At 71.7% G+C, this 112,764-nt stretch carries 101 protein-coding genes and 5 pseudogenes (1 of these 106 only partly in view); 48 read left to right on the top strand and 58 right to left on the bottom strand.

The window, feature by feature from the left end; genetic code table 11:
* The 6 genes from ACZ4Z2_RS10500 to ACZ4Z2_RS10475 all read right to left on the bottom strand — a co-directional run.
* Positions 1-746, bottom strand: the 5' portion of a protein-coding gene (locus tag ACZ4Z2_RS10500; protein ID WP_468074373.1) for a type II secretion system F family protein. Its footprint begins 202 nt before the window's first position; 746 of the gene's 948 nt are visible here — the first part of the coding sequence; its start codon is at positions 744-746; its stop codon lies off the left edge, out of view.
* 118 nt (positions 747-864) lie between these two features.
* Positions 865-2,205 (bottom strand): CpaF family protein, encoded by a 1,341-nt coding sequence (locus ACZ4Z2_RS10495; RefSeq protein ID WP_468074371.1) that lies wholly within the window; start codon positions 2,203-2,205, stop codon positions 865-867.
* 114 nt (positions 2,206-2,319) lie between these two features.
* The gene (locus tag ACZ4Z2_RS10490; protein WP_468074689.1) at positions 2,320-2,595 is read right to left on the bottom strand and encodes a hypothetical protein; all 276 of its coding nucleotides are present in this window, start codon (positions 2,593-2,595) and stop codon (positions 2,320-2,322) included.
* Between the two features lie 887 nt (positions 2,596-3,482).
* Positions 3,483-5,096, bottom strand: coding sequence for an AAA family ATPase (locus ACZ4Z2_RS10485; RefSeq protein ID WP_468074369.1), 1,614 nt, complete (start codon positions 5,094-5,096; stop codon positions 3,483-3,485).
* Positions 5,097-5,247: 151 nt separating this feature from the next.
* Positions 5,248-5,979: a Flp pilus assembly protein CpaB gene (gene cpaB, locus ACZ4Z2_RS10480; RefSeq protein WP_468074367.1), complete on the bottom strand. Its 732-nt coding sequence runs from the start codon at positions 5,977-5,979 to the stop codon at positions 5,248-5,250.
* A gap of 61 nt (positions 5,980-6,040) precedes the next feature.
* Positions 6,041-6,913, bottom strand: a complete 873-nt coding sequence (locus ACZ4Z2_RS10475; RefSeq protein ID WP_468074366.1) for a hypothetical protein — start codon at positions 6,911-6,913, stop codon at positions 6,041-6,043.
* Between the two features lie 355 nt (positions 6,914-7,268).
* Between ACZ4Z2_RS10475 and ACZ4Z2_RS10470 the strand changes: the two genes are divergently transcribed.
* The 4 genes and pseudogenes from ACZ4Z2_RS10470 to ACZ4Z2_RS10455 form a co-directional block, all read left to right on the top strand.
* The gene (locus ACZ4Z2_RS10470) at positions 7,269-8,981 is read left to right on the top strand and encodes a chitinase (protein ID WP_468074364.1); all 1,713 of its coding nucleotides are present in this window, start codon (positions 7,269-7,271) and stop codon (positions 8,979-8,981) included.
* 195 nt (positions 8,982-9,176) lie between these two features.
* Positions 9,177-9,872, top strand: coding sequence for an RNA polymerase sigma factor (locus ACZ4Z2_RS10465; RefSeq protein WP_468074362.1), 696 nt, complete (start codon positions 9,177-9,179; stop codon positions 9,870-9,872).
* A complete protein-coding gene (locus ACZ4Z2_RS10460; protein WP_468074361.1) occupies positions 9,869-10,981 on the top strand; it encodes a CU044_5270 family protein in 1,113 nt (370 codons plus the stop codon). The genes ACZ4Z2_RS10465 and ACZ4Z2_RS10460 overlap by 4 nt, the downstream gene beginning before the upstream one ends.
* Positions 10,978-11,292 (top strand): annotated as a pseudogene (locus ACZ4Z2_RS10455) (transposase); the annotation flags it as partial. The gene ACZ4Z2_RS10460 and the pseudogene ACZ4Z2_RS10455, both read left to right, overlap by 4 nt.
* 78 nt (positions 11,293-11,370) lie before the next feature.
* Here the strand turns inward: ACZ4Z2_RS10455 and ACZ4Z2_RS10450 are convergent.
* Positions 11,371-11,982 carry a TetR/AcrR family transcriptional regulator gene (locus ACZ4Z2_RS10450; RefSeq protein WP_468074359.1) on the bottom strand — a complete coding sequence of 204 codons (612 nt, stop codon included), beginning with the start codon at positions 11,980-11,982 and terminating at the stop codon, positions 11,371-11,373.
* A gap of 192 nt (positions 11,983-12,174) precedes the next feature.
* Between ACZ4Z2_RS10450 and ACZ4Z2_RS10445 the strand changes: the two genes are divergently transcribed.
* Both ACZ4Z2_RS10445 and ACZ4Z2_RS10440 read left to right on the top strand, forming a co-directional pair.
* Entirely contained in the window at positions 12,175-12,606 is a 432-nt protein-coding gene (locus tag ACZ4Z2_RS10445) for a nuclear transport factor 2 family protein (RefSeq protein ID WP_468074357.1), read from the top strand.
* 10 nt (positions 12,607-12,616) lie between these two features.
* Complete coding sequence (locus ACZ4Z2_RS10440) at positions 12,617-12,838, top strand: hypothetical protein (RefSeq protein ID WP_468074355.1); 222 nt, start codon at positions 12,617-12,619, stop codon at positions 12,836-12,838.
* Between the two features lie 43 nt (positions 12,839-12,881).
* On the opposite strand, the pseudogene ACZ4Z2_RS10435 reads toward ACZ4Z2_RS10440, so the two are convergent.
* Positions 12,882-13,124, bottom strand: a pseudogene (locus ACZ4Z2_RS10435) (transposase); the annotation flags it as partial.
* A gap of 282 nt (positions 13,125-13,406) precedes the next feature.
* On the opposite strand from ACZ4Z2_RS10435, the gene ACZ4Z2_RS10430 reads away from it, so the two are divergent.
* From ACZ4Z2_RS10430 to ACZ4Z2_RS10420, 3 genes and pseudogenes are all read left to right on the top strand, one after another.
* Entirely contained in the window at positions 13,407-14,234 is an 828-nt protein-coding gene (locus tag ACZ4Z2_RS10430; protein WP_468074353.1) for a nuclear transport factor 2 family protein, read from the top strand.
* Between the two features lie 312 nt (positions 14,235-14,546).
* A pseudogene (locus ACZ4Z2_RS10425) lies at positions 14,547-14,870 on the top strand (CocE/NonD family hydrolase); the annotation flags it as partial.
* A 14-nt stretch (positions 14,871-14,884) separates the two neighbouring features.
* A complete protein-coding gene (locus ACZ4Z2_RS10420; RefSeq protein WP_468074705.1) occupies positions 14,885-15,112 on the top strand; it encodes a hypothetical protein in 228 nt (75 codons plus the stop codon).
* Positions 15,113-15,207: 95 nt separating this feature from the next.
* Here ACZ4Z2_RS10420 and ACZ4Z2_RS10415 read toward each other — a convergent pair whose 3' ends face one another.
* Positions 15,208-16,383, bottom strand: a complete 1,176-nt coding sequence (locus ACZ4Z2_RS10415) for a DUF1266 domain-containing protein (protein ID WP_468074351.1) — start codon at positions 16,381-16,383, stop codon at positions 15,208-15,210.
* Between the two features lie 383 nt (positions 16,384-16,766).
* Between ACZ4Z2_RS10415 and ACZ4Z2_RS10410 the strand changes: the two genes are divergently transcribed.
* Together ACZ4Z2_RS10410 and ACZ4Z2_RS10405 are read left to right on the top strand one after the other, a co-directional pair.
* Positions 16,767-17,120 carry a hypothetical protein gene (locus ACZ4Z2_RS10410; protein WP_468074349.1) on the top strand — a complete coding sequence of 118 codons (354 nt, stop codon included), beginning with the start codon at positions 16,767-16,769 and terminating at the stop codon, positions 17,118-17,120.
* Positions 17,121-17,138: 18 nt separating this feature from the next.
* Positions 17,139-17,624, top strand: coding sequence for a hypothetical protein (locus tag ACZ4Z2_RS10405; RefSeq protein ID WP_468074347.1), 486 nt, complete (start codon positions 17,139-17,141; stop codon positions 17,622-17,624).
* A gap of 9 nt (positions 17,625-17,633) precedes the next feature.
* Here the strand turns inward: ACZ4Z2_RS10405 and ACZ4Z2_RS10400 are convergent, their stop codons facing one another.
* A complete protein-coding gene (locus tag ACZ4Z2_RS10400) occupies positions 17,634-18,386 on the bottom strand; it encodes a hypothetical protein (protein WP_468074345.1) in 753 nt (250 codons plus the stop codon).
* A gap of 133 nt (positions 18,387-18,519) precedes the next feature.
* Here ACZ4Z2_RS10400 and ACZ4Z2_RS10395 point away from each other — a divergent pair, with 133 nt between their 5' ends.
* Positions 18,520-19,029, top strand: a complete 510-nt coding sequence (locus tag ACZ4Z2_RS10395; RefSeq protein ID WP_468074343.1) for a SigE family RNA polymerase sigma factor — start codon at positions 18,520-18,522, stop codon at positions 19,027-19,029.
* Positions 19,030-19,163: 134 nt separating this feature from the next.
* A complete protein-coding gene (locus tag ACZ4Z2_RS10390; protein ID WP_468074341.1) occupies positions 19,164-20,426 on the top strand; it encodes a hypothetical protein in 1,263 nt (420 codons plus the stop codon).
* A gap of 137 nt (positions 20,427-20,563) precedes the next feature.
* Here the strand turns inward: ACZ4Z2_RS10390 and ACZ4Z2_RS10385 are convergent, their stop codons facing one another.
* From ACZ4Z2_RS10385 to ACZ4Z2_RS10375, 3 genes are all read right to left on the bottom strand, one after another.
* Complete coding sequence (locus ACZ4Z2_RS10385) at positions 20,564-21,874, bottom strand: Nramp family divalent metal transporter (RefSeq protein ID WP_468074339.1); 1,311 nt, start codon at positions 21,872-21,874, stop codon at positions 20,564-20,566.
* A gap of 163 nt (positions 21,875-22,037) precedes the next feature.
* Positions 22,038-22,448 (bottom strand): ATP-binding protein, encoded by a 411-nt coding sequence (locus tag ACZ4Z2_RS10380; RefSeq protein ID WP_468074687.1) that lies wholly within the window; start codon positions 22,446-22,448, stop codon positions 22,038-22,040.
* Between the two features lie 218 nt (positions 22,449-22,666).
* Positions 22,667-25,306 (bottom strand): ATP-binding protein, encoded by a 2,640-nt coding sequence (locus ACZ4Z2_RS10375; RefSeq protein WP_468074338.1) that lies wholly within the window; start codon positions 25,304-25,306, stop codon positions 22,667-22,669.
* 764 nt (positions 25,307-26,070) lie between these two features.
* On the opposite strand from ACZ4Z2_RS10375, the gene ACZ4Z2_RS10370 reads away from it, so the two are divergent.
* Positions 26,071-27,444 (top strand): M14 family metallopeptidase, encoded by a 1,374-nt coding sequence (locus tag ACZ4Z2_RS10370; RefSeq protein WP_468074336.1) that lies wholly within the window; start codon positions 26,071-26,073, stop codon positions 27,442-27,444.
* A gap of 133 nt (positions 27,445-27,577) precedes the next feature.
* On the opposite strand, the gene ACZ4Z2_RS10365 is transcribed toward ACZ4Z2_RS10370, so the two are convergent.
* The 4 genes and pseudogenes from ACZ4Z2_RS10365 to ACZ4Z2_RS10350 all read right to left on the bottom strand — a co-directional run.
* Positions 27,578-28,207, bottom strand: coding sequence for a hypothetical protein (locus tag ACZ4Z2_RS10365; protein WP_468074334.1), 630 nt, complete (start codon positions 28,205-28,207; stop codon positions 27,578-27,580).
* A gap of 86 nt (positions 28,208-28,293) precedes the next feature.
* Positions 28,294-28,704 carry a RidA family protein gene (locus tag ACZ4Z2_RS10360; protein ID WP_468074333.1) on the bottom strand — a complete coding sequence of 137 codons (411 nt, stop codon included), beginning with the start codon at positions 28,702-28,704 and terminating at the stop codon, positions 28,294-28,296.
* 89 nt (positions 28,705-28,793) lie between these two features.
* Positions 28,794-29,555: an IclR family transcriptional regulator gene (locus ACZ4Z2_RS10355; RefSeq protein ID WP_468074331.1), complete on the bottom strand. Its 762-nt coding sequence runs from the start codon at positions 29,553-29,555 to the stop codon at positions 28,794-28,796.
* Positions 29,552-29,853 (bottom strand): annotated as a pseudogene (locus tag ACZ4Z2_RS10350) (PfkB family carbohydrate kinase); the annotation flags it as partial. The gene ACZ4Z2_RS10355 and the pseudogene ACZ4Z2_RS10350, both read right to left, overlap by 4 nt.
* Positions 29,854-30,147: 294 nt before the next feature.
* Between ACZ4Z2_RS10350 and ACZ4Z2_RS10345 the strand changes: the two are divergent.
* Together ACZ4Z2_RS10345 and ACZ4Z2_RS10340 are read left to right on the top strand one after the other, a co-directional pair.
* On the top strand, positions 30,148-31,422 hold the full coding sequence (locus tag ACZ4Z2_RS10345) for an amino acid deaminase (RefSeq protein ID WP_468074329.1): 1,275 nt from the start codon (positions 30,148-30,150) through the stop codon (positions 31,420-31,422).
* 46 nt (positions 31,423-31,468) lie between these two features.
* Positions 31,469-33,091 carry an N-acyl-D-amino-acid deacylase family protein gene (locus tag ACZ4Z2_RS10340; RefSeq protein WP_468074327.1) on the top strand — a complete coding sequence of 541 codons (1,623 nt, stop codon included), beginning with the start codon at positions 31,469-31,471 and terminating at the stop codon, positions 33,089-33,091.
* 21 nt (positions 33,092-33,112) lie between these two features.
* On the opposite strand, the gene ACZ4Z2_RS10335 is transcribed toward ACZ4Z2_RS10340, so the two are convergent.
* Both ACZ4Z2_RS10335 and ACZ4Z2_RS10330 read right to left on the bottom strand, forming a co-directional pair.
* The gene (locus tag ACZ4Z2_RS10335) at positions 33,113-34,045 is read right to left on the bottom strand and encodes a trypsin-like serine peptidase (protein WP_468074325.1); all 933 of its coding nucleotides are present in this window, start codon (positions 34,043-34,045) and stop codon (positions 33,113-33,115) included.
* A 282-nt stretch (positions 34,046-34,327) separates the two neighbouring features.
* Positions 34,328-35,182 (bottom strand): hypothetical protein, encoded by an 855-nt coding sequence (locus tag ACZ4Z2_RS10330; protein ID WP_468074323.1) that lies wholly within the window; start codon positions 35,180-35,182, stop codon positions 34,328-34,330.
* 174 nt (positions 35,183-35,356) lie between these two features.
* Here ACZ4Z2_RS10330 and ACZ4Z2_RS10325 point away from each other — a divergent pair, with 174 nt between their 5' ends.
* The 6 genes from ACZ4Z2_RS10325 to ACZ4Z2_RS10300 all read left to right on the top strand — a co-directional run bounded on the left by ACZ4Z2_RS10325 (position 35,357) and on the right by ACZ4Z2_RS10300 (position 41,982).
* Positions 35,357-36,568, top strand: a complete 1,212-nt coding sequence (locus tag ACZ4Z2_RS10325; protein WP_468074321.1) for a pyridoxal phosphate-dependent aminotransferase — start codon at positions 35,357-35,359, stop codon at positions 36,566-36,568.
* 92 nt (positions 36,569-36,660) lie between these two features.
* Entirely contained in the window at positions 36,661-37,116 is a 456-nt protein-coding gene (locus ACZ4Z2_RS10320; RefSeq protein WP_468074319.1) for an SCO4983 family protein, read from the top strand.
* A 466-nt stretch (positions 37,117-37,582) separates the two neighbouring features.
* Positions 37,583-38,656 (top strand): substrate-binding domain-containing protein, encoded by a 1,074-nt coding sequence (locus ACZ4Z2_RS10315; protein ID WP_468074317.1) that lies wholly within the window; start codon positions 37,583-37,585, stop codon positions 38,654-38,656.
* 20 nt (positions 38,657-38,676) lie between these two features.
* Positions 38,677-39,843, top strand: coding sequence for a toxic anion resistance protein (locus tag ACZ4Z2_RS10310; protein WP_468074315.1), 1,167 nt, complete (start codon positions 38,677-38,679; stop codon positions 39,841-39,843).
* Entirely contained in the window at positions 39,840-41,393 is a 1,554-nt protein-coding gene (locus ACZ4Z2_RS10305; protein WP_468074313.1) for a substrate-binding and vWA domain-containing protein, read from the top strand. The genes ACZ4Z2_RS10310 and ACZ4Z2_RS10305 overlap by 4 nt, the downstream gene beginning before the upstream one ends.
* 4 nt (positions 41,394-41,397) lie before the next feature.
* On the top strand, positions 41,398-41,982 hold the full coding sequence (locus ACZ4Z2_RS10300) for a hypothetical protein (protein WP_468074685.1): 585 nt from the start codon (positions 41,398-41,400) through the stop codon (positions 41,980-41,982).
* A gap of 40 nt (positions 41,983-42,022) precedes the next feature.
* On the opposite strand, the gene ACZ4Z2_RS10295 is transcribed toward ACZ4Z2_RS10300, so the two are convergent.
* The 10 genes from ACZ4Z2_RS10295 to ACZ4Z2_RS10250 all read right to left on the bottom strand — a co-directional run bounded on the left by ACZ4Z2_RS10295 (position 42,023) and on the right by ACZ4Z2_RS10250 (position 50,092).
* Entirely contained in the window at positions 42,023-43,183 is a 1,161-nt protein-coding gene (locus ACZ4Z2_RS10295; protein WP_468074311.1) for a hypothetical protein, read from the bottom strand.
* A gap of 46 nt (positions 43,184-43,229) precedes the next feature.
* On the bottom strand, positions 43,230-44,012 hold the full coding sequence (locus ACZ4Z2_RS10290; protein ID WP_468074309.1) for a PP2C family serine/threonine-protein phosphatase: 783 nt from the start codon (positions 44,010-44,012) through the stop codon (positions 43,230-43,232).
* 1 nt (position 44,013) lies between these two features.
* Positions 44,014-44,775: a vWA domain-containing protein gene (locus ACZ4Z2_RS10285; RefSeq protein WP_468074307.1), complete on the bottom strand. Its 762-nt coding sequence runs from the start codon at positions 44,773-44,775 to the stop codon at positions 44,014-44,016.
* A gap of 110 nt (positions 44,776-44,885) precedes the next feature.
* Positions 44,886-46,058, bottom strand: a complete 1,173-nt coding sequence (locus tag ACZ4Z2_RS10280; RefSeq protein WP_468074305.1) for a hypothetical protein — start codon at positions 46,056-46,058, stop codon at positions 44,886-44,888.
* Positions 46,059-46,224: 166 nt separating this feature from the next.
* Positions 46,225-46,509, bottom strand: a complete 285-nt coding sequence (locus tag ACZ4Z2_RS10275; RefSeq protein WP_359697328.1) for a hypothetical protein — start codon at positions 46,507-46,509, stop codon at positions 46,225-46,227.
* A gap of 271 nt (positions 46,510-46,780) precedes the next feature.
* Positions 46,781-47,770 (bottom strand): serine/threonine-protein kinase, encoded by a 990-nt coding sequence (locus ACZ4Z2_RS10270; protein WP_468074303.1) that lies wholly within the window; start codon positions 47,768-47,770, stop codon positions 46,781-46,783.
* 127 nt (positions 47,771-47,897) lie between these two features.
* Complete coding sequence (locus ACZ4Z2_RS10265) at positions 47,898-48,089, bottom strand: KOW motif-containing protein (RefSeq protein WP_468074301.1); 192 nt, start codon at positions 48,087-48,089, stop codon at positions 47,898-47,900.
* 200 nt (positions 48,090-48,289) lie between these two features.
* Positions 48,290-48,853 carry a cysteine hydrolase family protein gene (locus ACZ4Z2_RS10260; protein ID WP_468074299.1) on the bottom strand — a complete coding sequence of 188 codons (564 nt, stop codon included), beginning with the start codon at positions 48,851-48,853 and terminating at the stop codon, positions 48,290-48,292.
* Positions 48,854-48,987: 134 nt separating this feature from the next.
* Positions 48,988-49,413 carry a DUF7144 family membrane protein gene (locus ACZ4Z2_RS10255; RefSeq protein ID WP_468074297.1) on the bottom strand — a complete coding sequence of 142 codons (426 nt, stop codon included), beginning with the start codon at positions 49,411-49,413 and terminating at the stop codon, positions 48,988-48,990.
* Positions 49,414-49,459: 46 nt separating this feature from the next.
* Complete coding sequence (locus tag ACZ4Z2_RS10250) at positions 49,460-50,092, bottom strand: GAP family protein (RefSeq protein WP_468074295.1); 633 nt, start codon at positions 50,090-50,092, stop codon at positions 49,460-49,462.
* A gap of 363 nt (positions 50,093-50,455) precedes the next feature.
* On the opposite strand from ACZ4Z2_RS10250, the gene ACZ4Z2_RS10245 reads away from it, so the two are divergent.
* The 3 genes from ACZ4Z2_RS10245 to ACZ4Z2_RS10235 all read left to right on the top strand — a co-directional run bounded on the left by ACZ4Z2_RS10245 (position 50,456) and on the right by ACZ4Z2_RS10235 (position 52,541).
* Positions 50,456-50,653, top strand: coding sequence for a hypothetical protein (locus ACZ4Z2_RS10245; RefSeq protein WP_468074294.1), 198 nt, complete (start codon positions 50,456-50,458; stop codon positions 50,651-50,653).
* Positions 50,654-50,850: 197 nt separating this feature from the next.
* Positions 50,851-52,137: a hypothetical protein gene (locus ACZ4Z2_RS10240; protein WP_468074292.1), complete on the top strand. Its 1,287-nt coding sequence runs from the start codon at positions 50,851-50,853 to the stop codon at positions 52,135-52,137.
* Positions 52,122-52,541 (top strand): SHOCT domain-containing protein, encoded by a 420-nt coding sequence (locus tag ACZ4Z2_RS10235; protein WP_468074290.1) that lies wholly within the window; start codon positions 52,122-52,124, stop codon positions 52,539-52,541. Before ACZ4Z2_RS10240 ends, ACZ4Z2_RS10235 begins: the two co-directional genes overlap by 16 nt.
* Before the next feature lie 51 nt (positions 52,542-52,592).
* On the opposite strand, the gene ACZ4Z2_RS10230 is transcribed toward ACZ4Z2_RS10235, so the two are convergent.
* The 3 genes from ACZ4Z2_RS10230 to trhA all read right to left on the bottom strand — a co-directional run bounded on the left by ACZ4Z2_RS10230 (position 52,593) and on the right by trhA (position 54,860).
* Entirely contained in the window at positions 52,593-53,324 is a 732-nt protein-coding gene (locus ACZ4Z2_RS10230; RefSeq protein ID WP_468074288.1) for a Mut7-C RNAse domain-containing protein, read from the bottom strand.
* 34 nt (positions 53,325-53,358) lie between these two features.
* Positions 53,359-53,988 (bottom strand): TetR/AcrR family transcriptional regulator, encoded by a 630-nt coding sequence (locus ACZ4Z2_RS10225; RefSeq protein WP_468074286.1) that lies wholly within the window; start codon positions 53,986-53,988, stop codon positions 53,359-53,361.
* Between the two features lie 113 nt (positions 53,989-54,101).
* On the bottom strand, positions 54,102-54,860 hold the full coding sequence (trhA, locus tag ACZ4Z2_RS10220; RefSeq protein ID WP_468074284.1) for a PAQR family membrane homeostasis protein TrhA: 759 nt from the start codon (positions 54,858-54,860) through the stop codon (positions 54,102-54,104).
* A gap of 350 nt (positions 54,861-55,210) precedes the next feature.
* Between trhA and ACZ4Z2_RS10215 the strand changes: the two genes are divergently transcribed.
* Positions 55,211-57,037, top strand: coding sequence for a phosphoenolpyruvate carboxykinase (GTP) (locus tag ACZ4Z2_RS10215; protein WP_468074282.1), 1,827 nt, complete (start codon positions 55,211-55,213; stop codon positions 57,035-57,037).
* Positions 57,038-57,200: 163 nt separating this feature from the next.
* Here ACZ4Z2_RS10215 and ACZ4Z2_RS10210 read toward each other — a convergent pair whose 3' ends face one another.
* Positions 57,201-57,821, bottom strand: a complete 621-nt coding sequence (locus tag ACZ4Z2_RS10210) for a hypothetical protein (protein WP_468074281.1) — start codon at positions 57,819-57,821, stop codon at positions 57,201-57,203.
* Positions 57,822-58,065: 244 nt separating this feature from the next.
* On the opposite strand from ACZ4Z2_RS10210, the gene ACZ4Z2_RS10205 reads away from it, so the two are divergent.
* Positions 58,066-58,671 carry a dihydrofolate reductase family protein gene (locus tag ACZ4Z2_RS10205; RefSeq protein WP_468074279.1) on the top strand — a complete coding sequence of 202 codons (606 nt, stop codon included), beginning with the start codon at positions 58,066-58,068 and terminating at the stop codon, positions 58,669-58,671.
* Between the two features lie 124 nt (positions 58,672-58,795).
* On the opposite strand, the gene ACZ4Z2_RS10200 is transcribed toward ACZ4Z2_RS10205, so the two are convergent.
* The 7 genes and pseudogenes from ACZ4Z2_RS10200 to ACZ4Z2_RS10170 all read right to left on the bottom strand — a co-directional run.
* Complete coding sequence (locus ACZ4Z2_RS10200; protein WP_468074277.1) at positions 58,796-61,258, bottom strand: galactose oxidase-like domain-containing protein; 2,463 nt, start codon at positions 61,256-61,258, stop codon at positions 58,796-58,798.
* Positions 61,255-62,535: a glycosyltransferase gene (locus tag ACZ4Z2_RS10195; RefSeq protein ID WP_468074275.1), complete on the bottom strand. Its 1,281-nt coding sequence runs from the start codon at positions 62,533-62,535 to the stop codon at positions 61,255-61,257. The genes ACZ4Z2_RS10200 and ACZ4Z2_RS10195 overlap by 4 nt, the downstream gene beginning before the upstream one ends.
* Positions 62,532-64,190: a phospholipid carrier-dependent glycosyltransferase gene (locus tag ACZ4Z2_RS10190; RefSeq protein ID WP_468074273.1), complete on the bottom strand. Its 1,659-nt coding sequence runs from the start codon at positions 64,188-64,190 to the stop codon at positions 62,532-62,534. The genes ACZ4Z2_RS10195 and ACZ4Z2_RS10190 overlap by 4 nt, the downstream gene beginning before the upstream one ends.
* Positions 64,187-65,449 carry a glycosyltransferase gene (locus ACZ4Z2_RS10185; protein ID WP_468074271.1) on the bottom strand — a complete coding sequence of 421 codons (1,263 nt, stop codon included), beginning with the start codon at positions 65,447-65,449 and terminating at the stop codon, positions 64,187-64,189. Before ACZ4Z2_RS10185 ends, ACZ4Z2_RS10190 begins: the two co-directional genes overlap by 4 nt.
* Before the next feature lie 233 nt (positions 65,450-65,682).
* Complete coding sequence (locus ACZ4Z2_RS10180; RefSeq protein ID WP_468074269.1) at positions 65,683-67,725, bottom strand: thioredoxin domain-containing protein; 2,043 nt, start codon at positions 67,723-67,725, stop codon at positions 65,683-65,685.
* A gap of 73 nt (positions 67,726-67,798) precedes the next feature.
* Positions 67,799-68,461: a response regulator gene (locus tag ACZ4Z2_RS10175; protein ID WP_468074267.1), complete on the bottom strand. Its 663-nt coding sequence runs from the start codon at positions 68,459-68,461 to the stop codon at positions 67,799-67,801.
* Between the two features lie 338 nt (positions 68,462-68,799).
* A pseudogene (locus ACZ4Z2_RS10170) lies at positions 68,800-69,912 on the bottom strand (sensor histidine kinase); the annotation flags it as partial.
* Positions 69,913-70,164: 252 nt separating this feature from the next.
* Here ACZ4Z2_RS10170 and ACZ4Z2_RS10165 point away from each other — a divergent pair.
* Together ACZ4Z2_RS10165 and ACZ4Z2_RS10160 are read left to right on the top strand one after the other, a co-directional pair.
* Positions 70,165-70,578, top strand: a complete 414-nt coding sequence (locus ACZ4Z2_RS10165; protein ID WP_468074265.1) for a DUF6223 family protein — start codon at positions 70,165-70,167, stop codon at positions 70,576-70,578.
* Between the two features lie 272 nt (positions 70,579-70,850).
* Positions 70,851-74,117, top strand: coding sequence for a tetratricopeptide repeat protein (locus tag ACZ4Z2_RS10160; protein ID WP_468074263.1), 3,267 nt, complete (start codon positions 70,851-70,853; stop codon positions 74,115-74,117).
* 411 nt (positions 74,118-74,528) lie between these two features.
* Here the strand turns inward: ACZ4Z2_RS10160 and ACZ4Z2_RS10155 are convergent, their stop codons facing one another.
* Positions 74,529-74,780, bottom strand: coding sequence for a hypothetical protein (locus tag ACZ4Z2_RS10155; RefSeq protein WP_468074261.1), 252 nt, complete (start codon positions 74,778-74,780; stop codon positions 74,529-74,531).
* 21 nt (positions 74,781-74,801) lie between these two features.
* On the bottom strand, positions 74,802-75,653 hold the full coding sequence (gene mca / locus ACZ4Z2_RS10150; RefSeq protein WP_468074683.1) for a mycothiol conjugate amidase Mca: 852 nt from the start codon (positions 75,651-75,653) through the stop codon (positions 74,802-74,804).
* Between the two features lie 258 nt (positions 75,654-75,911).
* On the opposite strand from mca, the gene ACZ4Z2_RS10145 reads away from it, so the two are divergent.
* The 3 genes from ACZ4Z2_RS10145 to arr all read left to right on the top strand — a co-directional run bounded on the left by ACZ4Z2_RS10145 (position 75,912) and on the right by arr (position 77,534).
* The gene (locus tag ACZ4Z2_RS10145; protein ID WP_468074259.1) at positions 75,912-76,310 is read left to right on the top strand and encodes a DUF4307 domain-containing protein; all 399 of its coding nucleotides are present in this window, start codon (positions 75,912-75,914) and stop codon (positions 76,308-76,310) included.
* A 185-nt stretch (positions 76,311-76,495) separates the two neighbouring features.
* Positions 76,496-76,996: a transcription elongation factor GreA gene (gene greA, locus ACZ4Z2_RS10140; RefSeq protein ID WP_009329780.1), complete on the top strand. Its 501-nt coding sequence runs from the start codon at positions 76,496-76,498 to the stop codon at positions 76,994-76,996.
* A gap of 127 nt (positions 76,997-77,123) precedes the next feature.
* Positions 77,124-77,534, top strand: coding sequence for an NAD(+)--rifampin ADP-ribosyltransferase (arr, locus tag ACZ4Z2_RS10135; RefSeq protein WP_468074257.1), 411 nt, complete (start codon positions 77,124-77,126; stop codon positions 77,532-77,534).
* Positions 77,535-77,569: 35 nt separating this feature from the next.
* On the opposite strand, the gene ACZ4Z2_RS10130 is transcribed toward arr, so the two are convergent.
* The 3 genes from ACZ4Z2_RS10130 to ilvA form a co-directional block, all read right to left on the bottom strand.
* Positions 77,570-78,427 (bottom strand): ABC transporter permease, encoded by an 858-nt coding sequence (locus tag ACZ4Z2_RS10130; RefSeq protein WP_468074255.1) that lies wholly within the window; start codon positions 78,425-78,427, stop codon positions 77,570-77,572.
* On the bottom strand, positions 78,424-79,440 hold the full coding sequence (locus ACZ4Z2_RS10125; RefSeq protein WP_468074253.1) for an ATP-binding cassette domain-containing protein: 1,017 nt from the start codon (positions 79,438-79,440) through the stop codon (positions 78,424-78,426). Before ACZ4Z2_RS10125 ends, ACZ4Z2_RS10130 begins: the two co-directional genes overlap by 4 nt.
* Positions 79,441-79,647: 207 nt before the next feature.
* On the bottom strand, positions 79,648-80,877 hold the full coding sequence (gene ilvA, locus ACZ4Z2_RS10120; RefSeq protein ID WP_468074251.1) for a threonine ammonia-lyase: 1,230 nt from the start codon (positions 80,875-80,877) through the stop codon (positions 79,648-79,650).
* Between the two features lie 164 nt (positions 80,878-81,041).
* On the opposite strand from ilvA, the gene ACZ4Z2_RS10115 reads away from it, so the two are divergent.
* The 3 genes from ACZ4Z2_RS10115 to ACZ4Z2_RS10105 all read left to right on the top strand — a co-directional run bounded on the left by ACZ4Z2_RS10115 (position 81,042) and on the right by ACZ4Z2_RS10105 (position 82,495).
* On the top strand, positions 81,042-81,536 hold the full coding sequence (locus ACZ4Z2_RS10115; RefSeq protein WP_468074681.1) for a MarR family winged helix-turn-helix transcriptional regulator: 495 nt from the start codon (positions 81,042-81,044) through the stop codon (positions 81,534-81,536).
* A gap of 222 nt (positions 81,537-81,758) precedes the next feature.
* Entirely contained in the window at positions 81,759-82,250 is a 492-nt protein-coding gene (locus tag ACZ4Z2_RS10110; RefSeq protein ID WP_468074249.1) for a sigma factor-like helix-turn-helix DNA-binding protein, read from the top strand.
* Positions 82,247-82,495, top strand: a complete 249-nt coding sequence (locus ACZ4Z2_RS10105; protein WP_468074247.1) for a hypothetical protein — start codon at positions 82,247-82,249, stop codon at positions 82,493-82,495. The genes ACZ4Z2_RS10110 and ACZ4Z2_RS10105 overlap by 4 nt, the downstream gene beginning before the upstream one ends.
* Before the next feature lie 28 nt (positions 82,496-82,523).
* Here ACZ4Z2_RS10105 and ACZ4Z2_RS10100 read toward each other — a convergent pair whose 3' ends face one another.
* The gene (locus ACZ4Z2_RS10100) at positions 82,524-83,672 is read right to left on the bottom strand and encodes a cystathionine gamma-synthase (protein WP_468074245.1); all 1,149 of its coding nucleotides are present in this window, start codon (positions 83,670-83,672) and stop codon (positions 82,524-82,526) included.
* A 138-nt stretch (positions 83,673-83,810) separates the two neighbouring features.
* Here ACZ4Z2_RS10100 and ACZ4Z2_RS10095 point away from each other — a divergent pair, with 138 nt between their 5' ends.
* From ACZ4Z2_RS10095 to msrA, 4 genes are all read left to right on the top strand, one after another.
* Positions 83,811-84,929, top strand: coding sequence for a hypothetical protein (locus ACZ4Z2_RS10095; RefSeq protein WP_468074243.1), 1,119 nt, complete (start codon positions 83,811-83,813; stop codon positions 84,927-84,929).
* 217 nt (positions 84,930-85,146) lie between these two features.
* Positions 85,147-86,790 (top strand): M48 family metallopeptidase, encoded by a 1,644-nt coding sequence (locus ACZ4Z2_RS10090; RefSeq protein ID WP_468074241.1) that lies wholly within the window; start codon positions 85,147-85,149, stop codon positions 86,788-86,790.
* On the top strand, positions 86,787-87,881 hold the full coding sequence (locus ACZ4Z2_RS10085; protein ID WP_468074239.1) for a hypothetical protein: 1,095 nt from the start codon (positions 86,787-86,789) through the stop codon (positions 87,879-87,881). Before ACZ4Z2_RS10090 ends, ACZ4Z2_RS10085 begins: the two co-directional genes overlap by 4 nt.
* 128 nt (positions 87,882-88,009) lie before the next feature.
* Positions 88,010-88,675 (top strand): peptide-methionine (S)-S-oxide reductase MsrA, encoded by a 666-nt coding sequence (gene msrA, locus ACZ4Z2_RS10080; RefSeq protein ID WP_468074237.1) that lies wholly within the window; start codon positions 88,010-88,012, stop codon positions 88,673-88,675.
* Between the two features lie 58 nt (positions 88,676-88,733).
* Here the strand turns inward: msrA and ACZ4Z2_RS10075 are convergent, their stop codons facing one another.
* Both ACZ4Z2_RS10075 and ACZ4Z2_RS10070 read right to left on the bottom strand, forming a co-directional pair.
* Positions 88,734-89,018 carry a hypothetical protein gene (locus tag ACZ4Z2_RS10075; protein WP_468074235.1) on the bottom strand — a complete coding sequence of 95 codons (285 nt, stop codon included), beginning with the start codon at positions 89,016-89,018 and terminating at the stop codon, positions 88,734-88,736.
* A gap of 48 nt (positions 89,019-89,066) precedes the next feature.
* A complete protein-coding gene (locus ACZ4Z2_RS10070) occupies positions 89,067-89,903 on the bottom strand; it encodes an MBL fold metallo-hydrolase (RefSeq protein WP_468074233.1) in 837 nt (278 codons plus the stop codon).
* A gap of 207 nt (positions 89,904-90,110) precedes the next feature.
* Here ACZ4Z2_RS10070 and ACZ4Z2_RS10065 point away from each other — a divergent pair, with 207 nt between their 5' ends.
* Positions 90,111-90,929 (top strand): hypothetical protein, encoded by an 819-nt coding sequence (locus ACZ4Z2_RS10065; protein WP_468074231.1) that lies wholly within the window; start codon positions 90,111-90,113, stop codon positions 90,927-90,929.
* Positions 90,930-90,990: 61 nt separating this feature from the next.
* On the opposite strand, the gene ACZ4Z2_RS10060 is transcribed toward ACZ4Z2_RS10065, so the two are convergent.
* Complete coding sequence (locus ACZ4Z2_RS10060) at positions 90,991-92,034, bottom strand: NAD(P)-dependent alcohol dehydrogenase (protein ID WP_468074229.1); 1,044 nt, start codon at positions 92,032-92,034, stop codon at positions 90,991-90,993.
* Positions 92,035-92,207: 173 nt separating this feature from the next.
* On the opposite strand from ACZ4Z2_RS10060, the gene ACZ4Z2_RS10055 reads away from it, so the two are divergent.
* Positions 92,208-93,134 (top strand): helix-turn-helix domain-containing protein, encoded by a 927-nt coding sequence (locus ACZ4Z2_RS10055; RefSeq protein ID WP_468074227.1) that lies wholly within the window; start codon positions 92,208-92,210, stop codon positions 93,132-93,134.
* Between the two features lie 45 nt (positions 93,135-93,179).
* On the opposite strand, the gene ACZ4Z2_RS10050 is transcribed toward ACZ4Z2_RS10055, so the two are convergent.
* From ACZ4Z2_RS10050 to ACZ4Z2_RS10040, 3 genes are all read right to left on the bottom strand, one after another.
* Positions 93,180-96,503, bottom strand: coding sequence for a S8 family peptidase (locus ACZ4Z2_RS10050; RefSeq protein ID WP_468074679.1), 3,324 nt, complete (start codon positions 96,501-96,503; stop codon positions 93,180-93,182).
* Between the two features lie 313 nt (positions 96,504-96,816).
* Positions 96,817-98,085 carry a L,D-transpeptidase gene (locus tag ACZ4Z2_RS10045; RefSeq protein ID WP_468074225.1) on the bottom strand — a complete coding sequence of 423 codons (1,269 nt, stop codon included), beginning with the start codon at positions 98,083-98,085 and terminating at the stop codon, positions 96,817-96,819.
* Positions 98,086-98,303: 218 nt separating this feature from the next.
* Positions 98,304-98,648 (bottom strand): hypothetical protein, encoded by a 345-nt coding sequence (locus tag ACZ4Z2_RS10040; RefSeq protein ID WP_468074223.1) that lies wholly within the window; start codon positions 98,646-98,648, stop codon positions 98,304-98,306.
* A gap of 152 nt (positions 98,649-98,800) precedes the next feature.
* Here ACZ4Z2_RS10040 and ACZ4Z2_RS10035 point away from each other — a divergent pair, with 152 nt between their 5' ends.
* Complete coding sequence (locus tag ACZ4Z2_RS10035) at positions 98,801-99,097, top strand: hypothetical protein (protein ID WP_468074677.1); 297 nt, start codon at positions 98,801-98,803, stop codon at positions 99,095-99,097.
* 97 nt (positions 99,098-99,194) lie between these two features.
* On the opposite strand, the gene hutH is transcribed toward ACZ4Z2_RS10035, so the two are convergent.
* From hutH to ACZ4Z2_RS10020, 3 genes are all read right to left on the bottom strand, one after another.
* On the bottom strand, positions 99,195-100,733 hold the full coding sequence (gene hutH, locus ACZ4Z2_RS10030) for a histidine ammonia-lyase (protein ID WP_468074675.1): 1,539 nt from the start codon (positions 100,731-100,733) through the stop codon (positions 99,195-99,197).
* Positions 100,734-101,166: 433 nt separating this feature from the next.
* A complete protein-coding gene (locus ACZ4Z2_RS10025) occupies positions 101,167-102,336 on the bottom strand; it encodes a GGDEF domain-containing protein (RefSeq protein WP_468074221.1) in 1,170 nt (389 codons plus the stop codon).
* A 79-nt stretch (positions 102,337-102,415) separates the two neighbouring features.
* Entirely contained in the window at positions 102,416-103,243 is an 828-nt protein-coding gene (locus ACZ4Z2_RS10020) for an enoyl-CoA hydratase/isomerase family protein (protein ID WP_468074220.1), read from the bottom strand.
* A gap of 836 nt (positions 103,244-104,079) precedes the next feature.
* Between ACZ4Z2_RS10020 and ACZ4Z2_RS10015 the strand changes: the two genes are divergently transcribed.
* Positions 104,080-104,652 (top strand): hypothetical protein, encoded by a 573-nt coding sequence (locus ACZ4Z2_RS10015; protein ID WP_468074218.1) that lies wholly within the window; start codon positions 104,080-104,082, stop codon positions 104,650-104,652.
* 73 nt (positions 104,653-104,725) lie between these two features.
* Here the strand turns inward: ACZ4Z2_RS10015 and ACZ4Z2_RS10010 are convergent, their stop codons facing one another.
* Entirely contained in the window at positions 104,726-105,856 is a 1,131-nt protein-coding gene (locus tag ACZ4Z2_RS10010; RefSeq protein ID WP_468074216.1) for an adenylate/guanylate cyclase domain-containing protein, read from the bottom strand.
* Positions 105,857-106,139: 283 nt separating this feature from the next.
* On the bottom strand, positions 106,140-107,006 hold the full coding sequence (locus tag ACZ4Z2_RS10005; RefSeq protein WP_468074214.1) for a biotin--[acetyl-CoA-carboxylase] ligase: 867 nt from the start codon (positions 107,004-107,006) through the stop codon (positions 106,140-106,142).
* 197 nt (positions 107,007-107,203) lie between these two features.
* On the opposite strand from ACZ4Z2_RS10005, the gene ACZ4Z2_RS10000 reads away from it, so the two are divergent.
* From ACZ4Z2_RS10000 to ACZ4Z2_RS09985, 4 genes are all read left to right on the top strand, one after another.
* On the top strand, positions 107,204-108,802 hold the full coding sequence (locus tag ACZ4Z2_RS10000; RefSeq protein ID WP_468074212.1) for an acyl-CoA carboxylase subunit beta: 1,599 nt from the start codon (positions 107,204-107,206) through the stop codon (positions 108,800-108,802).
* A gap of 14 nt (positions 108,803-108,816) precedes the next feature.
* A complete protein-coding gene (locus ACZ4Z2_RS09995; RefSeq protein ID WP_468074673.1) occupies positions 108,817-109,026 on the top strand; it encodes an acyl-CoA carboxylase epsilon subunit in 210 nt (69 codons plus the stop codon).
* Positions 109,027-109,098: 72 nt separating this feature from the next.
* Entirely contained in the window at positions 109,099-109,227 is a 129-nt protein-coding gene (mmpB, locus tag ACZ4Z2_RS09990) for a morphogenic membrane protein MmpB (protein WP_468074210.1), read from the top strand.
* Between the two features lie 53 nt (positions 109,228-109,280).
* A complete protein-coding gene (locus ACZ4Z2_RS09985) occupies positions 109,281-109,904 on the top strand; it encodes a Maf family protein (RefSeq protein WP_468074208.1) in 624 nt (207 codons plus the stop codon).
* 7 nt (positions 109,905-109,911) lie between these two features.
* Here ACZ4Z2_RS09985 and ACZ4Z2_RS09980 read toward each other — a convergent pair whose 3' ends face one another.
* A complete protein-coding gene (locus ACZ4Z2_RS09980) occupies positions 109,912-110,394 on the bottom strand; it encodes a hypothetical protein (RefSeq protein ID WP_468074206.1) in 483 nt (160 codons plus the stop codon).
* Between the two features lie 381 nt (positions 110,395-110,775).
* Here ACZ4Z2_RS09980 and ACZ4Z2_RS09975 point away from each other — a divergent pair, with 381 nt between their 5' ends.
* Complete coding sequence (locus ACZ4Z2_RS09975) at positions 110,776-112,551, top strand: acetyl-CoA carboxylase biotin carboxylase subunit (protein WP_468074204.1); 1,776 nt, start codon at positions 110,776-110,778, stop codon at positions 112,549-112,551.
* Positions 112,552-112,764 lie beyond the last annotated feature (213 nt).

The following is a 112,764-nucleotide window of genomic DNA, read 5'->3' as shown; positions in this document are numbered from 1 at the left end:
GTGCGGACCTCGCGTCGGGTCTCCTTGCGGTCCTCCAGGGTCTGGGTGAGGTTGCGAAGGGAACTGACGACCGTGCCGCCCGCCTTGTTGGACAGGACGAGGGTGGTGACGAGAACGATCAGTTCACGGGACGGGAGGCGTTCGGCGAGCTCGCCGAGGGCGTCGTCCACGGAACGGCCGAGGGCCAGCTGGTCGGCGACACGGGCCAGCTCCTCCCCCGCCGGGGCCTCCAGTTCCTCCGCCGCCATAGCCAGGGCCGTGCGCAGGGCGAGACCGGCGGCCGTGGCGTTGGCCAGGAGGCGCGCCACGTCGGGGAGTTGGTTGATGAACGCCTCGATGCGCTTCTGGCGCTGCCAGTTGAGGAAGATCGCGGCGGCCCAGATGCCGACGGCGCCGGCGATCGGGCCGAAGAACGGGGCGAGCGTGGCGGCGGCGATCAGCCACAGGGCGACCACGAGCATCGCGACGTACGTGGCGAACTCGCCCGCCGTCAGGTCGAGTCCCGTCGTGGTCAGGCGGAGGTGGATCGCCCGGCCGAGGCGGGTGCGGCGCAGTCTGCGGTCGACGGCCGTGAACCGTCGGACACGGCCGCTCGCCGTGCGGAGCGGGCCGCCCTGGCCGCCGGCGAGACGATCGACCAGGGCCTGGCGCTGGGCGCGGCCCGAGGCGAAGGTGTGGGCGCCCGCGACGGCGAGGGTGCCGCACAGGACGGTGGCGCCGAGGGCCAGCAGGGTGGCGTTGTTCACCGGGCGCTCCTTTCCCTGGTCGCTGGGTGGGCGGGGGCTGTGGGATGGGTGGGGGCTGTGGGATGGGTGGGGTGGTCGGGGGGCGCCGGGTTGTTCTGGGGTGCGGGGCGGTTTCGGTTCATCCGATCGCCTGCCTCGTGTGGAGTACGTCGATGGCCTCCGCCACGCCGTACGCGGGCGGCAGCGGCTCGTTCGCCACGTACAGCTTCTCCGCGACGGGGCGGGGGATCGGCAGGTGTTCGAAGCGGCCGTGGACGACGCGGTCGGCGCCGAGGGGGTCCGGGACGAAGCGGGAGACGGTGGCGATGCGGAACTGCTCGCGGCCGTGCGAGACGAGCAGCGCGATCTCGGTGATCTTGCGGGAGCCGTCGGCGAAGCGGGTCAGCTGGACCACCACGTCCACCGCCGAGTTGATCTGGTCCTTGAGCGCCTCGAAGGGGATGAGGACCTCGGACATCGAGCCGAGGGTCTGGAGCCTCATCAGCGCGTCCTCGGCCGAGTTGGCGTGGACCGTGGCGAGGGAGCCGTCGTGGCCCGTCGACATCGCCTGGAGCATGTCCAGGGTCTCGCCGCCGCGGACCTCACCGACGATGATGCGGTCCGGGCGCATACGGAGTGAGTTGCGGACCAGGTCACGGATGGTGATCTGGCCCTTGCCCTCGATGTTGGGCGGCCTCGACTCCAGGCGGATGACGTGGTCCTGCTGGAGCTGGAGTTCGGCCGAGTCCTCGATGGTGATGATGCGTTCGCGGGGCGGGATCAGGCCGGAGAGCGCGTTGAGCAGGGTCGTCTTGCCGGTGCCGGTACCGCCGCTGACGATCACGTTGAAGCGGGCGCGGACGAACGCGGCGAGCAGCATCAGCATCTGCTCGTCCAGGGAGCCGAGGCCGATGAGTTCCGGCAGCGTGTACGCGCGCGGGAAGCGGCGGATCGTGAGGGTCGGGCCGGTGAGGGCGAGCGGGGGGATGATGACGTTGACGCGTTCGCCGGTGGGGAGGCGGGCGTCGACCATGGGGTTCGACTCGTCGACGCGGCGGTTGACCGTGGAGACGATGCGTTCGATCGTCTGCATCAGCTGGTCGGTGGAGGCGAAGCGGAGGGGGAGCTGTTCGACCCGGCCGGCTCGCTCGACGAAGATCGAGTCCGGGCCGTTGACCATGATCTCGGTGACGGAGGCGTCGGCGAGGAGGGGTTCGAGGACGCCCAGGCCGAGGGCCTCGTCGACGACCCTGCGGATCAGCTGGGAGCGTTCCGCGGAGGAGAGGACCGGGCCCTCGCGGCTGATGATGTGGCCGAGTACGCGTTCGAGGCGGGCTCTGCGGTCGGCCGCCGTCAGGGCCGACATCTCGGCGAGGTCGATCTCTTCGAGGAGCTTGGCGCGGTAGACGGCCACGAGGTGTCCGTCCTCGCGTCCGGTTGCCCCCTCGTCGGGGGCGGCGATACGGGATCGCAGGCTCATCTTTTCGTCAACTCCTCTCGGGGGTGGGCGCTGTGCGGGGTGGTTCGCGTCGGGGTGACGCTCGCCGGGTTGCTCTCGGTGGGGTGGTTCGTTTCCGTTCGGTCAGGGTTCCGTTCAGTCCTCGTCCCTGTCGTTCGGCATCGTCGCCGTGCGTTCGAGGGTGACCGGGTCGAAGAGGGGGATCACGGAGGGGACGGTGACGGTGACTGTGGCGGTGGTGGTGTCGGGGCCCTGGTCGGGGCTCACGACAGGGTCCAGCCAGCCGCTCGCCGCGGCCTGGCCCGCTGCGGCGCCGTCGTTGCCTAGGGACTGTGCGCGGGCGGCCGCCCTCGCGGCTGAGCCTGCCTGGCTGGCGCCGTAGCCGATGAGGCCGAGTTGGACTGCTGCCATTGCCACCAGGAGGAGGATGGGGAGGAAGCCGGCGAACTCCAGGATGGCCGCGCCTCGGTCGTTGCGGTGGCGTGGGGGTTCGGTTGCTGTGTCTTCGGGCGCGGGTGGGGCGCCTTCGGGTGCGCGTGGGGCGCCTTGGGGTGCGCGTGGGGCGCCTTCCGGGGCGGGTGTGTCGCCTTCCGGGGCGGGTGGGGCGCCTTCGGGTGCACGTGGGGCGCCTTCCGGGGCGGGTGGGGCGCCTTCCGGTGCGCGTGGGGCGCCTTCGGGTGCGGGGTGGGTCGGGGGCGCGCCGGGGGGTGTCCGTCCTCGGAACGGCGCGAAATCGGTCTCTCGGGAAGCCGGACCAGTTGACGCGCCAACCGCTGCGGGCGGACACCCCCCGACACACCCCCTCACGTCCGTACGCGGCCAACCCGCCGCACGGGCTTGCGCCGGCTCCAAGGCGCGTTCCCGGTCGGCCGTGCGCGGCCGGCCCGCCGCGAGGGCTTGCGCCGCCTCGGTGGCGTGTGTCGAGCCGGTCATGCGCGGCCAGCCCGCCATCCCCGCCTGCGGCGCCTCGGTGGCATGCGCCGAACCGTACGTGCGCGGTCGGCCCGCCGTCCCCGCCTGCGCCGCCTCAGTGGCACACGCCGCGGCGTTCGAGCGCGGCCAGCCCGCCGTCCCCGCCTGCGCCGCCTCAGTGGCACACGCCGCGGCGTTCGAGCGCGGCCAGCCCGCCGTCCCCGCCTGCGCCGCCTCGGTGGCACACGCTGCGGCGTTCGTGCGCGGTCGGCCCGGCGTCCCCGCCTGCGGCGCCTCGGTGGCGTGTGTCGAGCCGGTCGTGCGCGGCTCACCCGGCGCGAGGGGGCGCGTCGGGTCCGGTGTGTGTGGCTGAACCGTGCTGGGGGTCACGGGGACTTCTCCAGGGCCGCGCCTGCTTCGCCGTGGACCGTCCAGCCTGCGTCGAAGCCTGGGAAGAAGAGGGGGACGGGGGCCTCGACCTCGGCCTTCATGACCGTGCCGTTGGCGGTGCAGTCGATGGACGTGTCGCTCCAGGCGGCGGGGAGGTGCTGGGTGCCGGCGGCCTGGCAGGTGCCCGGGACGTCGCCGTCGACGGCGTGGGCGGCGGTGGCTGCGCGGGCGGCCTCGTCGGCGGCGTTGCCCGCGAGGGAGTAGGTGTAGCCGTAGAGGGCGGCCTGCCAGAGGATCGTCATGACGATCAGGAGCAGGGGGAACATCCCGGCGAATTCGAGGGTGACCGAGCCCCGGTCGCCGCCCTTGCGGCGCAGGACGAGGGCGCCCCGGTCGGAGGACGGCTTGCGGCGGCGGCCGCCGCCTCCGGTCTCCTGGGGCGTGACCAGTTCGAGTTCGCCGGCCAGGGACCACAGGGCCTGCTTGACCGTGGAGCGGGCGTCCAGGTCCTGGAGGCGGCCCGCGTCGACGACGGACTGGAGGTCCTTGAAGGCGGCGGGGACGGCGTTGCGGGCCACCTTCGTGCCGGTGACCTTCTCGATGAGGGGCGGCTGGATCTCCGTACCGCGCGAGTGGCGGTTGACCACGGTGAGGGTCTCTTCCGCCTTGCGGATCTGGAGGCGGTCCCAGAGGCGGACCATGCGTTTGGCGGCGCGGACGGCGACGACGTCCGGGGTGACGAGGAGGACTGCCTGGTCGGCCATCTCGACGGCGGCGGCGGTGGCCGCGGTCATCTGTGAGCCGCAGTCGACGATCACCACGTCGTGCCGGGAGCGCAGGGTCGCGAGGACATGGCGGGCGACGCGGTCCGTCACCTCCTCGCCACGCTCCCCCTCGGCGGGCGCGAGGAGGAGGGAGAGGCCGGTGTCGTGCGCGAACACCGCCTCCTGGAGGACGCGCGGGTTGATGTCCGTGATGCCGGCGAGGTCGGCGACGGAGCGGCGGAACTGCACGTCGAGGTACGAGGCGACGTCCCCGGACTGGAGGTCCAGGTCGAGCAGGGCGACCGTACGGCCCGACGCGGCGGCGGCGAGGGCGAGTTGGACGGCGGTGACGGTGGCGCCCACGCCGCCCTTGGCCCCGCTGACGGTGACGACGGTGCCGCCGGGGCCCGCGTACAGCTCGGGGGTGCTACTGCCGAGGTGGCGGCGCATGCCGGCCGACCAGGCGGCGGCGGCCTGGACGCGTTCGGCGAGGGCGTCGTAGGAGAGGGGGAGGTTGACGATGCCGCGGGCGCCGGAGTCCATGGCGGCGGTGAGGACACCGGTGCTGGTGTCGGAGGTGACGAGGACGACGCCGACCGCCGGGAAGCGCAGGACGAGGTCGCGGACCAGGTCCAGTGCGGGGACCGGACCGATGCGTTCGTGGACCAGGACCACCTCGGGCAGTTCGTCGAGGGAGTCGGCCGCGAGGCGTGCCAGGGTGTCGAGGAGGGCGGTGGAGTCGGGCACGTGCGGTGCCGGTTCGGCGTCGGCGAGCTGGCTGAGCAGGGTGGTCAGGGCGCGGGCCGAGTCGATGTCCCCGACGGCGGGGAGGATGCGGATGGTCATCGGCGGTTCCCCGTTCCCGTGCCGGACGCGGTGGACGCGGTGGGCTCCCCCGGTGACGTCTGTCCCTGGTCACTCATCAGCATGCCCAGTCGCAGGGGCATTCGACGCATTCCCGTTCGGGGTGTCCTCGTGCGGACGTTGCGGACCGACCTCATCGCGCGGTCTTCTCCTTGTCCTCGTCGAGGGTGTACGAGCGGTCGTCCGGTACGACGACCGTGGCGTCGCCGCCCCCGACGAGGGCGAGACGGACGTGTTCCGCGAAGGACTCGGCGAACGCGACGCGCTGGGCGTCGGCGGTGTCGAGCGCGAAGGTGATCGGCACCGCCTCGGTGACCGTGCGGCGGCGTTCACTGCTGGACTGGCCCGGTTCGAGTGGGGTGAGCGTGCCGACGTCGATGACGCGGGCGTCGGAGACCATCAGCTTGGAGGTGTCCTTGCCGGAGTCGCTGTCCTTCTCCTCGAACGTGGCGTAGATGTTGACCAGCGATCCGGGGTTGATCTTTCCGGCCACGCCGGTCGACGCGTCGATCATGATCGCGATCTCCTGCTGTCCCGGCTTCAGTTCGGGACGGTCGACGATCATGTCGGACTGGAGGAGGGAGCCCTTCTCCAGCCGGGTGACGGCGATCTTGCCGCGGATGTCGGCCAGGTCGGTTATCGCGGTGTCCGACAGCCATCGTTCCGGCATCGAGATCTTCTCGAACTGGCCGGCGGACAGCTCCTTGTAGGGAGCGATGTCACCCTTCAGCCGGTACGCCGTCACCTCCGGTCCGACCTTGGAGTTCACGTCGCGGATCACCGAGAGCACACCGGCGAAGGCGGCCAGGGCGCACAGGGCCGACAGGACCAGCAGGATGACGCCGCGGCGCTGGCGCGAGTTCACTGAATCTCACCTCGTGGGGACGTGCCGGGCAGTGGAGCGGACCTGCTTGCGCGTACGTCCGTCATGGGGCCCCTCGGGGCAGGGCGCGGGCCGGGGCTGGCTCGGGTTCGCGCAGCGGGGCCGCGCAGAATCCGCAGCGGTCGCCGATGAGTTCCAGCCCGCACCAGTGGCAGGTCTCCCGGCGTACGGAGGACACGAGCTGGTAGAGCACGGAGACGTCGGAGAGTCCGGCGGCGAACTCGACGAGTTTCCCGGTCCCCCACCAGCGCACGGACCCCTCGGGCAGCGGCACGGTGGCGGCCCCCTGCACCTTCCAGGCGGGCGCGAGGGTGGCGGTCACCCAGTCGGACGGCGGCTGCGGCCCCTGCGCGACCAGCAGCCGGGTGCCGAACTCGGGCCCCGAGAGCGGTTCCTGGCCGGCCACGTTCAGCCGGACGAGCTGGGGGCGCGGGGCCGCCAGTACGGCGAACTGGGTCCCCGGCATCCAGGACTTGGCGTGCGCCTTGAGGGTGACGGGGATCCGGTCGAGCTTGGCGACCGAGCCGAGGTGGGCTCCGGCGTAGATGTAGTGCGCGAGGAGGCGTACGGAGGAGGCGAGCACGCCCGGGCTGAAGTCGCACGCGGACAGCTGGCGCAACTGCTGGGCCAGCAGGGCGAGTCCGAGGGGCGGCAGGTCGACGCCGAGCAGGGCGATGCGGTCGCTCTCCAGGACGGAGCGGACCGTCTGGAGCCGCCGGGTGACGGCGAGTTCCTCCGGGGTCGCGCCGGACGCCTGGTGGAGGGCGATGACATAGCCGTGCTGCTCGATGAGCGCGTGCATGCCGAGCAGGGAACTCTCCAGGGTCTCCTGCGGCTGTACGGCTGCGGGCGGTGTCTGCCGGTCGTGCGGTGGGAGCACCAGGTCGGAACTGGTGACGGCTATCGCGGTCGGCACGCTGCACACCACCCCGTTCACTGCGGCGGGGTGGTCGGACCACCGCCTCAGTCGGCCCCTGGGAGGGCGGCACACGACTCGCCGTCCCTCCTGCATCGTCTTGCATCAGCACCATATCCACGGCATGGCCCGATCAACACCGGATCTCCTTGATCAACTCACCGAAGGTGCGGCCCGTATCCACACAGAGTGAGACGCATATGCCCCAACTCGACGGGCGAACGGGGAGGTTGGCGCGCCCTTACGGGTGAACGGGTCCCGGAACGGAGTATTGACAACCCGATTGGTCTGGACCAACTTGTACGTCCAGCGGTGGCCACCGTCCTCATCTCCCACTCCCCACCGGAGGCACCCCGTGGACCGCGTCTCAGGCATACCCCCACGCATACGCAGATGGGCGGCGGGAGCCGTCACCGCCGTGCTGGCCGCCGCCGGCCTCACCCTCACCGGGGCGGCCCCGGCGTCCGCCGCCGACGTCAACAACGTCAAGAACACCGGCTTCGAGTCGGGCCTCGCGAACTGGACGTGCTCGGCGGGCAGCGGCACGACCGTCTCCTCCCCCGTGCACGGCGGCGCGGCGGCCCTGCGGGCCACCCCGGCCGGGCAGGACAACGCGCGCTGCACCCAGACCGTGGCGGTGAAGCCGAACTCGGCGTACACGCTGAGCGCCTGGGTGCGGGGCGGTTACGTCTATCTGGGCGCGACCGGCACCGGGACGACCGATGTGTCGACGTGGACGCCGGACTCGTCGGACTGGAAGCAGTTGAGGACCACCTTCACGACGGGCGCCTCGACGACGTCGGTGACGGTGTACACGCACGGCTGGTACGGGCAGGCGGCGTACCATGCGGACGACGTGTCGGTGTTCGGGCCCGACGGCGGCGGTGGCGGCGACCAGCCGCCCACGATCCCGTCCGCCCCGACCGGCCTCACCGTCTCGGGCACCACGTCCTCGTCCGTGTCCCTGGCGTGGAACGCGGTGCCGGGCGCGACGGGCTACACCGTCTACCGCGGCGGCACGAAGGTCCAGGCCGTCAGCGGTACGTCCGCCACGGTGACCGGGCTCGCCGCCTCCACCTCGTACGCCTTCCAGGTCACGGCCGTGAACACGGCGGGCGAGTCGCCCAGGTCGGCGACGGTCACGGGGACGACGACGGCGACGCCAGGCGGTCCGGGCACGGGTCTGCCCCGGCACGCGGTGACCGGCTACTGGCAGAACTTCAACAACGGGGCGACGGTCCAGAAGCTGTCCGACGTCCCGTCGCAGTACGACATCATCGCCGTGGCCTTCGCCGACGCCACCTCGACCCCGGGCGCGGTGACCTTCGACCTCGACTCGGCGGGCCTCGGCGGGTACACCGTCGACCAGTTCAAGGCGGATCTCAGGGCCAAGCAGGCGGCGGGCAGGAAGGTCATCGTCTCGGTCGGCGGTGAGCGCGGCACGGTCGCCGTGAACGACGCGGCCTCCGCGACGAACTTCGCCAACTCCGTGTACTCCCTGATGCAGACGTACGGCTTCGACGGCGTCGACATCGACCTGGAGAACGGCCTCAACGCGACGTACATGACGCAGGCGCTGCGTGCCCTGGCGGCGAAGGCGGGCCCCTCGATGGTGCTCACGATGGCCCCGCAGACCATCGACATGCAGTCCACGTCCAACGCGTACTTCCAGACGGCGCTGAATGTGAAGGACATCCTGACCGTCGTCAACATGCAGTACTACAACAGCGGTTCGATGCTGGGCTGCGACGGCAAGGTCTACAGCCAGGGCTCGGTGGACTTCCTGACCGCGCTCGCCTGCATCCAGCTGGAGGGCGGCCTCGCCCCGTCCCAGGTGGGACTCGGGCTGCCCGCCTCGACGCGGGGCGCGGGCAGCGGGTACGTCGCGCCGAGCGTCGTCAACAACGCCCTCGACTGCCTCGCCCGGGGGACGAACTGCGGCTCCTTCAAGCCGCCGCGGACCTACCCCGACCTGCGCGGCGCGATGACCTGGTCGACGAACTGGGACGCGACGGCGGGCAACGCGTGGTCCAACGCGGTGGGGCCGCACGTGCACGGGCTGCCGTAGGGCGGCGACGGGTGACCGTTTCGCCGGCGGTGCCTCCGGGTGCCGCCGGTGTTGCCTTGGGTGCGGCCGGTGCTGCCTCTGGGTGCCACCGGCGGACGTGTCACCCCTCCCCCTCCACCTCTGTGGCGTACGTCACCGGAACGCGCCTCGGCTCGCGGAGAGGCAAGGGTGTGAGGTGGAAGAGGTGCATACGAGATGAGTGAGGCCGGCGACCCCCTGCGGGCGCGCGTACGGGCCGGTGACCGGGCGGCGTTCTCCGAGGTCTACGACGGGTACGCGCGCGCCGTCTACAACCACGCCTACCGGCTCACCGGGGACTGGTCGACGGCGGAGGAGGTGATGGCGGACACCTTCCTCGACGCGTGGCGCACCAGGGAGCAACTGGCCCCGGACGGCGGTTCGCTCAAACCCTGGCTGCTCGGCATGGCGACCAACAAGGCCCGCAACGCCAACCGGGGCCTCGGTCGCCGACTGGCCTTCCTGGCCCGCCGCCCCGCCCCCGGCCCGGTGGCCGACTTCGCCGACGAGACCGCCGGGCGCGTCGACGACGCGCGCCGGCTCGCCGCCGTACGGGAGGTGTACGGACGGCTCCGGCGCGGCGAGCGGGAAGTGCTGGCGCTGTGCGTGTGGTCGGGACTCGACTACGCGCAGGCCGCCGAGGCGCTGGGCGTTCCGGTGGGGACGGTCCGGTCACGGCTGTCGCGGGCGCGGGAGCGGCTGCGGCGGCTGACGGACGAGCGGCTGGGCGAAGGGGCGGGCGGAGGGCCGAACACACAGCGGGGGAAATTCATCGCGAAACGTGAGGAACCGGGGCGCCGCCGCGGAGAGGTAGAGGGTGAGGCCGCGTTCGCGGCCCTTCGACTCAAGGAGATTCAGGAGGGATCCCGATGAACGAGGAGCTGGCCCGACTGCTGCCGCCCCCGGCCGAGCGGGACGTCCCTGCTGGTCGCCTCTCCCACCACAAGGAACGTCTGATGCGACTCATCGACGAGGACCGGGCCGACGCCGCCTCCACCACGCCTACTGCCCCTGCCGCCACCGGTGGCGGCAGGGACGGCGCCGCCCGCGGGCCGCGCCTGCGGATGCCGCGCCCGGCGCTCTGGCTGCCCGCCGCCGCGCTGACGCTGGCCGGGGCGCTGACCGTCGGGCTGGTCACGACCACGGACTCCGGCCTCGGCGTGCGGACGTCCGACCGGGAGACCGCGGTCGTCCTGCTCGACCGTATCGCCGAGGTCGCCGCGAAGACGGAGGTCACGCCCGTACGCGACGACCAATTCGTGTACGTCAGGAGCGTGACGGCCGGGGCGGAGGCCAAGGGCGAGAGCGGCGTGTTCGAGCCGGGGAAGCCGTACGAGCGGGAGGAGTGGGTGCCGCAGGAGCCGGGCCCGGTGAAGCAGGTGGCCCTGCACTACGACCACGGCGGCTACGTCCCCGTCCGGGAGCTGCTGCCGCCGGGGTCGCCGGGGACGCCCGCGGGCATCGACCGGCCCACGTACAAGTGGCTGGCGTCGCTGCCGACCGACCCCGACCGGCTCCTCGCCCGGCTCTACCACCTGACCAGGACCTTCGAGGGCCAGGAGAAGGCCCAGGCCGTGTTCGACAAGATCGGTGAGCTGCTCGGCGCGTCGGTCATGCCGCCGGAGACCGCCGCCGCGCTGTACGAGGCCGCCGCGAGGATCCCCGGGGTGACCCGGATCGAGGACGCCGTGGACCCGGCCGGACGGCACGGCGTGGGCATCCGCCGGGTCGACGGGCACGCCGGCTGGGCCACCGAGTGGGTCTTCGACCGGGAGAGCCTCGAGTACACCGGCCGGCGCAGCTATCTGACGGCCGACGGTCCGATGGGCAGGAAGGGGACGGTCATGGACGAGTCGGCGGTGCTGGAGCGGGCGGTCGTGGACAAGTGGCGGGAGCGGCCGGACGCTCGTGGCGACGTCGGGCTGCACCTGGCGGCAGCTGCCGCCGGTGTTCGGCCCGGCCTGGCCACAGCCTCGGCCTGAAGCCGCTCGTTTGCGGCATCCCGCCGATCCGCTCCCGGCGCGGCCCGCGCCGTCGGCGACCGGCCAAGCTCCATGCCGGCAAGGGCTACGACTACGACCACCTGCGCCGGTGGCTACGCAAGCGGGGCATCCACCCCCGGGTCGCCCGCGAAGGTATCGAGTCCTCGCAGCGGCTGGGCCGCCACCGCTGGGTCGTCGAGAGGACGGTGTCCTGGCTCGCCGGCTGCCGACGGCTGCACCGCCGCTACGAGCGCCAGGCCGAACACTTCCTGGCCTTCGTCGGCATCGCCGCAGCCCTGATCAGCTACCGCAGACTCGCCCACCGAAACGACGTCCTGCAGTCCCCAAGCGCGCCGACCGCATCCGCGTCGGCAGTGGTCCAGCCGCTGTCAGGACACGCTCGGCCCCGTCCGGGGCTCGAGGAGAGCGAGGGCGAACTCGAACGCCCGATCGACCCGCGCGCGGTCTCCCGAGACGAGAAGGTCGAGCTGAAGCCCCCGTATCTGAGCCAGGAGCAGGGTGGCCAGGGCTGACGCGTCCTCGGGCGCCCACCCGTCCTGCCTGAGCCACCCGGAGATGAAATCGACGACCTCGGCGTCCATCGACCGCGCCAGCTCCCCGCCGTCGCCGGACTGCCACGCCTTGCCGGCGACCACCTCGAACAGGAGCAGGAACTGCCGCTGCTCCTTCGGCTCGCACAGCCGTCGCCAAGTGACCCTCAGCAGCTCTGCCGTCGACCCGGCTTCCTGGAGTTCCCTGTCGGCGGTCACCTGAGCGAACAGATCGGCGCGGATCTTCTCCAATACGCACTTGATCAGCTCGTCCTTCGACGAGAAGTGGCGCAGCAGCGTCGCATGGGTCACCCCCAGCGCCTGGGCCACCGGACGCAGCGACAGGCCGGCGATGCCGTGATCGAGGACGTACTCGGTCGCCGCGGCCAGCAACTCCGGCCGCCGGTGCTGAAACCGGAGGGTCCGCCCGTCGACGCGCTCGGAACTCATCAGCTGTCGCCCTCCTCCGCTTGCCTGGTCGAGTAAGTGTACCAACTGGTTGCCCTAACCGAGTGGTACTGCTACTTTTTGACGCACCGGAGCCGGAAGCCTCCGCATCGGTCGGGCCCCTGAGGGACGACGATGACTGATCCGGCACGGGTACCGATTGCCGGACCTTCCATCACGACAAGGACACTGCTGATGACTGACACGACGAAGACATTGATGACCGACGACGAGACGGCAGTCCGCGCCGCGAGCACGGCCTTCGCCCAGGCGATGCAGGCGATGGACCCCGAGGCGATGAAGGATCTGTGGGACGACGGCTACGAGCACCTGGTCTACCAGCCGGAGGAGATCGAAGCCGCCCTCACGACGTGGGACTCGATCGTCGACTACTGGCGCCGGCTTCCGGGATTCGTCGACCGGGTCGAAGGGCGTGAGTACAGCAGCCACGTCGCTGTGCTCGGCGATGTCGCGCTCGTCTACTGGCGGGGCCACACCACGGTCGCGTTCAAGGACTCCAGCGACTCACTCGCCGGCGACTCGCGGCTCTCGGCCGCTCTGCGCCGGACTGACGACGGTTGGCGATTCATCCACTGGCACGAGTCGCGCCAGCTCGTCGCCGGGTGAGAGCACGACCATGCGTACGGGAGTTCCGCAGCTGTCACGCGGGGAAGCGGGTTTCGCTGAGCGCCCGCACGGGCTGGTGTTCAACAAGCTGCGGTTCGACCGTGCACGCGACCTCGTCGTCCCGCCACGGCCCGACGACGAGGTCAACGCCGCGGTCCGCCGTGCAGCGACGTACGCGGCGTACGGCCGGAAAGTCGCCGTCCATACCGGCGACCACTGGGAGCACTGCTGACCCGGGTGACCGGTCGTCCCCTCAGCGAGTACATGCAGGAAAAACGGTGTGAGCCCCACCGGTCGAAGCGCCGGTAGACCGTCGGCCGGGCCGGGCCGAACACCGGGGGCAACTGCCGCCAGGTGCACCCCGAGGTGGCCACGAAGAAGATCGCCGCCAGGCATTCGCGGTCTCCCGCCCGCCGTCTGCCTCCGCCCTGCGGACGCTTCATCTCCGTCGGCGGGACCACTCGGCGAAACAGCACCCACAACTCGTCCGGTACCAACCGCTCGACCGGATCCGTCATGCGCGGCTCAACGAGCGATCACGCCCAAGGAAGCGACCTCTAAGTCGTCGCGCTGCGCGGCTGCCGCAACAACACTCATCACGCAAGGAAACCCTACGAGGAGTCTGCCATGGTGCAATTCCCCCCTGTTCTCCCGGGTCACGAATTTCACGCGCCCAACCGTTTCGAAGTGAGTCTTGAGGACGTCGAGGTTGAGGGCGGAATCCCGCGGGAAACCAACGGGATCTTCCTTCAGGCCGGCGCCGACGAGCTCGTCCCCGCGGCTGCCGGAGGGGCGCCGTGATGCCATTCGACTATGCCGCCTACGAGGAGGCTTTCAACGCCGGGGACGACGATGCCCTGGTGGAGCGTTACTTCACCGAGGACGCCCGGTTCTCCGGGTCGAGCGTGGACCTGCGTGGCCGTGAGGAGATCCGGGCGTTCCTCCATCAGACCCATGACGGCATCCGCGAGACGATGCGGCCGCAGGTGGTCACCCGCAGCGGCACCCACGTCGCCGCCGAGATCGACACGGATTTCCAGGCGACCGAGGACCGGCCGGACTTCGTGTTCGGGCCGCTCGCTCGCGGCGAGCTGACCACGGTCAAGTTCTTCGTCACCTACGAGCTCGACGCCGCGGGGGAGAAGATCGCCGCGCTGCGGGCAGCGACCTGGAAGGCCGGACAGGGTGTGAGCCCCGCACCGACCCGGATCACGCCGACCGCCGCCGGACGGCGCGCCTTCCTGGACTACCTCATCTCGCTCAGCACCGCGAACACCGAACGGTTCCTCCTCTTCTTCACCGACGACATCGAGCTGACGGTGCCCTCCGTGGGCGTGCTGCGCGGACGGGACGCCGTGGCCGCGTTCTACGGGAAGATGTTCCAGACCGTCCGAGAGAACATCACCGCGCACGCGGTGATCATCGACGAGCACGGCATCGCGCTGGAGGCAACCACGCGCCTCACGGCCGTCGTGGACGCGCCGGACTTCCCCGTGCCCCTGAGGCAGGGCGAGAGTGTCGAGAACGACTACTTCATCCACTACCGCCTGCATGACGGGCGCATCAACCGCATCGACCTGGCACCCCGCGGCGAGTTGCGGGGACCTTTCGTCGCGGAGTCGGCATGACCGATTACCTGTTCCGCGCACCCGCTGTCGACGCCGGAGTCGCGGGCCGGCCACCCGCCGCGACCGCGGGTCGAACGGCGCAAGGGCATGCTCATCGAGCGTGACATCGCCGTCGAGGTCTCACCGGGTGTACACGTCTACGCCGACGTGTACCGGCCGGGCAACGAGGAACCCGCGGCCCCCTGATCAGCTGATCGCCGTACGGCAAGCACAACCCGGCGCCGATCGGGGTCATCTGCACGGCCAGCGGCGTTCCGGCCCGAGGACACCTCACAGATCACCACCTTCGAGGCCCCCGACCCGCAGTATTGGGTGCCGCACGGCTACGCGATCGTGTGGGCCGACATCCCCGGTACGTGGTACTCCGAAGGCCGCGCCGCGTACTGCTCGCCACAGGAGGCCGAGCAGTACGCGGCGCTGATCGAATGGGCCGGCACCCGGCCCTGGAGCACCGGGTAGATCGGCCTGTCCGGAGTCTCCTGCCTGACCGTGTCGCAGTTGCGGGTCGCCGAGCTCAATCCCCCGCACCTGGCCGCGATCAACCCGTGGGAAGGCTGGACGGACACCTACCGCGAGGTGGTCCGGCACGGTGGCATCCCCGAAACCTGGTTCCGGGGGCGTCCAAGAGCGCACTACTCGAACGTATCCAGGTGCCCGCGTTCGTCGTCGCCAGCTGGTCGGACCAGGGCCTGCACACCCGGGGCACGCTCGAAAACTTCCGCCGCATCTCCTCGCTGGAGAAGTGGCTGGAGGTCCACGGCCGCGAGAAATGGGCCCACTACTACGACCCCGCCTCGATCGAGCGGCAGAGGACCTTCTTCGACCACTACCTCCACGGGCGCGGGCCCGGCCCGGCGGACTGGCCGCGCGTCCGCTGAAGCCGGTGGGACCCGAGGGGGGCCTGGCCGCTCCGGCGGCGGGCCCCCTTCGGCCGGCATGGGCCGGCGAGCCGTGCGATCAGGGCCGTCAGTGCTCACCGGAAGGGAATGTTGAGCCAGGGGCTGCCCGGCTCGGACATCAGGATGCGGTGGGCGGCGGCCATCTCCGTGTACCAGTCGCCGAACTCCTCCTCGTCGAAGTGCAGACAGCGTCCGAGGATGTACCCGGCGGAGAAGTCCCGCCACGACCGATACTCGACGGCCGCCGCGCGCCCGGCCCGTACGACCGCGGCCTCCGCCTCCTTCAGCGTCCCGAAGCGGGCGCCGAGCCCCCACCGGGCCATCTTCGAGGCACGGCCGAGGTCCCATGCCTCGACGGAGGTGACGTACCGGTTCTCGTCGAGGATCCCGTCGGCGCGCATCCGGGCCTCGTACCGGGCGATGCGTCCGATGAGCCGCCGGACGCCCTCGACGTGCGCCTCGGTCTCCACCTCGGGAAGCGGGTCGTTCCTGGTGACGCCGTCGGGGCCCAGGGTCAGCGATCCTCCGGCCTTGGCCCGCAGCACCTTCTCGGCGGCCTGCTTCCAGTAGCCGACGTCGACCAGCCCGCCGAAGTCCCGCGCGATGCCCTGGCGCAGGGCGAGCGCGAAGCCCCAGACCGGGCTGGAGCCGCGGCAGTCCAGGAGCTCGTCCAGACGGCTTCGCCACTCCTCCCGGGTGGTGATGCCCCACCATTCGCGCAGCCGGGTGCGTTCCCCGGTGTAGCCGGTGCCGTGCCAGGCCATGGCGTTCCAGAGGGAGCCGTTGTTGACGCACAGCAGGGCCCCGCAGGCCAGGCCGTGGGCGACGGAGCCGTACAGGGGGCCGCCGATGCTTAGCGCGCGCAGCGTGGGGCCGAGCCGCGGCGGACCGAGCCGTTCGGAGGGCTGGGCCCACGCGGCGGAGTGCGGTGGTGCCGCCGGCAGGAACGCCTCGCACGGGCTGCCGGGATTCACGACGATCGTGGACGGGTCGGTGGGCCGCCAGACGCGCGCGAAGAAGGCGAGGGTGGCCCGGTCGAACACCCGGTGCTCCTCGGGGGCGGGCAGCATCCCCTCGGTGTACACCGCCCAGGCCAGCCCGCCGGGGACTCGCGGGTCACGCCCGAACACGGCGTACGTACGGCTGGGCGTCGCGTCCGCCGGGGCGCGCTCGATCTCGAAGTAGAGGTGGTTGCGGGCGAGGGTGTCGACGTAGGCGGCCCAGTCACCGCGTTGCTTGGAGTGGAGCAACGCGGTCTCGACGTCGGTCGGCGCGACCCAGGCAGGCGGGGCGGGCGGGGTGGAGGCGGGGGACGGGGCGGGCGGGGCGGGCGGAGCGGACGGGACAGGCGGACCGGATGCGACGGGTCCGAAACCCCCGGCCGACGGCCCGAACCCCCCGGTCGACGGCCCGGATCCCGCGGGCGGCGGCCCGGATCCCGCAGGCGGCGGCCCGAACGACATGCTTCCCCCTTTTCTGCACCGGCTGCCCCGACTACCCCGACTGCACCGGCTGCTCCAACTGCCCGTCAACGGCTGGCCGGAGCCCTGCCGGCCGACCGAAGTCGGCTGCTGTACAAGGGCAAAGGCAACGCCGTTGCAGCCCTCGACACACCGATGCGATGATCGCACGCATGTCTGATCACGGGGCGACCGGTGCCACGTCGGACGGCGTACGCCGTCCGAGGATCGCCGACTACGCGGAGCTGTCCGCCCCGCCCGAAGCCGATTCCGACCTCCCCCGGCGACGTTGCCGGGTCCCTCGTCTCCGCCGACGTCGCAACGCCGCCCGCCGCCGGTGTGAAGGCGCCGCGCTGCTGGGCGAGTTCCGCCGTACGAGCGGATTTTTGGCGGTCGTGCGCGAGAGGTGCGACGGCCAGGACAACCGCCACGGCAATGACGCCGAACGGCGGGACCACCCGCTTCACGTACGACGAGTGGACCACCCGGTCTCCGTCACCGGTCCCCTCGGCTCACCCCGCCGGTAGCGGCCGGGCATCAACAGAATGAATGACGAATTCGACGTTCGCGTCCAGATCAGGGGTGAAGAAGCGCAATGGCGGATGCTGGTCGAGGGAGAGGGGCCATGGCGTCTGCGGCTCAAATCCCCCGACGAGATCGAATTCTCAGCGATCGGCGACAATGCTTTCGAAGCATTGCGGTCGATCCGTGAGGAGGTGGCCCCGAGAGGGGTCATCCTTTGCTGCAACGGGTCGCGAGCCGATGTGAGACCGTCTGGCTTTTCCGCTTCGCACGGCGCTTGGATGATCTATGTTCTCCACATGTGGCGCCCGTCCACCGTGCGCGACCTTGTGCCGATCTTCGGTTACGCACCCCCCAGCAAAGTCGCCTCCGTGGAGGAGCAGGACGCCTACTGGGAGCGCCACCTCAAGAACAGGAAGAATTTCCTGAACTTCATCAACCCGGTCTGGTGGGTCTATTTCCTCACGGCATCTCGGGGAAAACCCAAGTGGCGGGATAGCACTCCTTGACCCCGTCGTCTACCCCATCGGCCGGTAGTAGCCCAGTACCTGGGCCAGGTGGGGGAACCACTCGTGGAGGCGGGATCGGGGTTTGGCCTCGACTGTGCACTCGAAGAAGCTGCCGTCCAGGTGGATCACCGCGACCATGAGGGCCTTGCCGTTGGGGCTCGCCTTGTAGTGGACGCTGCGGATCTCGGGCCAGGGGAAGTCGACGGAGACGCCGTGGTCCTCGAAGGCCACGCCTGACGCGTCGATGACGATGGAGTTGCGGCGGTCGACCGCCAGGAACTCCGGGCCGTGCTGCGGCTGGGTGGCGTACGCCGGGGACTGCGGCTGCGGCTGCGGCGGTTGTGGGTAGGGGTGCGCCTGCTGCGCGTATGGCTGGGGTGCGTACGGCTGGGGCTGGGGCGGCTGCCCGTACGGCTGCGGTGGTTGGGCGTACGGCTGTGGTGGTTGGGCGTACGGCTGTGGTGGTTGGGCGTACGGCTGGGCGTATGCCTGTTGCGGGTACGCGTACGGCTGCGGCTGCGGCTGCGGCGCGTACGGCTGCGGGGCCGCCCCCGGCGGTGGGGGTGGCGGGCCGAAGCCCGGGGGTGGTGTCGGCGCCGGCGCCGGCGGTTCCGGGTGCAGTGAGGGTGCCGGACCCGTCGTCGGGGGCGGCTCCTCCCCCGGCTGCCCTCCCGGCGGTGCCCATGGCTGCGTCTGCGGCTGCGGATCCGGTTGCCCTTCCGGCCGTTGCGGTGGCTGGTGGCCCTGTTCCGGCTGGTCCATGGGTGTGCGTCCTTCTGCCCCGTCGGTGTGACTCGTACCGCACCGTATCCCTCTTCCTTCGGTGAAACATTCCCCGGGGGTCACCGCATCAAAGGAGTGACAGGCCGACGAGCCCGGCAGGGGGAAGCCAGAGATGAGATCAGTCCGCGCGGACGGGTACCAGGAGTTCGCGGCGGCGCGCGCGGGGCATCTGTACCGGTCCGCGTGTCTGCTCACCGGCGGGGACACACACCTCGCCGAGGACCTCGTACAGGAGACCCTCGGGCGGCTGTATGTGAAGTGGGGCCGGGTACGGCGGACCGACAACCCCGCCGGGTACGCGCAGACCGTGCTGACCAGGGTGTTCCTCGCCCATCAGCGGCGGCGCAGCAGCAGGGAACGGGCCACCCATGTGATTCCGGACGTGCCCGCCGCGCCCGGGTCCGACTCCTCGCTGCGACTCACGCTCGTGGAGGCGCTCGCCCAACTGCCCGCCAAGGACCGGGCCGTGCTGGTCCTGCGGTACTGGGAGGACCGGTCCATCGAGGAGACCGCCGCGGCCATGAACGCCAGTTCGGCGGCGGTACGGACGCGTTGCGTCCGCGCCCTCGCCCGACTGCGCGTCCTCCTCGGGGACGGCATCGGTGAGTACGTCACGCCCTGAGGCCCCTGGGCCCCGCTCCCCCCTCCCCGGCATCCCGCTCCAGCCCCGAAACAGCACCGGCAACAGCACCGGCAACAGCACCGGCAACAGCACCGGAAACTGCCCCGCTCCAGCCACAGAAACGGCGGTTCGCCATGTCCGTAGACCAGCGCCAGCAGCACGACGACCCCTTCGAGGCCCGGATCGGTGATGCCCTCCGCCGCGCCGGGGACTCCTTCGTTCCCGACGGGCACGCCCTCGTCGGCGGTGGCGCCGCACGTGGCCGCCGGCTGCTGTTCCGGCGGCGCGCGGCGGTGCTCGGCGGGGTCGCGGGGATCGCGCTCGTCGGGGTGGGCGGTGCGCTGCTGCTGCCGGGGGACGGGGGCGGCCCCGACGGCAAGTGGTCCGTGGCCGCCTCGGACGCGCCGCGCGAAGACGACGGGAAGGTGTCCGGCGCCGATCTCGTCCGTACCCTCAAGCGGCTGCTGCCGGACGGTGAGTTCAGCGACGCGCGGGGCCGCGGCACGGGCGCGAAGGACGGGCCGTACGCGCGGGTCGTGTACGACGACGGCAAGGGCCCGGCGGCCGTACAGGTCGGGCTCTCGCGGCTCGCCCCGGGGAGCGACGAGGCCCTGCACGCGACACAGTGCCCGGACACCAACCAGACGAACTACGACGCCTGCCGGTCCGACAAGCTGGAGGACGGCTCCACCCTCATGGTCCACCAGGGGTACGAGTACGCGGCCCGGCGCGAGGACACGAGGCTCTGGGTCGCCAGCGTGGTCACCCCGCAGGGCTACTACGTGTCCGTCTCCGAATGGAACGCGCCCGCCGAGAAGGGCGCCCCGGTCACCCGGAAGGCACCGCCCCTGCCCCGGTCCGAGCTGGCGGAGATCGCGACGCACCCGTACTGGATCAAGGCCATCGAGGCCATGCCCGGCGACCGGGCGGAGGAGTCGGCGGACCCCGAGCCCTCCTCCGGGTCCGCCGAACCGCCGACCGTGGGCGGTGACGCGATCCGGGCGACACTCGTCCGGCTCGTGCCGAAGGAATTCAAGGTCGTCCTCGACGGCACGGCGCGCACCGACTACGCGTACGTCGTCCTCGACGACGGCAAGGGCCACAGCCTGGTGCAGGCCAATGTGCAGCCGGGCGGGCCGACGTCGCTGTTCGGGCCCGACGCCGAGACCCTGCCCGACGGGACGAAGGTCGTCACCCGGCAGGGACCCGGTGAGAAGGGCGGCGAGGGGGTCGTGATGTGGACCGTGGAAGCGCTCCGGCCCAACGGCACCCGTGTCGCGGTCAGCGCCTTCAACTCCGGTGCCCAGCACACCGCCGCGACCCGTGACACCCCCGCCCTCACCATGGCCCAGCTCAAGGCCGTCGCCACCAGCGACGAGTGGGCCGGCATCGGCTGATCGGCGCCCGGAGGCGGCTGGTCGGCGGCCGGAGACGGTTGGTCGGCGCCCGGAGACGGTTGATCGGCGGCCGGAGACGGTTGGTCGGCCGATGCCGGGCGGGCGGCGGCGCGCTCATCGGCCCCCGCCCGCCGCCGTCAGAAGAAGTCCGCCCAGTTCTGGTCCCAGATCTGCTTCACGCACAGCACCAGGAACAGCAGGCCCGCGGTCACCAGCATCGCGTTGCTGACCATCCCGTTGCGCCATTCGCGGGGCGTGCGGGAGGAGTTGAGGAGCCAGACGAGGGTGGCGGCGAGGAACGGCAGGAAGGCCGCGCCGAGGACGCCGTAGAGGATGATCAGGCGGAACGGCTGGCCCTGGAAGAGCAGGACGATGGGCGGGAAGGTCAGCCAGAGCAGGTACGCGCGGAAGGGCCATGACCGTTCGCGCTCGCCGGAGGCGACCTCCTCGCCCTTCAGCGCGCCCTTCGTCCGGTAGCGGGTGACGAAGTCGGCGAACATCAGGCTCACGCCGTGCCAGACGCCGATGAGGGAGGTGAACGAGGTGGCGAAGAAGCCGATCAGGAAGAACTTGGCGGTGGCCGCGCCGTACTCGTCCTCCAGGATGCCGCCGAGCTGGATGAGGCCCTTGTCGCCGCTCGCGATGGCGATGTTCGCGGAGTGCAGCAGTTCCGCGCCGACGAAGAGCATCGCGATGACGAAGATGCCGGTCGTGGCGTACGCGACCCGGTTGTCGAGGCGCATGATTTTCATCCAGCCGGCGTCGGTCCAGCCCTTGGCGTTGACCCAGTAGCCGTACGCGGCCAGCGTGATGGTGCCGCCGACGCCTCCGATCAGGCCGAGGGTGTTGAGGACGGAGTCCTTCTCGTCGGGCAGGACGGGGAGGAGGCCCGCGAACGCCTCGGGCAGGTTCGGGGTGACCCGGATCGCCAGATAGACGGTGACCAGGAACATCACGCCGACGAGGACCGTCATGACCTTCTCGAAGACGGCGTACTTGTTGAACCAGACGAAGACGAGACCGGACAGGCCGCAGAGGATGGCCCACCATTCGAGGTCCATGACGTCCGGGAACAGCGCCTGCAGGGGCAGGGCGCTGGACGACATGGCGGCCGCGCCGTACGCGAAGCCCCAGATCACCACGTAGACGACGAAGAACCAGGTCGTCCAGCGGCCGAGGCTCGCCCAGCCGTCGAAGAGGGTGCGGCCGGTGGCCAGGTGCCAGCGGCCGGCGGCCTCGGCGAGGGAGATCTTGACGAGGCAGCCGATGACGGCCGCCCACAGCAGGGTGTAGCCGAAGTTGCTGCCGGCGATCAGGGTCGCCACCAGGTCGCCGGCGCCCACGCCGGTCGCGGCGACGACGATGCCCGGGCCGATGTACTTCCAACTGGACTTGCGCGGGGCCGAAGTCGCTCCCCCGGTAGCTGTGTTGTCCGTGGTGTCCGCCATGCGGATCAAGAAAGCGTAAAGCCGGGGCGGGCACAAGAGGGCGTGCGGTGAAGGAAGACGGGGGTGTTCCGGGTGGAACGGGCCCCGGCGGCTGGGCCAGCCGCCGGGGCCCGGGCTGTGGTTCCGGGGCGGCTGACGAGGCCGCTGCCCGGAACTCCGCGGGCTACCCCGGCTGTCGCCGACCACAGCCGGCGGACCCGCACGTGCCGAGCTCGAACCAGACGGTCTTGCCCGGCCCGTCCTGGTGGCAGCCCCAGCGCCCGGCGAGCGCATCCACCAGGAACATCCCTCTGCCGCTCTCCGATATCCCCGTGACCCGGCGCACCCGGGGCGGGCGCCCGTCGGTGTCCGACACCTCGCAGCGCAGTACGCCGTGCGCCGCGGTCAGCGTCAGCTTCAGACGGCTCTCCGCGTGCACCAGGGCGTTGGTGACGAGTTCGCTCACCAGCAGCTCCGCGATGTCGGTCTGGTCGAGCAGTCCCCATCCCTCCAACTGCCTGCGGACCTCCGCACGGGCCTCGGCGGCGGCGGTCGGACGGGGGTCGTACTCGACGCTCAGATGACCCGCGCCCATGGAGGGTTGGAAATACGAGGCGAAGTGGGGGCCGGAATCCGGAAGGAGTCCCCCGGAGAGTTGCAGCATGCCTCCAGGGTTGCCCCGCCCCGGGGAACGGCACACGGGGAGGATTACCCGTTTCCCCGTGTGCATATACCTGTTTCACGCCCCACTACGTCCGTAATTGCCGCAGTACAGGACTGATGGGCATGTACGAACCCATACGTGGGTAACGTTCAGGACCGCTCCGCCGCGATGCCCTGGGTGGTGGCCCAGGCGGCGATCTGGCTGCGGTTGTGGAAGCCGAGCTTGCCGAGGATCCGCTCGACATGGCCCTCGGCGGTACGGCGGGCGATGACCAGGCGGTCCGCGATCTGCTGGTTGGCGAGCCCCTCGGCGACGAGCAGGGCGACCTCGGTCTCACGGGCGGTGAGCGGCACCGGGGTCTCGGGCACGGACCGCCGGGGTTCCTGCTGGAGCGCGTACGACACCAGCTCGTCGAATCCCAGGGTGCCGCCGCGCCGGTACGCCCGCTCGAAGGGGCCCCGTCCGAGGGACCGGCGCAACTGGGTCTCGCTGTCCCGGCGGCCGCGCGCGCCGTCCCGGTGGGCCGGACCCGCCGGGCCCGGCGGGAGGGTGGCCGCCCGGAGGCGGTCGGTGCCGCCGAGGAGGACGGCGGCGCGTTCACGGGCGCCGAGGGCGGTGGTGATGTCGATCAGCAGGTCGAGGGAGTGGGCGACGCCGACCACGTCATGGAGGGCGAACCCGGGGCGCAGCGCCTCACGGGCGTGCGACTCGGCGCGGTGCCACTGCTTCCGCGCGGTGTACGCGAGCGCCAGGACCCGTAGCGCGGACGACCGCACCCAGTCCTCGCCCTGCCGTTCGCAGCGGCGCAGGGTCTGCTCACAGAGGGCCGCGGCACGGTCGCTCTGGCCCAGGAGGACCAGGGCATGGGCGAGTTGGACCCGGTTGAGCGCCGCGAGGGCCGGCAGGTGGCCGGGGGCGGGGACGCCGGCGAGGGCTGAGTCGTAGTGGGTGACGGCCCCGGCGGGGTCGTCACCGGAGAGGAGGATCAGCCCGAGGACGTACTCGGCGTGGGCGACCTCGGCGTGGGTGCCCCTGGGGTGGGTGACCTCGGCGTGGGCGCCTTGGGCGTGGGGGGTCGATCGGGTGAGGGTGAGGGCCAGTTCGCGGGCCTCGACGGCCAGTCGGCGGGCTCGCGGGGTGTCCTTCGGGGTGTCCTCTCCGCCGGCGGCCAGGAGGAGGGCCGCCACCCACAGGGCGCGGGCGCGTTCGAGGGTCGGCCCGGGGTTGGCGTCCAGGGCGCGCTCCAGCCAGTGCAGGCCCTCACCGGGCGCCCCGCAGGCGTACCAGTGGAACCACAGGCTGCCCGCGAGCCGCAGCCCGGCCAGGGCCTCGCCGGGCGTGGTGAGGCTGAACTCCAGCGCCGTACGCACGTTGTCCTGGTCGGCGCGGAGCCGCGCGGCGATCTCCCGCTGGCCCGGTCCGAACCAGGCCCGCCCGTACGCCGCCACCCGGCGCTGCGTCCAGTCGCGGTGACGGCGCCGGGCGTCGGCCTCCGCGCCCGGGGTGCGGCGCAGCAGGTCGAGGCCGTAGTGGCGGAGGCCGTCGAGGAGGCGGTAGCGGACGGTGCCGCTCCAGTGCTCCTCACGGGTCAGCACGGACTTGTCGACGAGCCCGGCGACGGCTTCCAGGACGGCGTGGCCCCCACCCACGCCCTGGCCCACGCCGACGCCCACGCCCACGCCCACGCCGTCGGCACCGGCTCCCGCGCCGGTGTCCGTGGTGGCGTCCGCGCACACCTGTTCCGCGGTCTCCAGGTCGAAGCTGCCGGTGAGGACGGAGGCGCGGGCCCAGACGGACCGTTCCTCGGGGGTGCAGAGCTGATGGCTCCAGTCGACGGCGGCGCGCAGGGTCCGGTGGCGGGGCTGGACCCCGTGGGCCGCGGTGGCGAGGAGGCGGTAGCGGTCGTCGAGGCGTTCGAGGAGTTGGTCGACGCCGAGGACGCGCAGCCGGACGGCGGCGAGTTCGATGGCGAGCGGGAGACCGTCGAGACGTTGGCAGAGGCGGGCCACGGAGGCCCGGTTCGCCGGGGAGAGCGTGAAGCCCGGGACCACGGCGGCGGCCCGGTCGGCGAACAGGGCGAGCGCCGGATGGTCGGCGGGGTCGGAGAGGTCGCCGTCGGGGTCGGGGACCGGGAGGGGGCGTACCTCCAGCAGGTGCTCCTCGGTGAGCGCCAGGCGGTGACGGCTCGTGGCGAGGACCCGGACGCCGGTGGTGCCGCGCAGCAGGGCCGCGACGAGGTCGGCGCAGGCGGGCAGCAGGTGTTCGCAGTTGTCGAGGACCAGGAGGAGACGGCGGTCGCGTGCGTGCCGGGCGATCGCGTCGAGCGGAGCGCGCGCCGGGGGCCGGCCGGGCAGTCCGAGCGCCTCGGCGGCCGCCGTGGGCACCAGGGCGGGGTCGTGCAGGTCGGAGAGGTGGACGAGGCGCACGCCGTCCGGGAAGGCCCGCTCCGTCCGGGCAGCGAGCCGCCACGCCAGCCGCGTCTTGCCGACACCGCCGGGTCCGGTGAGCGTGACCAGCCGACTGCGGGTCAGCAGACGTCTTCCTTCGGCGATTTCCTGCTGCCGGTCGACGAACGAGGTCGTCTCGACGGGGAGGGCGGCGGCGCCGGAACCGGGGAGGGGCGCGGGTACGGAAGCGGGGGCGTGGACGGGGGGTGCGGGTGGTGTGGGTGGTGCGAGTGGTGCGGGTGGTGGCGTGCGGAGGGCGTTCGGCGTGGCGGGTGACGGCAGCGGTGGTCGTGGCGTGCCCGGTTGGGCGGGTGGTGTGGGTGAAGTGGGTGGTGCGGGCACGGGCGCGGGGGGCGCGGCGGTCGGGGTGCGGCGGCTGATCGGCGTACTCGGAACAGCCGCCGTACGCGACGCGCCCGGCGTACGCGGGGCAGTGATGGGTGGGGCGCCCGGCGTACGGGAAGCGCCCGGTGTGCGGGGCGCGCCCGGTGGCATCGAAGGGGTGCGCGGTGCCGTCGGCCCGCGCGTGGATCCTGGCGCGCTCGGTGTGTCGAGCGCGTCCGGTGTGTCCGGTGTGCTCGGCTTGTTCCGTTCCCGGCGTGGCGCTGATCCGCTCATGATCAGCCAGTCCTCTGAGGTGAGTTGAGGGAATTGCCGGAGTGTGGGGCTCCTTTTGCGCGGCTTCCCACTGTCGCCGCGTTCGCACGGCATCGCACCCGGAGTTCACACCTGCGGGTGCACTCTCGCGCGGTGGAGGCCGATTCACGCTTCCGCGCGCGTACACTGCGCGGCTTTGCGGGGCGCGAGGACCCGCGCCGCGACACCGGTGACCGAGCCGGCGCCCTCGACCCGGCCGGTCGCGCCCGACACCGCCGCACCCCAACCCCGGCCATTTTGCGACCCCTTCCGGCCACGCGAACGCCGCGCAGGGACCGGCCACTCTTGACCTGGTCATGCCAGAGCCGCACCATGAGCGCCACACCCGCACCAGCGCCCGACGATCACCCCACGGTCATCGGCGGGCCGGAGGCACGTCGCAAGGATCCACCCCCCGCTCCACTCCCCACTCCGGAGACCCCGGAATTCCTGGAGAAAGTAGGAGACTCATGCGACTCCGCATTCGCGGCAGATCAGCGCTGCCCGACGGCACGGGCAGGAGATCCGGCCGCCGCACCGCCGCCCTGGTCGGCCTGCTGGCGATGGCGCTCGCCGCGCCGGTCGCCGCGACCACCACCGACGCGACGGCGACCAGCGCCGAACGTCCGAAGGCATCGGCGGACGACATCCGCCAGTACGAGGTCCACATGCACTCGGACATCGCGTCCCGCACGGCGCTCCAGAAGGCCGGCGTCTCGGTGGACGACGCCGACGACCACTCGGTCTTCGTCTCCGGCCGCGCGGACCAGATCAAGAAGCTCAAGGCCCAGGGCTACGAGGTCACCCCGCTCGGCGCCGTGCCGGACCGGTCGCGCGGCGAGGACGACGTACGGCTCTTCGACTTCCCGTCCGCCGACTCCCGCTACCACAACTACGCGGAGATGACGAACGAGATCAACTCCGTGGTCGCGGCGAACAGTTCCATCGCCAGCCAGCGGGTCATCGGCACCTCGTACCAGGGCCGGAACATCGTCGCCATCAAGATCAGCGACAACGTGGGCACCGACGAGGCCGAGCCCGAGGTGCTGTTCACCCACCACCAGCACGCCCGCGAGCACCTCACCGTCGAGATGGCGCTCTACCTCCTGAACGAGCTGACCTCCGACTACGGCACCGACTCCCGGGTCACCAACATGGTGAACAACCGCGAGATCTGGATCATCCCGGACCTCAACCCGGACGGCGGCGAGTACGACATCGCCACCGGCTCGTACCGCTCGTGGCGCAAGAACCGCCAGCCCAACAGCGGTTCGTCGTACGTCGGTACCGACATGAACCGCAACTGGAACTACCGCTGGGGCTGCTGCGGCGGTTCCTCCGGCTCGCCGTCCTCGGAGACCTACCGCGGTCCGTCCGCCGAGTCCGCGCCCGAGGTGAAGGTCGTCGCGAACTTCGTCCGCAGCCGGGTCGTCGGCGGGGTGCAGCAGATCAAGACGGGCATCGACTTCCACACGTACAGCGAGCTGGTGCTGTGGCCCTTCGGGTACACGGGCGCGGACACGACGACCGGGATGACGGCCGACGACCGCAACGCCTTCGCGACGGTCGGCGGGAAGATGGCCGCGAGCAACGGGTACACGCCCGAGCAGTCCAGTGACCTCTACATCACGGACGGGTCGATCGACGACTGGCTGTGGGGCAACCAGAAGATCTTCGGCTACACCTTCGAGATGTACCCGTCGTCCGCCGGCGGGGGCGGCTTCTACCCGCCCGACGAGGTGATCGCCCGGGAGACGGCGCGCAACCGGGACGCCGTGCTGCAGCTGCTGGAGAACTCGGACTGCATGTACCGGTCCATCGGCAAGGAGGCGCAGTACTGCTAGAGGGCTGACGCCGGTCGTCGGCAGTCGGTTGCCGGGCGCCGGTTGCCGGGCGCCGGTTGCCGGGCGCCGGTCGTCGGTTCGGTGAGCGGGGAACTGCGGGCCCGTCGTGGCGGCCTCGCGGTTCCCCGCGCGCCTACTTGTCGTCCTGGTCCCCGGGGTCGGCGGGGGTCTTCTCCTTGTTGTCGCCGTCCTCGAAGTACGCGTCCAGGACCTCGTCGATCCGGGTCTCCCACTGGGCGTGCTCGGACTTGGCCTTCGCCTCGATCTCGATGGGGTACCAGCGGCGGTCGGGGGTGTGGACCGTGACGGTGAACCGCTTCCCGAAACGGGGGGACTCCGTCTCGATCGCGCCGATCTCGTCCCAGCGGAACTCGCACTCCTGGTCGTCCAGCCGGAGCCGTACGCCCCGGTGGTCGGCGACGATCCTGGCGCGGCGGTCGGCGGCCTCGAAGACGGGGCCCTCGACGGCCTCCTCCTCGCCGGCGGCCGTGGCATCGGCCTCGTCGTCCGCCTCGGTGTCGGGCTCGGCCTCGGCATCGGCATCGGGCTTGACGGTGGCCTTGGCGGTGGTCCCACCGGTCGGGGCAGCCCCGTCCCCTTGCACGGTCTCCGCCTGCTCGGCGGATTCCGTCGGCTTGATGTCCTCCGGCTCCTCCTGCTTCTCCTTCGTCACGGACACGGGCGCCGTGAGTCCGGGGATGTGCGACGGGTCGACCGCGGCGGCGGCCAGGGGCTGGCTTTTCGAACCAATGCGCTGCTCCACAGCGGGCAGTATGGTCGACGATCCTGTGCCGGGAACAGTCGGCCCGGCATATGTCCGTATCTGCGGCCGTTCAGGCGTTCACGCGTTCAGGCGTTCAGCACTGCCAGCGCGTCGATTTCGATCAGGAGGCCCTGCGGGAGGCCCACGTAGACCGTGGTGCGGGCCGGCGCGGCCTCCGTCAGGTGGTGCTCGAAGTACTCGTCGTAGATCGTGTTCATCTCGGCGAAGTGATCGACGTCCGTGAGGTAGACGCGGATCATCATCACGTCGTCCCAGGTGGCGCCGCCCTCCTCCAGGATCGCCTTGACGTTGGCGAGGGTCTGGAGGGTCTGGTCGCGGAGGGCCGGGCCCGCAGGGGTGGGGGGCTGCCCCTCCACGGCGGGGAGGAAGCCGACCTGGCCGGCGACCTGGAGGAGGTTGCCCTTGCGTACGCCGTGGGAGAACTTGGCCGGCGGGGTGGTGTGGGTCTTGGGGGTCAGGGCGGTCTTCTCGGTCATCCGGGGGGCCTTGTCGTTGAGACGGGGTTCTTGTCGTTCAGAGGGTTGTGTCGTTCAGGCGGGTTCTGTCGTTCAGAGGGTTCTGTCGTTCAGACGGGGTCCGTCGTCGGGGTTCTGCCGGAGTACTCGTCGCTGATCGCGTCCGCCGTCCGGCGCACCAGCGGGAGCAGGGTGAGGAGTTCGTCGGCGGTGACGACGACGTTGGGGGCGGAGACCGACATCGCGGCGACCACCCGGCCGTCGGTGCCCCGGATAGGGGCGGCGACGCAGTTGATCGACTCCTCGTGACCGCCGAGGTCGGTGGCCCAGCCCTGGTCGCGGACCTTCGCCAGCTCCTTCAGGAAGGCGGCGGCGTTCGGGGTCGAACGGGACGTGTACATGGGGTAGTCGAGCTTCTCGGCGAGGGCGCGGCGCTCGGCCTCGGGGAGGTCGGCGAGGCACAGCTTGGCGACGGCGGCGACCGTGAGGGCGACCGGCTTGCCGATCCGGGAGTACATGCGGACCGGGTAGCGGCTCTCGACCTTGTCGATGTAGAGGACCTCGCTCTCCTCGTGGACGGCCAGGTGGACGGTGTGGCCGCACTGTTCGTTGAGGCGTACGAGGTGGGGGTGGGCGATGTCGCGGATGTCGAGGTTCTCCACGGCCTCCTGGGCGAGGGCGAAGAGGCGGGCGCCGAGGCGGTAGCGCTGGTCGGACTGGCGGTAGACGAGGCCGTGCTCGTGGAGGGTGCGCAGGAGGCGCAGGGCCGTGGACTTGTGGACCCCGAGGCGGGCGGCGACCTGGCCGAGGTCGGCCGGACCCTCGGCGAGCAGCGGCAGGATGCTGAGCGCGCGGTCGACGGTCTGGCTCATGGGGTGCGTACCTCCTCGTCGGCCCGGTCCGGGGCCTGGGTCCAGCCGGGGGCGAGTCGCAGTGTCCCCCACGTGGTGTCGTCCAGGGCTGCCAGATGGTCGGCGTGGTGGCGGGTGGGCGTGGTGCCGAGGTCGCCGGGGGGGTGAGGGCGGCGGCGGCCACGAGGTGGCCGTGGCGGAGGAGGGCCTTGGAAGGCAGGCCGCGGAGGGTGGCGGAGAGGAAGCCGGCGGCGAAGGCGTCGCCTGGGCCTGTGGGGGAGACGACGGCCACGTCCGGGGACGGCACGAAGGTGATCTCGTCCGGGGTGGCGGGGGCGTGGGGGTGCGGGTGGGGCGCCTTCCGGTGCGGGGTGGGGCGCCTTCCGGTGCGGGGTGGGTCGAGGACGCGCAAGGGCGGGTGGGGAGGAAGGTGACCATGGACTCGCCGAGCGCGGCGACGTCGACGGCGCCGGGGAGTCCGTGGATCGTCACGATGGTCCTCGTCGTGGGGTGGCACCGTTGACCCGGTGCTCGCGTGGATGTTAGACAGCCGTGAGCGACATATGCAATGGATGTTGCAGTTCTTGCAACGGAGCATGTCAGGGAGGCTCTCATGGGTGTCGAAGCGCTCGCCCGTCTCGCCGCCGAACGCGTCGACCACCGCTTCAAGGGCCTCCCGCCGGACGCCGACGGGCTGACGGTGGAGGAGCTGGCCGGGCAGCGCCGGAACCTGTTCACCGGTGGGTTCACCACGCCCGTGCTCGCTCTTTCCGCCGAGCGGCTGGAGCACAACCTGGCGCTGATGGAGGCGTACTCCGTGCGGCACGGGCTGGCCTTCGCGCCGCACGGGAAGACGTCGATGGCGCCGCGGCTGTTCTGGCGGCAGACCGAGCGGGGGGCCTGGGGCATCACGCTCGCCGTGCCGCACCAGGTGCGGGTGGCGAGGGAGTTCGGGATCGAGCGGGTGTTCCTCGCCAACGAGGTGGTGGACCCGGTGGCGCTGCGCTGGATCGCGGCCGAGATGGCGGCCGATCCGTCGTTCCGGCTCGTCTGTTACGTCGACTCCGTGCGGGGCGTGGAGCTGATGGACGCGGCGCTGCGGGGCTGCGCGCGCCCGCTGGACGTGGTGGTGGAGCTCGCCGCGGGCGAAGGCGCGCGGACCGGGGTCCGCACGGAGGCGGAGTGCGCGGTGGTCGCGGACGCGGTGACCGGGGTGGAGACGCTGCGGCTGGTGGGCGTTGCCGGGTACGAGGGCGAGGTGCCGGACGCCGATCCGGGGCGGGTGGGCGCCTGGCTGCGGCGGCTGGTCGCCCTGGCCGTCGACTTCGACGAGGCCGGGCGGTTCGCCGGGCTGGAGGAGATCGTCGTCAGCGCGGGCGGCAGCGCGTGGTTCGACGCGGTGGCGGAGGTGTTCGCCGGCATCCCCGAGCTGTCGGCGCCCGTGCTGAAGCTGCTGCGGTCCGGGGCGTACGTCTCGCACGACGCCGGGCACTACCGGCGTCTGACCCCGTTCAACCGGGTACCCGAGGAAGGCGCCCTGGAGCCCGCGTTCCGGCTGTGGGCCCAGGTCGTCTCCCGCCCGTCCCCCGAGCAGGCGTTCGTGAACGCCGGCAAGCGGGACGCCGCGTACGACCTCGATCTGCCGACGGTGGAGGTGGTGCGGGACGCCGGGTCGGGCGAGGTAAGGGACGCGGGCGGCGGCATCGCCGTGACGGGCCTGTCCGACCAGCACGCCTGGCTGCGGACGGAGGCGGGGGCCGCGCTGTCGGTCGGGGACTGGGTGGGACTCGGGCTGTCCCACCCGTGCACGTCGTTCGACAAGTGGAAGCTGATCCCGGTGGTGGAGGCGGACGGGACGGTCGTGGAGTACGTGCGCACGTACTTCTGAGGGTCGCCGGGTTCTCCCGCTCCCTGGTTCTCGAAAGGTGGCAGAGATGGACGACGTCGTCCTGCGTGACGCCGAGGTGGTCGACGGCTCCGGCGGCCCCTCCTACCGCGCCGACGTGGTCGTGGCGGACGGCAGGATCACCTCCATCGTGCAGGAGGCCGCAGCGGCCGGGTGCCAGCGGCCCTCCGCCCGCCGGGAGCTCGACGTCGAGGGGCTGGTCCTCACGCCCGGCTTCGTCGACATGCACGCGCACAGCGACCTGGCCCTGCTGCGCGACCCCGAGCACACCGCGAAGGTCGCCCAGGGCGTGACCCTGGAGGTCATCGGGCAGGACGGGCTGTCGTACGCGCCGGTCGACGACCGGACCCTCGAAGAGGTACGGCGGGCGATCACCGGCTGGAACGGCTACGGCGAGGACATCGACTTCAGCTGGCGTTCGGTCGGCGGGTACCTGGACCGCCTCGACCACGGCTTCGACGGCGAGGGCATCGCCGTGAACGCCGCCTACCTCGTCCCGCAGGGCACCGTGCGGATGCTCGCCATGGGGTGGGAGGACCGGGAGGCCACGCCTCAGGAGCTGGACCGTATGCGGGGGTTGGTCGCGGACGGGCTGCGCGAGGGCGCGGTCGGCATGTCGTCGGGGCTGACGTACACACCCGGCATGTACGCCGAGGACGCCGAACTCACCGAGCTGTGCCGGGTGGTCGCCGAGTACGGCGGCTACTACTGCCCGCATCACCGCTCGTACGGGGCGGGCGCGCTCCGGGCGTACGCGGAGATGGTCGCCCTGACGCGTGAGGCCGGCTGCGCCCTCCATCTCGCCCACGCCACCCTGAACTTCGGCGTGAACGAGGGTCGTGCCCCCGAGCTGCTGGCGCTCCTCGACGACGCGCTCGCGGCGGGCGCCGACATCACCCTCGACACCTACCCGTACACCCCCGGCTGCACGACCCTCGGGGCGCTGCTGCCCGGTTGGGCGAGCGCGGGCGGGCCGGAGGCGGTCCTGGCGCGGCTGAGGGACGAGGACACGGCCGCGCGCATCCGGTACGACCTGGAGGTGGTCGGCGCCGACGGGTGCCACGGGGTGCCGGTCGAGTGGGACACGATCGAGGTCTCGGGGACCGCCGACCCGGCGCTGTCGTCGTACGTCGGCCGGACGGTCCAGGAGTCCGCCGACGCGCGCGGCGAGGAACCGTGGGTGACGGCGCGGCGGCTGCTCGTCGAGGACCGGCTGGGGTCGACGATCCTCCAGCACGTCGGTCACGAGGAGAACGTGCGCGCGATCATGCGCCACCGGGCGCACACCGGCGGCTCGGACGGCATCCTGCGCGGCGCCAAGCCGCATCCGCGCACGTACGGCACGTTCCCGCACTATCTGGGACGGTACGTACGGGAGTTGGGGGTGCTGTCCCTGGAGGAGTGCGTCGCCCACCTCACCTCGCGGCCCGCCGCCCGGCTGCGGCTGCCCGACCGGGGGCTGGTCCGCGAGGGGTACCGCGCCGACCTCGTCCTCCTCGACCCGGCGACGGTCGCCGCCGGGTCGACGTACGAGGCCCCGCGCACCCTGCCCACCGGTATCCCGTACGTCCTCGTCGACGGCCGTTTCGCGATCGAGGACGGCCGGCGTACGGACGTGCTGGCGGGGCGGGCGGTCCGCCGCGCCCCCTGAGAGGGCGCGGCGCCTCGCGGGTTACGGCCTGGGGAGTATGCAGCCGCTGCGGGTCAGGTCGAGCTTGCTGTCGGCGCCGAAGCAGGCCGGGACGTGCCAGGTCTGCTGGCCGTAGTTGATGCCCTCGCGGACGGTGACGGTGCCGTTCGCGTCGACCTCGCACGGGTTGTTGTCGGTGCAGCGCCCGCCGTCCTCGTTGCCCGTGTTGTTGACGGCCACGACCTTGCCGGTGGCGTTGTCGAGCACGGGCGAGCCGGAGGTGCCGCCGATGGTCTTGCAGGCGGAGGTGTAGCGGACCGAGTCCTTCCAGGTCCACACGCCTTCCTTGAGGCGGTACGCGTAGCCGTCGACGTCGCAGGCGTAGGTCCGCTTCCAGTAGCCGGAGACGACCGTGATGTCGGTGCCCACGGCGGGGCGGGCCGTGTCGAAGACCAGCGCGTTGATCCCGTACGCGCTCTTGATCTGCCCGTAGGTGGTGGTGAGCCGGTACAGCGCCATGTCGGTGTCGGTCATCGTGCCGTACACGATCCGGTTGGCGCGGAGGGTGGCGACGCGGGTGCCGGCCGAGTTGAGGAGGCCGAAGGAGCGGGTGGAGGCGCGGTCGACGAGGACCTCACCGGGGTCGGGGAAGCCGGTCTCCAGGCAGTGGCCGTTGGTCATCACCAGGGCCGGGTCGTCGTCCTCGGCGTTCGGCATCCGGACGACCGAGCCGGAGCAGTTGCTGAGCGAGACGGTGCCCGCGAAGTTCACGGCCCGGGCCGCGGAGTCCGCCGGGGCCACCCGGGACGCGGCGTCGGCCACGGCCTTGTTCGCCGCGTCGACGACGCCGGCGACCGCCGTCTTCACGGTCCCCGCCGCGGGTTCCGGTGCGGCCTGGGGTGCCGCGACCGCCGGTGCCGCGCCCGCCCCGGTGATCACCAGGGCGAACAGCGCGGCAACGAGAGGCTTTCTCATGTGGGGGTCCCTCTCTTGCTCTACGTGAGTGACAGGAGATCTTCCGGCCACCGCAGTTTGTCATGCGCATTGTGAGGGCGGTGTGACGACCGAGCAAGGACTTGGTTCCGGCCGAATGGCGCTCAGCCAGGGGAAGTTGGGGTTTCGCAGGGGGATGGGGGGATTCGGAACGGGGGCGGTTCATGGGACTGGCGCGGGGGCCACCTCGCCGGAACCAACCCGCTGCCGCCGCCGACGGCGGCGGCGCCGTCGTCGGCGAAATCACCCCCGGCCCCCGCGCGCCTACCTCGGCCCCTTCGTCGCTCCCTGGCCGCGGCCCTGGTTGCCTCCCGAGTTGCCTCGGCCCGGGTCGGTTGTCGGGGAGGGGGTCGCGGGCGCTGTCGTGGAGCGTGTGGGTGTCGGGGTCGGGGTGGTGGGCTCGGGGGACGACGGGGACGGAGTCGCGGACGCCTCGTTCGGTGACGCGGAGGGCGATGGTGTCCGCCCCGTGTCGGAGGACGCGTCCGCCGACGGTGTGGCCGCTCCCCCGCCGCCGGACCGGCCGTCGGCCGGCGCGGACCCCTTGGTCGCCGGACCGCTCGGTCCCTCCTCGTCCGAGGAGCCGCCACCGGCGAGCCCTGCCGCCACGGCACCCACGAGCACGGCCGCGGCGACGCCGCCCGCGATCAGGACCCCGCGCCGCCGGGCCCGGCGCCGTCCGAGCGCCGCCCGGCGGCCACCCGGCGGCCGCGCGCGACGCCCGCCGGGGTCCGCGCCGCGGTGCGGGGACGGCCCGTCCGGCGCGTAGGGGTCGGGCGCGTACGGGTCGGGCGCGTACGGGTCGGGCGTGTACAGGTCACCCTCGTACGTCCCGTCCGCCCCCGAGGCGGAGGGGGCGCCGGTTCCGGCGGGGGCGTCCGCGCGTCTCTCCCGGAGGTCGTCCAGCACGACCTCGTCCAGCTGCACGGTGTCGTCGTAGGCGTTCTGCCAGCCGTGGGCGGCGGCGGGGTCGGGGAAGGCGTCGTAGGCGGGCGTCACGGAGGGGTCGCCGAGCGGGTGGTACACGTTCGGCGGTTCCTGGGAGGTCTCACCGTCCTGGCCCACACCGCTCACCCCGTTCACCCCGTTCACCCGATCGCCCCATTCATTGCTTTTCATCGCCTTCATCTCATGTGCCCTGGAGCCGTGTGGGGGGCGGCCGGACCTGGGGGCGGATTCTAGGGAGGAGTGGCGCTCAGGGACAGCGGAGGAACATTTCGGCACATAGCGCCGGGGTCTCACGTGGTGGAAAACACGACCCACGAGGCGTTACCGGGTCGTAAGCTCACGGACATGCAGGTGATCCAGTCGACCAAGCTCGCCAACGTCTGTTACGAGATCCGGGGCCCGGTGCTCGAGGAGGCGATGCGGCTGGAGGCTGCCGGTCACCGCATCCTCAAGCTGAACACGGGCAATCCGGCCGCCTTCGGCTTCGAGTGCCCGCCGGAGATCCTGGAGGACATCCTCCGCAATGTGTCGTCGGCCCACGGCTACGGCGACGCGAAGGGCCTCCTGGCGGCGCGCCGGGCGGTCGTCATGCACAACCAGACCCTCGGCATCGAGACGGACGTCGAGCACGTCTTCATCGGCAACGGCGTCTCCGAGCTGATCGTCATGGCGATGCAGGGCCTGCTGGACGACGGTGACGAGGTGCTCGTACCGGCCCCGGACTATCCGCTGTGGACGGCGGCGGTGTCGCTGTCCGGCGGCACCGCGGTCCACTACCGCTGCGACGAGCAGTCCGACTGGATGCCGGACCTCGCCGACATCGAGCGCAAGGTCACCGACCGCACCAAGGCGCTCGTCATCATCAACCCCAACAACCCGACGGGCGCGGTGTACGACGAGGCGATGATCCGCGGCCTCACGGACATCGCGCGCCGCCACAACCTCCTCATCTGCTCCGACGAGATCTACGACAAGATCCTCTACGACGGCGCCACACACACCCCGACGGCCGCGGTCGCCCCGGACCTGCTGACGCTGACCTTCAACGGCATGTCGAAGGCGTACCGGGTCGCGGGCTACCGCGTCGGCTGGATGTCGATCTCCGGCCCCCGCGCGCACGCCGACTCCTACATCGAGGGCCTGACGATCCTGGCGAACATGCGGCTGTGCGCCAACATGCCGGGGCAGCACGGAGTGGTCGCCGCGCTCAGCGGACGCCAGACGATCAACGACCTGGTGCTGCCGGGCGGGCGCCTGAAGGAGCAGCGGGACGTCGCGTACGACCTGCTGACGCAGATCCCGGGCGTGACGTGCGTGAAGCCGAAGGGGGCGCTGTATCTGTTCCCGCGGCTCGACCCCGATGTCTTCAAGATCAAGGACGACCGGCGGATGGTCCTCGATCTGCTCCGCCAGGAGAAGATCATGGTCGTCCAGGGCACCGGCTTCAACTGGCCCGAGCCGGACCACTTCCGCGTGGTGACCCTGCCGACCGTGGCCGATCTGAGGTCGGCGATCACCCGGATCGGGAACTTCCTGGACGGCTACGGCCAGCCCTGAGGCGTCCAACCGGGAGACTTCCGGACCTCGCTCAACTTTAGACGGAATCTAATGTAGGCTGGTTCTCCGAGAGCGAGCTTGGAGGCCATCCCATGTACGAGCCGATCCGCACCAAGTCGGTCCACACGATGGCCGGCACGACCTCCTCCGACTTCCCCCACCGTTCGCGTGAGGAGGAGCTGGACATCCAGCTCGCCGGCCATCTGGCCGCCCTGCTCGCGGTGACCGACGAGCTGCGCGCCCTGGCCCCCACCGCCGACCTCGACACGGCCGCCGAGCGGCTGTCCGAGCAGGTGGCCCGGCTGCGCGGCGGCCGCCCGCCCGTCCGGTCGTCCGTGCCGGCCGGCGGCCCCGAGCGCGATGTCGCCGGGCTGCACCGGCGCGCGCACACCCTCGCCGGGCGCGCTCTCGTGGTCGCCGCCTCCCGCGCCGACACCGCGGCCGCGATCCTGACCGCCGAGCGCATGGACGCCCACGCCGCCGCCGAGCGCGTCGACGCCCGCACCGCCGCCGAGCCCCTGGCCGCCCGCGAGCTGGCCGCCCGCTGACACCCCGCCCGGCACACCCCGAGCAGGCGGCACACCCCCCGAGCCGCCGCTCCCGCCGACGGCCCCGGTCCGCGTGCACCCGCAGCGACGCGCGGACCGGGCGCCACAGCACCGCACAACGCCCCGCGCCGCCGAGCGCGTCGACGCCCGCACCGCCGCCGAGCCCCTGGCCGCCCACTGACACCCCGTCCGGCACACCCCGAGCGGGCGGCACACCCCCCGAGCCGCCGCTCCCGCCGACGGCCCCGGTCCGCGTGCACCCGCAGCGACGCGCGGACCGGGCGCCACAGCACCGCACGACGCCCCGCGCCGCCGAAGAGTCCCGGCCGCTCCCCGCCTCCCCCCTCCCCCGCCCCCTCCCTCTGAGCGGCGGTGCCCGTTCCGGTTGCGTTCCGGGACGGCGGCTTCACCCCGTGTTCACCCGTACCGCCCCGGAACGTCCGATTCCGCGAGCACGCTCCTCGGTGTGAGACGCATCGCAGGGATCGTCCTCGCGGTCCTGCTGATCGGCGGCGTGGTGGCAGCCGTCGTGGCGGGCCGGGACACCGGGGACACGAGCACGGCAACGAAGACCGTGCGTGGAGTGATCGGGTCGGAGAAGGCGGAGTTCTTCGCCGACCCGGAGGTGGTGAAGGCCCTGGCCGCCGAGGGCTACACCGTGAGGACGGAGACATCGGGCTCCTGGGCCATGGACGGGCTCGACCTGAAGGGGTACGACTTCGCCTTCCCCTCCAGCAAGGCCCCCGCCGACGAACTGGCCGCGAAGTACCAGGTACGCGAACCGCTGCCCCGGCCCTACTACTCCCCCCTCGTCGTGGTCGCCCACCGGGGCGCCGCCGAGGTGCTGAGCCGCAACGGCCTGGCCACGCTGGAGAAGGACCGCGGCGTCCTCGACATGGGCGCCTACGTCGACGCGGCCCACACCGGCCGCACCTGGCAGCAGCTCAAGGGGGCGGACAAGCACGGTGAGCTGGCGGGGCTCCTCTACATCGCCACCACCGACCCGACGACCTCCAACTCGGGGGCCCTCTACCTCGCCGCGGTCTCCAACGTCGCCAATGACGGACGGGTCGTCGCGAGCGAGGCGGACATCAAGAGGACCGCGCCCCTCCTGCACGACCTGATCAGCGTCCAGGGCGCCCAGCAACCGAGCAGCGACGCGGCGTTCCGCGACTTCGTCAGCGGGGTCGGCAACCCGCTCGTCCTCGTCTACGAGTCCCAGGTCGCCGCCCTGCTCGCCGACGGCCAGAAGGTCGACGACCTGGTCGTCCTCTACCCGGACACCACCGTCAACAGCGACCACACCGTCGTGCCCGTCACGGACGAGGGCCGGGCCCTCGGTGAACTGCTGGGCACTGACCCGGAGTTGCGCCGCCTGGCGGCCCGGCACGGGTTCCGGCCGCAGGGCTCGGCGAAGGAGTTCACGGCCGCGACAGCCGGCCTCACCACGTATCTGACGCCTCGGCTCACCGTCCGGCAGGCGCCCGTGCCCACCTCCGAGGTGCTGCACGAGATGGCGCGCCGGGCGCGGGGCCGCTGAACCACGGGGGAACACCAACCATGACAACGGAAGACAGCTTCACCCTCACCCCGCCCGAGCCGGTCACGGCCGTGCCCCGGGAGAAGGCCGGCGGACTCGTGCCGGTCGAGGAGTCCGTACGGTCGGACATGGCCAGGAAGGCCGAGGAGTACGTCCGGTCGCTGGCCGCGCTCGACGCCCGGTCACCGGAGTTCGCGGGGAAGGTCGGGGAGATCGCGGCGCTCGGCGCGGGCGAGATACGCACGGCCGCCGCGCAGTCCAACCGCATGCTGGAGCGGACCGTCCGCAGCCTGCCCGGCAAGGGCGGGGACGCCCAGTCGCAGGTCGCCGGCTCGCTCGTCGAACTGCGGCGTGTGGTCGAGGACCTGGACCCGCGGGACCTGCCCGCCGGCAAGGGCCGCAAGCTCCTGTCCCGGCTGCCGGGCGGCAACCGGCTGCGCGACCACGTCGCCAAGTACGCCTCCGCGCAGGGCACCCTCAACCGCATCGTGGGTTCGCTGCGCGGCGGGCAGGACGAACTGCGGCGGGACAGCGCCGCGTTGCAGACGGAGCGGGTCCGCCTGTGGGAGACCATGGGCAAGCTCCAGGAGTACGTGGTCCTGACGGAGGCCCTGGACACGGCCGTCGAGGCGCACATCGCCGCCGCCGACCCGCAGCAGGCCGACACCCTGCGCGCCGACGTACTCTTCCCCGTCCGGCAGAAGCACCAGGACCTGCTCACCCAGCTGGCCGTCTGCGCCCAGGGCTATCTGGCCATGGACGTCGTCCGCCGCAACAACGAGGAGCTGATCAAGGGCGTCGACCGGGCCGCCACGACCACGGTCTCGGCGCTGCGCATCTCCGTGATGCTGGCCTCGGCCCTCGACACCCAGCGCAAGGTCGTCGACCAGGTGAACGCGTTGCGCGGCACGACCGAGGACCTCATCCGCGGCAACGCCGAGATGCTCGCCACCCAGAGCGGTGAGATCCAGCGCATCGCCGCCGACCCGGCCGTCGGCGCGGAGACCCTCCGCTCGGCCTTCCAGCAGATCTACCGCACCCTCGACACCATCGACACGTACAAGGCGCAGGCGACCGAGACCATGGCCGCGACGGTGGAGTCCCTGACGGCCGAACTGCAGGGCGCCGGACGCTACTTGGAGCGCAGCCGCTCGCAGGGCGTCCTCGAAGGGGGTGGGCTCATATGAGACGGACCCTGTCGGCCTCCCGCGCTGCCGCCGCCCTCGCGCTGGCCCTGGCGACGGCCGGATGCACGACCTCCACCGAGACCCCCTCCGACCCGGACACCTACGTCCCCGGCACCCTGCGCGTCCTCGCTTCCAGCGAACTCGCCGACATGAAGCCGGTGCTGGAGCGGGTCGAGAAGGACACGGGCATCACGGTGCGGCCCACCTACATGGGCACCCTGGACGCCGTGGAACTGCTCGGCGAGGGCCGGGCCGAGGACTCCTACGACGCCGTGTGGCTGTCGTCCAACGACTATCTGCGGCTGCGGCCGGACGCGGCGAAGCGGATCGTGTCGGAGACCCCGGTGATGTCCAGCCCGGTGGCGATCGGTGTGAAGGGCGCGACCGTACGGAAGCTGGGCTGGAAGCCGGACAGCGTCACCTGGTCGGACATCGAGGAGGCCGTCGCGGACGGCGGCCTCACGTACGGCATGACGGACCCGGCCCGCTCCCACTCCGGCTTCTCCACCCTCGTCTCGGTGGCCTCCGGGCTCTCCGGCGCCCAGTCCGCGCTCACCGACACGGACGTGACGCGGGCGACGCCCCGGCTGAAGGAGTTCTTCCAGGGGCAGAAGCTGACCTCGGGCTCGTCGGGCTGGCTGGCCGCGGCCTACGACCGGCGCGGCGACGTCGACGCGCTGCTCAACTACGAGTCGGTGCTGAAGGCGCGGAAGGACCTGACGGTGATCCGCCCGCGCGACGGGGTCGTCACCGCCGACTACCCGCTCTCCTCCCTCGCGTCGACCGGCAAGGACGTCCGGGACGACGTGCGGCGCCTCACCGACGCCCTGCGCGCCCCGGACACCCAGCGGCTGATCACCGAGAAGACCCTGCGCCGCCCGGTCGTCCCCTCGGTCCGCCCCGCCGCGGGCCTCGACACCACCCGGCGCCGTGAACTGCCCTTCCCCGGCAGCCGGTCCGTCGCCGACGGGCTGATCGACGCGTACGAGAACGAGCTGCGCCGCCCGTCCCGGACCGTGTACGTCCTCGACACCTCGGGCTCGATGGAGGGCGACCGTCTGGACCGGCTGAAGGACGCCCTCACCGAGCTGACCGGCGACTTCCGGGACCGGGAGGAGGTCACGCTGATGCCGTTCGGGTCGGACGTGAAGAGCGTGCGGACCCATGTGGTCCGGCCGTCGGACCCGAAGGCGGGGCTGGACGGCATCCGCGCCGACACCCGGAAGCTGTCCGCCTCCGGCGACACCGCCATCTACACCTCGCTGCGCAAGGCGTACGAGCACCTCGGGGCCGCCGACCGGGACACGTTCACCTCGATCGTGCTGATGACGGACGGCGAGAACACCGAGGGCGCGAGCCCGGCGGACTTCGACGCCTTCTACCAGCGGCTGCCCGCCGCCGAGCAGCGCGTCCCCGTCTTCCCGATCCTCTTCGGCGACTCCGACAGGGACGAACTGGAGCACATCGCCGACCTGACCGGCGGCCGTCTCTTCGACGCCCGGCGGGGCTCGCTGGACGGCGCCTTCGAGGAGATCCGTGGCTACCAGTAGGTTCATGGCGTACGTCGAGTCCCGGAAGAACCTCACCGGCGGCGCCCTCGGGGTGGTGGGACTCGGGCTGACCTTCGCTGGGGTGGCGGGCCCGTACTGGCCGGTCGTGGTCGCCGGTCTGTACGGCGCGGGCGCGCTGCTCGCCCCGCCGGAGCGCCCGCCGGTGCCCGACTTCCCGGACCCGTCCGCCCAGCTCGACGAGGTCCGCGCCGACTTCGGCCGGCTGGGCGGCTACCTCGCCGGCATCGAGCTGCCGCCGGCGGCCGCCGGGCGCCTCACCGAGCTGACGGAGCTGCTGACGGCCCTGCTCGACCCCGGCTGGGTCGCCGAGATCCTGGGCCAGGACCCCGAGGGCGTCCACACCCTGTCCCGGGCGGTGCGGCAGGACGTGCCCGAGGCCGTCGACACCTATGTCCGCACCCGCTGGTGGACCCGTCTGACCCCCGGCACGGAACCCCCCGAGCGCCATCTGGAGCGCCAGCTGGCCCTGCTGCACGACGAGTTGGAGCGGCTGGCGGCGGCCCTGCGGGACACCGAGGCGCGCCGGCAGGAGTCGCACACCCGCTACCTGGAGGACCGCTCGGGCTGAACCCCGGCCGGGTCGGCCCACGGCCACCGGGTGCCCCGGCTCAGCCGATGTTCGCCAGGATCACGATCAGCAGCACCACCGCGATCACCACGCCGAGCACCTTCAGGGCGGCGTACGGGGACGGGGGCTGGTCCGGGACGGGCGGCACTCCCGGGACCGGGGCCGGCCGGGGCCCGTTGAACACGTCGTGCCCGGTCACGGCGATCCGGGTGCACCAGGGGCAGGTCGGCAGATGGGAGCCGTAGGTGTGCAGGGGCCGTACCGTGCACGACCGCACCTGCCCGCGTTCCTTGTCGAGGGCGCGCAGCCACGCCTCGGCCGGGGGCCGGGCGGTGGGGGTCTGGACGCCGGGGCCGAAGGCGGTCCTGGCGAGGGTGAGGAGCTCGGGTGGCAGGACGGAGGGGTCGACGGTGCCGCGCGGGATGATGACCATCTCCGGGCGGACGACGTAGGAGATGCTCGCGGCGATGTTGTCCTTGACCGTCGACTCGGAGGTGCTCTCGTGCGGGACCCCGCCGAAGGGGTGGTTGCCCGCGGTGAGCAGCTGGTAGACGAGGACGGCCAGGGCGAAGTCGTCGCTCTGCCGGGTGGCGGGGCCGCCGGCCTGCCGTTCGGGGGCCGAGTAGTCGGTGGTGTGCATCAGGCAGGGGAACAGCTCGCCGGTGGCCGGGTCGGTGAAGGCGATGGAGTCGCAGTCGAGGAAGGTGACGAAGCCGTTGCCGTCGACGACGACGTTGCTGCTGGAGAAGTCGCCGATGACGAGGTTGTCGTGGTGCATCCGGGCCGTCATGAAGGCGAGGTTCCAGGCGACGCCGAGCAGGAACCGCCAGTCGGCCCGGTCCGGGAAGAGCTTCAGCCGCTGGACGCGGGTGAACAGACCCACGAGCTGCACGTGCTGGGGTTCGCCGAAGCGGCGCATCGCGTACCCGAGGAACTCGCCGTTCGTGCCGCGCGCCATCGCCGTCGGCCAGGCCAGCTCGGGCGGCTGGTTGGCGTCGGTCGGGCGGGCGGCCAGCGGGGACATGGTGAGCATGCGGGCCAGCCGCCGTTCCTGGTCGGGTCCGGGCGGGTCGCGGTAGATCTTGACGACGATCCCGGCGTCGCCCTCCACGGGAAACACGGCCGCCTGCCCGCCCCCCTTGAGGGGCTGCTCGGCGAGCCTGACCGCCTTGCCGTCGAGGAAGACCGTGCGGCCGCTCATGGCCGTACCTCCGGGTGCTCTCTGGGGCGGACCGGCGTCGGCGCCGTCATCCGCGGCTCGTGCGGACGGCTCGCAGCAGGGTCTTGTCGTCGGCGTTCAGGGCGGTGAGGCGGTCGGAGCGCAGAAGGGCGGCGAGGTTGCCGTCGGCGTCGTCGGACGCGGTGTCGAGGGAGCGGAAGACGGCGTCGGCGAAGGAGGTGTTCGGGGACGGGGCGCCGCCCGCCGACCGGGTGAGCATGGCCTGGGCGAGGCCGTCCGTGGAGAGCAGCACCCCGTCGACGCCGTCGTCCGAGACGCAGTCGGTGTGCGTCCAGCGGGCCGCGTCCGGTGAGGTCAGGAACACCGTCTCGTTGCTGTACTCGCTGACCGCTGCCGCCTGCGGCAGCAGATGGAACTGCCGTTCCCCGTCCTCGGTCCCCGCCCGTACGACGACGAACCCGTCCCCGACGGTCAGATGCCCGAGCCAGCCGGGCGCCAGCACGACCACGGTCAGGGTGGTGGCGAAGTCGGGCGCGTCACTGCCCGTCCGGTCCAGGAAGTCGTCGCTGACGTCCCGCAACGCGTCCCGCAGCAGCTCGTGCACGGCCTCCCCGGGCTGCACCTCCACGGAGGCGCCGGCCCGCCGCGCGAAGTGCTCGGCGGCGAGCTTCACCGCCAGCCGCGAGCCCTCCTCCGAGCGCGGCCGGCTGCCGGCGCCGTCGGCGACCGCGAGGACGGCGACGGCGGGGGTGGTGACATAGCCGCAGGCGTCCTGGCAGGGCAGGCCCTGACGGCGGTGCCGGTACCCCTCGACGCTGAGCCCGTGGACGCGCCACGACGGGACGCCCACCTCACGCCTCCCAGGCCGGGCGCTGGGTCTTGAACTGGCTGAAGATCTTCTCGAACACCTCGTCCCCCGCCCCCTTCTGCTCGGCGTTGGCGCTGGCGGACATCATCTGGAGCAGCTCCCGGAACGGGAACCCCTGCAACCGCGCGTTGAACTTGGGCGCGAACGCCTGCAGCACCTGCTCCCCCCGGTCCGTGATGCCGCCCACGCCGATGGCGTACAGCCGGAACCGGCGGGAGCGCTGCTCCTCGGCGAGGACGGGTATCAGCCGGTGCCAGGAGTCGGTGAGGTGACCGGTCGGGTCGGTCGGCAGTCCGTCCGTGACGAGGCAGATCTGCGGCCGGTAGTACTGCAGCCCGGACGCCCTCAACTCCGCCTTGCGGGCCGCGACGATGTGCATCGACAGCTCCAGCGCCTCGGTCATCAGGGTGACCCCGGCGGCCGTCAGCTGCGGTGCCTGGAAGGCGTGCGCGGGGATGAAGGGGCTCATCCGGGTGCGAGGGTCGAGCAGTTGGGGCCCGCGCCAGGCGCCGACGCCCTGGCCGCCGAAGGTGACGACGGCGACCTCCACGCTGTAGCTGAGGCTGACGTCGTCGTGGAGTTCGCGGGTCCACTCGGCGAGCGCGTTGTTCAGCGCCTGGATCGGCGCGCCCGCCATGGAGCTGGAGGTGTCGAGGCACAGCACGAGCGGCATGCGCTGGGCGTTGTTCTCGAACTCGATGTCGGCGTACTCCGCCGGCATGGTGGGCGGGTATTCGCTGTGCATCGTTCTTCCCCCTGGTGTTTCCGTCTTCGTGCTCGGTGCTCGGTGCTCGGTGCGCGTGCGCCTGCGGGTGGGGTTGCGGGTGCGGGTGCGGGTGGGGCTGGCGGCTCGGCCTAGCGGGGGGTGCCCTTGGCGTGGCGGGCGGCGGTGGGCGGGAAGGCGTACAGGACGTCGGAGTCGCGTTCGGGTGCCTCGGCGACGTCGACGAGCCCGCCGGGCACGGGCGGCGGCCGCCCGGCCTCGGCCCATACGGCCCGGTAGAGCACCCGGTCGAGTTCGACGTAGCCCTGGGGGTGCAGTTCGGTGCGGACGACGGCGGTACGGGTGTGGGAGGGGCGGGCGCTCACCTGGCGTCCGTGACGCGCGGTCGGCGCGACGCGCAGCCGGGTGGTGCGCTCGTCACCGCCGCCTGCGGCGGGGCCGGCGGCGCGCCCTTCGACGGGCCGCGGCTCCCGGCGTTCGCGGCGGCGCGCGCCGCCCCCGGGCGGCATGGCGGCCGCCCGCCCGGGGCCCGTGCGATGTCCGACGGCGACGGGGCCGCGCGAGCGCCGGATCACGACGGCGAAGGCGAGGAGCAGCAACGCGAGGAGCAGGCCCATCCAGAGCACGGCCCAGGAGGTGCTGTCCCCGGCGGTCTCCGCGGTGTCGCCGTCGGCCTGTGCGTCGCCGTTCCCGCGGCCGTCATCGCGCCGGTCGCCCTTGCCCTGGTCGCCCTTGCCGTCATTGTCGTCGGCGTTGCCGGATCCGGACGCGTGGGAGTCCGGATCCAGCGGGGTGACGGCGTCGATGTGGACGGAGAGGTCCGCGACGTAGCCCTGTTCGATCAGATACTCCCCGTCCAGCGGGGGAGCCTGACTGTCGCCCTCGGTGAGGTCGTTGCACAGGGGCTCCGGGACGCAGACGCCCGCCTCGTCCAGCTTGTCGACGGCCCACCGCGGTATGCGGTCGATCTTCGCGCGGGGATGGACCATACGGCCCCCGGCCAGGATCAGCAGGGCCGTGCCCCCGTCGCCCGTCCGGCCGTCCTCGGGCACCTCCACGACGAGTTGGTGCCGGCGCTTCTCGACGCCCTCCGTCAGGATGCGCTGCTGGTCCTCGCCCTCGACCAGGGACAGTTGCTCGCCGAGCCTGACGACATGGGGTGTGCCGCTCTTTTCGAGGTGCGCCGCCCAGCACTCCAGCCAAGGGGCGAGAGGGCCTTCGCACCGCCCCTCGGCCGCGGCCGAACCGTGCCCCAGCGGCACCACGGCGACCAGCAACCCCATGAGTACGCCGAGAGAGGACAAACGCCTGACGGCACCCATCGCACCAACCCCCCGTGGCCTGAAAGGCACGCCCCCGCGGCCCTGAAAGACCCGTCCCATACTGGAGCAGGGGGCAGGGCGGCCGGAAGGGTTTGGCGAATTCCACCGGGTGACTTCCGGCAATTGTCGATCGCTTTGCGTTTCACTTCTACAACTTGAACACCTGATGACAACGGCTGAACATCTGCCGCGCCCGTTCCACCCAGTCATTGGCCAAGGCATCGAAGTCGGCCTGGGTGATACGACAGGTCAGCGGAAGATCGCAGACCCCGGCGAGGCATGGGCGCGGCCCGCGTACGTCCCACACGGACAGCATGGGGTTCAGTTGCTCGGTATTCCACGCGTTCGAAGCGGCCGCGGCGATGGCGAGTTGGTCCTGTCGCAGGAAATTCCCGTCCGTGGCGAAGGCGACGAGGAGTTTCTTGGTCGTCATGAATCTGACCGTGACGGTCCGCCCCGCCTCTCGGAGATCGAATTGCAGGGAGACGGACACGGTGTCGTGCACGGTGTGGTAATTCCGCCGTGCCACCCAGTTCTGCACGAGTTGCCGCCAGTGCGTCCCGAGGTCGTAGATCTCGGCGCGCCCGGGGTGCGAGTCGCGGCCGGGGTGCGAGTCCCGTCCGGCGTAGGAGTCCCGCCCCCCGTACGGGTCGCGTCCTGAGGAGGAGTCACGGCCGGGGTAGGGGTCACGGCCCGGGTAGGAGTCAGGCACCGTCACGGACCACCGCCCCGGCGACCATGGCGTCGGTCAGCCCGGCATCGAGCAGTGCCTGGGCGTGCAGCAGCAGACAGGAGGGCACGGACTCGCTGGTGGTACGGCGAAGGTGGCGTTCCTTCAGCTCCTCGTACCGCACCTCGATGGTCCGGGCGACCTGGGGCGGCGGCCAGGCGGCCACCGTGGGCTGCTCCGTGACCAACTCGGCCAGGATCTCCGGCAGTCGGGGCCGCTGCTCGGGCCGCTTGGCGAGGCAGCGCGTGATGAGGGGCCGCAGCCCTTCGGGTACGCCGTCGAGCCGGGGTTTCCCGCGTACGACCTCGACGCGCACCCCTTCCCCGCTGCCGTGCGGGGGACGTCCGGTGAGCGCGTAGACCAGCACCCCGCCCAGCGAGAAGACGTCACTCGGCGGCCCGACCTGGGCACCGCGGATCTGTTCCGGCGACATGAACGGAGGTGTGCCGACGACGACACCGACCCGGGTCAGCCCCGGGGCGCCGTCCACCCGGGAGATACCGAAGTCGATGACGCGGGGCCCGTCGCTCGCCAGCAGGACGTTCGCCGGCTTGAGGTCGCGGTGGACGACCTTGGCGGCATGGATGGCCTGGAGCGCCTCGACGAGCCCCGCGCCGAGGGAACGCACCTGGGCCTCGGGGAGCGGGCCGTCCGCGCGGACCGCCTCCGCGAGGGAGGGACCGGGCACGTACAGGGTGGCGAGCCAGGGCAGTTCGGCCTCCGGGTCCGCGTCGACCACGGCGGCGGTGTACGCGCCGCTGACCACGCGGGCGGCCGCCACCTCCCGCGCGAAACGTTCACGGAACTCGGGTTCCGCGGCGAGTTCCGGTCGGGCGACCTTGACCGCGACCTCCCGGCCCGCGGGTGAGCGGCCGAGGTAGACCCAGCCCATCCCTCCGGAGCCGAGCCGGCCCACTATCTTGTACGGGCCGATCTTCATGGGGTCACTTACGGGTGTACGCACCCCCGGCTCACCTCATTTCGGGGTTCGGTGCGGATGTCCCGTAGTGTCCCGCGATTTCCCTCGCGGGGCAGCCGTTTTGCCCCGTACGCCCGCACGTTCGCAGCGGCGGGGTGCCGGGCCGCGGTCCTCAGACTCCGGGTGTCTTCTCCACCGCGTCCAGGGGGACCTCGACGCGGGTGTCGTCGCCGAAGATCCGCACCGTCAGCTGTACTCGTCCGCGCTCTCGGTCGACGGCGACGACGGGGGCCGTGAAGCGAGCGAAGGGGCCGTCGGTCACCAGGACGGTGTCTCCCGGCCGCAGCTCCGAGGTGTTCCGCATGTTCGCTCCGTGTGTGGATCACGGGCGCAGGCGTCAGGCCCGGCCCGGCCACCAGCATCCCACCACCGCCGTCGACCGGGGTGGCCGGGAGGGAGCGCGGCCAGGCCGGAACCGGACAAGCGTGGGAGCAGACGCCGGAAGTACCACCGCACCGGTCCCGGAGTCGTCGCCGGCCGTCCGGTTCGGGCGCGCCTCCTTCGCTACGCCGAAGCGATCGTCTTGCGCCACTCCTCCACCGTGAGGACCTCCGCCCACTGCGGGAACAGCCTCTCCGTCAGGAAGCGGTGGACCTCGGGGTCCGTGTCGAGGCAGGCGTCCGCCAGCACCGTCACCCCGAAGTCCAGGTCGACGGCGCGCCACAGCGTGGACAGCACCACAGCGCTGGTGGCGATGCCCGTGAGGACGAGGCTGTCGATGTCACGCGCCCGGAGCACCAGATCGAGGTCGCTGCCGGAGAACGCGCTCCCCCGCCGCTTCGTGACCACGACATCGCTCTCCCGCGGCGCCACGTCGTCATGGATCCCGGTGCCGTGGGCGCCCTCGGTGAACAGGCCCGCCCGCACGATGTCGCCCATCACCTTGTTGCGGGGGCTGACCCCGGGGTCCCCCGCCGGTAACGCGATCATCACGTAGACGACGGGGATCCCGGCGGCGCGGGCGCCGTCGATCGCTCCGCGCAGGCGCGGCAGATATGTCGAACCGTCGTCGGCGATGGCCACGATGTCCCGTTGGACGTCCATCACCAGAAGTGCGCTGTTCCCCATGCCCGCCGTCCCTTCCCCTTCTCGTCCTCGACAGGACGACCACCGGCAAGTCTGGTCGAACAGCCGGTCTCCGGGGCGGGTTTCGACGATCCACGACGCAGCGGCAGTCGCGCCGGTGGCCCAGGGCCGTTTCGTCAATGCCGCGGCTGCGCTGTGCACAGGGCCCAGATGATGAAGCCGTAGAGCGCGATCAGGACCACCGACCAGACCGGGTAGTACGGGAGGGTCAGGAAGCTGGTGATCAGCAGCAGGCCCGCGAGCAGGACACCGGCGGCGCGGGCCCAGGTCCGGCCGTTGAAGAGGCCGACGCCGACCATCACCGCCAGGGCGCCCAGCAGCAGGTGGATCCACCCCCACCCGGTCGTGTCGAACTTGAACACGTAGTCGGGTGTGTTGACGATGATGTCGTCGTCGGCGATGGCCACGATGCCGCGCAGCACGTCCAGGGTGCCGCCGATCATCAGCATGACCGCCCCGAACGCCACCAGTCCGCTCGCCCATGACGCGGAGCGCTGATGGGACCGGGACGCGGACCGGCGTGGGTGTGTGGTCTGAGCCATGGTGTGCCTCCCTGTCATGTGCGCATGTGCGCGCGGGTCAACGAGGTCAGTCGAGGATCAGGATGATGAAGACCACGCACACGACGATGTTCACGAGCCAGCTGTGGGTGTTCGTCCAGTCGCGGATCCTGGGCATGGCCGCTTCGGCGTGGTGCCCCAACAGCAGGCGTATCAGCAGCGGAAGCGCCGCGACGAGGATCGTCAGGCCTATGAACGGCAGCGCCGAGACGAACGACGCGTCGGCATGGATCAGGTTGACGCCCACCGTCATCATGATCACGAGGTCGGACGGCATCGCCAGGATGACCATCAGCGCGACCTTGAACGCCTTGCGGGGGTCCGCGTTCATCAACGTGCCGAGCCACTTGGGCGGTTCCACGGTCTCGCGTTTGAGCCAGTTCTTCAGCGCGGCGGCGGCCAGGAGCGCGACCAGCACGTACTGGATGATGTGGCCGACGGAACCGTTGTCGGAGGGGTCACCGAAGTCCACTGCGTTGTCGAGGGCGGCGGCGATGCCCATCATGACGGCCACGCCCGCCGTCGTCGCGACGGCGATGCCGGTCAGGAAGCCCAGGGACACGCGGACCGCTCTCGGCGTCGTCACGAAGATGATGGCCGAGATGATCTGGGGCCCGACCATCATGGTGATGGCGAGCGGGAGGATCTGAAGGCCGTCCATGACTGAGGGTCACCCGCTTCGGACGGCGCGCTTCCGGTCCTCGAACTCCCGCTCCGCCGGGACGTCCGGCCGAGCGAAGGGCCGCGCGGGTCGAGGCGCGTAAGGCATCATCCGGACCTCCCGTGCTCCGCGTACGCACCCCGTCGGCAACAACGCCCCCATCCAGTGCACCACCCGTCGACGGGATACGCATATCGGTCCGCTTCGCCGACCTGACCTGCGGCGGAGAGGGTCTCGCGGCGGTCCGACGGCACTCGCCATGCGTCGTCCGACCACCCTGGCTAAGGTGGATGAGTTAGGAACATACATGCCGGAACACATCACCGATCGGCTCGTGACCCGGTGATGGATCGGATGGCAACCATGACCGCGTCAACCGTCGCCCCACAGGAGGCCCGCCCCCCGCGCGGCGCCCCGGACACCGACGCGACGACGCCGAGCGGGGCGGCGGACCGCGCCGTCACCCCCCATGCGCTGGACCTGACCGTGGGACACCAACTCGCCCACCGTCATCACGGCCGGATGCTGCGCGAGTTCGGCGAGGCCCTGGAAGCGGCCTGACACAGCGTTCCACGCCCCGGCCGGCCATCACCCCACTCCCGCCCCCATCCCACGTCGGCCCGCACCCCGCTCACAGCCCCCGTACCCCTGCCCTCGCACTCACTGGGTGCCTGTCCGTCAAGGGGAGACCCATGGCTTCTACTGACGGCTCGTCATCGCCCTCCGAAGGCGCCGGCCGTCCGGCCGGCGGACCTCCGTTGAGCGCCGCGGAACGCGACGAGTACGAACGGCTGCGCAAGGCGGCCCACAGCCGCCACCGGGGTCTGCGGTACACGGCCACCTCCCTGCTCCTGCTGCTGGCCTTCCTGTTGGCGCCGCTCGCCGTGGTCGCCGCCTGGGTGGACTCCGAGGTCAGTGACACCGACCGGTACGTCCAGACCGTCTCCCCCATCGCGACGAAGTCGTCCGTCCAGAACACCGTGACCGACCGGCTCACCAAGCGCGTGGTCGACAGCGTCGATGTGGCAGCCTTCACCGAGGCCATCGGGCGGACACTCCAGAAGGAAGGGGCGCCGCCTCAGGTGGTCCAGGGCGCCGACGCCCTGACCGGCCCGCTGAAGAGCGCGCTCGACTCGGCCGTCCACTCCGTCGTGAACAGGGTGGTGACCAGTGACCGGTTCGCCGAGGTGTGGGACAACGCCAACCGGCGGGCCCACGCCGCCGTGGTCAACGTCCTCACCGGCGAGGGCGGCAGCGCCGTCCAGGCCGGCGACGGCAGCATCGACCTGAACCTCGGCGTCGTCATCGACGACGTCAAGAAGGAACTGGTGGACGCGGGCTTCGACCAGGCTTCGAAGATCCCCGACGTCGACAAGACGATCACCCTGCTGAAGACCGACAAACTGAACGAGGCCCAGGACGCCATGCGGCTGCTGGACGTGGTCGGCACCTGGCTCCCCGTCCTGGTCCTGGTCCTGGCCGGGCTCGCGGTCTGGTGCGCGCCCGCGCACCGCGTGGCGCTGATGGCGACGGCCATCGGCATCGGGGTCATGATGATCGTGCTGCTCGTCGGTCTCGCCGTGATGCGGTCGGTCTATCTGGACTCCGTCCCGTCGACCGCCCTGCCGCGGGACGCCGCGGCCGACATCTACGACACCTTCATCCGCTTCCTGAGGAACAGCACCGTCACGGTCCTGGTCATCGCGGTGATCACGGCGCTGGCCGCGTACCTCTACGGCCCCGGCCGCGTTGCCCGGTGGGTCAGGAGGACGGCGGCCGACGGGACCGGGGCCACCGGGCGGGCCATGGCGCGCAACGGTATGAACACCGGCGCCGCCGGCCGCTGGCTGGACACCCACACCAAGTGGACCACCGGCGTCGTCATCGGCGGCGGCGCGCTCGCGCTCGTGCTGTGGAACTACCCCACGCCGGGCGCCGTGGCGCTGATCCTCGGCATCGTCGTCCTCGTCCTGATCGTCCTCGGCATGCTCGCCGCGGCCTCCGGCACGGACCGGCGACAGGAGACATCATGGAGAACACCGTGAACCTGGCCTACGACTACCCCCTCCTGGGGGCCTTCTGGACGATCATGTGGATCTTCCTGTGGGTGATGTGGTTGTTCCTGCTGTTCCGCGTGGTCGTCGACATCTTCCGGGACGACGGGATGGGCGGCTGGGCCAAGGCGGGATGGCTGGTCTTCGCGCTCGTCCTGCCGTTCCTGGGCGTCTTCGTCTACGTCGTCGCGCGCGGCAAGGGCATGGGCCGGCGGGAACAGGAGCACGTCCGGGCCAGGCTGCGGAAGACGGACCAGTACGTCCGCGAGACCATCGGCGCGCCCGGCCCCGCCGACGAGGCGGAGCAACTCGCCAAGCTGTCCGAGATCCGGGCCAAGGGCGACCTCACCGAAGACGAGTACCGCCGGGCCAAGGAGTTGCTGCCGCACCACTGACCCGCCACTGGCCCCACACGGACCCCACGCGGAGCCCACGGCGCGTCGTGTTCAGCCCGTCTGGGCGCGGGTCCGCAACGCCTCCCGGACGATCGCCTCCAACTGCTCGTGGTGCGCGCCCTTCCAGTACGCCCGGCCGCAGTCACCGCACTGCGCGAACACGTCGTACGACCGCTGCGTGCCGTGCTCCAGACGGTCGGCCACCTCCTCCTTCGTGGCCGGTCTCAGCAGGCCGTTGCAGGCGGTGCAGCGGGTCCACGGCCGTAGCTCCGGCGCGAAGCGGTCCAGTACGTCGCGCAGTTGCTCGTCCGGCTGCGTGCTGTAGACGTACGCCCCGGCCCACAGCTCCCGTCGGCGCAGCAGCCCCCGGTCGCGGCTGAGCATCACGCGGCGCTCGGCGGCGGACCGTGCGGCGAGCGCCGGGTCGCCGATGTCGGTCGACTCGTACGCCGTGTCGACACCCAGCAGCCGCAGCCGCCGGGCGAGCGTGCCGAGGTGGACGTCGAGGAGGAAGCGCAAGGGGGCGCCCGGTACGCGCTGGGGGCGCTCGACCGGGCGTACGGTCACGGACGCGCCCGCCGTCGGCACGTGCGACACCGGAACCTCGTGCCCGTCCACGACCAGGGTGCCGACCTCCGTCAGCGGGACACCCAGGGACTCGACGACATGGCCGAGCGTGGAGACCCCGTCCGTGGCGAGCGCGGTCACGCCCGCGCGGCGGTGGGGAGGGACGAACAGGGCCAGCTCGGGGGCGACTTCGACGTGGATCTCGGGACGGTTCACCTGGCCAGGATGGCATGCCGGAGGGCGGGTGACCTCAGGGTTTTCCGGGGGCGAGGCCGTGTTCCAGGACGGCCAGGGCCCGCTCGACGAGGTCGGCGGGGTCGTCGCGGAAGTCGTTCTCGGCCCAGTAGAGGGCGATCTCCGCGAGTCCGCCGACGAGGGACATGGTGAAGACCCGGACCTCCAGGCTGTTCCGGTCGAGGCCGGTGCGCGCGGAGACGGCCTCGGCGATCTGTCTGCCGGTGACGGCCATGCGCTCCGCCATGCGGGCGCGTACCGCCGGGACGGTGGCCATCAGGTGCGCCCGCAGCCGGGTGATCTCCGGCTCCTGCTCCAGTCCGGGGCCGAGGGCCTTCCTCGTCACGTACCGCAGCGAGTCGGCCCACGACTCGTCCGCCGGCCGCCCGGCCAGTTCCGCCGGCAGGACCGGGTCGTACTCGTCGGTGACGACGATGTCCTCCTTGGCGGGGAAGTAGCGGGAGACCGTGGACGGCGAGACCTCGGCGCGGTCGGCGATCTGCTCGATCGTGGTGGCGTCGTAGCCCTGCTCCCTGATCAGCGCGTAGGCGGCGTCGCGGATCGCCGTCCGGGTCTTGGTCTTCTTCCGCTCACGGAGTCCCGGCCGGGGGCCCTCGGTGGGGGGAGAGGTACGTGCGGGGCTCATACGGCTCATTCTCGGCCATCGGCCGGCGCCGCCACCCTGACATGTGCGGGCACACGGAGAACGGCCACGGCGGAGAGCCGTGGCCGTCGGGGAGCGGCGGAGCAACCGATCCGCTACGCGTGCTGGTACGCCACCAGCGAGATGCCGACGTAGTGCACCACGAACGCGGCGAGTGTCAGCAGGTGGAAGACCTCGTGGAAACCGAACCACTGCGGGGAGGGGTTCGGCTTCTTGAGGCCGTAGATCACGCCGCCGGCGCTGTAGAGGAGCCCGCCGACCACCACGAGGACCAGGACGGCGATGCCGCCGGTGCGCATGAAGTCGGGCAGGAAGAAGACGGCGGCCCAGCCCATCGCGATGTAGCAGGGCGTGTAGAGCCAGCGCGGGGCGCCGACCCAGAAGACCCGGAAGATGATTCCCGCGAGGGCCGCGCCCCAGATGCCCCACAGCAGCCACTGGCCCTTGGCCCCGGGCAGCAGCAGCATGGTCAGGGGCGTGTACGTCCCCGCGATGATCAGGAAGATGTTCGCGTGGTCGAGCCGGCGCAGGATGCCGTCCATGCGGGGGCTCCAGTCGCCCCGGTGGTACAGCGCGCTGACACCGAACAGCAGGCAGGCCGTGAGCACGTAGATCCCGCAGGCGATGCGTCCCCGGGTCGAGTCCGCGAGCGCGGTGAGCACCAGGCCCGCGACGAGTACGGCCGGGAACATACCGAGGTGCAGCCAGCCGCGCAGCTTGGGCTTTATCTCGTGGAGTTCGTCCGAGATCTGGTGGCTGATCTGGTGGGCGATCTGATGCGGCAAGGAACGCGCGTCCGGACGGCGGCGGTCGGCCGCCCTCTCCGTGGGCGCGTCGGGGACGGACGCAGTCATGTCTCGCATCGTACCTACGGAGCCGTAACTTGCGGGACGGTGCGGGCCGTTCGCGCCGCCGGAAGTGGCCATCGTCTCACGAGGACGGCCGAGGGGGGATACCTGGGTGATTCCCGGATACCCGCGGTGAAGCGGTGATCACTCACGGAAACCTCATGCTACGGAAACGTATGAGTGGTGATGCTCACGGTGCTCACGTGTGAGGCCCTCTGGACATATGGGCACTCTCGTCGGATGATCAAATGAGTGCGGTCGACACCGGATGAGCGCCCAAAGATCCAACCGTGAAGCATCCGGGTCGCAGCCCCCACGGGGCCTCCAACCAAAAAATCCCTCATTTAGGAGCAATCGTGGCGCGCGATATCGCGGCTCCCCCGTCTGCCGTCCCCACCACCCACCGGGAACTGATCGCGTGGGTGAACGAGATCGCCGAACTGACCCAGCCGGACAACGTGGTCTGGTGTGACGGATCCGAGGCCGAGTACGAGCGCCTGTGCGAGGAGCTCGTCGAGAAGGGCACCTTCCGGAAACTCGACCCCATCAAGCGCCCGAACTCCTACTACGCGGCCTCCGACCCGACCGATGTCGCCCGGGTCGAGGACCGCACGTTCATCTGCTCGGAGAAGGAGGAGGACGCGGGTCCGACCAACCACTGGAAGGCCCCCGCAGAGATGCGGGAGATCTTCCAGGGCGAGAAGGGCCTGTTCCGCGGCTCGATGCGCGGCCGGACGATGTACGTCGTCCCGTTCTGCATGGGCCCGCTCGGCTCGCCGCTCTCCGCGATCGGCGTCGAGATCACGGACTCCGCGTACGTCGCCGTGTCCATGCGCACGATGACGCGCATGGGGCAGCCGGTCCTGGACGAGCTGGGCTCCGAGGGCTTCTTCGTGAAGGCCGTGCACACCCTCGGCGCGCCGCTGGAGCCCGGCCAGGAGGACGTCCCCTGGCCCTGCAACAGCACCAAGTACATCTCCCACTTCCCCGAGAGCCGCGAGATCTGGTCGTACGGCTCCGGCTACGGCGGCAACGCGCTGCTCGGCAAGAAGTGCTACGCCCTGCGCATCGCCTCCGTCATGGCCCGCGACGAGGGCTGGCTGGCCGAGCACATGCTGATCCTCAAGCTCACGCCGCCGCAGGGTGAGTCGAAGTACGTGGCGGCGGCGTTCCCGTCGGCGTGCGGCAAGACGAACCTCGCGATGCTGGAGCCGACGATCTCCGGCTGGACCGTCGAGACGATCGGCGACGACATCGCGTGGATGCGCTTCGGCGAGGACGGCCGGCTCTACGCGATCAACCCCGAGGCCGGCTTCTTCGGCGTCGCCCCCGGCACCGGCGAGCACACCAACGCCAACGCGATGAAGACGCTCTGGGGCAACTCGGTCTTCACCAACGTCGCGCTGACCGACGACGGCGACATCTGGTGGGAGGGGATGACGGAGGAGACCCCGGAGCACCTCACGGACTGGAAGGGCAACGAGTGGACGCCGGCGTCGCAGACCCCGGCCGCCCACCCCAACGCCCGCTTCACCGTGCCGGCGTCGCAGTGCCCGATCATCGCGCCCGAGTGGGAGGACCCCAAGGGTGTCCCGATCTCGGCGATCCTCTTCGGCGGGCGCCGCGCCACGGCCGTACCGCTGGTGACGGAGTCCTTCGACTGGAACCACGGCGTCTTCCTCGGCGCGAACGTGGCCTCCGAGAAGACCGCCGCCGCCGAGGGCAAGGTCGGCGAGCTGCGCCGCGACCCGTTCGCGATGCTGCCGTTCTGCGGCTACAACATGGGCGACTACATGGCCCACTGGATCGACGTGGCCAAGGACAAGGACCAGTCGAAGCTGCCGAAGATCTACTACGTCAACTGGTTCCGCAAGGACGACCAGGGCAAGTTCGTCTGGCCGGGCTTCGGCGAGAACAGCCGCGTCCTGAAGTGGATCGTGGAGCGGCTGGACGGCAAGGCGGAGGGTGTGGAGACCCCGATCGGCATCCTGCCGACGGCGTCCGCCCTGGACACGGCCGGCCTGGACCTGTCCTCCTCCGACCTGGACTTCCTGCTGACCGTCGACAAGGAGGTGTGGCGGGAGGAGGCGGCGCTGGTCCCCGACCACCTCGACACCTTCGGTGACCACACGCCGAAGGAACTGTGGGACGAGTACCGGGCCTTGGTGGAACGCCTGGGCTGATCCCCCGCGTAACTCCGCGGCCGGCCGTCTATGGGTTGCCCTGACCAGCGACGTCTCCTCGGCCGGCCGCGGTTCACCGTGAAGGCCGGCGCCCGCCGCACTCGCTCCGCCGGAGTGGGTGGGCGGGCGCCGCGCTCGGTTCGAGGAACGGCTGGGCCGGGGTTCAGTCGATCCTTACGCAGTAGACGAACGGGACGCCGGCTGTCTTTCGGCCCGAGGCCAGATCGATCGCCTGGACGCGGGAGTTCGGGTTTCCGGGGGCGCACTTCGCGGGGAAGCCGGTGACGAAGCCGAAACTGCCGCCGGCGTGTCCGGCGTGCCTGGTGGCCGTGACCGTCACGGACTTCTTGACCGCGCCGGAGAACACGAGGCGGACGGGGCTGTTCACGTTGAAGTGGTTGCCGTTGACCTTGAGGGCGCCGTTCTGCGAAGTGATCCACAGCCGCACCGCCAACCGCCGGTCATCGGCCTGGCTGTTGTCATGTCGCGCCTGCGCGCGGGTCTGCGGGGTCACGCAGGTGTGGTCGTCGGCTCCCCATGCCTCACGCCAGACGTAGCCCTGCTTGCAGTAGCCGTTCGGGAGGGTCCGGCCGGGGGCCAGAGCGTTGTCGCGGGCGGTGTTCGTACGCGTCTGCGGTGTGACGCACACGACGTCGCCGGCACGCGCTTCCCGCCAGACATATCCCTGTCGGCAGGTGTTGGGCCCGTAGTCCTGAGCCTGGGCGACCGACGGTGCGGACAGCCCGGCGCCGATCCCGGCGCCGACCACCATCGCTGAAGCCATGAAACGCCTGAGCATAGTCATACCTCCACGGTTTCGAGGTCGCTACGCGTTCATCGTCCGCTTGCGCTGCTGGATCATCAAATCCTGCGGATGGAGATCCCCTGCGGATGTTCACCGGGACGGCTGGTCAGGCGCACTACACCAGCACAAATATCAGGGCTGATGTTCTCCTGCCTCCTGGTTCCGATGAGTTTGCGGCTCCCGGCCGGTCCAAGCTGGTGACACCTCAGGAAAGGACACTGCCATGTCGGAGCTTCTCGTCGACTTCATCACGTCCCTCGACGGCTACGCGTCGGGAGAGGGATGGCCCGGGTTCTGGGGTCTCGAGGGCCCGGAGTACCTCGCATGGCTCGGCGAGCAGCCCGAGGCCACCTACTTGATGGGGGCGAACACCTACCGCCTGATGTCGGGCTTCGCCGCAGGCGCCGTCCCGCAGGGCCAGGACGAGTTCAGGCCCGAGGAGGAGGCGTCCGTCGACGAGCTCACGCGAGCGTCCAAGGTGGTGTTCTCGTCCTCACTCGAGGAGCCACTGACGTGGGCCAACTGCACGCTCGTCCGCGACGACGCCGTCGAGACCGTCCGCGCCCTGAAGTCGGGTGACCCGGGGCTCCTCAGCACGATCGGCAGCCTCAGCCTGTGCCGGTCCCTGCTACGAGCCGGACTCGTGGACCGCTTCCGGGTCGTGATGTTCCCGGTGATCACCGGGGCCACGGGCGAAGAACGCATCTACGACGGCTATCCGGACGTCGCCCTCGAAATGATCGACCACCGCACCTTCGACGGCCGCATCCAACTGGTCGAGTACAAGCCCCGCGTGCTCGACCACCCCCCGCTCGGCCTCCCTGCGTGACGTCGCGCCGCCCGCCCCTGGAGCAGGCGACGGCCCCGTACCTGACGAAGTGCCGTCAGGTACGGGGCCGTCGACCGGCAGTCGCGTGGCGCTCAGGGCGGTGCGTCACCCGCCGCCCTCGGCGTCAGCCTCGCCTCACGTCTCCCTTCCCGCACGCCAGCCCGTCCCCGTTGCGGTCCAGGCGCAGTGGGTCGTCCTTGCCGTTCAGTTTCAGGCGGCCGTAGTCGTTGTCCTTCAGCCAGGTGCAGCGGGACGTGGTCGTCGGCTCGACCTCCGCCGGGAAGGCCGTCGGGACGCACACGTTCGCGGAGCCGTAGTGGCGGTCGCAGCCTGCCAGCGTGGGGCTCACCTGCTTCGACTTCGTCTTCTTCTTCGGGCCCGTCGTCTTGCCCTTCAGGTCGTCCGCGAAGTCGTGGACGTGGGCCGACGGGGCCTCGCCCGAGGCCGCCGCCATCGCCGACGGGCCTTGCAGGTGGACCCATTCCGCCACCGACGGGACGCCGTTGGCGTCGACCGCGAAGAGCATGTACCAGCCCGGCGGGGCCAGGTTCGGGTTGCTCGTCACGTTCAGGTCGACGTTGTTGCCGTCGACCGACAGCGGCAGGTCCACATAGCGCTGGTTCGGGTCGGAGGAGTGCGTCACCGCCGCGGGGCGGATCAGTTCCGCCTTCGCGATCGGGCGGTCCACCGTGATGCGCTGCGTGTCCCCGTACACCCACTCCTTGTCGATCACCGACGTGATCTTCGGGCGGGCGCCCTTCAGGAGGTACGGCGGCGTGTAGATCGACACGTTGTGGTTCCAGGAGCCGTTGCCGGGGTTGTCGCCCGTGGCCATGACGCGGCCGTCGGGGAGCAGGAACGCCGAGGAGTGGTAGCCGCGGGCCTCGGGGTCCGCCGCGACCGGGTCGAACGTGTGCGTCGCCGGGTCGTAGAGCGACGCCTCGAAGACCGGGTTGGCGCGGTTGTGGAGGCCGCCGCCCGTCTCCAGGACCTTGCCGTCGGGCAGGAGAACCGCGGAGACGTACATCTTGCCCTGGTTGCCCGTCTGGGCGACCTTGCCGGCGCCGAGGTCCACCGTGCCCTGCGGGATCGGCGGGCCGGCGACGTACGCCGGGTTCGGGGCCTTGAGGTCGATGATGTCCGTCAGGCGGTTCGCCTCCGGGTTGGACTCGATGTTGCCGCCGCCGAGCGTGAGGACCCGCTGGTCCTGGGCGGGCGGCAGCAGCACGCTCGCGGACTGGTCGCGTTCGTCCTTCCGCTGGAGCCCGGACACCGACGTCACCGTGTTCGCGCCGTAGTCGTAGATCGCCGAACCCGTGCCGGGGATGTTGTTGCCGAAGACATGGCTGCCCGAGTAGAAGAGGCGGCCGTCCTGCATGAGGATCATCGACGGGTACAGACCCCAGTACGACCAGGTCTGGTTGACCTTCCAGAGCTCGAGCCACTTCTGCTCGGCGTCCGACCAGAGTTCGGCCGTCACCGAACCCGTGGAGTCCTCGCGCAGCCCGCCGAACGAGATGACGTCGCCGTTGCCGAGGATCGTCGCCGAAGGGTACCAGTGGCCGTCGTTCATGTCGTTGGTCTTGCCGTACGTCTCGGTGACCGGGTCGAAGACGTACGAGTCCTTGTAACCCTCGTAGCCGTGCGAGCCGTTGGCCGCCGGGTACGCCTTGTTGCCGCTCATCACCAGGACCCGGCCGTCGTCGAGCTGGACGTGGCCCGCGCAGAACATGTCGTCGGGCGTCGGGATCTGCTTGTACGTGCCCTTCTTCGGGTCGTAGACCGCCGAGGTGAACGTGCCCGCCTCGAACATCTCCTCGCTGTTGCCGGAGCCCGCGATCAGCAGCACCTTGCCGTTGTTGAGGACGACGGAGTGCATGGAGCGCACGGGGTTCTGGGTGGGCAGCACGTCCCAGCGGCCGTTCGCGCACTCCGCCGGTGTGCCCGTGCACTGCGGTTCGGGGACCGGGTCGGCCACCTGGTCCATCGTGTAGTCGTCGGTGGTGACGGAGCCCGTGCCGTAGACGGAGACGCCCCACGTGATGCGGTCGGTGCCCGCGGGCACCTCGGGCGTGCGGACCGACGCCTGCGTCCAGGCGCCCGCCATGTCCAGCGTCTTCAGGTCGGTCCAGTACTGCCAGCCCGCGGTGGTGTCGTGCCGGAACAGCGTGAGGGACGTGTCCGGCGTCGTCGACTTGTACCAGAGGCCCAGGTCGTACTGCTTGCCCACCGAGACCGAGGGGGCGCAGGCCGCCGACTCGGTGATCAGGGCCTTGCGGTCGCCCGAGACCCGGCGGGTCAGCTCGACCTTCATGGCCTTGCCGCCGGAGTGGGCGTCCGCGACCGTGGTGAAGGTGAAGTCGTTGTCGCCCCAGCCGGACTTCTCCCAGCAGTACGGCATGTCGGCCGCGCCGGGTGGGCCCGCCGTCTCGAAGCCGGGGTTCTGCACGAGGTTGGCGGCGGACGCCGGCTGGGGTGAGACGAGGAGGAGGCCGGAGGCGAGGGCGCCCACGGCCAGCAGGGCCGTCCTGCGTCTGGGTCTGTGCCCGGTTCGGGTTCTCGTACGGCTCTTGAGACGGCTCGTCATCGTGTTCTCCTTGCGGACTCGGCCGGCCCCGACCACTGCTCGGCCTCCGTGCTCACGGCCGAACCGGGCCCCCCGCCGGCCTTCTGCTCCCCACCGCGCTCCCCACGGCGGGACTTCCTGCGGGGCAGGTAGATGAGCGCTTCCGTGCCCGCGAAGCGCAGGACGAACGTCGTCACCAGGGCGAGCGCGGTGGCGGGCAGCGCCCCCATGCCGAACCGGTCGACGAACAGGGCGATCAGCGGGATCCGCAGCAGCAGGTCGGCGTTGGCGAGCACCGCGAACCGGCCGATGCGGTCCCACCCCTTGCGGTGCGCCCGCCGCTCGCGGAAGCACAGGTGCTCGATGAGGAAGAAGTTCCAGACCACCCCGAGCTGGTTGGCGAGGATCTCGGCGGGGACGTAGTGCATGCCGGACGAGGTCAGCGCGTACAGGCCGGCCAGGTTCGGCAGGAAGCCGGTGACGCCGATCAGACCGAAGACGATCAGGCGGGCCAGCGGGGACGCGGTGCGCAGGCCGGCCAGGTGGCGCAGGAACCGCAAGCCCTCCTTCGCCGTCGACTTGGACTCGCCGGCGAAGCGGTCCTGGAAGACGAACGGCACCTCGGTGACCCGGCGGGGGCGGCTGCGCACGGCCAGTTCGAGGAGGATCTTGTAGCCGAGGGGCTGGAGGGTCTCCGCGGTGACGGCGCTGCGGCGGATCGCGAAGAAGCCGCTCATCGGGTCGCTGATGCCGTGCAGCCGGCGTGGGAACAGCGACTTGGTGAGCCAGGTCGCGCCCCGCGAGACGGCGACGCGGTAGCTGCCGGCGAGCCCGGCGCGGCTGCCGCCCTTGATGTAGCGGGAGGCGACGACGAGCCCCGCGGAGGACCGCTCCCCCGTCGCCACCAGCTCGGGCACGAGGGACGGCGGGTGCTGGAGGTCGCCGTCCATGACGACGATCCAGTCGGAGGTGGCGGCCTTCATGCCCTCGACGACGGCGCCGCCGAGTCCGCCCGTGGGCCGGTCGCGGTGCAGGACGGTCACCGGGAACGGGCAGTCCTGGGCGGCCTCGTTGATGACGTCGGGGGTGTCGTCGGTGGAGTCGTCCACGAAGACGACCTCGCACGGCAGCCGCGCGGGCACCGTCTCGGTGATCCGGTGGAGCAGCTCCCGTACGTTGGCGGACTCGTTGAAGGTGGGGACGACGATGGTGACGGCGCCGGGCTCGGGCACCTCGGCTCCGCGTACCGCCGGATCGCCCAGCTCCTCGGGGACGATGGACTCGTAACCGCTGCTCATCGGTCGCCTCCCGCGGCCTGGATCCTGCGGATCTCGATGCGGTCCTCGCCGGTGCCGAAGGTGGCGACCGGTGTCGAGTTCTCCATCGCGGCCTTCACATTGGGCAGGTCGACCGCGTCGCGCCGTACTGTCGGGGAGGCGACCACGTAGTCGAGGTCGCGCCAGCCCTGGGGCATCGTCTTGGTGACCGCGGGGTCGAGGTCGGCCTTGTAGAACCAGATGACGCCGAGGCCGGGCTGGTAGCCCTCGTGGACGAGGTCGAGCCAGAGGGCGTCGTCGACGAGGACCCGGGTGCGGCCGGGGTCGTCGACCTCGCTGCCGAGCCACTTCGCGGCCTGCTGGTAGGGGGCGTTGGCGTCGAAGGTCATGGCGGTGCGGTTGCCGTCGTACCAGCGGGGGACGACGTACACGGCGGCCGCGGCGGCGAGGGCGACGGCCACCACGTACCGCGTCCAGGTCAGCGGGCGCCTCTCGGTGGTGCTCCGCCACCGCCTGAGCACCCCGTGCGTGACGCTCGCGGCGCCGCCCGCGAGGACCAGGGCGAGGAAGGGCAGCGCCTGGATGACGTACATGGCGGGCAGGTAGCCGGGGCGCAGGGCCATGCCGGCGAGGATCGCGACGGCGAGAGCGGGTCCGGCGAGGGCGCGTGCCGTCACCGACCAGCGCCAGGTGATCAGGAGCAGCAGGGCGCCGGCGAGTCCGCCGAGGGGCAGGACGCGGTCGTAGTAGAGCCAGGACTGGAGGACGCCGTACGAGCCGGTGCCCTCGGTGAGGATGAAGCCGGAGCCGGGGCGGCTCATCTGGTAGACGATGCCGTCCCAGAGGGAGACATGGCCGGCGCCGGGGAACAGCTCGCCCTTGAGGAGGGCGAACAGCGGGTACGAGACGCCGATCAGGGTGCAGGCGGTGATGGCGCCGGTGAGGGCGAACTTGCGGGTGTCGCGGTGGCTGTGCCGCCACATGGTGAGCAGCACGGCGGGCAGGACGAGGAGCATCGTCTCCTTGGTGAGGACGGCCGCGGCGGCGGCGATGCCCGCGCCGAAGTGGTGCCAGAGGTGACGGCTCGGGGAGGCGGCGAGGCAGAACGCGAGCAGCGTCCACATGACCGCGATGTTGTCGAGGAAGATCTCCCGCTGGAGGACGACGGACAGCGGGGAGAGTCCGAAGAGGGCCATGCCGAGGCCGGCGGCCCAGCGGGGCAGCGACAGGCGGCGGCCCAGGACGTAGACGAGGACCGCGCTGACGGCGCTGACCACCAGCATCACCGCGCGCATCGAGCCGACCGTCATCGACTCGGGGGCGAGCTGGGCGGGGAGCCAGGTCAGGACGGCGATCTGGATCCAGCCGAGGGGCGGGTGGTCGTACCAGTAGGTGTAGTGGGCGAGTCCTCTGCCCTCCTGCACCGCCCATGCCTGGGCGAGGTAGGTGCCCTCGTCGTCGCTGAGGGTCGGGTAGTCGGCGATGTTCCAGCCCTGCACGATCATGATCCCCACGAGGAGGAGTCCGCACAGGAGCAGGTCGGGGCGCGATGAGCGCAGACGGCCGGGCGAAACGGAAGGAGTCGTTCGACCGGTCGAACGGGCTGTGGGCACAGCTGTCCGCTGCGCGGGGACCTTGACTTCCGTCTTGGTCGCCGCGGGAAGTGTGGAGGTCACGCAGGAACGTCCTCTCGGGTCACGTTCGCGAGGTGTGCGCCGACATGGCTGGTCAACTCCCAGTCATTGCGGCCGCGTTGTTCGCGCCAGACGGCGCGGACGGCGGCGAGGGCGAGGAGCACCTGGTAGAAGGGGCCGCCCACGATGAGCTTGACGTAGTGGGAGAACCGGACGCGCAGGCCGTACTGCTTGCCGAAGTCATGCAGTCCGACGACCTCGAACACGAAGGTCACGAGGGCGGTGACGGCCGGCAGGAAGGTGATGAAGGCGATGCCGACGGGCACGTCGAGGAAGAGCGCGATGGCCACGTTCAGCGGGATGATCACGCCGGAGACGGCCTGGAGGTACGGCGTCATGAGGGTGTAGCGCGCGAGCAACCGCTGCCGGAATCCGGGCAGTTGCTTCCAGTCCCGCTTGCGGTAGACCTGGAGGAAGCCCTGGTTCCAGCGGGTGCGCTGCTTCATCAGCGACATCAGGCTGCCGGGGGTCTCCTCGCGGGTGACCATGTCGGAGTCGTAGGCGACGACGACCTTCTTGCCGACGCTGGAGAGGCGTACGCCGAGATCGCAGTCCTCGGCGAGGCAGTCGGGGTCCCAGCCGCCGGCGTCGCGCAGCACTCCGGTGCGGACGAAGACGGTGTTGCCGCCGAGCGGGATGAACCCTTTCTGCGCGTGCAGATGCAGCCGGGAGCGGAACCAGAAGAAGTACTCCAGGCAGTTGCGCAGGCTGTACCAGCTGGAGTGGAAGTTGATCAGCTGCACCCCGCCCTGGACGACGTCCGCGCCGGTGGTGCGGAAGGCGTGGTCGACGTGGGAGAGCAGTTCCGGGTGGACCTGGTCCTCGGCGTCGAAAACACCGACGACGTCACCGCGGCAGTGCGGTAACGCCGTGTTCATGGCTTTCGGCTTGTTCTTCTTCTCATGGTGGTCGACGACGACGCGGACCCGCGGGTCCCGGGCCTCGGCGGCCCGGGCGACGGCGGTGGTCTCCGGATCGTCGTGGCCGACGATCACGATGATCTCGAAGTCGGCGTGGCTGGATTCGAGCAGCCGTTGGATGGTGTGGTCGAGCACGGCCTGTTCATGGCGTGCGGGCAGCAGCAGCGAGAACGACACATGTTCGTCCCCGTCGGGTCTGCTGAAACGGGTGGAGGCGAGCACCTCGGGCGTGCGCCACGCGTGCATCTGCCACCACAGGGTGAAGGCCGCCATCCAGAACAAGGCCAGCGAGACGACGGCAATGAAGACTGACGTCAGCAAGAAAGATCCCCCCAGATCTCAAAACCCCCTGCCACGACCGGAGTTCACGCCCCTGACGGAACGTCACTCCAGCCGCGTACCAGAGCAGAGACTAGGGGGAAACTGTGAATCCCGTGGACCCTTCCGATAAATAGCGTGTTTCCGAACGACAGACACCACAATCGGACGTGTCCGAACACTCACCCAATTCCGGCCAGTTGTTCGGCCTCGTCCCCGCACGTCAGGGACTCTTTTCAGCCGTTCAGTGCCGTTCGCAGAGCCGTACCAAGACGGTCGGTGTCCGTCGTCGGCGCGTCACAGGTGAAGTTACGGCAGACGTACGCCGCCGGTTCCCCGCCGACGAGCGGACGGTCGGCGAGCAGCGGCAACTCGTCGCTGCCCTCCGCCCCCACGGCGACGACCGCGCCGGGCGCCGTGCCGAGCAGGGCCGTGCGGTGCAGTTCCTTCGTTCGCGGATCGCCCTGCGGGCCGACGACCGCGACCTCACGGGGCCCGTCGAGCAGGGCCTCGGCGGTGGCGAGACCCCAGCCGATGAACCTCGGCGCCCGCGGCCCGAGCGCCTTCACCACGCCCAACGCCCGCTCGGCGGCAGTGCGATGGGGCTCGGACTGGGTGTGCGCGGCGTAGGCCAGCAGCGCCCCGGCCGCCGCGCTCCACCCCGAGGGGACGGCGTTGTCGGTGGGGTCCTGGGGCCGCCGGATGAGCTTCTCCGCGTCGGCCGCCGTGTCGAACAGGGCGCCGGACTCCTCGTCGACGAACCGGGCGAGCACATGGTCGAGCAGGAACCCCGCGAACTCCAGCCAGACGCCCTCACCGGTCACGGAGGCGAGCGCCAGGAACCCCTCGGCCACGTCCGCGTAGTCCTCCAGCACACCGGCATGGGCTCCGGCCTGCCCGTCCTTGCTGGTACGGGCGAGCCGCGCCTTCTCGTCCAGGTGCAGCCGCACGAGGAGGTCGGCGGCGGTGACGGCGGCGTCCACCAGGTCGGGCCGGTCGAAGTAGGCGCCGGTCTCGGCCAGCGCGGCGACGGCGAGCCCGTTCCAGGCGGCGACGACCTTGTCGTCCCGGCCCGGCGCGGGGCGCTCGGCGCGGGCGCGCAGGAGCCGCTCCTTGACCGACGCGATCCGCTCGGCGTCGAACACGCCTTCCTGCTGCGGGAGTTGCAGGACGGAGGCGCCGTGCTCGAAGGTGCCCTCCTCGGTGACGCCGAAGTACTGGGCGGCGAGCCGCCCGTCCTCCTCGCCCAGCACCTCGGTCAGCTGCTCCGGGGTCCACACGTAGTAGGCGCCCTCGACGTGCCGGCCGGTCCCGTCGTCGCTGTCGGCGTCCAGCGCGGAGGCGAACCCACCCTCGGCGGTGCGCAGTTCGCGGACCATGAAGTCGGCGGTCTCCAGCGCGACCCGCCGGGCCAGCTCGGAGCCGGTCGCCCGCCACAGGTGGGCGTAGACCCGGCAGAGCAGGGCGTTGTCGTACAGCATCTTCTCGAAGTGCGGCACGACCCACTCGCGGTCCACGGAGTAGCGGGCGAAGCCGCCGCCGAGCTGGTCGTAGATCCCGCCGCGGGCCATGCGCTCACAGGTGTCCCGCGCCATCTCCAGGGCGCCCTCGGAGCCGGTGCGGGCGGCGTGCCGCAGCAGGAACTCGATCACCATGGACGGCGGGAACTTCGGTGCCCCGCCGAAGCCGCCGTGGGAGGCGTCGTACTCGCGGGTGAGGCCGAGCAGCGCCTGGGCGAGGTCCTGCTCGCCGGGCACGTCGACGGCGGCGAACTTCAGCTCTCGGCCGGACAGGTCACGGACGATCTTCCCGGCCACTTCGGCGACCTCGTCACGCCGGTCCGCCCAGGCCGCCCGCACCCCTTCCAGCACCTGGCGGAAGGAGGGCATGCCGTGGCGGGGCGCCGGCGGGAAGTACGTGCCGAAGTAGAAGGGCTCCGCGTCCGGGGTGAGGAACACGGTCATGGGCCAGCCGCCGTGCCCGGTGGCCGCCTGCACCGCTTCCATGTAGACGGCGTCGACGTCGGGCCGCTCCTCGCGGTCGACCTTGACGTTGACGTAGTGGGCGTTGAGGTAGGCGGCGGTCTCGTCGTCCTCGAAGGACTCGTGGGCCATGACATGGCACCAGTGGCAGGAGCTGTACCCGACGCTGAGGAGGACGGGCACGTTCCGCTTGCGCGCCTCTTCGAACGCCTCGGCCGACCAGGGCCACCAGTCCACCGGGTTCTCGGCGTGCTGGAGGAGGTACGGGGAGGTCTCGTGGGCGAGTCGATTCGGCATGCGGTCCATCATTCCGCAGTACCCAGCCGGGGCCGGACAGCACGCGCCCCGGCGAAGAAAGGGCCGGCCGGCCTCAGCGGGTACGGGGCGCCACCAGACCGGACTCGTAGGCGAGGACCACGAGCTGGGCGCGGTCGCGGGCGCCGAGCTTGGTCATGGCCCGGTTGACGTGCGTCTTCGCGGTCAGCGCGCTGATGACCATGCGGTCCGCGATCTCGTCGTTGGACAGACCGTGCGCGACCAGCGCCACGGCCTCCCGTTCGCGGTTGGTCAACTCCTCCAGCCCCCGGCCGACGACGGGGCCGGACGGCTGGGTGACATACCGGTCGATGAGCTTGCGGGTGATCGACGGGGCGAGCAGGGCGTCACCGCGCGCGGCGACCCGTACGGCGTGCAGGAAGTCCTCCGGGACGATGTCCTTGACCAGGAACCCGGCGGCCCCGGCGCGCAGCGCGTCGAGGACGTACTCGTCGAAGCCGTAGTTGGTGAGGATGACGACGTGCACCCCGGCGAGGGCCGGGTCCGCGGCGATACGGCGGGTCGTCTCGATGCCGTCGAGGACCGGCATCCGGATGTCGACGAGCGCGACGTCCGGCAGGTGCGCCCTGACGAGCGCCAGCCCTTCCTCCCCGTCACCGGCCTCGCCCACGACGCCGATGTCGTCCTCGGCATCGAGCAGCGCCCGGAAGCCGCTGCGCAGCAGCGGCTGATCGTCGACGAGCAGAACACGGATCATGAGCGCTCGACGGGGACGGCACGGGCTTCGCCGCCGGCGGGGAGGGCGGCGGTCGCGGGGTGGGTGTCGCCGGCGGGGAGGGTGGCGGTCGCGGGATGGGCGTCGCCGGCGGGGAGGACGGCGACCGCGGGATGGGCGCCGCCGGCGGGGCGGGCGGCGGCCACGGGGTGGGCGTCGCCGGCGGGGAGGGCGGCGACCGCGGGATCGGCGTCGCCGGCGGGACGGGCGTCGGCTGCGGGACGGGCGTCAGCTGCGGGACGGGCGTCGGTCAGGGCGAGCCCGGCTCCGCCGGTGCGGTCGTCGGGTGGTCGAGGGGCCCCTTCGGTGGTGTGGTCGCCGTCGACGGGGAGGTCGGCTCGGACGGTGAAGCCGCCCTGGTCGCGGGGTTCCGCGTGGAGGCGGCCGCCGAGGGCGGTGACCCGTTCCCGCATGCCGAGCAGGCCGACGCCGGGCACGACGGGGGTGTGCGGGGCGGCGATTCCGTCGTCGTCGACGCGGAGCGCGACGGCGTCCGGGCGGTGCTCGACGCGGACCGAGGCCGAGGTCGCCGAGGCGTGCCGGGCGATGTTGGTGAGGGACTCCTGCACGATGCGGTAGACCGTCCGTCCCACCGCGGCCGGCACGTCCCCGCGCTCCCCCACCACCGTCAGCGTAGCGTCCAGGCCCATCGCACGGGCCTTCTCCACCAGCTCCGGCACGTGGTCCAGGCCGCGCGGCGGACGCGTGTCGTCGTCGCGCAGGGCCTCCAGCGTGGCCCGCAGCTCCCGGTTCGCCTCCCGCCCCGCCTCCTGGATCGCCAGCAGGGCCGCCGGTACCTCCTCCCCGCGCCGACGGGCCAGGTGGACGGCGACCTCGGCCTGCACCTTGATGATCGAGATCTGGTGGGTGAGCGAGTCGTGCAGCTCCCTGGCGATGTGCAGCCGCTCCTCGTCGGCGCGGCGCCGGGCGGTCTCCTCGCGGGTCCGCTCTGCCTCGTCGGCCCGCCGTTCCGCCTGCCGCAGCGCCTCGCCCGCGGCGCCGGCCGCGACCAGCCAGGCCAGTTCGAGGGCGCCCCTGGCCCGCGCGAAGGACTCGCCCAGGTCGTGCAGTGAAATCAGGGCCGCCAGCGGCAGGGCGGCCAGCAACGCCACGGACGCGACGACGGTGACGACGCGGTGCCCCGCCCGTACGGCGGCGTAGACGGCGAACAGGAACGCGACGGCGGGCACGTCGAAGCCGGCCGCCTGGTATCCGGCCGCGCACAGCCCCGTGACCGCGAGGACGGGGACGGGGGCCCGGCGGCGCGCGGCCAGCGCGAGGCCGCCGGACGCCAGCAGGGCGAAGCCGAGGGCCGGGCCGGCGGCGGTCGCGTGGTCCACCGAGGCGCCGGTGACCACGAGCGTCGCCGCCACGCCGACGGCGATCGCCCAGTCCCTCGCACCGGCCCGTCCACCGGCCCGTACCCCACTCATGCGCGCACCCTAGCCGGGCGCCGCGCCCTGCCGAGTCCTGCGTGAGGAGGAGGCCCCGGCTACCGCGTACGCAGCACTTCCGCCCGGGCTACGACGTCCACGGCAGACGGACGGCACCGTGGGCGGCAGCGGAAAGTGCCTGCGTCCGCGGGACGACCGGGGGCCGGGCGGGAGGGCATCGTCGGGGGCACGTCCGACGGAGGTGTCGGGCCACGTGAACGGAAGAGAAGAAGAGAGGGAGAGGGGAACGTCATGAGCGCGTCGGGGTCGGGAGAGGTACTGCTGGCGGTGGCCGGGGGCGCCATCGGGGACGGCCGGACCGGGGCCGTCGTGGCGGCGGTGGTCGCCCTCACCAGCACGGCGATCGGCGGCTGGGCACTGGCCCGCGCCGAGGGCCGGGTCAGCCGGGTCGGCAGGGGCGGCGGCACCGGGGCCGGGGCGAGGGCGGGGGCGGGGGCCGTGCGGGGCCCGGCAGTCGCCGCCCTGGTCGTGGGGGTGGCCGGAGTGGCCCTGGCCGCGCTGCACCTGGCGACGTCCAGCGGCGGGTTCGGTACCGGCAACGGCCGGGCGGGGGCCATCGTCGCCCTGCTCGTCGGGGCCGGCGGCATGACCCTCGGCCGCCTGGCCCTCACCCGAGCCCGGCGCCGCGCGGTGGTCACCGGCTGACGGGGGCCCTCGGCGGCCACCGAGCACCTTCCACGGGCGACACGCACGACGGGACCGGGTGACTGCCCGGCGCGCACCGCACTCCAACCCCGCAGGAGAGCCGGCGTCAACCGATCCCCCTCAAGCTCGTCATGACGGTGTGTCAGTACGTGCCGCACGACCGCCCATGCGCCCGCGCATGCGACCCCGGGCTGATCCACGCCCTCTCGCCAGTGCGCCCCATCCGCTCCACACTGGCCTGGGAAAGCCGTTTCGGCGAAGGGGGACGTGTGATGCGGGACAGCCACCGGGGGGAGGCCGAACGGCTGTTGGTCCGGGCGGTCGAGGAGGAGGTCCGCAGATCGGGCGGCCGTACCGACGGGGTCGTCCTGCTGGGCCGCGCACGGGCCGCGCTGGACACCATGGCGCAGAACGCGGCCGAGGAGTACGAGGCGTACACCCGCGCACTGGACGAGTCCGAGGCCGGCCGGCTGACCTTCGGCCAGCGCTACGCGCGCGAGGGCGCCGGAACTCCCCTGCTGGTGGCGGCCGTCGCGGCCGGTACCGCCGTTGTGACGGACCTTGCGTTCGGCGTCGACGCCGGCACCGCCGTGAGCACCGGACTGATCGTCGGCGTCGCGAGCGCCGTCGCCACGGTGCTGAAGGTGACCGCCTCGCATCTGCCCGCCGCGCACCACCACGCGGGTGCCCTGGGCCAGCCCGGCGGCCCAGAGCAGCTGCGGCTGCAGTGGCTGACGGCGCTGGAGGTGCGCGGGATACGCCCGTTCCTGGACCAGCAGCGCGTCCTGGCCGCTTCCACCCCGAAGAAGAAGGTGCCCCGGCTGCGGGGCGCCGACAAGAGCGCGGCGGCCCGGCGGCGCAACGTGCTGGAGCAGTCGTTCGCCCACCTCCCCGAGACGGACGACCGGTTCGCCGGCCGGCGGTCGGAGATGGCGAAGATCCGCCAGTGGGTGCAGGCGGCCCGCGCCGAGACGGAGACCCGGCCGACGGTGGTCGTCCTGCACGGCGTGCCCGGCTCCGGCCGGACCGCTCTCGCCGTCCGCGCCGCCCACGATCTGCGCGACCACTTCCGCGGCGCCTGTGTCGTCGACCTGCGCGCCGACAGCCCCGGGGAGACCCCGCTGTCGACGCGCGACGCGCTGATGCACCTGCTGAACCGGCTCGGCGCGCCCCGCGACCAGCTGCTCTTCCGTGAGCGCACCTCGCAGGACCAGCAGGTGAAACGGCTCAGCGAGCTGTACCACCAGCATCTGACGGCGCTGCCGGTCACGATCGTCCTGGACGACGCCTCCGACCCCGAGCAGGTCCGCACGCTCGTCCCCGAGCGCTCCGACAGCCTCGTCCTGGTCACCGCCCGTACCCCGCTCGGCCTGCCCGCCGACCTCCCCGCCTGGGTGCACCAGCTCCCCGTGGAGGCGCTGGACGGCGACGGCACGCGCGAACTGCTCGGCACAGCGGCCCAGGACCCCTCGGCCGTGTCGGCCGGGCCGCACACGGGCTCGCCCCCGACGGCCTCCTCCCCCTCGACGACCTCCTCCCCCTCGTACGACGCCGAATCCCTCGCCCGCATCCGGCAGTTGTGCGGCGGTCTGCCGCTCGCGCTGCGCGTCGCCGGCTCGTCCCTGGGCCCGCGCACCCCGCGGCAGCTCGCCGCGGACCTGGGCGCGTACGGCCCGGTCGAGCCGATCGAACGCGCGCTGTGGCTGCGGTACACCGACCAGTCGGAGCCGTCCCGCCGGCTGCTGCGCAGGCTGGCGCTGGCGGGCCGGGCCTCACTGGGCGCGGCGGCCGCCGCGTCGCTGCTCGCCACGGACGAGACGGAGGCGACCCGCCATCTCACCGCGCTGGCCCGCGCCGGTCTGATCGACCATGTGCACGGCAACCGCTACCGGCTGCACGACCTGGTGCGCGCGTTCGCCCAGGCCCGGCTGCTCGACGAGGAGGAGCCGAGCGAGCGCACGGCCGCGCAGGAGCGGCTGATCGTGACCTACGCGGACCTCGCCGACTCGGTGCTCCGCCTGGTCGACGGCAACATGTCGACCCGCTCGGACCGCTTCGGCTCGCACGGCTTCGTGTCGTTGGACGAGGCACTGCGCTGGCTGGACGACGAGACGAGCTTCATCACCTCCACCCTGCGGCACGCGGAGGGCGTGAACCAGGCGGCCGTCCTGAGCCTGCTGGGTGCCCTGTGCGACTACTGCCTGCTGCGCGGCGACCTCTACCGCCTCGGTGAGCTGAGCGAGCTGGCCCAGTCGGTGGACCAGGGCCTGCTGACCCGCTCGGTGCAGTGGCGTACGGGTATCGCCGCCCGCCAGCTGGGCGAGCTGGACAAGGCCCGTACGACACTGGCGTCGGTGGTCGACCTGTACATGGAGACCAACCACGACGCCGGCGCCGCCCGGGCCCTGTGCTCCCTCGGCATCACCCTGCACCACCAGGGCAATCTGACCGAGGCGGCGGCCAAGCTCCACGAGGCCCTGGACATGCAGGCGGTCCCCCAGCTGGCGGCCGACCGCGCCTGGACGATGCACGCGCTGGCGGCGGTGGAACGCGACCGCTCCCGGCTCGCCGACTCACTGGACCTGCTGACCCGGGCCCTCGTCATCCACCGCCAGCAGGAGTCCCTGCACGGGGAGGGCTGGGCCCACTACCAGCTCGGCCAGCTGCTGCTGCGCATGGGCGACGTCCCGCGCGCGGAGGGCGAGCTGCGCACCGCGCTGGACCTGTTCGGCCGTACCCGCGACCCGCGCGGCCAGGCATGGAGCATGACGCAGCTCGCCCGGGCCCGCCTGGTCGCCGGCGACCCCTCCGCCGCCGTCGACGGCCTCCGGCAGGCCCTCACCCACCACCGCGACAACGAGGACGCCCGCGGCGAGGCGTGGACCGGCTACTACCTGGGCCAGTCCCTGGAGGAGACGGGCAACCTCGATCAGGCGGTCAGGGAGCTGGAGCGGTCACGGACGATGTTCTCGCGGATGCGCGACGTGTACGGCCTGGCGTGCGCCCGGCACCACTCGGCGCGGGTCACCCGCGACCAGCGGGCCGTCCAGACGGGGTCCCTGCGCAACTCGGGCTTCGCCCGGCAGCTGCTGGTCGACGCCCGGGCCGACTTCCAGCGCATCGACGTGGCCCACGGCGAGGCATGGACCTGTCTGGAACTGGCGGTCGTGGACGCGGGCAACACCCGCATCCCGCAGGCCCTCGCCCTCTGCGACGAGGCCGCACGCCTCTTCGCGTCCTACGGCGACCGCCGCGGCGAGGACTGGGCCCGCTTCCTGCGCTGCACGATGCTGCCCTACGGCGCCCCGGGCGGCATCGAGATCGGCACGGCCGTGGCACAGGAGGAACTCGCCCAGCTCGCCCGCACCCCCCACCCGCTGCGCGACGAGAAGCTCACCGAGTACGTCGAGGCATATGAGCTCCTCCTCGAACGCGGAGTGAACCTGGAGGCCGGCTGGCGCGCCTGGACCCTCGGCATGGTCCCGAACCGGCACGCCCGCGAGGTGATGGGGGTCGCGGTGACGGCCAACCAGGGATGAGTCGAGCGGACGCGCGGCGCGGATCGCGATGAGCCGGGCGGACGCGCGGCGCGGATCGCGATGAGCCGGGCGGACGCGCGGCGCGGATCGCGATGAGCCGGGCGAGACGTGCGGGTGCGAACGGGATGACCCGGGCAGACGCGTGCGGCCTGCGATGACCCGGGCACGCGTGCCGCGCGGCATGCGCCGAGTCGGCGACGAGCCGACCAGACCTGCCGCACGACATGCGACGAACCGGGCAGACGTGCCGCACGGCATGCGACTGGCCGGCAGGCGTACGCCACGGCATGCGACTCGCCGGCAAGGCGTACGCCACGGCATGGGACGAGTCGGGCACGCGTGCGGTGCGGCATGGCTCCATGGCACCGGCAGCGGTGTCACGGAATCATGCCGCGGCCTCGGGCGGGGGCCTCAGCCCTTCGCCGGGGAGGTCGTGCCGGACGCCGGGGACGTGCCGGCCCCCTCGCCGGAGGCGGCCGGGTCCGGCGTCTCCTCGAAGTCGACCTTGCCCATGTGCTTGTTCATGGACTTCATCAGGCCCCAGACGGCCAGGGCCATCACCGCGAAGACGATGAAGCCGAGGACGCCGGGGGTGACCTTGTCCTTGTCCAGCTCCTTGGCGAGGGGGAGGACGTGCGTGGTGACTGCCAGGCTGAAGCTCATGTCTGGCATTGTCCCCCAGGGCTAGCGGATGCCCGCAAAGAGGTCATCCTCCGGGAGCGAGGTGTCCACGAGGGACTTCGCCAGCTCGTACTCCTCGGTGGGCCAGACCTCCTTCTGGATCTCCATCGGGACCCGGAACCAGCCGCCGTCGGGGTCGATCTGCGTGGCGTGGGCGATGAGGGCCTTGTCACGGATCTCGAAGAACTCGGCGCACGGGATGTGCGTGGTCAGGGTGCGGTCCCTGTGCTCGGACTCGTCCCACCGCTTGAGCCAGTCCCCGTACGGGGACTCCAGGCCGCGCGACACGAGGGCGTTGTGCAGGGCCTCGGTGCGGGGCCGGTTGAAGCCCTGGTTGTAGTACAGCTTCTGCGGCTGGTACGCCGGGCCGTACTCCTCCTCCGGGTACTTCTCGGTGTCCGCCGCGCCCTCGAACGCCACCATCGAGATCTTGTGGGTCATGATGTGGTCCGGGTGCGGGTAGCCGCCGTTCTCGTCGTAGGTGGTGATCACCTGCGGACGGAACGCCCGGATCTTCCTGACCAGCTCACCGGCCGCCTTGTCGACGTCCTCCAGGGCGAAGCAGCCCTCGGGAAGGGGAGGCAGGGGGTCGCCCTCCGGGAGACCCGAGTCGATGAAGCCGAGCCACTCCTGCTCGACACCGAGGATCTCGCGGGCCTCGTCCATCTCCTTCCTGCGTACCTCGTGGATGTTCTCCTCGATGTACTTGTCGCCCTGGAGCTTCGGATTGAGGATGGAGCCGCGCTCCCCGCCCGTGCAGGTCACGACCAGCACGTCCACCCCCTCGGACACATACTTCGCCATGGTGGCCGCACCCTTGCTCGACTCGTCGTCGGGGTGTGCGTGCACGGCCATCAGTCGCAGCTGGTCAGTCAAGACTCATTCCCTCGTAAGTCGGCGCCCGGCCCGTACTTCGGTTCCTTCGACGACCCGGCCCGGCGCGATCCGGTGAGCCAATACTGCCGTCCCGCGCGGACACCCCCGTCGGGGCGGCCGTGGGCGCTGGGCGGGAGGCTTCTATAGTGACCGAATCGGGGGGCGGGTTATTCCCGGTCCAGACCTTGGACGCTCCCCGTGCGGGACGGCGTTCCGGCCCACTCCGAGAGGACGATCATGAGTACGGCGAGCACTCAGCTGCCCGAGGGCCGCTACGGCCGCTCCGCGGACGCGCGCGCCGACCGCAAGCTCAAGGTCATCGGCGCCGTCCTGGGCGCCGCCCTGCTCGTCCTCGTCGGCTGGTTCGCGTACCACTATGTCGCCGGGAACAGGATCAGCGTCGAGATCTACACGTTCGAGACCTCCGCGAAGTCGGTGAAGGTGCACCTCAGGGGCGACAAGGACGCCGGCGTCGAGGGCTACTGCACGGTCCGCTCGCAGACGGAGGACGGTGCCGAGGTCGGCCGCGCCGACTTCCGCTTCGGCGCCGGCACCACCGACATCGACGAGATCGTCACGCTCCAGACCACCTCCCGCGGCACCACGGCGGAACTGCTCGGCTGCCACGCCGGCTGACCGGCCGAACCACCAGGGTGTGACGCCCGAAACACTCCGCTGACCTGCGGTGACGTAATGCTTGTGGTTTATGTCCTCCCCCTAGGGCCACTCAATTGTTAGGCTCGTGGTTTCGCCCACTCATGAAGGAACATCCTTCTGGGTAGGGCGATGCTTTGTATTCCCAGTACCTACGAGGAGCACCTGTGACCCAGACCAGCGAGAACGTCACCTGGCTGACCCAGGAGGCGTACAACCAGCTCAAGGCCGAGCTGGAGTACCTGTCTGGTCCTGCGCGCACGGAGATCGCCGCCAAGATCGCGGCCGCGCGCGAGGAGGGCGACCTGCGCGAGAACGGCGGGTACCACGCGGCCAAGGAAGAGCAGGGCAAGCAGGAGCTCCGTGTGCGCCAGCTGACCCAGCTCCTGGAGAACGCCAAGGTCGGCGAGGCCCCCGCGTCGGCGGACGGCGCGGTGGCGCCCGGCATGGTCGTGACGATCGCCTTCGACGGCGACGAGGACGACACCCTGACGTTCCTGCTCGCCTCCCGCGAGTACGCCAGCTCGGACATCGAGACCTACTCTCCGCAGTCCCCGCTCGGCTCGGGCGTGATCGGCAAGAAGGTCGGCGAGGACGCCCAGTACGAGCTGCCGAACGGCAAGCTCGCCTCCGTCCGCATCCTCAAGGCCGAGCCCTACCAGAGCTGAGCGGCACCTTCCCACGAGCGGCTTTCCCACGAGCCCCCGGCGCCCTCCGGCGCCGGGGGCTCGTCCTGTCCGTCGAGGGCCTTCTCGGGCCGCCGGCGCCTCCTCCCCCGGTTGTTAACCTGGGCCGATGACTGAGGCGTTGGACGAGGGGCCCTTCTACCACGGTACGAAGGCCGACCTGAACGTCGGAGATCACCTCACCGCCGGTTTCCGTTCCAATTACCGGCCCGAGATCGTGATGAACCACATCTACTTCACCGCACTGCGCGACGGGGCCGGTCTCGCCGCCGAACTCGCCGCCGGCGAGGGAGAGCCGCGGGTGTATGTCGTCGAACCCACCGGAAGCTTCGAGGACGATCCGAACGTCACCGACAAGAAGTTCCCCGGCAATCCCACCCGCTCCTATCGCAGCAGGGAGCCACTCCGCATCGTCGGCGAGGTCACCGACTGGACGCGACTGACCCCCGAGGCCCTCCAGATGTGGCGTGACCGGCTCGCCGCGATCCGCGAGGACGACCGCGCCGAGATCATCAACTGACCTCCCGGCCCGCCGCGGCGCCCGGCCCACCGTGATCAGCCCGCGGCTCGGCGGTACTTGCGGACCGCGAGCGTACGGAAGACCGCGATGATCAGGACCGAGTAGATGATCGACGCCCACACGGGGTGGGCCATCGGCCATGCGTCGGACGGGGAGACACCCGGGTCGCCGAAGAGCGTGCGGCATGCCTGGACGGTGGCGCTGAACGGGTTCCACTCGGCGATCGGCTGCAACCAGGACGCCATCTGGGAGGAGTCCACGAACGCGTTGGAGATGAAGGTCACCGGGAAGAGCCAGATCAGGCCCCCCGATGTGGCCGCCTCGGGGGTGCGGACGCTCAGGCCGATCAGTGCGCCGATCCAGGTGAAGGCGTAGCCGAGGAGCAGCAGCAGGCCGAAGCCGGCCATGACCTTGCCGAGGTTGGTGGGTTCCGCGAAGCCGGGGCGCCAGCCCACCACGAGCGCGACGACCCCCAGAACGAGCAGGGTCAGCGCCGTCTGCACGAGGTCGGCCATGGTGCGACCGGTGAGGACCGCGCCGCGGGCCATGGGCAGGGAACGGAAACGGTCGATCAGGCCCTTGTGCATGTCGTCGGCGATACCGGCGCCCGCGCCCGCGGTGGCGAAGGTGACCGTCTGCGCGAAGATGCCGGCCATCAGGAAGTTCTTGTAGACGTCCGGGTCCGTGGTGCCGCCGATGGTCATCGAGCCGCCGAAGACATAGCTGAACAGCACCACGAACATGATGGGCTGGATCAGCCCGAAGATGATCATCTCGGGGATCCGGGACATGCGGATCAGATTCCGCTTGGCCACGACCAGGGAGTCCCGGACGGACCGGGTGATCGCGTTGCCGGGCGGGAGGGTCCGCACGGCGTCGGTGGCGGTGCTCACTTCGCGCCCTCCTTCCTGCGCCCGCGCCCCTTGGCGTCGGCCGCCTCGCCGTTCGTCTCGGCCTCGTCCCTCACCTCGGCGGTGTGACCCGTCAGGGAGAGGAACACGTCGTCCAGGGTCGGGCGGCGCAGTCCGATGTCGTCGATCTCGATGCCGCGGGTGTCCAGCTCGCGGATGACCTCGGCCAGCAGCTTGGCGCCGCCGGTGACGGGCACGGTGAGCTGCCGGGTGTGCTGCTCGACGGTCGTCTCGCCCTTGCCGAAGCCGTTCAGCACCTCGACGGCGGTCGCGATGTGCTCGCGCTCGTGCACGACGACCTCGACGCGCTCCCCGCCGGTGCGGGCCTTGAGCTGGTCGGAGGTACCGCGGGCGATGACCCGGCCGTGGTCGACGACGGCGATGTCGTGCGCGAGGTGGTCGGCCTCCTCCAGATACTGGGTGGTGAGCAGCAGGGTCGTGCCGCCGGAGACCAACTGCTTGATGACGTCCCACAGTTGCTGCCGGTTGCGCGGGTCGAGGCCGGTGGTGGGCTCGTCCATGAACATCACCGGAGGCGAGACGACGAGCGCGGCCGCGAGGTCGAGCCGTCGGCGCATACCGCCGGAGTAGGTCTTGGCGGTGCGGTCGGCGGCGTCGGCGAGGTTGAACTGCTCCAGCAGTTCGCTCGCTCGGGCCTTCGCCGCCTTGGCCCGCATCTGGTAGAGCTGGCCAACCATCTGCAGGTTCTCACGGCCCGTCAGATACTCGTCGACCGCGGCGAACTGGCCGGAGAGACCGACGGAGCGGCGGACGGCGTCGGGATGCTTGAGGACGTCGATGCCCGCGACCGTCGCGGTGCCCCGGTCGGGGCGCAGCAGAGTGGTGAGGCAGCGGACGGTGGTGGTCTTGCCCGCGCCGTTCGGCCCGAGCAGGCCCAGGACGGTGCCCTCGGGTACATCGAGGTCGACACCGTCCAGAGCCCTTACGTCACCGAAGGTCTTGACCAGGCCTTCGGCATGAATGGCGCCTGGCATGTGATTTCTCCACGTCGTCGGGGTTCCTTCGCAAAGCCTAGGTTTGTGCGTTTCGTTCCGCGCCGGGGCGGACACGACTTTCGCCGCTTCAGCGACGCGACACACACCATAACGCGATGTATCGCGTCTCTCAATGGACTTCCCCGAACGAGTGGCGGAGAAGCGCGTGACCTCGGCTCTCGCCGCGTCTTTCGCCCGGCGCGGCCGTCAGTCGATGACGGTGTAGCCCGCCTCGCGCAGGGCGTGGCCGAGCTCGGCGCAGTGAGCGGGGCCCCGCGTCTCCAGGTGCAGTTCGACCTCCACCTCCGTGAGACCGAGCCGCGGGTCGGTCCGGACGTGGCTCACGTCGAGGACGTTGGCGTCCGCCGCCGACAGCACCCCGAGGAGGGTGGCGAGGGCGCCGGGCCGGTCGGTCAGCCGGAGGCGGACCTGGAGGTAGCGGCCGCCGGCGGCCATCCCGTGGCGCAGGATGCGCTGCATCAGCAGCGGGTCGACGTTGCCGCCGGAGAGCACCGCGACGACCGGCCCGTCGAAGGAGCCCGGCTCGCGCAGCAGGGCCGCGACCGGGCTGGCGCCGGCCGGTTCCACGACCAGCTTGGCGCGCTCCAGGCAGAGCAGCAGGGCGCTGGACAGGTTGTACTCGGAGACGGTGCGGACCTCGTCCACCAGGTCGGCGACGATCTCGAACGGCACGTCGCCGGGCCGGCCGACCTTGATGCCGTCGGCCATCGTCGCCGGGTTCGCCACGGCCACCGGCGTCCCGGCCGCCAGCGAGGGCGGGTAGGCGGCCGCGCCCTCCGCCTGCACACCGATGATCCGCACGTCCGGCCGTACCGACTTCACCGCGACGGCGATGCCCGCGGCGAGACCCCCGCCGCCGATGCCGACGACGATCGTGCGCACCTCGGGGCACTGGTCCAGGATCTCCAGGCCCACCGTGCCCTGGCCCGCGATGACGTCGGGGTGGTCGAAGGGGTGGATGAACACCGCGCCCGTCTCGGCCGCGTGCTCCTGGGCCGCGGCCAGGGTCTCGTCGACCACCGTGCCGTGCAGGCGTACCTCCGCGCCGTACTCCTCGGTCGCGCTGATCTTCGGCAGTGGGGCGCCCTTCGGCATGAAGACCGTGGAGCGCACACCGAGCAGGGAGGAGGCGAGCGCGACGCCCTGGGCGTGGTTGCCGGCGCTCGCGGCGACCACTCCGGCGGCGCGTTGCTCCGGCAGCAGGCCCGCGATGCGCACATACGCGCCGCGCAGCTTGAACGAACCCGTCCGCTGGAGGTTCTCGCACTTGAAGTGCACCGGAGCGCCGACGAGCTGCGTCAGGTGCCTGCTGCCCTCCATCGCGGTGACACGTGAAATGCCCGTCAGCATCTTCTGGGCGCCTCGCACGTCGTCGAGCGTCACCCCCGGCAAGGAGTCAGCCGTGCTGTAGCTCATGACATCAGTCTCGCAGTTCACAGGGGCCGAACGCGGGTGTGACCAAGGCGCGGGACGGGTTTCAGCAGCGCCGGTACACCCCGCGCCCGGTCCGCGTACTCTGTCCCCCACCACCAGCGCCCCACGCATGAATTGAGCCTTTGGCCATGCCCACAACACCTGAAATGTCGATGGACATGACGACCGTCGGTGACACCGGTCTTCTCGACACGTTGCAGCACGAGGTCGCGGTCTTCGCGCGCCGTGCCGAACAGACCCGGCTCGGCGGTGTCGGGCAGGTGCGCAACTCCATGGACCGCGCCGCCTACCTGCTGCTCAACCGCCTCGACAACGAGGGGCCGATGGGCGTCAAAGCGCTCGCGGCGAGCATGGGGATCGACTCGTCGACGGTCACGCGGCAGGTGGCGCCGCTCGTGGACACCGGTCTCGTCAAGCGCACCTCGCACCCGGAGGACGGCCGCGCGGTGGTCCTCCAGCTCTCCCCGCGCGGGCTCTCCCGGCTTGAGGAGGTACGTTCCTCCAGGCGCCAGTTGATGGCCGAGCTGACCCATGACTGGGCCCCCGAGGAGCGCGAGGCGTTCTGCTCGCTCCTCACCCGCTTCAACACCGCGCTCTCGGCCCGTATGGCCGCCGCGCCCGAGGCACCGTCGCCGTCCTGAGCGTCCGGCCCCGCCGGTCCACGCGTACGCGCGTGCCGCGGGCGTCCCGTACGCGCGCGTGCCGCGGTTCTGCCGTGCCGGGCGCGGGCCGTCGGTCTCCGGTACGTCTGCCGTGTGTGCTGCCCGAGTCTTGACCGGGTGCCCGCTCCTGGCCTCATATGAGACCGGGCCCTCGTCGTGCGCGGCCGGGCCCGTCGACTCGGATCGGCCTCAGGGGGCGTGGTGCGCGAACGGCGTGTGACCCGGACCTCCCGCAGGGACCGTGAGTTCGAGGCGTTCGTCGCGGGCGCGGCGGGCCGGTTGCTGCAGACCGCCACCCTGCTCACGGCGGAGCCGCCGGACGACAACCCGCGCGCGCGGCGGCTGCTCACCCGTGCCCTCGCCCACACGTACGCCGTCTGGGACGGCCTGCGCGGCGAGGACCCCTACGACCGGACCCGTCGTGAGCTGGCCCTCCGCTTCGAGCGCGGCGCCTGGTACCACTACGGCCTCTTCCGTCCCCCGTCCGGTGGTGTGCTGCGCGCGCTCGGCCCGCAGGAGCGGCTGGTCCTCGTCCTCAGGCTGTACGAGGGGGTCGCGGAGGAGCAGACGGCGGCGCTGCTCGGGCTGCCCGCCGAACGCGTACGGGCGGTGTACCTGCGGGCGATGGCGAGCGTCCTGCATCCGCCGCGCGAGAAGTCCGTCCCCCCGGTCGCGGAGGTGGCACCGTCATGAACCTGCGCGAACGGGAGGCCGCCGTGCGGCGGATCCTGGACCGCCGGCCGCCGCAGGTGCCGCCCGAGCTGTGCGCGGAGGCGGTGCGTCGGGGCGGCCGGATGCTGCGGCGCAGGACGACGGCCCGGCACATGATGTGGGTGGTGCTGCTGGCCGCCGTGGTCGCGTTCGGGGTCTGGGCGGCGACGACCCACCCGTGGGTGGAGCCGCCGTCCACGACGACCCCACCCGTGACCGGCTGGTGAGCACGGTCGACGGGCGGGCGGGAAGCGACTAGCCGAGGGCCTTCTGGAGGTCTTCGAGGAGGTCGTCGACGTTCTCGATGCCCACGGAGAGGCGGACGAGGTCGGCGGGGACCTCCAGGGCGGAGCCCGCCGCCGAGGCGTGCGTCATCCGGCCCGGGTGCTCGATGAGGGACTCGACGCCGCCCAGGGACTCCCCCAGCGTGAACACCTTGGCGCGGTCGCAGACCGCGACGGCCGCCTCCTCGCCGCCCTCGACCTGGAACGACACCATGCCGCCGAACGCCTTCATCTGCTTGGCGGCGACCTCGTGGCCCGGGTGCTCCGGGAGGCCCGGGTAGAGGACGCGGGACACGCGCGGGTGCCGGGTGAGCATGTCGGCGATCTTCGTGGCGTTCTCGCTGTGGCGGTCCATGCGGACGGCGAGGGTCTTGGTGCCGCGCAGCACCAGCCAGGAGTCGAAGGGCCCGGCGACCGCGCCCATCGCGTTCTGGTGGTACGCCAGCTCGTCCCCGAGGGTCTGGTCGCTCACGATCAGGGCGCCGCCGACGACGTCGGAGTGGCCGCCCATGTACTTGGTGAGCGAGTGCACGACGACGTCCGCGCCGAGCGCCAGCGGCTGCTGGAGGTAGGGGGTCGCGAAGGTGTTGTCGACGACGAGCTTCGCGCCGGCCTCGCGCGCGATCTGCGCGACGGCCGGGATGTCGGTGATGCCGAGCAGCGGGTTGGAGGGGGTCTCCACCCAGACCGCCTTGGTCTTCGGGGTGATGGCGGCCCGCACGGCCGACGGGTCGCTGGTGTCGGCCACCGACCAGTCCACGCCCCACCGGGAGACGACCTTCGCGAAGAGGCGGAACGTGCCGCCGTACGCGTCGTTGGGGATGACCACGTGGTCACCGGGGCTGAGGAGCGTACGCAGCAGGCAGTCCTCGGCGGCCAGTCCGGACGCGAAGGCGAGGCCGCGGCTGCCGCCCTCCAGGGCGGCGAGGTTCTCCTCCAGCGCGGTGCGGGTGGGGTTGGCGCTGCGGCTGTACTCGTAGCCGCCGCGCAGGCCGCCTACGCCGTCCTGCTTGTAGGTCGAGACCTGGTAGATCGGCGGGACGACCGCGCCGGTGAGGGGATCCGCGGTGTTGCCGGCGTGGATCGCGAGGGTCTCGAAGTGCGTGTAGCTGTCGCTCATGACCCCGAGGGTATGTCTTCCGGTGGACAAGGGGCGCGCCGTGCCTCCGGTCGGCGCCCTGGGGCCCCCGCGGGCGGCCCGCCGCCCCGCCCTGGCCTCGTTCGCCATTTGTCAGTGGTGTCTGGAACCCTTGGCCGTATGGAGATTCTCTGGGGGCTGATGGCGCTGCTCATGATCGGCATGGTGGTGTGGCCGATCGTGGCGCGCAGGCGGGCCGGTATTCAGCAGGTGCACGCGGGGCACCCCGACGCGGCGGATCCGGCGAACTACGGGTTCGTCCGGCAGGAGCTGCTGGACGTCCGGATGCCCGGCCCCGACCAGGATCTGCTGGACGTGCTGGACGTGGTGCAGCGCACCCAGGACTACCGGGCGGCGCAGCAGCTGCTGGCCGGGACCGAGGCGGACGGCGAGGTGCGCTGGCAGCGGGTGCAGGCGTTCGCGGGCGCGGCCTCGCTGGAGCTGGCCCACCGGCCGGGCGGGGTCAGCGACTCGCCGGGCGGGCAGTGGCTGCGCGTGTGGCGGACCGAGGCCCCCAAGGACGCGGGCGGCGCCGCGGTGCACGCGGAGTTCCTGGTGCAGCAGGCGTGGCGGACGGCGACGCCGGGCACGGACGAGTTCCGGATCATCATGGAGGAGGCGAGATCGGCGTGCGGCGACGCGGCGCTGCTCGCCCCGGGCGACCCGATTCCGTACATCATCGAGCTGTCGGTCGCGCGGGGACTCGGCTACCCGCGCGAGGAGTTCGAGCAGCTCTGGCTGAGGATCCTGGACCGCGCGCCGGCGCACATGGGCGCGCATCTCGCGGCACTGCACTACTGGTGCGAGAAGTGGCACGGCTCGCGCGAGCAGGCGTACGCGTTCGCCGAGGCGGCCGCGGCCCGCGCGCCGCAGGGGTCGCTGCTGGCGGCGATGCCGCTGTTCGCCGTGTTCGAGCACCTGCCCGAGGTGATCGTGGTGCAGGGCTTCTACGAGAGCGAGGTCGTCACCAAGGCGATGCACGGCGCCCTGTACGCGGTGCACTCGGCCCGGCCCGACGACCCGATGCTGGCCCATGTCCGCCATCTGCTGATCTTCTTCCTGGTCCGCGCCGAGCGCTGGGCCGAGGCCATGAACCAGCTCGTGCACGTCGACGGCCATGTCGGCGCCCTCCCCTGGACGCTCGCCTCCGACCCGGCCTCGGACTACGCGATATACCGGGCCCTGGCGGTCGCGGGCTACGAGGCGAACGGCGGCAGCCCGGCGACACTGCTGCACTGACGACCGGGGCCGGGCCCGGCAGCCCCCGGACGCCGCCCGGCCCCCGCGGACGCCGCCCGGCCCCACCCTGGCGGCCCGTCCAGTAAGGCCTTGCCACCCCCACATCCCGTGAGAAATACTCCGCCCCCTCACCTCTTGGTCATGGACACGTCCCAGGCCGACCGATTTAATTGATTTTGTGATCGTTCGCGATCACACCGTGGGGGGAAACTGCCCGATGGGCGCAACCCTGCGCGCAGTGCGCGCTCTCGTGTTGCTCGCCGGCTTCTATCTGCTCGGCGTCATCCTGCTCGCGGCGCTCGCCGGCGCCGACTACCTGCTCTACCTGCACGCGCCGTCCGGTGTGGCGCTCAAGCTGTACGTGGTCTCCGTACTCCTCGCCCTCCCGCTGATCCGCGGGCTGTTCATGCTGCGGACCCCGAAGGGCGAGGAACGGCCCGGCCTGGCGGTGACGGAGGCCGACGAACCCGCGCTGTGGCGCACCGTGCGGGAGCTGGCCGACCGGGTCGGCACCCGCGCCCCGTCCCGCATCGTGCTGACACCCGACGTCAACGCCGCCGTCAGCGAGGACGCCCGGCTGCTCGGCCTGCTGCCCGGCCCGCGCCGCCTCTACCTCGGCGTGCCGCTGCTGCAGGGCCTGACCGAGGCGCAGCTGCGCGCGGTCCTCGCCCATGAGCTGGGCCACTACTCCAACTCCGACACCCGGCTCGCGGCGATCACCGCGCGCGGCCGGGCCCAGGTGCTGCGCACCATCGACTCCTTCGAGGAGCGGGCCGACAGGACCGCCGGACGCGAGCAGGCCCGGCAGGAGAAGAAGAACGCCAAGGCCGCGGCCAAGGGCAGGAAGACCAAGGAGATCGACACCCGCCACTCGGGCTTCACGTACCGGCTGATGGCGCGGATCTACGTCGCCTACGCCCACCTGTACTTCCGGGCCACGCTCGCCGGTTCACGCCGAGCGGAGTACGCCGCCGACGCCGCGGCCGCCCGGATCGCCGGACGCGACGCCACCGCCTCGGCGCTGCGCGAGATACCGGCACTGTCCGCCGCGTTCGGGTTCTACATGAACAGCTACGCCACGCTCGGCTCCGAGGCCCGGCTGCTGCCGCCGCGCGGCGAGTTCTTCGGCGGCTTCGGCCGGATGCTGACCGCCCGCCAGCTCGAACTGGTGGGCCTGCGCACCGATCTGCCGACCGAGCCGTCGTCGCCGTACGACTCGCACCCGCCGATCGCCGACCGTGTCGCCAGCATCGAGGCCCTGCCGGCCGACGGCCGTGCCGACGAGGCGAGGGGCGCCGCGCTGACGCTGCTCGCGGACCCGGAGCGGACGCTGGCGGCCCTGGAGGACGCGGTCCTCACCGACGACGTGCAGCGGTTCGCCCGCGCCGCCGACTGGCAGGAACTGCTCGACGGTTCGATGGCGGCGAACTTCGTCGGCGCGGACACCGCCCTGCACCGGGCGCTCGCCATGTACACCAAGGAGCAGCCGTCCCTGCGGGGGCTGCTGAAGGTGATCGACGACGGTCAGCTGTGGCAGCTGGCGCGGCGGCTTCCGGTGTCGGACCAGGCGGCGGAGGCGAAGGGGCGGGCCTTCCGCGAGTTCGTCCGGCCCACCCTGGCGGACGGGCTGCAGACGATGCTGCTCGCCGAGCTGAGCGCCCACGCCCTGCTGCGCTGGGAGTTCTCCTGGGCCGACGCGGCCGTGGTTCACCTGCCGCCCGCACCGGACGGCTCCGAGGCCGACCTCGGCGCCGCGATCGGGGCGGCGGTCGCCGACCACCCGGACACCCGGCCGCTGCGCGCGCTGCTGCCCAACGCTCCCCAAGGCCCCGCCGCGCGAGAAACGGACGCCCCGCGATGACCGTACTGCTGTGGATACTGGCCGTCCTGGCCGTGCCCACCGTCCTGATCGGTCTGTGGCTGGCCGGCGTGTTCCTCAAGGAGTTCTTCCGCCCCAGCGGCGACGCCGATCCGGAAACCGCCGAGGCGCTGGGCCTGCTCCCCGCGGAACGGCAGAACACCCAGTACGCCGGTCCGCTGCCGGCGGGCGTGGACGCGGCGCTCGCCGCCGTGCGCGGCGGCGACTGGAAGGCCGCCGCCAAGCTGCTGCAGGACATCGGCCGGGACTGGGACCGCCGCTCCTGGGCGACGGGTCTGCTCGGCGGGATCGCCGCCGACGACGACGAGTGGCTGCTCGCGTGGGAGGCCGACCGGCCCGACGACCCGGACGCGGCCGTCGTCCGCGCCCGCAGCACCGTCATCCTCGGCGGGAAGATGCGGGGTGCCAAGCGCGCCCGGTACACGACCGGTGAGCAGTTCGCCGGCTTCCACCGGATGCTGGAACGTTCCCGCGAGGAGATCGCGCGCGCCGCCGCGCTCGACCCCGACGACCCGACGCCGTACGTCACGGAGATCACCGTCGCCCTGGGGCTCGGCTACCCGCACGCCGAGATGGACCGGCTGTGGACGGAGATCACCGCCCGCGCCCCGCACCACTACGAGGCGCACTACATGGCGCTCCAGTACTGGTGCGCGAAGTGGCGGGGCTCGGAGAAGCTGGCGACGGACTTCGCCGAGCGGGCGGCGGCGAACGCGCCGCTGGGCAGCCTGCTCACGGTACTGCCGCTGATCGCCCACTTCGAGCACGACCAGTCGGACGACAGCGAGGTGGACCGCACGCCGAGGATGATCGGCCGGGTGGACGCGGGCCTCGCCGACGCCGCCGCGGCCGACCAGACCCATCCGCGGCTGCCGGAGCTGCGCCACCTCCTGGCGTACTACCTCGCCCTCCAGAACCGCGACGCCGCGGCCCTCGAACAGTTCCGGCTGGTCGACGGCCACGTCAACGCGCTGCCGTGGCGCTACCGGGGCAGCGAGGAGGAGATGGCCGCGTTCTACTGCCGCATCCGCAACGCCTCGGCGCAGGCGGTCGCGGCGGAGACAGCCGCCTGACGGGGCCGGGTGGACCGGGGCGGGCCGACAGCGGCACGGCGCCCGTTCGCCGGCTGGAATTCGGGCGGTACCCGGAGCGTTCTCCAGGTACCGCCCGCTCGTTTCCGCACGTCCCCCAAGGAGTCACGATGCTCTTCGGCCGCACGCCCCAGCTGCCCACCCCCGAGCAGGCTCTGCGTGGCCGCGCCGAGCTGCCGTACACCGTGCCCGACCGGCACACCGTGCTCGGCACCCCGCTCCTCGGCCCCTACCCCGAGCACCTGGAGACCGCCGACTTCGGCCTCGGCTGCTTCTGGGGAGCGGAGCGCAAGTTCTGGCAGCTCCCCGCGGGCGTGTGGACCACGCTCGTCGGCTACCAGGGCGGCTTCACCGAGAACCCCACCTACGAAGAGGTGTGCTCCGGCCTGACCGGCCACACCGAGGTCGTCCGCGTCGTCCACGACCCGTCCCTCATCTCCTACGAGCGCCTCCTCCAGGTCTTCTGGGAGTCCCACGACCCGACCCAGGGCTACCGCCAGGGCAACGACGTGGGAACCCAGTACCGCTCCGCCGTCTACACGCACACCCCGGCCCAGGAGAAGGCGGCGGCCGCGTCCCGCGAGGCGTACCAGAAGGTCCTCACCGACTCCGGCTACGGCACGATCACCACGGAGATCCTCCCGGCGGAGGGCCGGACGTTCTACCCGGCCGAGGGCTACCACCAGCAGTACCTCGACAAGAACCCGGCGGGTTACTGCGGCATCGGCGGCACCGGGGTGTCGTGCCCGATCGGCGTGGCCAGGGCCGACGGCTGAGCCGAGAGGACCGGGCAGCACGGGCGGGCGTCGGTCGGCGCCGGCCCCGACGGGAATGTCACGCGGAAGCCACCACCTCGCCGGCCATGACGTCCGGAGGGCTGGGAAGCAGGGACGCGAGGTTGTCCCGCACGAAATCCGCGGCCCGGGAGATCGATTCCTCGGCACCGTCCCGGTCCTCGAAGACGCTGGTCGAGACCATCACTCCGTCCCCGGCATCGACCCAGTAGTAGGCCATGAAGCCGGGGACCTGGCGCATGAGCGGCACGAACCCCTCGTTCACGAGACGTGCCGCCTCTGCCGGATCAGTCACCCCTTCGTACCGCCGCACTGCTGCGTACATGTCCAAGCTCCTCGATGCGTTGTCGGTTCGTCCTCTGCCGAGACGGCCTCAGGGTCCGCCCCCGTCCGGCTGGAAGCTCGCCAGCATCTGTTCCAGGGCCGCCTGGTCCGGGCCGACGAAGGGCGGGGCGGACGGGGCGGTGGCGAGGGTGTCGAGCATGGCGCCCGTGATGCCCGCCGCCGGGGGGAGGTGCGTCGAGAGGACCAGGTCGGGCTTGCGGTCCTTCAGGGAATCGAAGGTTCTCAGGTACTTCTCGACGTCGACCGTCTGCACCCAGGGACTGTCGACCGTCGCCCAGAGGAGCTGAGCGGTGCGCAGCTCCTCGGCGGCGACGTCGCGGACGTCGTCGGCCTGGGCGAGATCGGCGCTGGACAGCGGGGCGCCGAAGCAGTCGGAGCTGAAGCAGACGCCGGAGTGGTCGTCGAAGAAGCCGACGGTGGCGGGGTTGTCGAACAGCGGCGGACGGAACCCGGTGAGGGTGCGGTCCCCGATGTCGAGCGTCTCGCCCGGGTTCACGAGGTAGGCCCGGTCGAGCGGCAGCGGATGCTCGCAGGACAGGATCCCGGCGCCCACGAACGTCGTCACGACACGTGCGTCCGGGGCCGCCGCCAGCAGGTCGAAGATCCCGCCCGTGTGATCGCGGTCGGGGTGGGTCAGCCAGATCCAGCGGACGTCGGCCGGGTCCAGCACGGTGCCGAGGGCCTCGACGAAGTTCCGGTCGGGCAACCCCAACCCCGTGTCCACGACCACGGGTTGGGCGCCGAGCAGGACGAACGCGTTCACGGGGATGTGCCCGATGCCCGGCACCTCCAGGCTGTCGGCGAGCACGCTGATGTCCGGGCGCAGCCGGTGCACGCTGCCCGGTCGGACCTTTTGAAGGGGCATGTCACTCACACCTCGGAAACCCCCCGGGTGATGATCGCCGCGACCGCATGCCTCCGCTGGTGCTTCCGCCTCCATCGTCCGACCGCGGCGGCGGGGGCGCATCCGCTGGTACCCGTACCGCCGGCAGGACGGACGGACGGCACGGACGGCTTGGACGGTGCAGATGGCACGGACGGTGCGGCGGCACGTGTCCGATAGCTTTCCCGCATGTGCGTCTCCCTGGCCCCGGCTGAGTTCACCGGCACCACCCTGTACTGCGGGCGGCTGCACCACCCCGAGCACGGGCTGATCCACGTCCTCGGCTACCAGAACACCGCGGCGAACCTCGCCGAGGGCCCCAACGCCATGCTGCTGCATCTGCCGGCGCGGCAGATGAGCCGGCGCAACTTCCTGTCGGTGGGCCGTTGTTCCGACGTGCTGGAACGGATGGTGGACGCGGTACGGCCGATCTCCGTGGGCGCGGTCGACGACTCGATCGCCTGGATGGGAGCGGACCGGGGACCGGCCGTGGAGGTGTTCGAGCACGACGTGTACACGGTGGTCCTGGCCCGTGATCCGCGTGCCGTCCCCGCGGCGCTCGCCGAGGTGCCGGAGCACCGACGGCCCGCCCTCAGCCCGGAGTTGTTCGCGTTCTACGCCGAGCGCTGCCCCTCGCACGCGATCGCCGTGTGCTGCTTCGACAACGCGCAGGCGGCGCAGGCCAAGCCGCTGCTCATGTGGTACCCGCCCCACGATGCCGACGTGCTCACCCTGCCCGCGCTCGACTGCCACACGGGGGCCGTGCCCGACCCGGACGCGCTGGTGGACACGGACCACTGGGTGATCCTCGGCACGGACGAGGCCCCGGCCGGCTGGGGCTCGCCCGTCGATCACGACCCGGCCATGCGGCACGCTCTGCGGGGCTATCTGCCGGACACGGTCGTGGGCCGGCACTTCTCCGGTCCCCTGCGCAACGGGGACTTCGCGATCAGCCACGCGGATCTGCTGCGCGACGGCGCGGAACGGGTGGGCCGGGTCGGGGTGTGAGGGGTACCCCGACCCGCAGCCCGGTCCCGACCCGCAGCCCGGTCCCGAAGACCCGCCGGGATCAGATCGTCGCCGTGTCGATCACGAAGCGGTAGCGGACGTCGCTCGCCAGCACCCTCTCGTACGCCTCGTTGATCTGGTCCGCGCGGATCAGCTCGATCTCTGCGCCCAGGCCGTGCTCGGCGCAGAAGTCGAGCATCTCCTGGGTCTCGCGGATGCCCCCGATGCCGGACCCGGCGAGGGTCTTGCGGCCGGAGATCACCGAGAACAGGTTGAGGGCGACCGGCTCCTCGGGCGCGCCGACGTTCACGAACGCGCCGTCGGTCTTGAGGAGCGACAGATACGCGTCCAGGTCCAGCGGCGCCGAGACCGTCGACAGGATCAGGTCGAACGAACCCCGCAGCTCCTGGAACGTCGCCGGGTCGCTGGTCGCGTAGTAGTGGTCGGCGCCCAGCTTCAGCCCGTCCTCCTGCTTGCGCAGCGACTGGGACAGGACGGTCACCTCGGCGCCGAGCGCGTGCGCGAGCTTGACGCCCATGTGGCCGAGGCCGCCCAGACCGACGACGGCGACCTTCTTGCCGGGGCCGGCGTTCCAGTGCTTGAGCGGGGAGTACGTGGTGATGCCGGCGCACAGCAGCGGCGCGGCCTCGTCGAGGGAGATGCCCTCGGGGATGCGTACGGTGAACGCCTCGTCGACGACGATCTTCTCCGAGTAGCCGCCGTAGGTCGGCTCACCGTTCTTGTCGAGCGCGTTGTACGTGCCGACGTTGCCCTTGAGGCAGTACTGCTCCAGCCCGGCCTCGCAGTTCTCGCACTCGCGGCAGGAGTCGACCATGCAGCCGACGCCCACGCGGTCGCCGACGGCGAACTTGGTGACGCCGGAGCCGACGGCCTCGACGACACCGGCGATCTCATGGCCCGGCACCATCGGGAAGATCGCCTCGCCCCAGCCCTCCCGGGCCTGGTGGATGTCGGAGTGGCAGATACCGGCGAACTTGATGTCGATCAGGACGTCGAACTCACCGACCTCGCGGCGCTCGATGGTCGTGCGCTCCAGCGGAGCCTTGGCGGAGGGGGCCGCGTAGGCGGCGACAGTGGTGGTCATGCCGGGGGTTCTCCTAGCCGTCGTATCCGTGCCCGGCCTGCCTTCCGGTCGGGCACGATGGTCAGCCTGCCCGACGTCACGGCCTTCACCCAGGCCACGGTTCTGCGTACGTCCGCTGGTCCTACCACTGGCGGGGTCAGGCTCCTGTACCTACGACCAGGAATACTTGACGTATGGACGTACAGCCCGAAGCCGCACAGGACCGGCAGCCGCACGGCGCCCCGAACGGAGCCCCCCTCGACCGGCGTGCCGAGCTCAGCGAGTTCCTGCGGACGCGACGGGCCCGGCTGAAGCCGGAGGACGTCGGGCTGCCGGAGTTCGGCAGGCACCGGCGGGTGCCCGGCCTGCGGCGGGAGGAGCTGGCCCAGCTGGCGGGCGTGTCGGTGGCGTACTACACGCGGCTGGAGCAGGGCAACGGACGCAATGTGTCGGCGGAGGTGCTCGACGCCATCGCCCGTGCCCTGCGGCTGAGCGACGCCGAGCACAACCATCTGACGCACCTCGCGAAGCCGAAGGCCCACAAGAAGAAGCCGTCGGCCCGTCCGCAGCAGGTCAGGGGCGCCTTGCGGCAACTGGTCGACTCCCTGGACGGCGTCCCCGCGTACATCACGGGGCGGCGCTCGGACATCCTGATCTGGAACCGGATGGCGGCGGCGGTGTTCGGCGACTGGTCGGAGCTGCCCCCGCAGGAGCGGAACTGGGCGCGGCTGGTGTTCCTGCGGCCCGACTACCGGGACCTGTACGTCGAGTGGGAGCAGAAGGCCTCCGACATCGTCGGCTATCTGCGGATGGACGCCGGCTGCCACCCGGACGATCCGCGGCTGTCGGCGCTGGTGGGCGAGCTGTCGGTGAAGAGCGAGGAGTTCCGGCGGCTGTGGGCCGCGCACGACGTGAAGGAGAAGAGCCACGGCGTGAAGCGGATGCGTCACCCGCTGGTCGGCGCCCTGACCCTCTCCTTCGAGTCGTTCCGGCTGCCCGACGACCACGAGCAGATGCTGGTCACCTACCACGCCGAGCCGGGCTCCCCGTCCGCCGAGGCCCTGCGCCTGCTGGCCAGTTGGGGCACGGACGCCACCCGCGCCCGTACGGCTGCACCGTAGCGGCGCCCGGCGGCGGAACGGTGGCGGCGCCGTCCCCGGCGGGTCTCACCTCCCGAAGTACGCGTCGTGGACGCTCACCGTCGACCGGTTCCCCTTCCTGTCGGTCACCTCGGCGCGCAGCGACACGCTCTTTCCCGCCTCCGGCGTCACGAGGCTGACCTTGCCGTTCTTCACGGCGGCCTCGGTCCACTTCCCGCCGTCGTACGAGACGTACACCGTGAGCGACGCGAGGTTCCCGCCGGCGGCCGCGCCCTGGACGGTGACGGGGACGCCGATCCTCGTGCCGGCCGGGGCCGTGCTCTCGAGGCCCAGGTACGCGCCGCCGAACCGGACCGTGGAGACGGGCAGCCGCCTGTCGCCCGTGGTCCTCGCGGACCGGAAGGTCCAGCTCGCGTCGATCCGTGAGGAGGCCCTGGCCAGGGCCGGGTCACGGATGACGCTGCTGGTCAGCCGGTAGGTGGCGGGCGCCGAGGGGACCGTGAACCGGGCGGAGCCGTCCAGCGCGTCGTCGCCCGAGGCGATCTTCTTCCCGTCGCGGTAGAGGTTCGTGGTGACCTTCTCGTAGAAGGACGCCCCGGCGTGCCCGGCGCCGTCGGCGACCATCGGCAGCAGCCCGTACAGCTGGTTCCCGTCGCGTCGGATGCCGAAGAACCGGGTGATCCTCGGGCCGAAGACACCGACGTTGAAGGTGAGGGTGTAGGTCCGGCCCGCCTTGGCGGGGCGGCTGTCGCCGGTCGTGTAGTACGCGTCCAGCAGCGGGAAGCCCTGGTCGTCCTCCGCGCCGTACTGCTCGAAGTCGAAGCTCCACTTCACCCGGCCGGTGGTGGACACATACAGCGTGCGGGTGCCGGGCAGCGGCCGCGGGACGGCGAGGGCGGGCGAGCCGGGGCTGCCGGGGAGCCAGGCCCAGGCGCTGACCGCGCCCTTCTTGCCCGGGGTGGAGGAGCCGAGGCGGGCCTCGACGGTGGCCAGCTCGGCCTTCTTCCAGTGCCTGGCGTAGCCGGTGGCGAGCCGGGTCACCTTGCTTCCGTCGGCGGTGGAGTACTGGGCGGCGTCGCCCTTGGTCCACTGGCCGGCCCAGGTCTGGGTGAGCCGTCCGCCGGTGACGGGCGGCCCGAGGTGCGCGGTGCGGAACCCCTCGTAGGTGTCGAGCAGCCAGCCGAAGGTGTAGCCGTACGGGCCGACCCGGAGGGTGTAGTCCGGTGCCGCGAGGACCGGGGCGGCGGTGGTGTCGGGCACGGTGATGTCCACCGGTCTGGTTTTGCGGGCGTCCAGGGTGAGGGAGGTGTCCCGGTCGACGGTGAGCGTCGGCCGGGCCAGCCAGGCGGCCCCCTTCGCGTGGTCCTCGGGGTCCACGACGATCCCGGCGTTGAGGGCGTACGTCCCCGCGGGCACCCGCAGCTCGACCGTGCCGTCCTTGTCGTACGGCGTGAACCAGGTGTCCTCGGCGAGACCCGCGATGCCGGTCAGGTCGAGCATGTGGTGCACGGCCGGTGCGCCGTCCCGGTCGATCATCCTGAGGGTGAGGTCGTACGACTCCGCCTCGCGCTCCACGGCCGCGGCGGTCCGTACGCTCTGGCCGCCGCCCGTGGCCGTGACGTACGCCGTGTAGGCGCCGTCGAGCTTCCCGCCGAGCCTGGTGTTCACGGTGAGCGTGACCTTGGCCGTGCCGCCCGCCGGGACGGTGGTCTTCTTGGCGCCGGCCTTGAAGAACCCGGCGGGGGCCGCCTTGCCGCCGGGGCCGGTGCCGGTCACCGAGAGCGCGAGGGTGACGTCCTTCGTGCCGACGTTCCGGTAGGTGATCTTCCTCGACACGGGTTTGTCGTCGGTGTGCGGCCACTGCTGGACCCCGAAGTCCACCGACAGGGGGTCGGCGAGGATCGTCTGCCGAACGGCCCGGTCGACACGGACACGGCCCGACCCCTGCTGGAACGGGGTGTACGCGCCGCCCTTGGCGGAGGCGACGAGGGCGGCCTTGATCTCGGCGTACGTCCATCGCGGGTGCCGCTGCTTGAGCAGGGCGGCTGCGCCCGCGACATGCGGGGTCGCCATCGACGTACCGGAGATGGTCAGGTAGCCGCGAGGCTTCTCGCCGACCTCCCTCTCGATGACGCTGCCCTTGGCCGAGGCGGCGGTGACGGCGACGCCGGGCGCGGTCACGTCGGGCTTGGTCCGCCCGTCGACGGTGGGGCCCCGGCTGGAGAACGACGCGAGCCGGTCCTTGCCGTCGACGGCGCCGACGGTGAGGGCGGCGGCCGCGCTGCCCGGTGAGCCGACCGTCCGCTCGCCGCCCTCGCCCTCGTTGCCGGCGGCGACCGCGAAGAGGATGCCCTTCCGGGCGGAGAGCTTGTCGATCTCCGCCTCCATCGGGTCGGTCTCGGGGGTGTCGGGGCCGCCGAGGCTGAGGTTGACGATGTCGGCGCCCTGTGCGGCGGCCCACTCCATGCCGGCGATGATGCCGGAGTCGTCGCCGTACCCCTCGTCGTCGAGCACCTTGGCGTTGAGCAGCTTCGCGCCCGGCGCGACGCCCTGGTACGCGCCCTTGGACCGCCTGCCGGTGCCGGCGGCGATGGAGGCGACATGGGTGCCGTGGCCGTACTTGTCGGTGGTCTCGGGCGACGTGGAGAAGTTCTTCTCGGCGGTGACCCGGCCCCTGAGGTCGGGGTGGGTGGTGTCGATGCCGGTGTCGAGGACGGCGATGGTGACGCCCTTGCCGTCGTAGCCGGCCTTCCATGCCTTCGGAGCGCCGATCTGCGGGACGGACTTGTCGAGGCTGACCTCGCGGACGCCGTCCAGCCACAGGTGCGCGACCCCGCCGGCGGTGGTGCCGTCGGCGTCGGTGACCGCCTTCCACAGCGCGGCGGCGTCGTCCTTGGGGGTGAGGACCGCGTCGGCGTTCAGTGTCGTCAGGGTGCGCCGGACCGTGGTGCCGCCCGCGTCCCGTACGTCGGCACGGGCGCCGGGGGCGGTGCCGTCGTACCCCACGATCAGTTTCAGGCCCTGCCGGTGGGATCTGCGGGTGGCCGATCCGCTCAGCTCGGTGACGTCGAACAGCCGTCTGTCGACCCTGCCGGTGGAGATCAGCCGGGCGGCGTCGGCCGGGAGGACATAGGTGTGGCCGTCGGCCACCCGGACCTGGACGGGGACGCCCTCGCGGCCCTTGGCCCGCTCCAGCCCGAGGACCCGGCCGGCGGCGTCCACGAGGACCCGGTCACCGGTGACGAGGGTGAGGCGGTACCTGCCCTCCGCCGCCGCGCCGCCGCCGGCCCTGAGCCCGGCCACCGCACCACCGGCCCCGGCCGCCGGACCGGCGTCGAGGCCGGCCGCCGGGCCGGTCGTGGATGCCGTCAGCGTCACGGCGGACGCCATGGCGATCACGGCCGCCCCCACCCTGCTCTTTCGTCTGCGCACGACTCCCCCTTCGTCCGACCAGGGGACCCTTCCGCACACATACGCGTCAATTCCCCCCGGTCTACGCAGTATGACCGGGTGTCAACTCGCGTCACATACCGCGCGACTGGCGCAAAGCGGCGAAACCGGGGCCACCCGCAACCCGCACGCGCCCCGGTCTCCGCTCCCACGCGCCCCACGCCGAGGGCATCCCGCACCATGCACGGCCTCACGCCCCGGAGAACACCGATGCCGCCCCTGGGGGCGGCATCGGCATCAGGAGGGGGAGGGGTCAGGCCGCCGAGCCCGCCTTCCAGTCGGCCCAGCTCATGTTCCAGCCGTTGAGACCGTTGTCCGGGGAGACGGTCTTGTCGCCGGTGTTCTGCACGACGACCACGTCACCGACGATCGAGTTGTCGTAGAACCAGGCGCCCTCGGTGTCGGGGTCGTTGGCGCCCTTGGTGTCGTTCAGACCGACGCAGCCGTGGCTGGTGTTGACGTTGCCGAAGACGGAGTCGGCGCCCCAGTAGTTGCCGTGGATGAAGGTGCCGGAGGTCGTCAGACGCATGGCGTGGGGTACGTCCTTGATGTCGTACTCGCCCTTGCCGTCGTCGTCGGTGAAGCCGACCGTCGCGCCGTTCATCCGGGTCTCCTTGAACTTCTCGGAGATCACCATCTGGCCCTCGTACGTCTTGTTCTCGGGCGAACCGGCGGAGATCGGGATGGTCTTGACGACCTTGCCGTCCTGCGTGACCTTCATCTGCTTGGTCTTGGCGTCGACGATCGAGACCTGGTTGCGGCCGATCTTGAAGGAGACCGTCTTCTGCTGGACGCCGTAGACGCCGTCGGCGCCCTCGACACCGTCGAGCGCGAGCTTCAGCGTGACGGTGGAGCCCTCCTTCCAGTACTCCTCGGGCCGGAAGTCGATGCGGTTCGCGTTGAACCAGTGCCCGACGACCTCCTGGCCGGAGCTGGTGGAGACGGTGATCCCCTTCTGGACGGCGGCCTTGTCGGTGATCGGCTTGTCGAAGTTGATCGAGACCGGCATACCGACGCCGACCGTGGAGCCGTCCTCCGGCGTGAAGTTGCCGATGAAGCTGTTGGCGGGCGAGACGGTGGTGAACGCCGCGTTCTCGTGGGCCTCGCGGCCCTCGGAGTCCTCGGCGGTGGCGGTGATCTTGTAGCTGGTGGACCGCTCCAGCTGGACGCTGGGCGCCCAGCTCTTCTTGTCCGCGGATATCTCACCCTGGACGGCGGCGCCCTCCGCGGTGGTCATCGTCACCTTGGTGAGCGTGCCCTTGCTCACGGTGACCTTGGCGGAGTTGTTGATGGAGGCGTTGTTCGAGCCGTCCTTCGGGGTGATCTTGATGTCGGCCTCGGAGTTCTTCTTGGCCGCCGCCTCGTCGACCTTGGACTGCGAGGAGTCCCCGCCGTCGCCCCCGGACGCGTTGTCGCCGTCGCCTCCGCTGCACGCAGAGAGCACCAGCACCCCGCCGAGCAGTGCGGACGCGACCGTCAGGCCCCTGCGCCGCTTACTGTTCGTCATCACACGCTTCTCCATCGTTGCCGAAATCCCCAAGAACCGAGAATCCCCGTAAGCACTAAAACACCGCTACGGCACCGAGCCGTTCCGCTTGGCGCCGATCTGTGGGATACGCCACTCCACCTGATCCCGGGTCGCCGGAGACCCGGGCGGTGGTGCGCGAGTGACCAGTGCGCCCCCTGAGACGAGAGAACCCCGGGCGGCGGTTGCCGCCCGGGGTCATGACCCAAGGCGCCTCAGCCGCGTCCGACTTCCTCGTCGTCCTCGCCGTCATCATCCTCGTCGAGGCCCCATTCCGGCGAATCGGGGTCGTAGTCGATGCCCTCACTGCTCCAGGAGGCCTGGGCGAGTTCGACCCCCGGCACCTCACCGACCAGGTCGAACGGGTCGATCAGATACGCGAGCGCCTCCGCTGTGTCCTCCGTCACCGCGCTCTCGGCGTGTACCCGCTCATCGCCCGGCATATCGGGATCGTCGGCGATCCGTCGCAACGCGGCGCCGGTGACGGCCTCGACGTTCTCGACCTCCACCACCAATTCCACGCGAAGGCGGACAAACCGTGATGTCTCGTCTGTAGTCATGCCTCGGAGCGTACGGCTCACACACCCCGCGACTTTCCCGCGACCCGCGACTTTCATTAGCATCGCTGTCCACGGCCAATTCGCCAGCGTCACAAGGGGATCGATATTCCGTGTCCGTCGCACGTCGCGCGTCGCCCACCGCCCGCCGATCGCTGCTGACCGCCACCGCCGCGGGGACCCTTCTGGCTGCCCTGTGGTTCGTGCCGTCGGCCAACGCGACCCAGGAGTCCCCGGACATACGGCAGCGGGCGGCCGCCACCACCGACTCCGACGGGACCGCGGCCTCCGGCGCGGCCGAGGACGGCGAGTCGACGGGCCGCACCGCCCAACTCGCCGACACCGGAAGCCCCAACACCACGCCGTACATTGTCGGCGGCACCCTCTTCCTGGGCCTCGGCGCCGGCTTCGTGGCGTACTCGGTCCGACAGGGGCGCCTGGAGGCGTACTGACAGGCGCGCCGCTGACACGCGTAACACAGGGGGGCACCGCCACGTCGGCGGTGCCCCCCTGCGCGTTCCGGTCGGGTCTGCCCCGTGAGGGCTAGGGTCAGGCCAGCGGGCCGGTCACCGACTCGGCCGCCGCGACCAGCCGCCCCTCCCGGACGAACGTGTCGGCGAGCGCCAGGTCGGGGGCGAGGAAACGATCCGGCCCGCGGCCTTCGACCCCGAACTTCCGTACGGCCTCGATGACCGCCCTGGTGGCCGGCGCGGGCGTGAGCCCCTCGCGCAGCTCCACGGCGCGCGTGCCGGCGTAGAGCTCGACGGCGAGCACCCGGGTGAGGTTGCCGACGGCGGTGCGCAGCTTGCGGGCGGCCGACCACCCCATGGAGACGTGGTCCTCCTGCATCGCGGAGGACGGGATCGAGTCCGCCGAGGCCGGGACGGCGAGCCGCTTCAGCTCGCTGACCAGCGCCGCCTGCGTGTACTGGGCGATCATGAGCCCGGAGTCGACACCGGCGTCGTCGGCGAGGAACGGCGGCAGCCCGTGCGAGCGGTTCTTGTCGAGCAGCCGGTCGGTGCGCCGCTCGGCGATCGAGGCCAGGTCCGCGACCGCGATGGCGAGGAAGTCCAGCACGTACGCGACCGGGGCGCCGTGGAAGTTGCCGTTGGACTCGACCCGCCCGTCCGGCAGGACGACGGGGTTGTCGACGGCCGACGCCAACTCCCGTTCGGCGACGAGCCGGGCGTGCGCGAGGGTGTCCCTCCCGGCCCCGGCGACCTGCGGGGCGCAGCGCACCGAGTACGCGTCCTGCACCCGCGGCGCGTCGTCCTGGTGGTGTCCGGTGAGCTGCGAACCCTTCAGCACGGCCAGCATGTTGGCGGCGGAGGCGCCCTGTCCGGGGTGCGGGCGGATGGCGTGCAGCTCGGGGGCGAGGACCTTGTCGGTGCCGAGCAGCGCCTCCAGGGAGATCGCGGCGGTGACGTCGGCCGAGGTGTAGAGCGTCTCCAGGTCGGCGAGCGCCATGACGAGCATGCCCAGCATGCCGTCGGTGCCGTTGAGGAGGGCGAGCCCCTCCTTCTCGCGCAGCTCGACGGGGGTGATGCCGTGCGCGGCGAGCAGCTCGGCGGCCGGCCGGACGACGCCGTCGGGGCCCTCGGCGTCGCCCTCGCCCATGAGGGTGAGGGCGCAGTGCGACAGCGGCGCGAGGTCGCCGGAGCAACCGAGGGAGCCGTACTCGTGCACGACGGGGGTGATCCCGGCGTTGAGGAGGTCGGCCATGGTGCGCGCGACCTCGGGGCGCACGCCGGTACGACCGGAGCAGACCGTCTTCAGCCGCAGGAACATCAGGGCGCGGACGACCTCGCGCTCCACCCTGGGGCCCATGCCGGCCGCGTGCGACCGGACGATGTTGCGCTGGAGCTGGGTGCGCAGCTCCTGGCTGATGTGCCGGGTCGCGAGGGCACCGAAGCCGGTGGAGACCCCGTAGACGGGGTCCGGTTTGGCCGCCAGCGCGTCCACGATCTCGCGAGCCGCGGCGAGGGCCGTCAGCGCCTCCTCGGAGAGCTCGACCCGGGCGCCGGCGCGCGCGACGGCGAGGACGTCGGCGGCGGTGACTCCGGACGTCCCGAGCACCACCGTGTCCACAGAGTGCATATCCATATTCAGGATCGTAGGGACTGAATCGCCGAATGTCACGACCGGTCGCCAGGGGGGCTCCTTACTCGTCCGCCGTCCCGCCACACGATCCGCGACATTCACGGACGAAGCAATTCGCGTAGATCCGGGAATGATCAGAAATTTCTTAGAATTCGATCAAAGAACGATCAGAAACTCGCAGGTAACAGAGGTGCCTGGTGTGGCGGAGGGTTACGGTCGTGACACCTGATGCGTCGACGCCTCCCAGTGCGCACCCTCCCGGTGCGCGCACACGAGGGGCCGACGCCTCGGACGACCCTGTCCCCACGGCCACCACTCCCCCCTGTCGGCCGTGGGGCCCCTACGGCCCCGGCGACGCGACCACTCCCGGGCCGTAGGCGTCCGAGGGCCGCGCGCGACCTCGAACACCGCGCGGCCCGCCCTAGGACCGGCGCCCTCGAATGCGGCGCCGGTCCCCGGGGTGTGCCGGATCGACGGGGGCGGGCGGCCGGTCGGCGAGACTGACGACCGGGTCCTCGGCACCGTCGCCCTCCCGGCCCGCGACGACCGGCTCGATCGAACCGGCGGCCTTGGCCCGGTACTGCGCGGCGTCCGCGAGCCGGAACAGCCGCCGCGCCGAGCGCAGCGGCCCGATCGGGTCCCCCGTGGAGGCGACCCCGCACGCGACCCCGTCACCCGGCTCCAGATCCCGCGCCCGCGCGCACAGATCACCGGCGACCCGCACCACCTCGTCCGCGGACGGGCCCACCGCGAGCAGACAGAACTCGTCCCCGCCGAGCCGCGCGGCCAGGACGTGGGGCAGCTCCGCCGCGCAGCGCGAGAGCACCGAGCCGAACCGTTCCAGCACCTGGTCGCCCACGGCGTGCCCGTAGGAGTCGTTGACCTTCTTCAGGCCGTTGAGGTCGCAGACCACCAGGCTGATCACGGTGCCGTCGCGCCGGTGCGCCTCCATCGCCTCGTCCAGCCGCAGGTCGACCGCGCGCCGGTTGCCGAGGCCGGTGAGGGGGTCGGTGAAGGCGAGCCGCCGGGCCTCCTCCAACCGTTCCGACTGCGCGATCCCCGCCGCCACGACCGAGGCGAGGACCGTCGCGAAGGCGGCGTCGTCGCCGTGGAAGACGGGCTCCCCGGCGGGCCGGGCCACATACAGCTCGCCCCACGCCCTGCCGTTCAGCACGATGGGCGCCACCACGCAGCAGCCCCGGCCGCGCCGGCGCAGCGCCGCCACCCGCTGATGGCAGTAGCCGCCCCGGCGCCGGTCCGCGACGGGCCCGGCCGCCGTCTCCACCCAGGCGTTGGGCTCACCGCCCTCCAGCCACCGCTCGTGCAGGAACTCCGCGATCTCCGGGAACTGGTGCACGGGGTACGTCTCGTCCTCCGGGAACTCCTCCTCGTCCGCCGCCCGGATGCCCACGTTCACGAGCACCCGCAGCAGCCCGCGCTCCCGCTCCCACACGGACAGCGCGGCGAAACTGCCGGACAGGGCCCGGCACGCCCCGTCCGCCGCCGCCCGCCACGACTCACGGGGCGTGTGCGCGGCGGCCATGCCCCGCGCAAGCGCCACCACGGCCCTCAGCCGTCTGTCCTCGCCCACCACTCCAGGCTAGGGAGCTTTGCTCCGATTTGGGACGTTGGTGGGGCGAACAGGGGTACGGCCCCGCAAAGCCCTTGGCTCACTCCCCCGGCCAGTCCGGCTTCCGCTTCTCGTTGAACGCGGCCACACCCTCCGCGCGGTCGCCCGAGAAGGCCACGGAACGCCACGCCGCGTCCTCGACGTCCAGACCGGCCCGCAGATCGAGGCCGTGCCCGAGCCGCAGGGCCCGCTTCGCGGCCCGCAGCCCCACGGGTGAGTTGGCGGCCATCCGCGCGGCCAGCGCCAACGCCTCCGTACGGTCCTGCCCCTCGGCCACCAGTTCGTCCACGAGACCCAACTCCCGCGCCTCCACGGCCTCCAGCCGCCGCGCGGTGAAGATCAGCTCGGCGGCCCGCGCGGCCCCGACACGGCGCGGCAGCAACTGCGTACCGCCGCCGCCGGGGATCACCCCCACGGACACCTCCGGCAGGCCCACCACCGCGGTGCGGTCGGCCACGATGACATCGCAGGACAGCGCCAGCTCGAACCCGCCACCCAGCGCGAAGCCGTGCACGGCCGCGACGGTCGGCATCGGAAGCTCCAGCACACCGGTGTACGCCGCCCGCGCCACGGGCCGCTGCCGCACCAGCTCCGCGTCGCTGAACGAGTTCCGCTCCTTCAGGTCGGCCCCCACACAGAACGCCCGCTCGTGCGTCGAGGTGACCACGACCACCCGTACGTCCCGGTCGGCGGCCAGCGCGTCGCACGCGGCGGCGATGGAGCGGGCCATGTCGGTGGACACGGCGTTCATGGCCTTCGGCCGGTCGAGGGCGAGTTCGGCGACGTAGGCGTGCCGCCGCACGACCACGAACTCGCCGTACCGCCGCTCGCCGCCCGGCCCCTCTGCGACATCGACCCCGACACCCATGACACACCCTCCGGTTAACGCGGGTTAACTACCGTCACCCTCGATCATCGCAGCCCGCCCGGCCTCGCAAAACCCCGTAACACGCCGTGGAACCCCTGCGGCGACGCGTTCGGCAACACGGCGCGACAACGCGTCGGCCCGTTTCCCCGTTCGAGTGACATCGAGCCCTTCGTCGGCCCCGTCGCTGTTCTCTCCGCATAGCCTGCGCTCCGCCAGGCGCACCGGGGGACAGGGGCGCGGAGGGAGGACGGACCATGACGACACACACGGCGACCAGGCCGACGACGACGCCCACGACGGGGACGCCACCGAGCGCGCCGTCGGCTGCGCCCCGACAACCACCCCGGCCGCCATCCCCGCGACAGCCCACCCCCCAGCCAACCGCTACGCCCAACACCAGGGCCACGTCGACACCACCGAGCCCCCAGCCGAGCGGCTCGCCCGACAGCCAGAGCACGCCGAAGCAGCCGAGCCCCCAGCCGAACGGTTCGCCGGACGCCCTGGGCACGTCCAAGCCACCGAGCCACCGGCCCGCACCGCCGGAGGCGATCGGGGGCGGCTCGACGCGATGGGCCCCGACGGGAGCCCCTACGGCGCCGGCGAGCCCCCGGGCGTCCCGGCCGACCGCGACGCCCCGCCCATCCGCTGCGCCTCGCCCATTTACTGCGCCCCAGACGTCCGCGACGCCCCAGGCGGCCACCACTGGCGCCACTCCCGCCCCGACTGCGGTCGCGCCCCCCGTCTCGGCGGTGAGCGTCGTGGCTCCGGACCAGGTCGCCCCCGTTTCGCTCGTCGCTCGGCCCAGGGGGCGGCACCGGCGGCCGCGGCCTCGGAAGGTGTTGTTCGCGGTCGGCGGGATGGCGTTGGCGGCGGGCGCCCTGAGCCTGCTGCGGCTGGCCTCGGATCCGGTCGCCGGTGGCGGCACGGCCGCCGGGACCGCGCCCAGGGCGGCGGACGACCTCACGGATGATTCGACCGGCGCCGGGGCCCAGGTGGGCGGCGTACCGTCGGCCGAGCCGACCGCCGACGCGCCCATGGGCGACACGAGCCCCACGCCGTCCCCACCGCCGTCACCGGGTTCCGCCACCGCCGTGCCCACACCGTCGGCGGCCTCGTCCGTCCCCTCGATCGGCGTGGAACTCCCCGACGGCCCCGGCGCCGACCGCGCCCCTACAGCCGACGCCACCCTCCCGGAGAGCCCCGCGGCCCCCGAGGCCGCCCGGCCCGCCCCGACCACGCCCACCCAACAGTCGCCCGCCCCCCGGCAACCGGCCGCCCCCGACTCCCCGCCCGCCCCCGACAGTCCGTCCGAGCCGGCCCAGCCGACCCAGCCGTCCCGGCCGCAGGGACCGGGTCTGTGCGTCCCGATCGTCGGCCTGTGTGTCGGTGACACGCCGACCGGCAGGTGAGGGCGGTCGGCAGGGCAGCCACAGGCCCGGAGCCCTCAGCCCTCGGCGAGCGGCCCTCGGCGAGCAGCGCGGTCTACGGCTTGCCCGGTCGGCGGGTCAGCAGCCACGGCTGGACCACGCCCAGACCGCGGACGGGGCGTTGCCACATGGGCTGGAGGGCGAAGCGGTAGGTAGGCGGTTCCTCGCCCTCCTTCTCGGCGGCGGCCGCGGCTTCGGCGGCCTCCGCCTCGGACGCGGGCGCCTCACCGGTGCGGATGAGTTCCTCGGCGAACGCGGCGTCCACCAGGACCGCGTCCTTGGGGGCTATGGAGGTCAGCCGGCTCGCGAGGTTCACCGTGGAGCCGAACACGTCCCCCATCCGGGTCGTGACCGTCCCGAAGGCCATGCCGACGCGCAGCTCGGGCATGGTCTCGTCGTTCGCCATGGTCTCGATCAGGCGCAGCGCGATCTCGGCGGCGACCCCCGCGTCATCCGCGGCGTAGAGGACCTCGTCGCCCAGGGTCTTGATCAGCCGGCCACCGTTCGCGGCCACGAGGTCCGCCGCCGTGGTCTCGAACGCCTCGACGAGCTCGCCGAGCTCCTCCTCCTCCATCCGGCGCGTGAGCCGGGTGAAGCCGACCAGGTCGGCGAAGCAGACCGCGAGCCGCCGGTCGACCATCTCCTCGTCGTCCGCGGCCTGCACGACCCGCCCGGTGGCGGCGGCGAGCTGGCGGCGCCAGACGTAGACGAGGAACTCCTCCAGCTCCGGCAGGAGCAGTTCGACCAGGGGGTACGTCACCTCGGTGCGGGTCATGCCCGGCTCCGGCGGTTCCGTCAGCCCCTCCAGGAAGGAGTCGATCTGCCACTCGGCGAGCCGCGCGGTGGTCTGCCCGGTGGAACGTGCCACCTGCACGGCCATGGCCTCGCTGAGCAGCCCCGCCTCGACGAGACCGGCGAGCCGCCGCAGGGCGAGGACGTCCGCCTCGGTGAGCGCCTTGGCCTGGCCGATGTCCGCGAAGCCCATGGCACGCCAGAACCGGGACGCCAGTTCCATGGACACGCCCGCGCTCCGGGCCGCCTGGAAGGGGGTGTAACGGCGCTCGGCACCGAGGATGAGCCCTTCGAGCCGCAGCGCGAGCGGGTCCTCCTCGCCGCCGTCCGCGCCCTGGGGGTCCGGCGGGTCCACGCGGCCCTGCGCGTCCGTGCCGGTGTCCTCGACGCTCACGCCAGCTGCCCTTCCGATCTCCCGCGGTCACGTACTCGACCGGCCTCAACTCTACGGCAGGTGTGCGCCAGCTCACTCCGTCAGGTGCGGCCGCCGGGGGTGCCCTCCTTGACCGTACGGCCCCGGCGTGGGCGCCGCCCCCGGGAGCGGAACCCCCGGGTGCTCCACCCGCACCCCGCCCAGCGGCCCGCCGTCCGGCGGCGGGATGGACTGGACGCCGTCACCGGGTGCCCGGACAACAGGCGCCCCACACACCCCACCGCCCCCTGCTGTCTCCTCTTTCTCACATGGCACGCAGATGCACGATGTCCCCGGCCCCCACCGGCTCCCGTACCCCTTCTCCGGTGGCCAGCACCAACCGCCCGTCGCCGTCGACGGCCACGGCCTCCCCGACGATCGACCGGTCGCCCGGCAGCTCGGCCCGCACCGTGCGCCCGAGGGTCGCGCACCCGGCCGCGTACGTCTCCTGCAGCCCGCTCACCGCGGGGTCGCCCGCGGCCCCACGCCAGCGGCCGTACCAGTCCTCCAGGGAGCGCAGAACGGCGCGCAGCAGCGGATCGCGGTCGGTGGTCACGGCGCCGGCGAGGGCCAGGGACCCGGCGGTGGGCACGGGCAACTCGTCCTCGCGCAGGCTGACGTTGACGCCGATCCCGATGACGACCCCGTCGCCCGCGCGCTCCGCGAGGATGCCGCCGACCTTGCGTTCCTCACCGCCGACGGTCACCAGCACATCGTTGGGCCATTTGAGTGATGTATCGACGCCGGCGGCCCGGGACAGGCCCGTGGCGACGGCGACCCCGGCGAGCAGCGGCAGCCAGCCCCACTGGTGGACGGGGACGTCGGTGGGCTTGAGGAGGACGGAGAAGAAGAGCCCCGAGCGGGGCGGGGCCGTCCACTGCCGGTCGAGACGGCCGCGGCCGGCGGTCTGCTCCTCGGCGACGAGGACCGCTCCCTCGTCGGCGTCCCCCCGGGCCGCGAGACCCACCAGGTCGTGGTTGGTGGAGCCGGTGCGCTGCACGACCTCCACATCGCGGTACAGGCCCCCGTGCCCGCCGCCCCGTACGAGCGCCCGGCGCAACGCGGCCCCGTTGAGCGGCGGACGGTCGAGGTCGGACCAGCGGCTGTCGTCTGAAGCATCTCGCGGCGTCATGCAACCCACCCTAGGTGTGGTAAACGCCGCACTGCCGAACGGTAGGCGCAGCACTACGCTACGGATGAGTAACCACCGCTACTTCTGAGCACGCATGAGCACGTAACGAGACAGCGCGAGCCCTCGTCCCGAGCGGGCACGCACCCCGAAGTCCTCACGTCCCCCGTCCCACTGAGCAGGCAGGGAGCCGCACCCCGATGTCCGAGCCGGAAGAGCCAGCACACATCGACATTCACACGACCGCGGGGAAGCTCGCGGATCTGCAGCGCCGCATCCACGAGGCGACGCATGCCGGCTCCGAGCGCGCGGTGGAGAAGCAGCACGCCAAGGGCAAACTGACGGCCCGTGAGCGGATCGAACTGCTCCTCGACGACGACTCCTTCGTGGAGTTCGACGAGTTCGCCCGCCACCGTTCCACCGACTTCGGCATGGAGAAGAACCGCCCGTACGGCGACGGTGTCGTCACCGGGTACGGCACGGTCGACGGCCGCCCCGTCGCCGTGTTCTCGCAGGACTTCACCGTTCTCGGCGGTTCCCTCGGCGAGGTCTTCGGCCAGAAGATCATGAAGGCGATGGACTTCGCCCTGAAGACCGGCTGCCCCGTGATCGGTATCAACGACTCCGGCGGCGCCCGTATCCAGGAGGGCGTCATGGCCCTCGGCATGTACGGCGAGATCTTCCGCCGCAACACCCACGCGAGCGGGGTGATCCCGCAGATCTCCCTGGTCGTCGGCCCGTGCGCGGGTGGCGCGGTGTACTCGCCCGCGATCACCGACTTCACGGTCATGGTCGACCAGACCTCGCACATGTTCATCACCGGCCCGGACGTCATCAAGACGGTCACCGGCGAGGACGTCGGCTTCGAGGAACTGGGCGGCGCCCGTACGCACAACGCGACCTCGGGCGTGGCCCACCACATGGCGGGCGACGAGAAGGACGCGATCGAGTACGTCAAGCAGCTCCTGTCCTACCTCCCGTCGAACAACCTCAGCGAGCCCCCGGCCTTCCCGGAACAGGCCGACCTGTCCGTCACCGACGAGGACCGCGAGCTGGACACGCTCGTCCCCGACAGCGCGAACCAGCCGTACGACATGCACGCGGTGGTCGAGCACGTCCTGGACGACGGCGAGTTCTTCGAGACGCAGGCCCTGTTCGCGCCGAACATCCTCACCGGCTTCGGCCGGGTCGAGGGCCATCCGGTGGGCATCGTCGCCAACCAGCCCATGCAGTTCGCGGGCTGTCTGGACATCGACGCCTCCGAGAAGGCGGCCCGCTTCGTCCGCACCTGCGACGCCTTCAACGTCCCGGTCCTGACCTTCGTCGACGTGCCCGGCTTCCTCCCGGGCGTCGGCCAGGAGCACGAGGGCATCATCCGCCGGGGCGCCAAGCTGATCTACGCCTACGCCGAGGCCACGGTCCCGCTGATCACGGTCATCACCCGCAAGGCGTTCGGCGGCGCCTACGACGTCATGGGCTCCAAGCACCTCGGCGCCGACCTCAACCTGGCCTGGCCGACCGCCCAGATCGCCGTCATGGGCGCCCAGGGCGCGGTCAACATCCTGCACCGCCGCACCATCGCCGCCGCCTCCGACGAGGAGCGCGAGGAGGTGCGCGCCCGCTTGATCCAGGAGTACGAGGACACCCTCCTCAACCCCTACACGGCGGCCGAACGCGGCTATGTGGACGCCGTGATCATGCCCTCGGACACCCGCCGCCACATCGTCCGGGGCCTGCGCCAGCTGCGCACCAAGCGCGAGTCCCTGCCTCCGAAGAAGCACGGCAACATCCCCCTCTAGACCTGACGGGAGCCATCGTGATCAAGGTCGTACGGGGCAATCCGACCCCCGAGGAGCTGGCCGCCGCCCTGGCGGTGGTCCAAGCGCGCGCCGCGGCGGCGGCCACGCAGCCGTCCGGCGCGCCCGCCCCCCGGGACTCCTGGTCCGACCCGTCCCGCATCGCCGCGCACCGCCTGCCGGCCCCGGGCCCCACCTCGTGGAGCCGCACCTACTGGCCCGGCTGAGCGGAACCACCGGCTTCTAGTTGAGTACGCGTACTCAGGCGTCCGGACCACAGCGCCCCGCACCATCGGAGCATGCTGTGGTCCGACCCTGAGAACGAGCCGCCGAAGGAACTCCGAGACACCCAGGAGATGCTCCGCCGGCTCAGCATCCTCATGGCGCTGGCCATGGTCCTGGCCATGCTGGTCCTGGGCATCCGCTGAACGCCGGTCAACGGCGGCCTCGGCCGCCCCGCGCCCGCCGCTACGCTGACCGCATGACCGACTTGCACTCCCGGCGTCGCCTGGTGCTCGCCTCCCAGTCCCCCGCCCGCCTCAACCTGCTCCGGCAGGCCGGCCTGGACCCCGAGGTGATCGTCAGCGGAGTGGACGAGGACGCCGTCACCGCTCCCACCCCCGCCGAACTGGCCCTCGCCCTCGCCGAGGCCAAGGCATCCGTCGTGGCGGCGAAGCCCGAGGTCAAGGGCGCCCTCGTCATCGGCTGCGACTCGGTGCTCGACCTGGACGGCGAGGCCCTCGGCAAGCCCGCCGACGCCGAGGAGGCCACAGCCCGCTGGAAGGCGATGCGGGGCCGCGCCGGCACCCTCCAGACCGGCCACTGCGTCTACGACACCGCCACCGGCCGCTACACCTCCGCCACCGCCTCCACCGTGGTCCACTTCGGCGACCCCTCCGACGAGGAGATCGCGGCGTACGTGGCCTCGGGCGAACCCCTCTACGTCGCGGGCGCGTTCACGCTCGACGGCCGCTCGGCCCCGTTCATCGACGGCATCGACGGCGACCACGGCAACGTCATCGGCATCAGCCTCCCGCTGGTCCGCCGTCTGCTGGCCCAACTGGACGTGGCCATCACGGACCTGTGGACGCCCCGAGCGCGGTGACGGCGGCTCAGGAGGCGCCGGCGGCCGGCGGCGCGACGGGCGCGGCCGGCGTGCCGTCCTCGGCGGCGCCCGGCCCCGGGCCCCGGCCTCCGGCGTCGGCCTTCCGGTCGTACGTCATCAGGGTGAGCACCACGAGCGCCAGCACCACCATCATGAAGACGAAGGCGCCCCACCCGACCAGCCCCACGGTGAGCGCGCCGAGCAGCCCGTGCACCACGGCCGCGCTGATGAGCACGACACGCCCGAGCCCGGCCGCGGGCCGGTCCCGTACCGCGACGAGCAGCGCGACGAACCCGCAGAACGCGAAGTAGAGCCCGAAGACGACACCCCCGGCCTTGGACGAGACGGACATCGCGTCGGGGTCCAGCCCGGCGAGGGACATCTTCTGCCGGTCGACGACGGTGCCGAGGAACCACTGGAGCAGGGCGATCCCCAGCCCCTCCGCGAACAGCACGATCGCCGTGACCACCGCCACCGGTCTGCGGATCACCGCCACCCACCCACTTTCCCTGCCCGCGCCGTTCCCGCCGGGGCGCCGTCACCCCACGTAAGTGTTCGAGACATCGCGAACGCTACTAACGGGTAAACCCGGGGACAAGGGTTCTCACGAGAGCAAAGAATCGTTGGGCCATTAGTAGGGACTCCACAAAGAAACCCAACCGGCCGCAGCGCGGCCGCACAGAGACCTTGACCACAGTGGAGGGCTAGGGTTTTCGGGTGGAGTCCTGCGTGATGCGGTACGACAAGGGATTTCGCCGGTCGAGCGAGCCTCGATTCACGCTCCGTGTGGGCAAGGTCACCATTGAGGACGGGTCGAAACGCCGTGTCGGCAGTCCCTAAACTCGGCTTGTTTCAAGGAGAGGGAGCCATCGTGCGCAAGGTGTTGATCGCCAACCGAGGCGAAATCGCTGTCCGCGTCGCCCGGGCGTGCCGGGACGCCGGGATCGCGAGCGTGGCCGTGTACGCGGAACCGGACCGGGACGCACTGCACGTGCGTGCCGCGGACGAGGCGTTCGCCCTGGGCGGTGACACCCCCGCCACCAGCTACCTGGACATCGCCAAGGTGCTCCAGGCGGCCAAGGACTCCGGGGCGGACGCGATCCACCCGGGCTACGGCTTCCTCTCGGAGAACGCGGAGTTCGCCCAGGCGGTGCTGGACGCGGGCCTGATCTGGATCGGCCCGCCGCCGCAGGCGATCCGCGACCTGGGTGACAAGGTGGCGGCCCGTCACATCGCCCAGCGCGCGGGCGCCCCGCTCGTCGCGGGCACCCCCGACCCGGTGTCGGGCGCCGACGAGGTCGTGGCGTTCGCCGAGGAGCACGGCCTGCCCATCGCCATCAAGGCGGCGTTCGGCGGCGGCGGCCGCGGTCTGAAGGTGGCCCGCACCCTCGAAGAGGTGCCCGAGCTGTACGACTCGGCCGTCCGTGAGGCGGTCGCGGCGTTCGGTCGCGGCGAGTGCTTCGTGGAGCGCTACCTGGACAAGCCGCGGCACGTCGAGACCCAGTGCCTGGCGGACAAGCACGGCAACGTGGTCGTCGTCTCCACCCGCGACTGCTCGCTCCAGCGCCGCCACCAGAAGCTGGTCGAGGAGGCCCCGGCGCCGTTCCTGTCGCCCGAGCAGAACGCGGAGCTGTACCGCGCGTCGAAGGCCATCCTGAAGGAGGCCGGCTACGTCGGCGCCGGCACGGTGGAGTTCCTCGTCGGCATGGACGGCACGATCTCCTTCCTGGAGGTCAACACCCGCCTCCAGGTGGAGCACCCGGTCACCGAGGAGGTCACCGGCATCGACCTGGTCCGTGAGATGTTCCGGATCGCCGACGGCGAGGAGCTGGGCTACGACGACCCGCCGATGCGCGGCCACTCGTTCGAGTTCCGCATCAACGGCGAGGACCCGGGCCGCAACTTCCTCCCGGCCCCCGGCACGGTCACCACGTTCACCCCGCCGTCCGGTCCCGGTGTCCGCCTGGACGCGGGCGTGGAGTCCGGCAGTGTCATCGGCCCGGCCTGGGACTCCCTCCTGGCCAAGCTGATCGTCACCGGCGCCACCCGGCAGCAGGCCCTTCAGCGTGCCGCGCGCGCCCTGGAGGAGTTCCAGGTCGAGGGCATGGCCACGGCCATCCCGTTCCACCGCGTGGTCGTGAAGGACCCGGCGTTCGCTCCCGAACTCACCGGTTCCACCGACCCGTTCACGGTCCACACCCGCTGGATCGAGACGGAGTTCGTCAACGAGATCAAGCCGTTCGCGGCTCCCGCGGACACCGCCGAGCCCGAGGACGAGTCGGACCGCGAGACGATCGTCGTCGAGGTCGGCGGCAAGCGCCTGGAGGTATCCCTCCCCACCGCCCTGGGCATGACCCTGGCCCGCACCGGCCTGGCCGCGGGCGCCAAGCCCAAGCGCCGCGCGGCCAAGAAGTCGGGCCCGGCGGCGTCGGGTGACACCCTCGCCTCCCCGATGCAGGGCACGATCGTGAAGGTCGCCGTCGAGGAGGGCCAGGAGGTCAAGGAGGGCGACCTCGTCGTGGTCCTGGAGGCCATGAAGATGGAGCAGCCCCTCAACGCCCACCGCTCCGGCACGATCAAGGGCCTGAGCGCGGAGGTCGGCGCCTCCATCACCTCGGGCGCGGCGATCTGCGAGATCAAGGACTGAGCACCCGCACGCACCGACGCGACCCCCGCGCCCGTCAGGGCCGCGGGGGTCGCGTCGTCCCCGCGGCAACTCGCCCGGCCGCCCGCCCCCTCAGGGCCCGGAGGGCCCCCGGAGGGCCCTAGGTGTTCTGTCCACGGAGGTTCGTGACGCAAGTCTCGGCTGAAGGATCTTGAAACGGGTGAGGGCCTTCTGGCCTGGTGTGGATTGCGACAT

The sequence above is a fragment of the Streptomyces sp. NPDC030183 genome, assembly GCF_055573455.1.
The sequence above is the reverse complement of the archived record's forward strand: the minus strand, read 5'-3'. Positions and strand labels throughout refer to the sequence as shown.

Coding starts and splice junctions, on each gene's coding strand:
- ACZ4Z2_RS10180 (WP_468074269.1), bottom strand. CDS start 67,725: ATGCCGAATCGACTCGCCCACGAGACCTCCCCGTACCTCCTCCAGCAC.
- ACZ4Z2_RS10145 (WP_468074259.1), top strand. CDS start 75,912: ATGAGTACGGCGAGCACTCAGCTGCCCGAGGGCCGCTACGGCCGCTCC.
- ACZ4Z2_RS10125 (WP_468074253.1), bottom strand. CDS start 79,440: ATGCCAGGCGCCATTCATGCCGAAGGCCTGGTCAAGACCTTCGGTGAC.
- ACZ4Z2_RS10020 (WP_468074220.1), bottom strand. CDS start 103,243: ATGGGTGTCGGGGTCGATGTCGCAGAGGGGCCGGGCGGCGAGCGGCGG.
- ACZ4Z2_RS10340 (WP_468074327.1), top strand. CDS start 31,469: ATGGACGACGTCGTCCTGCGTGACGCCGAGGTGGTCGACGGCTCCGGC.
- ACZ4Z2_RS10410 (WP_468074349.1), top strand. CDS start 16,767: ATGTCTGATCACGGGGCGACCGGTGCCACGTCGGACGGCGTACGCCGT.
- ACZ4Z2_RS10355 (WP_468074331.1), bottom strand. CDS start 29,555: ATGAGCCAGACCGTCGACCGCGCGCTCAGCATCCTGCCGCTGCTCGCC.
- ACZ4Z2_RS10295 (WP_468074311.1), bottom strand. CDS start 43,183: ATGAGCGGCCGCACGGTCTTCCTCGACGGCAAGGCGGTCAGGCTCGCC.
- ACZ4Z2_RS10465 (WP_468074362.1), top strand. CDS start 9,177: ATGAGTGAGGCCGGCGACCCCCTGCGGGCGCGCGTACGGGCCGGTGAC.
- mca (WP_468074683.1), bottom strand. CDS start 75,653: ATGGCCGTGCACGCACACCCCGACGACGAGTCGAGCAAGGGTGCGGCC.
- ACZ4Z2_RS10385 (WP_468074339.1), bottom strand. CDS start 21,874: ATGGCGGACACCACGGACAACACAGCTACCGGGGGAGCGACTTCGGCC.
- ACZ4Z2_RS10160 (WP_468074263.1), top strand. CDS start 70,851: ATGCGGGACAGCCACCGGGGGGAGGCCGAACGGCTGTTGGTCCGGGCG.
- ACZ4Z2_RS10305 (WP_468074313.1), top strand. CDS start 39,840: ATGAGACGGACCCTGTCGGCCTCCCGCGCTGCCGCCGCCCTCGCGCTG.
- ACZ4Z2_RS10065 (WP_468074231.1), top strand. CDS start 90,111: ATGTGCGTCTCCCTGGCCCCGGCTGAGTTCACCGGCACCACCCTGTAC.
- ACZ4Z2_RS10155 (WP_468074261.1), bottom strand. CDS start 74,780: ATGAGCTTCAGCCTGGCAGTCACCACGCACGTCCTCCCCCTCGCCAAG.
- ACZ4Z2_RS10405 (WP_468074347.1), top strand. CDS start 17,139: ATGAATGACGAATTCGACGTTCGCGTCCAGATCAGGGGTGAAGAAGCG.
- ACZ4Z2_RS10005 (WP_468074214.1), bottom strand. CDS start 107,006: ATGACGCCGCGAGATGCTTCAGACGACAGCCGCTGGTCCGACCTCGAC.
- ACZ4Z2_RS10045 (WP_468074225.1), bottom strand. CDS start 98,085: ATGGAGAAGCGTGTGATGACGAACAGTAAGCGGCGCAGGGGCCTGACG.
- ACZ4Z2_RS10275 (WP_359697328.1), bottom strand. CDS start 46,509: ATGACGACCAAGAAACTCCTCGTCGCCTTCGCCACGGACGGGAATTTC.
- ACZ4Z2_RS10075 (WP_468074235.1), bottom strand. CDS start 89,018: ATGTACGCAGCAGTGCGGCGGTACGAAGGGGTGACTGATCCGGCAGAG.
- ACZ4Z2_RS10250 (WP_468074295.1), bottom strand. CDS start 50,092: ATGGACGGCCTTCAGATCCTCCCGCTCGCCATCACCATGATGGTCGGG.
- ACZ4Z2_RS10055 (WP_468074227.1), top strand. CDS start 92,208: ATGGACGTACAGCCCGAAGCCGCACAGGACCGGCAGCCGCACGGCGCC.
- ACZ4Z2_RS10200 (WP_468074277.1), bottom strand. CDS start 61,258: ATGACGAGCCGTCTCAAGAGCCGTACGAGAACCCGAACCGGGCACAGA.
- ACZ4Z2_RS10060 (WP_468074229.1), bottom strand. CDS start 92,034: ATGACCACCACTGTCGCCGCCTACGCGGCCCCCTCCGCCAAGGCTCCG.
- ACZ4Z2_RS10430 (WP_468074353.1), top strand. CDS start 13,407: ATGCCATTCGACTATGCCGCCTACGAGGAGGCTTTCAACGCCGGGGAC.
- ACZ4Z2_RS10265 (WP_468074301.1), bottom strand. CDS start 48,089: ATGCGGAACACCTCGGAGCTGCGGCCGGGAGACACCGTCCTGGTGACC.
- ACZ4Z2_RS10485 (WP_468074369.1), bottom strand. CDS start 5,096: ATGACCATCCGCATCCTCCCCGCCGTCGGGGACATCGACTCGGCCCGC.
- ACZ4Z2_RS10325 (WP_468074321.1), top strand. CDS start 35,357: ATGCAGGTGATCCAGTCGACCAAGCTCGCCAACGTCTGTTACGAGATC.
- ACZ4Z2_RS10450 (WP_468074359.1), bottom strand. CDS start 11,982: ATGAGTTCCGAGCGCGTCGACGGGCGGACCCTCCGGTTTCAGCACCGG.
- ACZ4Z2_RS10300 (WP_468074685.1), top strand. CDS start 41,398: ATGGCGTACGTCGAGTCCCGGAAGAACCTCACCGGCGGCGCCCTCGGG.
- ACZ4Z2_RS10245 (WP_468074294.1), top strand. CDS start 50,456: ATGACCGCGTCAACCGTCGCCCCACAGGAGGCCCGCCCCCCGCGCGGC.
- ACZ4Z2_RS10390 (WP_468074341.1), top strand. CDS start 19,164: ATGTCCGTAGACCAGCGCCAGCAGCACGACGACCCCTTCGAGGCCCGG.
- ACZ4Z2_RS10235 (WP_468074290.1), top strand. CDS start 52,122: ATGGAGAACACCGTGAACCTGGCCTACGACTACCCCCTCCTGGGGGCC.
- ACZ4Z2_RS10320 (WP_468074319.1), top strand. CDS start 36,661: ATGTACGAGCCGATCCGCACCAAGTCGGTCCACACGATGGCCGGCACG.
- ilvA (WP_468074251.1), bottom strand. CDS start 80,877: ATGAGCTACAGCACGGCTGACTCCTTGCCGGGGGTGACGCTCGACGAC.
- ACZ4Z2_RS10380 (WP_468074687.1), bottom strand. CDS start 22,448: ATGGGCGCGGGTCATCTGAGCGTCGAGTACGACCCCCGTCCGACCGCC.
- ACZ4Z2_RS10050 (WP_468074679.1), bottom strand. CDS start 96,503: ATGGCGTCCGCCGTGACGCTGACGGCATCCACGACCGGCCCGGCGGCC.
- ACZ4Z2_RS10310 (WP_468074315.1), top strand. CDS start 38,677: ATGACAACGGAAGACAGCTTCACCCTCACCCCGCCCGAGCCGGTCACG.
- ACZ4Z2_RS10335 (WP_468074325.1), bottom strand. CDS start 34,045: ATGAGAAAGCCTCTCGTTGCCGCGCTGTTCGCCCTGGTGATCACCGGG.
- trhA (WP_468074284.1), bottom strand. CDS start 54,860: ATGACTGCGTCCGTCCCCGACGCGCCCACGGAGAGGGCGGCCGACCGC.
- ACZ4Z2_RS10490 (WP_468074689.1), bottom strand. CDS start 2,595: ATGGCAGCAGTCCAACTCGGCCTCATCGGCTACGGCGCCAGCCAGGCA.
- ACZ4Z2_RS10095 (WP_468074243.1), top strand. CDS start 83,811: ATGGAGATTCTCTGGGGGCTGATGGCGCTGCTCATGATCGGCATGGTG.
- ACZ4Z2_RS10000 (WP_468074212.1), top strand. CDS start 107,204: ATGTCCGAGCCGGAAGAGCCAGCACACATCGACATTCACACGACCGCG.
- msrA (WP_468074237.1), top strand. CDS start 88,010: ATGCTCTTCGGCCGCACGCCCCAGCTGCCCACCCCCGAGCAGGCTCTG.
- ACZ4Z2_RS09985 (WP_468074208.1), top strand. CDS start 109,281: ATGACCGACTTGCACTCCCGGCGTCGCCTGGTGCTCGCCTCCCAGTCC.
- ACZ4Z2_RS10360 (WP_468074333.1), bottom strand. CDS start 28,704: ATGACCGAGAAGACCGCCCTGACCCCCAAGACCCACACCACCCCGCCG.
- ACZ4Z2_RS10445 (WP_468074357.1), top strand. CDS start 12,175: ATGACTGACACGACGAAGACATTGATGACCGACGACGAGACGGCAGTC.
- ACZ4Z2_RS10100 (WP_468074245.1), bottom strand. CDS start 83,672: ATGAGCGACAGCTACACGCACTTCGAGACCCTCGCGATCCACGCCGGC.
- ACZ4Z2_RS10165 (WP_468074265.1), top strand. CDS start 70,165: ATGAGCGCGTCGGGGTCGGGAGAGGTACTGCTGGCGGTGGCCGGGGGC.
- arr (WP_468074257.1), top strand. CDS start 77,124: ATGACTGAGGCGTTGGACGAGGGGCCCTTCTACCACGGTACGAAGGCC.
- ACZ4Z2_RS10085 (WP_468074239.1), top strand. CDS start 86,787: ATGACCGTACTGCTGTGGATACTGGCCGTCCTGGCCGTGCCCACCGTC.
- ACZ4Z2_RS10345 (WP_468074329.1), top strand. CDS start 30,148: ATGGGTGTCGAAGCGCTCGCCCGTCTCGCCGCCGAACGCGTCGACCAC.
- ACZ4Z2_RS10175 (WP_468074267.1), bottom strand. CDS start 68,461: ATGATCCGTGTTCTGCTCGTCGACGATCAGCCGCTGCTGCGCAGCGGC.
- ACZ4Z2_RS10400 (WP_468074345.1), bottom strand. CDS start 18,386: ATGGACCAGCCGGAACAGGGCCACCAGCCACCGCAACGGCCGGAAGGG.
- ACZ4Z2_RS10370 (WP_468074336.1), top strand. CDS start 26,071: ATGCGACTCCGCATTCGCGGCAGATCAGCGCTGCCCGACGGCACGGGC.
- ACZ4Z2_RS10285 (WP_468074307.1), bottom strand. CDS start 44,775: ATGCACAGCGAATACCCGCCCACCATGCCGGCGGAGTACGCCGACATC.
- ACZ4Z2_RS10195 (WP_468074275.1), bottom strand. CDS start 62,535: ATGAGCAGCGGTTACGAGTCCATCGTCCCCGAGGAGCTGGGCGATCCG.
- ACZ4Z2_RS10070 (WP_468074233.1), bottom strand. CDS start 89,903: ATGCCCCTTCAAAAGGTCCGACCGGGCAGCGTGCACCGGCTGCGCCCG.
- ACZ4Z2_RS10495 (WP_468074371.1), bottom strand. CDS start 2,205: ATGAGCCTGCGATCCCGTATCGCCGCCCCCGACGAGGGGGCAACCGGA.
- ACZ4Z2_RS10440 (WP_468074355.1), top strand. CDS start 12,617: ATGCGTACGGGAGTTCCGCAGCTGTCACGCGGGGAAGCGGGTTTCGCT.
- ACZ4Z2_RS10255 (WP_468074297.1), bottom strand. CDS start 49,413: ATGGCTCAGACCACACACCCACGCCGGTCCGCGTCCCGGTCCCATCAG.
- ACZ4Z2_RS10330 (WP_468074323.1), bottom strand. CDS start 35,182: ATGAAAAGCAATGAATGGGGCGATCGGGTGAACGGGGTGAACGGGGTG.
- ACZ4Z2_RS10460 (WP_468074361.1), top strand. CDS start 9,869: ATGAACGAGGAGCTGGCCCGACTGCTGCCGCCCCCGGCCGAGCGGGAC.
- ACZ4Z2_RS10115 (WP_468074681.1), top strand. CDS start 81,042: ATGTCGATGGACATGACGACCGTCGGTGACACCGGTCTTCTCGACACG.
- ACZ4Z2_RS10395 (WP_468074343.1), top strand. CDS start 18,520: ATGAGATCAGTCCGCGCGGACGGGTACCAGGAGTTCGCGGCGGCGCGC.
- ACZ4Z2_RS10105 (WP_468074247.1), top strand. CDS start 82,247: ATGAACCTGCGCGAACGGGAGGCCGCCGTGCGGCGGATCCTGGACCGC.
- ACZ4Z2_RS10090 (WP_468074241.1), top strand. CDS start 85,147: ATGGGCGCAACCCTGCGCGCAGTGCGCGCTCTCGTGTTGCTCGCCGGC.
- ACZ4Z2_RS10260 (WP_468074299.1), bottom strand. CDS start 48,853: ATGGGGAACAGCGCACTTCTGGTGATGGACGTCCAACGGGACATCGTG.
- ACZ4Z2_RS10225 (WP_468074286.1), bottom strand. CDS start 53,988: ATGAGCCCCGCACGTACCTCTCCCCCCACCGAGGGCCCCCGGCCGGGA.
- ACZ4Z2_RS10040 (WP_468074223.1), bottom strand. CDS start 98,648: ATGACTACAGACGAGACATCACGGTTTGTCCGCCTTCGCGTGGAATTG.
- ACZ4Z2_RS10210 (WP_468074281.1), bottom strand. CDS start 57,821: ATGGCTTCAGCGATGGTGGTCGGCGCCGGGATCGGCGCCGGGCTGTCC.
- ACZ4Z2_RS10205 (WP_468074279.1), top strand. CDS start 58,066: ATGTCGGAGCTTCTCGTCGACTTCATCACGTCCCTCGACGGCTACGCG.
- mmpB (WP_468074210.1), top strand. CDS start 109,099: ATGCTGTGGTCCGACCCTGAGAACGAGCCGCCGAAGGAACTCCGAGAC.